We start from the raw sequence: 98482 nt of genomic DNA, 5'->3' as shown, positions 1-98482 counted from the left end.
GCTTTGCAAGGCATCGTGCTGTCGATAGACGCTATTGTATAGGCGTTTTCCCGGGGCTCCAGGAAAACGTCGGAGTTTTTTGCAGCCGTGTGTCAGACGGCTCCGGCAACGGCTTTTTCCAGCGCTTCGATGAACATGTCACCGACCGGGAAACCTGCCTGCTGTTCAATCTCCTGGAAGCAGGTCGGGCTGGTCACATTGATCTCGGTAATGCGGTGGCCAATGATGTCCAGACCAATCAGCAGCAAGCCACGGGGCGCCAGGCGCGCGCCGATGTGTTCGGCGATCACGCGGTCCTCGGGCTCCAGCGCCTGTGCCACGCCTTTGCCGCCGGCCGCCAGGTTGCCCCGCACTTCATTGCCTTGCGGGATGCGCGCCAGGCAGAACGGCACCGGCTCGCCGCCGATGATCAGCACACGCTTGTCACCCTTGGTGATTTCGGGCAGGTACTTTTGCACCATGACGCTCTGGGCGCCGTCCAGGTTCAGGGTTTCGATGATGCTGCCCAGGTTCATGCCATCGGCACCGACGCGGAAGATGCCCATGCCACCCATGCCGTCCAGCGGCTTGAGAATGATGTCCTTGTGCTGGGCGTGGAAGTCGCGGATATCCTGGGCGCTGCGGGTGACCAGGGTCACCGGCGCGTATTCGGCAAACTCCATCACCGCCAGCTTTTCGGGGTGGTCGCGCAAAGCCGCTGGCTTGTTGAAGACCTTGGCGCCTTCGCGCTCCGCCTGGCCCAGCAAATGGGTGGCATAGAAGTACTCGCTGTCGAAGGGCGGATCCTTGCGCATGACGATGGCGTCGAACTCGGCCAGTTCGGCACGGCGGCCGGGTGCCTCATCGAACCAGCGCGCCTCGTCACCCGTCAGCACAATGTCGCGCACCTGGGCAGAGACCTTCTCGCCGCTGATCCAGTGGATATGCCTTGGCTCACAGACGGTGATGCGGTGGCCGCGCGCCTGGGCGCTGCGCATCATCGCAAAGGTACTGTCCTTGTAGATCTTGAAGGACTCAAGCGGATCGGCAACAAAGAGGATATGCATGGTGTGGGTTGGCGGCCTGGTGACCGCCCTGTGTATTCAATGGCCTTGCACGCCCAGCGGAGGGATATGCAAGCAGAAACGGACAGAACTAGGCGCGCTCAAGCGGAGCGGCGCTTGCCGTAATGTTGCACAAAAAGCGCAAGGCTGCCTGCGACCACGCCCCAAAAGGCCGATCCCACCCCGGCTATTGTCACGCCGCTCACCGCTACCAGGAAGGTGATCAGCGCCGCTTCGCGGTACTGCTCGCCTTGCAGCGCAGTGTGCAGGCCGCCGCCGATGGTGCCCAGCAGCGCAATGCCGGCAATCGCCACCACCAACTCGTGCGGGAATGCGGTCAGCAGGCCCGCAATGACGACCCCGAACCAGCCGATCAGCACATAGATCACGCCACACACCACGGCCGCCACATAGCGCCGCGCCTGGTCGGGGTGGGATTCCGGCCCCATGCAGATCGCGGCCGTGATGGCCGCCAGGTTGATGCCAAAGGCGCCAAAGGGTGCCAGCAGCAAGGTGGTCAGACCCGTCATCGTGATCAACTTGGAGATGGGCAGGTCATAGCCGGAGCCCCGGATGATGGCTACACCCGGCAGGTTCTGCGAGGCCATCGTGACGACAAACAGCGGCAGCGCCAGGCTGATGGCAGCCTGCCAGCTGAAGTTGGGCATGGTGAACACCGGCATCGTCAGGCCCGGCTGCACGGCAGACCACTGGATCTTGTGCTGCAGCAGCGCCACCACAATGCCGACTGCCAAGGTGAGCATGACCGCATAGCGCGGCAGCAGGCGCCGGCCCAGCAGGTACGTGACCAGCATGGCCACCACCAGCCAGGTATTGGTCTGCGCGGCGGCAAAGGCATCCAGGCCAAAGCGGGTCAGCACGCCCGCCAAAAGGGCCGAGGCGATGGCAATCGGGATGCGGTTCATCAGGCGCTCGAACCAGCCCGTCATGCCCACTACCGCAATCAATACGGCACTGATGATGAAGGCGCCGATCGCGTCCCCCATGCCAAACGCGCCGGTGGCTCCGGCCGTAGCCAGCACGGCCGCCCCGGGGGTGGACCAGGCCACTACCACCGGCTTGCGCAGCAAGATGCTGGGTACCCAGCAGCACAGGCCCACACCAATGCCCAGCGACCAGACCCAGGACGAGACCTGCGCGGGCGTGGCGCCAAAGCTTTGCGCCGCCTGGAACACAATCGCGATGGAGCTGGTCAGGCCCACCAGCACCGTGACAAAGCCTGCGATGAGCGCCGATGCGCTCATGTCCTTGAAAAACCGCATACACCCTTTCGCCCCGCCACGGTGTTCGCTGGCCTGGCGTGCGCGCAGCGGATCCAAAGCCCTGGCTGGTTAAATTTCGAGTTTAGAGCCCAGCTCCACCACGCTGTTGCTCGGCAGCAGCAGGAACTCTGCCGCACCTGCTGCATTGTGGTGCATCTGGGCAAACAACTTCTGCCGCCAAGGTGCCATGCCGGCGCTGGCCTTGTCCGTGGGCACGAACACATCGCGCGAGAGGAAGTAGCTGGTCACCATCTGCCCGGTGTCGCAGCCGTGGCCGCGCAGCTGGTGCAATGCATTGGGCACATCCACATCGTTCTTGAAGCCGTAGTTCAGTTGCACGCGCCAGCAGTCGCCTCCGAGCGGCTCGATCACCGCGCGCTTTTCCAGCCCGATCCAGGGGACCTCGTGGTAGACGATGTGGACGAACATGTTCTGTTCATGCAGCACCTTGTTGTGCTTGAGGTTGTGCAGCAGCGCGGTGGGCACCACATGGGCATCCGATGTAAGGAAGACCGCCGTGCCCGGAACGCGGGTGGGAGGGGTGTGAAGCACCATCTGCAGGAAGCCCTGCAGATCGATGCCATCGGCATGCAGCTTTTCGTAGACCAACTCCCGTCCGCGCTTCCAGGTCATCATCACGACGAACAGGCACAGGCCGATGGCCAGCGGGAACCAGCCGCCATCGAGCAGCTTGAGCAGATTGGAGGCGAAGAAGGTGATATCGATACAGAAGAAGAACACCGTCGGCGCCAGCGCCATCCACAGCGCATATTTCCAGCCATAGCGCAGCACAAAGAAGGTGAGCACCGTGGTGATGGTCATGTCCAGGGTCACCGCAATCCCGTATGCCGCCGCCATATTGCTGCTGGACTTGAACAGAATCACCGCCAGCACAATGGTCAGGAACAGGCTCCAGTTCACAAAGGGGATGTAGATCTGCCCGGTGTCGCGCACGCTGGTGTGCAGGATCTGGATGCGCGGCAGGTAGCCCAGCTGGATGACCTGCTTGGTGACGCTGAAGGCGCCGGTGATCAGCGCCTGCGAGGCAATCACCGTGGCCATCGTCGCGAGCAGCACCAGCGGCAGCAGCGCCCAGCCCGGCGCCAGCATGAAGAAGGGGTTCTTTACCGCTTCTGCGTTCTCCAGCACCAGCGCGCCCTGGCCAAAGTAATTGAGCACCAGCGAGGGCATTGCAATGCTGAACCAGGCCAGCCGGATCGGCTTGCGGCCGAAGTGACCCATGTCGGCATACAGGGCTTCCGCCCCGGTGACGCAGAGCACCACGGCGCCCAGAATGATGAAACTGATGCCCGGATGGCGCACAATGAAGCCCAGCGCATGGTGCGGGCTGAGCGCCCACAATACCTGCGGGTGGTCCACAATGTTCCAGACCCCCAAGGCGGCAATGCACAGGAACCAGACCACCATGATGGGCCCGAAGAACTTGCCAATGCCTGCCGTGCCCCGCTTTTGCACCCAGAACAGCAGCAGCAGGACCACCAGCGTGAGCGGAATCACCCAGGATTTGAAGCCGGGCGAGACCACCTCCAGACCTTCGACCGCCGAGAGCACGGAGATCGCTGGTGTGATCACACCGTCGCCATAGAACAGACAGGTGCCAAAGATGCCAACGAGCATCAGCACTGAGCGGAGTTTGGGCTTGTCCTTGACCGCTTGCGAGGCCAGCGCCAGCATCGCGATCAGGCCGCCCTCACCGTTGTTGTCCGCCCGCAGCACCAGGACCACGTATTTGAGCGAGACGATCAGCGTCAGGGTCCAGAACAGGATGGACAGCACGCCATAGACGTTGTCGTGCGTGAAGGGCACATGGCCGGAGCCGAACACCTCTTTGAGCGAGTACAGCACGCTGGTGCCGATATCGCCATACACCACCCCGATGGCGCCCAGGGTCAGCGCGGGCAGTGCGGATTTATTGCTGTTTTGCACATCAAGCCTTTGTGCCATGCCGCATCAGGCATGCTTGTAGTGGATTGGTTTGCATTGTGCGCCTGTTGTTGCGCCCGCAGTGAGGCCGCGCATACGGACAAGTCCGGATGGCGGATCAGCAGCGGGCTGCAATGGAAGTTGGAACGAACGCCTGAACAGGCTCAGTCGTAGATTTCGGCGTCCGGGTCGGTCGCCTCCAGCTCATAGCTGGCGGCGAGCATCGCCAGGCGCGCCACCACACCATACATATAGAAGCGGTTGGGTGCGCTGGCCCCGACCGAGTCACCGGGCGAGATGCCGTGCTCGAACGACAGCGGGATGAAATGCGCGCCCGGCACATTGAGGTTGTCCTCCGCGCCCTTGTCGGAATGGGCACGGTAGTAGCCGCCGACCACATAGCGGTCAATCATGTAGACCACCGGCTCGGCCGCTTCCTTGTCCATGCGCTCGACGGTCTGCACCCCCTCCTGGATGATCATGTCATGGACCTGCTGGCCATCCTTGACCAGCGACATCTGGTTCTTGGTCTTGACCGACAGCTGACGCAACTCCTTGGCGTCATGCACGCTCATCACGCCCATGCCGTAGGTGCCGTTGTCCGCCTTGACGACAACAAAGGGCGTCTCCTTGATGCCGTACTCCTTGTACTTGCGCCGCACCTTGGTCAGCATCACGTCGACATCTTCACGCAACTCGTCGAGTGCATGCTCGCTGCCATCGGTAAAGTCGACGCCCTTGCGGCTGCTGAACATCGGGTTGATCAGCCAGGGGTCGATCCCCATCAGCTTGCCAAAGCGCTTGGCCACCTCTTCGTAGCTTTGGAAATGGCGGCTCTTGCGGCGCACGCTCCAGCCCGCATGCAGCGGCGGCAGCACAAACTGCTCGTAGACCTCTTCCAGAATGCCGGGCGCGCCGGTCGACAGGTCGTTGTTCAGCAAGATCGTGCAGGGATCAAAATACTTCAGACCCACACGGCGGCCATGGCGCAGCGCCGGCTCGATCACCAGGTCCTTGTTGCCGACCTTGAGCTTGATGGTCTCCTTGACTTCCGGGTCGATCGAGCCGATGCGCACGTTCAGGCCCGCCATCGAGAAGATATGCTGCAGCTGCACCAGATTGGCCAGGTACTGGGGGTTACGCGTCTGGTTCTCGGGGATGATCAGCAGGTTGCGGGCCTCGGGGCAGATCTTTTCAATGGCAGCCATCGCCGACTGCACGGCCAGCGGCACCATCTCGGGCGTCAGGTTGTTCCAACCGCCAGGAAAAAGATTGGTATCGACAGGTGCGAGCTTGAAGCCGGCATTGCGGATATCCACCGACGAATAGAGCGGAGGCGTATGCTCCATCCACTCCAGGCGGAACCAGCGCTCGATCGCGGGCATGGCATCGAGCATGCGCTGTTCCAATTCGTTGATGGGCCCCGTTAGGGCTGTTATGAGATTCGGGACCATAAATGAATTACTGTTTGAGGGCTCAAAAAAAACGAGCAAAAAACAATTGAGTACCAATTGTAGAGAGTTGAGGGCCAAAGTCATCAGAACTTTGCGACCGCCCTACCTAGCAAGCACTCACCTTCGCCAGAACGCTGGCGTCAACAGCGCCAGAAAGCTGAGAATCTCCAGCCGGCCCATCAGCATGCCCAAGGTAGTCACACTCAGCTGAAAGCTGGTCAGCCCGGCAAAATTGTTGCTGGGGCCTAGGTCACCCCAGCCTACACCGGCGCAGTTCACGCTGGCAAGTACCGCTCCCAGCGCATTGTGCAGATCCATGTCCGTGAACAGCAAGGCCATGGTCAGCACCGCGATCGTCGCGCAGTAGACCAGCATGAAGGCCAGCACCGAGAAGATGACCCGCTCATCCACCGCCAGGCCCCCGACCGTCACCGGTTGCACTGCGTTCGGATGCACCAGGCGCCGCATTTCACGCCGGGTTTGCTTGAGCAGCAGCAGCATGCGGATCATCTTGATGCCGCCGCCGGTCGAGCCTGCGCTGGTGGCCACGCCCGACAGCAGCAGCATGAAAACCGGCGCAAAGGGCGGCCACAAGCCAAAATCGACGGCGGCATAACCGGTGGTGGTGGCCACCGACACCGTGTGGAAAACGCCCATGCGCAGCGACTCCAGCGGGCCATACACCCCCTTGAACCACAGCAGCGCCGCGACCAGCAAGCCGCCACCCAGCAAGGTGCCAATGGTGGCGCGGAACTCCGGCTGCCGGTACAGCACCCAGGCATTGCGCTTGCGGATGGCGACAAAATACAGCGCGAAGTTGCAGCTGGCCAGCAGCATGAAGACCGTGCAGATCCCCTCGATCAGCGGCGAATTGAAATAGGCAAAGCTGGCGTCGTGCGGCGTCAGCCCACCCAGGCTCACCGTGGTGAACATGACCATCACTGCATCCAGCGGCGTCATGCCCGCCAGCCAGTAGGCCAGCGCGCAGAGCACCGAAAACAGTCCATACACGCCCCACAACCCCTTGGCGGTCTCGGCCATGCGCGGCGTGAGCTTGGTGTCCTTCACCGGGCCGGCGGCCTCGGCGCGGAAGAGCTGGCTGCCGCCCATGCCAATCATCGGCAGGATGGCCACGGCCAGAATCAGGATGCCCATGCCCCCCATCCACTGCAAAAACGTGCGCCAGATATTGAGAGACACCGGCAAGGTATCCACATGGTTGAGCACCGTGGAGCCGGTGGTGGTCAGGCCCGAGACCGCTTCAAAATAGGCATGCTGCCAGCTCAGCGCGCGGTCGATGCGCTCGAAACCCAGGTACAGCGGCAGCGCTGCAAACAGCGGAAACACCATCCACACAAAGGCGACCAGCATGATGCCGTGGCGCGCCTGCAGCTCACGCTGCTCATGCCGCGCCATCCACCACAGCACCAGACCGCAGGCCCAGGTAATGCCCATGGTCAGCGGGTAGACGCCAAACACCCCGTCGTCGAGCCACAGCGAGGAGACCGCAGGCACAGCCATCGTGCCGCCAAACATCAGCAGCAAAATGCCCAATACGCGCAGCACGGGTCGAAGGTCAGTCATCGGCCGTGCCTAGAAAAAGGTCACCCCGACACGGAACAGGGCCTCGACCTCATGCACCAGCCGCTTGTTGGGCAAGAAGAGAATGACATGGTCATTGCTCTGGATGATGGTGCCGCTGGTGGGCACGATCACCTCCACCTTGTCGTCATCGCGCTCGTCGTCATCGCGCTCGGCCGCCTCGCTGCCATTGGTATTGCGCGCATCGGGCTCGGGCAGGCCGCGCACGATCATGCCGATATGCACATCACGCGGCAGGCGCAGGCTACCCACACGCCGGCCCACGGCCCGCGAGGTCTTGGCGTCACCGCGCGCCACAATCTCGATCGCCTCGGCCACCCCCCGGCGCAGGCTGTGCACCGCCTGCACATCGCCCTGGCGCACATAGGCCAGCAGCTCACCCAGGGTGGCCTGCGCGGGAGACAGCGCAATGTCGATCTGCGTGCCGTGCATCAGGTCGGCATAGGTGCGGCGGTTGATCAGCGCCAGCACCCGGGTGGCGCCCAGCTTCTTGGCCAGCAGGCAGGACATGATGTTGTCTTCGTCGTCATCGGTGATGGCGACGAACAGATCCACATCTTCGACGTTCTCGTTCTCCATCAAGGTCTCGTCGGTCGCATCACCCTTGAGCACCAGCACATCAGAGGGCAGGCGCGAGGCCAGGTAGACGCAGCGGTCCTCGCTCTTTTCGATGATCTTGACCTGAAAGCGCCGCGACTCCTTGGTCAGCGCACGCGCCAGGCGCATGCCCACGCGCCCGCCACCGGCCACCATCACACGGCGCACCACCTCGGCCTGCTCACCCACCTGGCGGTTGAAGGCCGCCAGCACATCGCCCAGGTTGTCCTTCTCCGACAGCACGAATACTTCATCCCCCGGCTCGATGCGGGTGCTGCCCTCGGTCGGCACCAGGCGGTCAGCCTCATGGTGAAAGCGCCGGTACACGCCCACGACCCGGATCGCGCCATGGGGCAGGTTCTGGCGCACATCGGCCACACTCAAGCCCACCACCGGCGCGCCGCCACGCGCGCGCACCGATGCCAGCGCCACATGGCCCTGGGCAAATTCACGCACCTGCAGCGCCTCGGGGTAGGTCACCAGCTTGCCGATATAGCCCATCAGCGCCTCTTCGGGGCAGAACGCATGCGTCACGCCAAAGCCGGTATCCGACAGCAGCTCGGCATGGCTCTTGAGCGCGACCGAGCGCACCCGCACGATGCGGGTCGGGATATTGAACAGCACCTGGGCCACCTTGCAGGCGGTGAGGTTGGTTTCGTCCTGGGAGGTGCAGGCGATCAGCATGTCCGTGTCGGCTGCGCCGGCCTCGGCCATCACTTCGGGGCTGATGCCGTTGCCCACGACGCCGCGCAGATCGAAGCGGGCTTCGAGATCGCGCAGGCGCACACCATCCGTGTCGACCACGGTGATGTCATTTTTTTCGCTCAGCAAGCTTTCGGCGACACTCTCGCCGACGCGGCCTGCGCCGAGGATCAGAATTTTCATAGCATGAGGCGCCAGCCGCTAGGAAGCGGCCTGGCATGGCCGCATCATAACGTGGGCACGGGGCTGCCGGCCTGCAAAGAAGGGGCCGCCCAGCCGGCAGCCGCCCAGTGCGCTCAGCCGCGCACTTCGCCTTCGCCCAGAACGATGTATTTCAGCGAGGTCAGGCCCTCGATGCCCACAGGCCCGCGGGCATGGAACTTGTCGGTGCTGATGCCGATCTCCGCACCCAGCCCATATTCAAAGCCATCGGCAAAGCGCGTGCTGGCGTTGACCATGACACTGGCCGAGTCCACCTCGCGCAAAAACCGCTGCGCATGCATGTGGTCACGCGTGATGATCGCATCGGTATGGTGGCTGGAATAGTGGTTGATATGGGCAATCGCCTCTTCGACACCAGCCACTACCTTGATGCTGATGACAGCCGCCAGGTACTCCTCGGACCAGTCCTGCTCCGTCGCCGTCTGCAGGCGGGCGCCCGGCACAGCCTGCAGCAAGGCCAGTGCCTCGGCATCGGCCCGCATCTCCACACCCTTGGCTGCAAACACCGCGCCAATGCGGGGCAGAAAATCGGCCGCCACCGCACGCGCCACCAGCAGGCTCTCCGTCGCATTGCAGGGGCTGTATTTCTGGGTCTTGGCGTTTTCGGTCACCTTGACCGCCATGTCCAGATCGCAAGGCGCATCTATATAGGTGTGGCAGTTGCCGTCCAGGTGCTTGATCACCGGCACCTTGGCATCGCGGCTGATGCGCTCGATCAGGCCCTTGCCGCCGCGCGGAATGATCACATCGACATATTCGGGCATCGCAATCAGCTGGCCCACGGCCTCGCGGTCGGTGGTCTGCACCAGCTGCACGCCGGTGGCGGGCAGGCCGGCTTCCAGCAGCGCCTGCTCCACCAGGCGCGCGAGCGCCTTGTTGGAATCGATGGCTTCGGAGCCGCCGCGCAAGATGCAGGCATTGCCGCTCTTGATCGACAGGCTGGCCGCCTCGATGGTCACGTTGGGGCGGCTCTCATAGATCATGCCGAAGACGCCCAAAGGCACGCGCATCTGGCCCACGCGGATGCCGCTGGGCATCTGCTTCATGCCGCTCACCTCACCCACCACATCGGCCATGGCCGCCAGCTGCTCGCAGCCTTGGGCGCAGGTCTCCAGCACCTTGGGGGTCAGGCGCAGGCGATCGACCATGGGTTCCGACAGGCCGTTGGCCTGCGCACGCGCCAGATCCTTGGCGTTATCGGCTTGCAAGGCCTCGGTCTGGCTGCGCAGCAAACGCGCCAGCGCCAGCAAGGCCTTGTTTTTGATGGCAGAAGGTGCTTTGGCCATCTGGGCAGAGGCTTGCTTGGCCTGCAGCCCCAGGGCCTGCATGGTTTCCGAAATGTTCAGGGCATTCATGGGGGGCTATTGTCAGGCATTTGCGCCCGGGCAGCGGTGCCGACACCAATGGCCCCAGGCAAATCCCAGGCACTGGGACGCTCTGCACAACTCCCTGCCATGGTCTGAACGCGGGCTCGGGCGATCCGCGTCCATCCCGCTTGGCGAGGGTTTTGCAGAGCATCCCAAGCGGCGCAAAGGCCTCTACACTGATGCCATATTGAGCCACCAGGAGACCACGATGCAATCGGCCGCGCTGCGCCAGTTGGGCGCCTTACAAGACGGGCTGGACCATTTCGAGGCCGGCCACATGGATGCAGCGGCCCTGAGCCAGCAGGCACGCAGCTACACCGACTTGCTCGGCGCGCTGCCGCCGCAGTTCCAGGAAATATTGCTGCAGCTGCTGGACCGTCTCGAATCCAGCGCGCTGTTTGATGAGGAGAGCTGCTCGTTCAGCCGCAAAGACCTGGTCGACAGCCTGCGCCTGTGGCTGAAAAAGGCCGATGCCAGGCTGAGCGCCACCGCCTGAGCGGGCAGCGGCGCAGTCGCCCACCAACGGCCAGGCCGTCAGGCCGTCAGGCGCTCCAGCGCTTCGCGGTACTTGGCCGCCGTCTTGTCGATCACGTCTTGCGGCAGGCGCGGTGCCGGTGCCGTCTTGTCCCAGGGCTTGCCGTTGACCTTGGCCTGCTCCAGCCAGTCACGCACAAACTGCTTGTCGTAGCTGGGGGGGTTGGCACCGGTTGCCAGTGCGTCGGCATAACCTTCCACCGGCCAGTAGCGCGAGCTGTCGGGCGTCAGCACCTCGTCCATCAGCACCAGCTTGCCGTTTTCATCCAGACCGAACTCGAACTTGGTGTCGGCAATGATCATGCCCTTGGTCAGCGCAATCTCGGCAGCCTTCTTGTAGATGGCGATGCTGATGTCGCGGATCTGGGCGGCCAGCTCGGGGCCCACCATCTCGACGGTGCGCTCAAAGGTGATGTTTTCATCGTGCTCGCCGGCTTCGGCCTTGGCCGCTGGCGTGTAGATGGGCTCGGCCAGCTTGGCGGAGTTGACCAGACCCGCGGGCAGCGGCACGCCGCAGACCGCTTGCGATTCCTGGTATTCCTTCCAGCCGCTGCCAGCCAGGTAGCCACGCACCACCGCCTCGATCGGCACGGGCTTCAGGCGCTTGACCAGCATGGAGCGCAGTTGCACCTGGGGCACTTCATCAGGCTGCACGGCTGACTCCGGTGCTTCACCGGTCAGATGGTTGGGGCAGATATCGCCCAGCTTGTCGAACCAGTACAGCGCCATCTGCGTCAGCAGCGCACCCTTGCCAGGAATGGGCTCGCCCATGATCACGTCAAAGGCCGACAGACGGTCCGAGGCCACCATCAGGATGCGGTCGCTGCCGACGGCGTAGTTGTCACGCACCTTGCCGCGGGCCAGCAGGGGCAAGGAATGGAGCTTGGAGGTATGCAGTGCAGAAGGTACGGGCTGGGTCATGGTGATGCAGAACTATGGACAGGCACCCTGCGTGAAGACGGAAGGCACGGACAGCCGCGCTACCTCGGCAAGGCAAGCGCTCGATTGTAGTCGGCCACCCTCCAATGCCTCGCCCGCACCGGCGGGATGCCTTGAATTGCAGTGCAGTATTGGGTGCTGGCGCCGCGAACACGTAGGCCATTACGTGCCGACGCACAGAAACACCGCTGCTTGCCTCCGGTTGCAATTGCGCCGGCAGCGGCCCGCACTGCGCCTGCGCCCTCCGTTTTTTGCAGCATCCGAACCGTAATTTGTAACAAACACCCTGTCCCAACCGCCCGCCGAGCGCACAGAAACCCAGCGATCCGGGTTGTCATAGACTTGCAATTTTGTAGGTCAAGGCGCATCATGGTTTACACGCATGCATGTGTTTCCCCCTCGGGGTGGCCTGGGTTCCAACAGACCCGGTCACTTTTCTTGGTTTGCAGAAGGAGACTTGTTCATGAACCTGACGATCAGCGGTCACCATTTGGCGGTGACCCCGGCGCTGCGCGAATATGTAACATCCAAGCTGATGCGCATTACGCGACACTTTGACCAGGTGGTGGATGCCAAAGTTTTACTTTCAGTGGAAAAGCAAAAGGAAAAGGAGAAACGGCAGCGTGTGGTGTGCAATTTGCGGGTCAAGGGCGACGAACTCTGTGTTCAGTGCTCTCACCATGATTTGTACGCCGCGGTAGATGCTTTGGTGGACAGGTTGGACCGCATGGTCGCCCGTCACAAGCAACGTGTTCAATCTCACTACAGCGATGCGCTGCGGCAGGCAATGGCGTAAACCCTCTGCTTTTTGCCGAGGAAATACATTCTCTTTGCGTACTGACCGATAATACGTGCAGCAACACCTGCATCCAGGTGTTGCTGCGTTCGTTTGATCATGCTCTCAGTAGCTAGCCATATTGCCGCACTTCACTATGAACTGTCTTGCCTCTATCTTGCCTCCAGCTCAAGTGCTAGTGAGTGTGGATGTTTCCAGTAAAAAACGTGCATTTGAAGAAGCGGGCCTGCTGTTCGAGAGTCTCCATGGTCTCTCGCGCGCCTTGGTCACCGACAGTCTGTTTGCACGTGAGCGACTGGGCTCCACCGGTCTGGGGCATGGCGTAGCCATTCCGCATGGGCGCATCAAGGGACTCAAGTCCCCGATGGCTGCGGTGTTCCAGCTCGAGCGCGCCATTGGCTTTGACGCCCCGGATGAGCAGCCGGTCAACCTGCTGATCTTCCTGCTGGTGCCCGAAGCTGCCACCCAGCAGCACCTGGAAATCCTCGGCGAGATTGCCGAGTTGCTGTCCAATGCCAGCCTGCGCGAGCAGATGAAGGCCAGCACCAATGCCGAGCAGCTGCACCAGATGATCGACACCTGGCAATCGTCTGCCAACAACACCTCCACTGCCCACGCCTGAGCGCCGCGCGCCGGTGTGTACTCTCAGGCGCTGATCCCTCACCTCAAGACTTTTTCCTGCTAGGCTTGGGCGCTGGCGGGCAGCTTTGCTGTGCGCGCCCTGGCTTTGAAAGGACTGCACCGTGAAACCCAATGTCGTAAGCGCCGATGTGTTGTTCGAGGAGTTCCGTGCGTCGCTGCGCTGGGAATGGCTGGCGGGCCTGGGCGCCTCCGAGCGCCGCTTTGACGAAGTGGCAGTGCGCAGCGCCCGCTCCAGCGCCGATCTCGTGGGCTACCTCAACTACATCCACCCCTACCGCGCACAGGTGCTGGGCGAGCGCGAAATCGCCTATCTGACCAACTCCACCACCGAGGATTGCCGCCGCCGCATTGCGCGCATCGTGACCTTGGAGCCGCCGGTGCTGGTGCTGGCCGATGGCCAGGGTGCGCCCGATGAACTGCTGTCGATGTGCGAGCGCGCGCACATCCCGATGTTCTCCACCAAGGAATCGGCCGCCTTTGTCATCGATGTGCTGCGGGCCTTTTTGTCCAAGCATTTCGCCGACCGCACCACGATGCACGGCGTGTTCATGGACATCCTCGGCATGGGCGTGCTGATCACCGGTGAATCCGGTCTGGGCAAGAGCGAGCTGGGCCTGGAGCTGATCACCCGCGGCAATGGCCTGGTGGCCGATGACGCCGTGGACCTGTACCGCATCAACCAGACCACGATCGAAGGCAAGTGCCCCGACCTGCTGCAGAACCTGCTGGAGGTGCGCGGCATCGGCCTGCTGGATATCCGCGCGATCTTTGGCGAAACGGCGGTGCGCCGCAAGATGCGGCTCAAGCTGATCGTGCACCTGGTGCGCAAGGAAACCATGGAGCGCGACTACGACCGCCTGCCCGCCGCACCGCTGACCCAGGATGTGCTGGGCATTCCGGTGATGAAGGTGGTCATCCAGGTGGTGGCCGGCCGCAATATCGCGGTGCTGGTCGAAGCGGCGGTGCGCAACACCATCTTGCAGCTGCGCGGCATTGACACCTACCAGGAGTTTGTGGACCGGCACCGCAAGGCCATGGCCAGCGGGCGTGAGTTCTAGCCCACCGGGGGCATCCTCCAGCCGTTTCAGACCAGCCGCAGATCCTTGACCTGGGCCTGCGGGAACACCTGCTGCAGCTGCGCCGGCGACAGGCCATACATGCGTGCAAACAGGCCGCCCAGCACACTGCGGTACTCGTTGAGCACCGGGTAGTCGCGGTTCTGGAACAGATGGGCCTCGCTGACGTCCATCTGCTCGCCCACGATCCGGCCACCGGCCTGCGCCGACAGCCCCCCGCCCAGCATCCAGTACGCCGTGCCATGGCCGTGGTCGGTGCCCTTGTTGCCGTTTTCGCGGAAGGTGCGGCCAAATTCGCTGATCACCGCCACGACCGTATGGCGCCAGGGCTCGGGCCCCATCTCCTGCGCGAAAGCGGCCAGGCCACGGCCCAGGTCGTCCAGCCGGTTGGCCAGGTTGCCGCTGGCGTTGCCCTGGTTCACATGGGTGTCCCAGCCGCCCACATCGACAAAGCCCAGGTCGAACTGGTCCCGCATCAACGTGGCCATGCGCTGCGCCACCAGGCTGAAACCCTTGGCGCTGATCGCATCGCGCCCGGCCTTGTCCATCTCCTCCTGCATGCCGCGCAGCACGGCCTCACGCACCGCAAAGCCCTCGTTCACGGCAGGCGCCAGCGCCGTGCCGGCATACATGGCGGCAATGGCGCGGCTGCGGTTGGCATCCACGCCGCCCTTGCCCACATTGGCCAGTGCGGTGTTGGCAATGCGGGCGGGCCCGCGCATGCACAGCGGCAGCTGCGCGGTAAACGCCATAGGCGCCAGGTCGCTGCGCCCCTGCAAGGTTTGGGCCAATCGGTTCATGAAGCCGGTGCGAAAGCTCTGGTGCGCATCCAGCGGCTGGCCCAGCTCGATCGAGTCCTGGGTTTCAAAATGGCTGCGCGAGAGGTCATCGCTGCCGGCAAACGGCACAAAGCAGGCCTGCCTGCTTTGCCACAGCGGCAGCACGCTGCCTTCCATCGCCGGGTGCAGGCCCCAGCGCGCATCCAGCGGCAGCGCGCCGTTGGCCTCGCCCGGGCGCGGAATGGCGATCGTGGGGCGCGCCTCGTAGTAGAAATCGCTGTGCGTGGGCACCAGCAGGCTGTTGCTGTCATAGGCGCCGCGCAGGAACACCAGCAAAAAGCGCGGTGTATCGCTGCGGGGCGCGGCGGCGCGGGCGCGCGCCAGACTGAAGGCCAGCGGCAGGCTGGCGGCGGCAGAGAGAAAGTGGCGTCTTTGCATGGCGTACCTCGTCAGCGGACCATCATTTCGGGAGCAGAGAGAAAGTAGGTGTTCCAGTCGGGCACATTGCGCGCCTTGGCCAGCGCTTCGCGGGATGCCGCGCTCCACTGGGCCACACGCGCCTGGGCCGTGGCACGCTGCGCCAGGTCAGGGTAAGGCGGCTGCTCCAGCGCGGCCTGCGGTTCGGCGCGGAACAGCACGGCACTGCGGGTCGCGATCTGGCGCGCCACATCAAAGCGCGCCGCCATCTGGCCCGAGCTGGCCCAGTCCGATTGCGAGGCGGGGTAGCCATCGGGCGTTTCATGGCCGTAGATGGGCTGGCCCAGGCGGTTGATCCAGCCAATCACCGGCCGCACATCGCTGGCCACGCGCTCGTCATAGCCCAGGCGCACGGCGCCCAGCACATAGTGCATGGGGTCCTTGAAGCGCTGGCCTTGCTGGGCCAGCGCCTCGGGCGCCGTCAGCAGGCTGCGCAAGGTGGCGGCAATATCGCCATGGCTGCGCGAAAAGGCCGCCGCCGTACGCTGCACCAAGGCAGGCGGAGGGTTGTCGCTGATGAAGAACACCGCCAGCTTGCGCGCAATGAACTGCGCCGTCGCGGGCGAGGCCACGATGCGGTCGAGCGCCTCATCCACCGCCGCCATGCCCTTGGCCCGCAGCGGCTGCCCCAGCAAGACCTGGGGCGCATAGTCGTGCCGGTTGGGGTTGAACTCGAAAAAGCCTTCGCGCCGGTAATCGGCCTGCAGCGCCGGTGGCAGGCGGGGCGGCGGCGCATCGGCATCGCGGGTACTGAATCCCACCCCCGTCAGCACATGGGCCATCGCCTGCACATCGGCCTGGGTGTAGCCGCTGCCCACGCCCATCGTGTGCAGCTCCAGCAGCTCGCGCGCATAGTTTTCGTTGATATGGCCTTTGGCATTGCTGGCGTTGTCCAGGTACAGCAGCATGGCCGGGTGGCGCATGCTGGCCTCCAGCAGGCTGCGGAAGTTGCCCAGGGCATGCGGGCGAATCGCCCGCTCCTCATAATCGCCAATCCAGAGCCGGGTTTCGGCCTTGCGCGTGCTGACATTGAAGTGGTTCATCCAGAACCAGGTCATCTGCTCCTGCAGTTGGGCCGGCGAGTACAGCGCACGCAGCACCTGGCGCTGCTGGGCCTGGGCAGCGAGCTGGTTCAGGTGGCTCTGCACCTCCTGGCGCAGGCGCGCTCCCTCGCCCTCTCCCTGGCCTTGCTCGGTGGCCGTGCGTGCTGCCTGGCGCTGGGCGGCAATGCCGCGCTGCAGATCCTCCATGCTGCGCTGGCTGATTTCCAAGGCCGCGATGTGCTGCTGGGCCGGCTCCGGCAGGCGTGGCGGCTGGCGCGGTGCAAGCTGCTCGTCCAGCCAGCGCTGCAGGCCCAGCCGTTGCAACTGCCGGTCGGCGCTGTCGCTGGCGCCCCAGCTGACACGGTCCAGCCACTGCTGGCGCTGGGCGGCGCTCAATGGCGTATCGGGCAGCGCCGCCGGCGCGCTGGCCGCATCCGGTGGTACGTGGGAAGCGCAAGCGCTGAGCCACAAGGTGCCTGCCAAGGCGGCGGCGCTGAGGGTGAGCAGTCGGTAGGAGCGCATGGGATCTGGAAACCTGGTGCAGAGGGCCCCATGGTGCGCCTGCACCGTCGCGCTGCTGTAAAGCTATGTGTGCAAAACGTAAAAAGCGAAGCGTTTGGGGCGCTTCGCTTTTCAGGGGTTGACGGGCAACGGTGGGCGGCCGTGCTTATTTGGCCTTGACCGCACACTCCGCGCATTGGCCGTACAGGGCCATCGAGTGGTCATGCACGATCCAGCCCTTGCTCTTGGCAATCGACTGCTGGCGCTTTTCGATCTCGGGGTCATAGAACTCCTCGACCTTGCCGCAGCTGGTGCAGACAAAATGGTCGTGGTGCTGGCCTTCGTTGAGCTCGTAGACGGCCTTGCCACTCTCGAAGTTGCTGCGGATCAGGATGCCAGCCTGCTCGAACTGGGTCAGCACGCGGTAGACGGTCGCCAAACCGATATCGGAGCGCTCTTCCAGCAGCACGCGGAACACATCTTCGGCCGTCATGTGGCGCTGCGCACCGTTCTGGAAGATATCCAGAATCTTCAGCCGGGGCAGCGTGGCCTTGAGGCCAGTGCTTTTGAGTTCTTCAATATTTTTCATAACAAGGTCTTTCAAGTGGGCCCGATTGGTATACGGACTTCTGGAGAAGGCCTGGAGACCAGCCGCTACAATGGCCGATCATATCGCTATGTCTATAACCATGCCTGAATTTGTTCGTTCCGGTGTCCGCATGGCGGCGCTGTTGGCCCTGGGCGCCAGTGTGGCCGCTTGCGGCTCCTTCAATGAAGCCAGCCGTAAGTTCGCCAGCGCCATCACCCCCTACAAGGTGGAGGTGGTGCAGGGCAATGTGATCACCAAGGAGCAGGTCGACGCACTGCAAAAAGGCATGAGCCGTCAGCAGGTCAAGGATCTGCTGGGCACCCCGCTGCTGGCCAGCGTGTTCCATGCCAACCGCTGGGACTACGTGTTCACCATCAAGCGCAAGGGCGTGCCGGAGCAGGAGCGCCGCTTTACCGTGTACTTCGACGATACCGGTCTGGAGCGCTTTGAAGGCGATGAAATGCCCAGCGAGCAGGAGTTCGTAGCCTCGGTCACGACTTCGATCAAGAACCCCAAGGTGCCACGCCTGGAGGCGACGCCTGAGGAGCTGGCCAAGTACAAGGCCGATTCGTCCGCCCCAGCCCCCAGTGCAGATACCGGCACCAGCGACGCGATCACCACACCGCCCCCCGCCAACTACCCGCCGCTGGAATCCCCCCAGCGTTGATGCCATGGCGCTGGCATGCACCCGCGCTGCGCTGGCAGCGGGTGGCCAGCACCGCCTTTGGGCCGTGTCCGATGTCCGCTGAGATGCTGCCCGCTTGAGCCCCAGGATCCGATCCATGACCGCCCCCCTCTCCTCCTCCACCAGTCCCCGTATTGCCGTCGCCATTGCAGGCGCCAGCGGCCGCATGGGCCGCATGCTGATCGAAGCCGTGCTGGCCAGCCCCGACCTGCAGTTGAGCGGCGCGCTCGATGCGCCGGGCAACCCCAGCCTGGGCACCGATGCGGGCGCTTTTCTGGGGCGCAACACCGGCGTGCAGATCACCGCCGACCTGGGCCAGGGCCTGCAGGGCGCGGATGTGCTGATCGATTTCACCCGCCCCGAAGGCACCTTGGCGCACCTGGCGCTGGCGGCGGAACGTGGCGTCGGCGTGGTCATCGGCACCACTGGCTTCAGCGACGCGCAAAAAGCGCAGATCCGCCAGTTGGCAGACAAGACCGCCGTCCTGCTCTCGCCCAATATGAGCGTGGGCGTGAACGTGACCTTCAAGCTGCTGGAGATGGCGGCCAAGGCCTTGCAGGAAGGCGGCTACGACATCGAAATCGTCGAAGCCCACCACAAGCACAAGGTCGATGCCCCCTCGGGCACGGCGTTGAAAATGGGCGAGGTGATTGCCGAAGCCCAGGGCACGCAGCTGGCCGACCGCGCCGTCTACGAGCGCTTTGGCCACACCGGCGCGCGCGTGGCCAACAGCATCGGCTTTGCCAGCATGCGCGGCGGCGATATCGTTGGCGACCACACCGTGCTGTTTGCCGGCGATGGCGAGCGCATCGAGATCTCCCACAAGTCCAGCAGCCGCGCAGGCTACGCCAATGGCAGCCTGCGTGCCGCACGCTACCTGGCCCGCCAGAAGGCCGGCCTGTTCGACATGTACGACGTGCTCGGCCTGAAATAAACCCAGTCCGGCACAGCCACCCCGCTTTTTAGAAGGACGGCCAACCATGACGATCTGGCAATGGCTCTCGCAAGCAGACGGCGTCGCCCGGGCCACGGCCCTGGTCTTGTTGCTGATGTCCGTCGCCAGCTGGGTGCTGATTCTCTACAAGGCCTGGTGGCTGGGCCGCGCCCATGGTGCCACCTTGCGCGCCACCGATGCCTTCTGGCAGGCCAGCAGCTGGGAGCAGGCACGCCTGGAGCTGCCGAAGATTGACCGCGCCGCCTTGCTGACGCCGGTGGCCGATGCCATTGCGCACATTGTGGCGGCCGAGCCCGCCGCCCACCACAGCCTGGCCGTGGCCAGCGGTGCCCAGGTGCAAACCACCCGGGTGCTGCGCGAGGCGCTGCATGGCGCCAGCCACCGGCTGCAATGGGGGCAGACGGTGCTGGCCTCCATCGGTGCCACGGCCCCGTTTGTCGGTTTGCTCGGCACGGTCTGGGGCATCCACCAGGCACTGGCGGCATTGGCCGGTGCAGACCATGTCAGCCTGGAGCAGCTGGCCGGCCCTGTGGGCGAGGCGCTGGTGATGACCGCCGCCGGCCTGGCCGTCGCCTTGCCGGCCGTGCTGGCCTACAACCTGCTGGGTCGCAGGCTCGCGCAGGTCGAGGAGCTGCTCGAAGGCTTTGCCCACGATATGCAGACCTGGGCCTTGCAGCAGGCGGCCCAGGCGCCGCAGGCCTACGCCGGCATGCAGGCCCACAACACCGTGGACGCCATCGCGCTGGTGGGCAGCCGCTGAGCCGCCGCCAACCCAGCCTTTTGCACCATGGCATTCGGTCGCTTCAACAAAACCCCGGCCAGCCCGCCGATCAGCGCGATCAATGTGACGCCGCTGGTCGATGTGATGCTGGTGCTGCTGGTCATCTTCATCATGGCTGCCCCATTGCTGGCCGCCTCGATTCGCCTGGACCTGCCCCCGGCCGCCAGCGCCACGCGGGCTAACCCGCCCGCCGCGATTGCGGTGCAGATCAATGCCCAGGGCGAGTTGTTTGCCGATGGCAAGGCTACTGATATGGACGCCCTCAAGGACCTGCTCAAGCAGCAGGCCGAACGCAATCCGCAGACCGAGGTGCAGCTGTCCATCGACCAGAGCCTGCCCTATGCCCGCGCCGTCGAGCTGATGGATGCGGCGCAAACCGCCGGCCTGAGCCGCATGGGCTTTGTGGCCCAACCGCAGGCGCCCGCAGCGCGCTGAGCCCCTCTGCCCAGCCCCGCCCGGTCGCGTTTGGCTGGGCCTGACAGTATCGTTTGAAGCTACCTGACTGGGCGCATGGCCAGCTCCGTACCCGTTTGGTTATATTGCTGGCTGTGCCGTCCGCATGGGGCGGTGGCACCCAGGCCCTTGCTGCACCAGCATGCAATGGCCCACCAACGAGGAACACACGGATGGACTCCACCCTCTACCAGGTCAATGCCCAGTCGGCGCCCGGTGACCCGCGCATCGCGCCGCTGTATGCATTGGCCGTCTCGGCCGGTGCGCCCGCCGATCTGGCCCGCAAGATCCGCGCCGGCTTGCTGCTGGTTGGCGCATTGCTGGTCGCCAGCGGGTTGATCTTTTGGGTGGCGGCCAACTGGCAGGCGCAGTCGCACTGGTTCAAGCTGGGGCTGATCGAAGGCACACTGGCGCTGTCCGTGCTGGCCGCCTGCCTGTGGCCACGCCTGCGGCTGGCCGCCCTGTTCTGCGCCACTCTGGTGCTCGGCGGTCTGCTGGCCTATGTCGGCCAGACCTACCAGACCGGCGCCGATGCCTGGCAGCTGTTTGCCGCCTGGGCCGCGCTGGCGCTGGTCTGGGTGGCACTGGCCGCCAGCGATCTGCTCTGGTCCGTCTGGGTACTGATCGCCGCCGCGGCCATCGTCTTTTGGACCGGCAAGCTCGACCTCTGGCAGGTGCTGGTCGCCGACCGCGACAGCTTTGCGCAGCTGATGCTGCGCTTGGGGCTGTGGCTGGCGTTGGCGCTGGTACCGCTGCTGGTGTACTGCGTGCCGGCCTTGCGGGTGCGTGGCGGCATGGGCTGGTGGTCGCAGCGCCTGGCGCTGGGCGGCGCACTGGCGGCCTGGTCGGCGATTGCCACCGTGCAGCTGTTTGACGACGCCACACGCCAGACCGTGGCGGCCTTTGCACTCAGTGCTGCCTTGGTGGCTGGCAGCCTGCTGGTGTCGCTGTTCAGCCGTTTTCGCGACTTCATCTGCACCTGCCTGGCCACGTTGGCGGCCAATGTCCTGGTGCTGTCGCTCATCGCCCGCTGGATATTCGAGTGGCATGAGACCGAAGCCCTGCTTGCCTTTGCCGTCATCGTGATGGTCTGCCTGGGCATCTCGGTCAAGGCCCTGATCACCGCGCAGCACTACCTGCACGCCCAGCAACGCGACCACCAGGAGGTGCTGTGATGGCTGCCATCCGTCCTTTGTCGTTTCTGCGTACCCAACCCAGCTGGTGGGCCCAGGCCCGCCAACAAGGCCTGGTGCAAGGCGATGCGCCGGCCCCGGATCTGGAGGAGCCGCCCGCCCTGGTGCTGGCACTGGCCATGCTGGGCGCACTGGCCAGCCTGGTGCCGCTGGCCGTGTTTTTGGCATTTGCGCTGGGCGAGCGCTTTGTGTTCGGCACCGGCGGCGTCGTGCTGGGCCTGGTGTTGCTGGCCGCAGCCGGTGGCTTGATGCACCAGTCGCGCCAGGCCTTCGTCAACTGCGTGGCGCTCGTGCTCTGGTGCGCAGGCGGGCTGCTGGTACTGGTCAACCTGGGCGATGTCGCCGACTCGCGCCTGGGCATGCTGCTGATTGGCACGCTGTCGGCGCTGGTGCTGATGCTGGGCACCGCGCTGGCACAGATGCGCTGGATCCAGTCGCTGATGGGCCTGGGCTGGGGCATGGCCGTGGTGGTCAGCCTGATGGCGCTGCAGTCCTGGCTGCCAGCGATGCTGCCGCTGCAGCTCGATGCACTGCTGCCCGCCCTGCTCTGGTGCCTGTGGCTGCGTGCCGAGCCCGCCCGCCTGGCCCAAGCGGCGCAGCGCTGGTCCCAGCCACGCTGGGCGGCCTTTGCCGATGCGGCCATCGTCGGTGTGCTGATCAGCCATGTCGCCTCCGGCTATGTGGCCCGGGCGGTCTTCTGGGAACACAGTGGCGACTTTGTCCCCTGGGCCTTCCCTGCCGGGCGCGCACTGGCCGTTGTGGTGGTGGCGCTGGCGACCTGGATGCTGGCGCGGCAATGGCGCGCCCGTGGCACCACCAACCGCCAGGGCGAGCACAACCTGCTGCTGGCCGGTGCCATGCTGGCGCTGGCCGCGTGGTTCAGCCCCGGTCTGGCCGTCGTCAGCCTGGTGGCAACGGGCGCCCTGCTGGCGGCGCGCTGGCGCATTGCGGTGCTCTGCGCGCTGCTGGCGCTGGTCGCGCTGGCCCAGTTCTACTACCACCTGGGCTGGTCGCTGGCCGCCAAGGGCCTGGGCCTGGCGCTGGTCGGTCTGCTGCTGCTGGCTTGCCTGTGGGTGCTGCGCCGCGCGGCCGATGCCGGCACGGCGGCAGCAGCTGCACAACCTGCAACGCCGCAGCGCCGTCTGCAATGGGTGGGGTTGATCGTGGGCGCCATGCTGGCGCTGGGCATTGTGAACTGGGATGTGCGCGGCAAGGAGCAGGTCATTGCCCATGGCCAGCGCATTCTGGTGCCGCTGGTCCCGGTGGACCCGCGCTCCCTGATGCAGGGCGACTATATGGCGCTGAACTTTGCACTGCCCTTTGACATGCGTGAAAAGCTCCAGAACATCGTCAGCCCCCGCCAGCTGGTACGGGCCAGCATTGACGACCAGGGCGTGGCCACCATCCAGGGCTTGCTGACCGCTACCGACACCCTGCAAAAAGGCGAACTGGCCCTGCCGCTCAAACGCCTCAAGGGCCAGTGGGTGCTGGTGACCGATGCCTATTTCTTCCCCGAAGGCCAGGGCCGCCATTTCGAGCAGACGCGCTATGGCGACTTCCGGGTGCTGCCCGATGGCCGCGCGCTGCTGGTGGGCCTGGCCGATGCCGATGGCCAGCCGGTGCTGCCGCTGCCCGGCCGCTCGATCTGGGAAAGCCCATTGGGCATCCACAGCCCGGAAGCGACCAGCGCAGCCAGCGAAGCGCCGGTGCCAGAGCCCGACGAGCCGGTGGCCGTGGCGCCGGAGCCGCCGCCCGCAGCGGTAGCGAACGTGCCGTCTCCGGCGCCAGCGGCAGCCCCGGCCCAGGGCACGCGCCGCTAAGCGGCAGACAGGCTCAGCGCTGCAGGGCCTGCACTTCGTGCTGGCGCAGCGCCACCTGCATGTCATTGCCCGAGGGCACCTGGAACACGCGCAGGCCGAACTCCGGCAGGATGGCGATCAGGTGGTCAAAGATATCGCCCTGGATGGCCTCGTATTCCAGCCAGGCGGTGGTGTCGGTAAAGGCGTATATCTCCAGCGGCGAGCCCTGGTTGGTCGGCTCCATCGCGCGGGCCATCAAGGTCATGTCCTTGCGCAGTTTGGGGTGGGCCTGCAGGTAGGCATTGCAGTAGGCGCGGTAGGTGCCGATATTGGTGAGCTGGCGCAGGTTGACGATCTCGTCGGCCATGTCCGGGGCCTTGGCGGAAAAATCCTGGTTGTACGCGGTGATCTCGGCGACCTTGCTTTCCAGGTAAGGGCGCAGCAGCGCGATATGGCTCAGCTCGGCGATTTCGGCACGGGTCAGAAAGCGCACCGAGGTGGTGTCGATGCACAGGGGCCGCTTGATGCGGCGGCCGCCCGATTCCGACATGCCGCGCCAGTTCTTGAAACTGTCGCTCATCAAACGCCAGGTGGGGATGGTCGTGATCGTGTTGTCCCAGTTGCGCACCTTGACGGTGTTGAGCGCCATGTCCACCACGGCGCCATCGGCGCCGACCTGGTTCATCTCCAGCCAGTCGCCCACGCGCAGGATGTCATTGCTGGCCAATTGCACACCGGCGGTGAACGACAGGATCGTGTCCTTGAACACCAGCATCAGCACCGCCGACATGGCGCCCAGGCCGCTGAGCAGAATCAGCGGCGAGCGGTCGATCAATGTGGCCACCATCACGATGCCCGCGACCACCATCACCAGCATCTTGCCCAGCTGCACATAGCTTTTGACCGAGCGTGTGCTTTGTTCGGCCTCCAGCTGGCTCTCATTGGCCTCCTGGATGCTGTCCATGATCGCGCAGAGCAGGCGCGCCACCTGCAGCGCCGTCACGGCAATGGCCACATTGCGGATCACCGTGCTGGCAATGACCGGCAGGTGCGGCACGGCGGCAATCCCCGTCTGAACGACCAGCGAGGGCACGATTTGCGCCACGCGCACGAGGATGCGGTTGTCGAGCAAGGTACGCAGCCAGACCGCGCCCAGGCTGGCGCGAAAGCGCGGCACGATCTGCAGCAGGGCCAGGCGCACCACCAGGCGCAGCGCATAGGCCAGCAACACCAAGGCCGCCAGTCCGGCGGCCGTTTGCATCCAGGGTTCAAATTTTTCCAGGGTTTCCCAGGTCACGAGGCAAGGTCCTTTCAAAGAGGGGGAGGATAAATCGGGTGGAAATGGGGGATGCAGCCGGCACGGCCAAGGGCGCGCCGCCATCACAGAACTGGCTATCGATAAAGAGATAGCCATTTATTTTTACATGCACTGGATAACCGCACCCGAGCGTGCGGCACTCGCCATCCACGGGCTATGGCGATGGGCCTACAATCTTTGCCCAATTGACCTCGCCCCGGAAAGCCCGTGGGCGGCCGCTTTTTCCTGACCAGTTCCATGCAAGAAAAATACAACCACTCCGACGTAGAAGCCGCCGCGCAAAGCCAGTGGCAAGCCCAAGATGCCTACCGCGTGTCCGAGGACGCGGGCAAGAAAAAGTTCTACGCCTGCTCGATGCTGCCCTACCCCAGCGGCAAGCTGCACATGGGCCATGTGCGCAACTACACGATCAACGACATGCTGACGCGCCAGCTGCGCATGCAGGGCTACAACGTGCTGATGCCGATGGGCTGGGATGCCTTCGGCCTGCCCGCAGAGAACGCCGCGATCAAGAACAGCGTGCCGCCTGCGCAGTGGACCTACGACAACATCGCCTACATGAAAAAGCAGATGCAGGCGATGGGTCTGGCGATCGACTGGAGCCGCGAGGTCGCCACCTGCGACCCCGACTACTACAAGTGGAACCAGTGGCTGTTCCTGAAGATGCTGGAAAAGGGCATCGCCTACCGCAAGACCCAGACCGTGAACTGGGACCCGGTGGACCAGACCGTGCTGGCCAATGAGCAGGTGATCGACGGCCGTGGCTGGCGCACCGGCGCGCTGGTGGAAAAGCGCGAGATCCCGGGCTACTACCTGGCCATCACCCAGTACGCGCAAGAGCTGCTGGACCATGTGCAGATGGGCAACGACAAGGCAACCTTGACCGGCTGGCCCGACAAGGTGCGCCTGATGCAGGAAAACTGGATCGGCAAGAGCGCCGGCGTGCGCTTTGCGTTCACGCATGACGTGAAGAACGCCGACGGCAGCTTGATCGGCGACGGCAAGATGTATGTCTTCACGACGCGTGCCGACACCATCATGGGCGTGACCTTCTGCGCCGTGGCGCCTGAGCACCCGCTGGCCATGCATGCCGCTGCCTCCAACCCCGAGCTGGCCGCCTTCATCGAAGAATGCAAGAAGGGCGGCACCACCGAGGCCGAACTCGCCGTCAAGGAAAAGGAAGGCAAGCCCACGGGGCTGTTCGTCACCCATCCGATCACCGGCGCGCAGGTCGAGGTCTGGATCGGCAACTACGTGCTGATGAGCTATGGCGACGGCGCCGTGATGGGCGTGCCCGCCCACGACGAGCGCGACTTTGCGTTTGCCAACAAATACGGCCTGCCGATCCGCCAGGTGGTCGCCGTGCAAGGCGAAGGCCCCTACGACCAGCAGCAGTGGCATGACTGGTATGGCGACAAGGAGCGCGGCGTCCTCATCGAATCCGGCGCCTTTGATGGCCTGCACTACAAGGAAGGCGTGCAAGCGGTGGCCAAGGCGCTCGAAGCCAAGGGCCTGGGCGAACTCAAGACTACCTGGCGCCTGCGCGACTGGGGCGTGAGCCGCCAGCGCTACTGGGGCACGCCGATCCCGATCATCCACTGCGAAGACTGCGGTGCCCAACCGGTGCCTGAGAAGGACCTGCCAGTCGTGCTGCCGCAAGACCTGGTGCCCGATGGCTCCGGCAACCCGCTGATCAAGAGCGAAGCCTTCCACGCCGGCGTGGTCTGCCCTTGCTGCGGCAAGCCGGCCCGCCGCGAGACCGACACGATGGACACCTTCGTGGACTCGTCCTGGTACTTCATGCGCTATTGCGATGCCAAGAACAGCGAGAAGATGGTGGCCGACGGCGCCGACTACTGGATGCCGATGGACCAGTACATCGGCGGCATCGAGCATGCGATCCTGCACTTGCTGTACGCCCGCTTCTGGACCAAGGTCATGCGTGACCTCGGCCTGGTCAAGGTCGACGAGCCCTTCACCAAGCTGCTGACCCAGGGCATGGTGCTCAACCACATCTACAGCCGCCGCACCGCCAAGGGCGGCAAGGAATACTTCTGGCCCAAGGATGTGGAGCAGGTGTTTGACGAGACCGGCAAGGTCGTGGGCGCCAAGCTCAAGGTGGCCGTGGACAGCGCCGATGGCCTGCTGCCCGAAGGCACCGCGATCGACTACGAGGGCGTGGGCACCATGTCCAAGTCCAAGAACAACGGTGTCGATCCGCAGGACCTGATCGAGAAGTACGGCGCCGACACCGCGCGCCTCTACACGATGTTCACCGCGCCACCCGAGCTGACCCTGGAGTGGAACGAGTCGGCCGTCGAAGGCAGCTACCGCTTCCTGCGCCGTGTCTACAACTTCGGCAGCAAGCTGCATGCGGCTGAGTTTGATGCTGCCCGCGCCCAGGCGGCCAGCGCTGCCGGCGCCGCCTTTGGCAAGGAAGCCAAGGCGCTGCGCCTGGAGATCCACACCGTGCTCAAGCAGGTGGCCTATGACTACAGCCGCATGCAGTACAACACCGTGGTGTCGGGCGCGATGAAGATGATCAACGCGCTGGAAGACTTCAAGGCCGTGGACAGCGAAGGCGGCCGTGCTGCGCTGGTCGAAGGCTTTGGCATTTTGCTGCGTGCGCTCTACCCGGCCACCCCTCACCTGACGCAGGTGCTGTGGGATGCGCTGGGCTACCAGCAGGCCTTCGGGGGCCTGCTGGATGCCGCCTGGCCCGAGGTCGATGCCCAGGCGCTGGTGCAGGACGAAATCGAGCTGATGCTGCAGGTCAACGGCAAGCTGCGCGGCTCGATCATCGTGGCCGCCGGTGCCGACAAGGCCACGATTGAAGCCGCTGCTCTGGCCAATGAAGACTTCCAGAAAATCGCCAATGGTGCGGTGCCCAAGAAAGTCATCATCGTGCCGGGCCGCTTGGTGAACGTGGTAGTCTAAGCGCCATGCAAAAACGCACGCTGCTTACTGCCCTGGCAAGCGTGCCGCTGCTGGCGGCATGCGGCTTCAAACTGCGCGGATCGGTGGATTTCGCCTTCAAATCGCTGTATTTGAACGGCAGCGCCAATTCGGCCTTCCTCAAAGAACTGCAACGCCACCTGGAGGCTGCCGGCAGCCTGCAGGTGCTGCGCGATCCGACCCAGGCCACGCAGGCCGAGGCCATCTTCGATGACCTGGGCCAGCGCCGCGAGCGCGTCGTCGTCTCGCGCAATGCGGCCGGCGAGGTACGCGAGCTGCAGATCCGCCTGATCACGCGCTTTCGCGTGCGTGATGCCAAGGGCGGGCTCTATGTGCCCGATTCCGAGCTGATGCAGTACCGCGAAATCAGCTACCTGGAAACCTACGCGCTGTCCAAGGCCAACGAAGAGGAAATGCTCTACCGCAACATGCAGACCGACATCGTTCAGCAGATCGTGCGCCGCCTGGCCATCGTCAAGTCCGTCACCCCTACCGAATGACAAGCGCTGCGGCCCCGCAGCCCGGGAAGCGCCACCAAGCATGCAAGTGCCGTTGAATCAGTTGAGTGCCCAGCTGGGCAAGGGGCTGCGGTCTCTGTACACCGTGCATGGCGACGAGCCCCTGCTGGTGCAAGAGGCCGTGGATGCCATCCGCGCCAGCGCGCGCGCCAACGGCTATACCGAGCGCAGCAGTTTTACCGTCGCCGGTGCCCATTTCGACTGGAGCGCGGTGCTGGCAGCCGGTGGCAGCCTGAGCCTGTTTGCCGACAAGCAGATCATCGAGGTGCGCATCCCCAGCGGCAAGCCCGGCAAGGAAGGCAGCACGGCGCTGCAGCAGCTGGTAAGCAGCAGCGTGGACAACGACAGCACCCTGACCATCGTGGTGCTGCCGCGCCTGGACAAGGCCACCAGGACCGGCGCCTGGTTTGCCGCGCTGGAGTCGCATGGTGTCACCGTGCAGATCGACAGCATCGAGCGGGCCGCACTGCCTGCCTGGATCGCCCAGCGCCTGCAGCAGCAAAAGCAGCATGTCAAAGCCGGTGAAGAAGGCCAGCGCACCCTGGCCTTTTTTGCCGACCGGGTCGAGGGCAACCTGCTCGCCGCCCACCAGGAAATTCAAAAGCTCGGCCTGCTCTACCCGGCAGGCGAGCTCGGCTTTGAACAGGTCGAGCAGGCGGTGCTGAATGTTGCCCGCTACGACGTGTTCAAGCTCTCGGATGCCGTGCTGTCGGGCCAGGTGCTGCGCACCGAGCGCATGCTCAACGGCCTGCAGGCCGAAGGTGAGGCCGAGGTGCTGGTGCACTGGGCGCTGGCCGAAGACATCCGCGCGATGAAACGGGTCAAGGACGCGCTGCGCAATGGCCGGCCCATGCCGATGGCCCTGCGCGAGAACCGCGTCTGGGGCAACAAGGAACGCCATTTCGAGCGCGTGCTGCCCCGCATCAGCGATGCCACCGTCGCCCGCCTGCTGCACTCGGCCCATGCGGTCGATGGCATCGTCAAGGGGCTGAAGGTGCCCGAGTGGCCGGCCAATGGCTGGCAGGCACTGCACCGTCTGGCCTTGCAAACCTGCAAGGCCTGCAGCAGCCGCTGAGAACGGCTCTCAACCACCGCTGGTGCTTATTCCCTTGATCGATAGGGAATGCAGGTTCCTGATGACCGCCGCATGACACCGCTGCGCCAAGCCTGGCGCATGCTGCACTGCAGCAAACGATGGCGTACACTGCGGGCTGTTTTTGTAAAACAGGTTTCATGTCATGAACAAGCGCGCGTTTCTCCACAGCAGCCTGGCCGTCCTGGCCGCCACCTCCTCCGCCTTTGTCTGGGCTGCGGATGCCAGTGCGCCCAAGGTCATCAAGGTGGGCATTCGCGGTGGTGTGGCAGAAGACCTGTGGACCGAAGTCGCCAAGGTCGCCAAGACCAAGGGCCTGAACCTGGAGCTGGTGGTGATGAGCGCCTCGGTCAGCCCCAATGAGGCGCTGAACAATGGCGACCTGCAGGCCAACGCCTTCCAGCATCTGCCCTTTCTTGAAGAACAGGTGCGCCAACGCGGCTACAAGATCAGCGCCGTGGGCACGACGATGATGTCGCCGCTGGCCTTCTATTCGCGCAAGCACAAGCGCCTGGAAGACCTGCCCCAGGGCGCGCACATCGGCATCACCGATGACGCCAGCAACCAGGCGCGGGCGCTGATCGTGCTGCGCGACCATGGCCTCATCCGCCTGCGCGATGGCTTTGACCCCTTCAGCCCCAAGGCCGGCCCGGCCGACATCATCGACAACCCGCGCAAGCTGCGCTTTACCGAGGCGCTGCCGTGGTGCTGGCGCGCTCGCTGCAGGACATGGATGCGGCGGCCATCACCAGCAACTTCGCCTTCCAGGCCGGTCTGCGCCCCTTCATCGATGGCATTGCGGTCGAGAAGAGCGAAGGCAATCCTTATGCGGCCCTGATCGCCGTGCGCAGCCAGGACAAGGATGCGCCCTGGGTGAAGCAGCTGGTCGCCTCGTTCCAGAACGACACGATCCGCCAGCTCATCAACACCAAGTTCAAAGACATGTACGCACCGGCCTTCTGAGCATGGCCGCGCACATTGTTTTTGAGCAGGTCGGCAAGAGCTATGACGGCGCCGACGGCAAGCCCGGCGCCATGCAGGCGCTGGCCGATATCAGCTTCGAGATCCGCCGGGGCGAGATCTTCGGCATCATCGGCCGCAGCGGCGCGGGCAAGTCGACCTTGCTGCGCACCATCAATGCGCTCGAGGTGCCCAGCCAGGGCCGCGTGCAGGTGCAGGGCATTGATCCGGCCCGCCTGCCCGAGGACGACCTGGTGCAGCTGCGCCGCAAGATCGGCATGATCTTCCAGCACTTCAACCTGCTGTCGTCCAAGACCGTCTGGGAGAACGTGGCGCTGCCGCTGCGCGTGGCCGGCGCCAGCGCCCGCCAGATGCAGGAGCGCGTGGGCAAGCTGCTCGATTTGGTCGGCCTGTCCAACAAGGCCCAGGCCTACCCGGCGCAACTGTCGGGTGGGCAAAAGCAGCGCGTGGGCATTGCCCGGGCGCTGGTGCATTCGCCCGAGGTACTGCTCTGCGACGAGGCCACCTCGGCACTGGACCCGGAGACCACGCAATCGATTCTGGACCTGCTGCGCGACATCAACCGCCAGCTCGGCCTGACAGTGGTGCTGATCACCCATGACATGGCCGTCATCCGCGCCATCTGCGACCGCGTGCTGGTGCTGGACCATGGCCGCATGCAGGAGCTGGGCGAGGTCTGGTCGGTGTTTGGCGCGCCGCAAAGCGCGGCCTCGCAGGCCATGCTGCATTCGCTCAAACAAGGCCTGCCCCATGAGATCGCCCAGCAGCTGCAGCCCACACCCGATGCCAGCCACAACCAGGCGCTGATCGGCCTGCGCTTTCATGGCCTGCCACCCGGCCAGGGCCTGCCGCTGGCCGCACTGCAGGCGCTGGATTCGCTCTGCGGCGGCGCCCAGCTGATCCATGGCGGCCTGGACCATCTGCAAGGCCACAGCGTGGGCCAGCTGATCGTGCGCCTGCCGGCCAGCCCCTTGCCGGCTGTGGAGACCCTGCGCCAGGCCGCAGGTGCCGATACCCTGGAGATTCTTGGCTATGTCCAGCCCCATTGATAAATACCTGCAGGCCCTGGGCCAGACCCTGCTGATGGTCGGCGTGTCCTCGGTCATCGCCATCAGCTGCGGCCTGCTGCTGGCCATTGTGCTGACCGTCACCGGCCCCAAGGGCCTGTATGCGCGCCCGCTTTTCTACAAGGGCCTGTCGGTGCTGGTGAACATCTTCCGCGCCATCCCCTTCATCATCCTGCTGGTTGCGCTGCTGCCGGTCACCCGCGCGCTGGTGGGCACCACCTTGGGCACCTGGGCGGCCGTGGTGCCGCTGTCGGCCAACCTGATCCCCTTCTTCGCCCGCATCGCCCAGGTCAGCCTCAACGATGTGGACCATGGCCTGATCGAGGCCGCGCGCGCCATGGGTTGCAAGCGCTGGCACATCGTGCGCCATGTGCTGCTGCCCGAGGCCCTGCCCGGCATCATCGGCGGCATGACGGTCTGCGTGATCGCCATCGTCAACGCCTCGGCCATGGCCGGCGCCGTGGGCGCGGGCGGCCTGGGGGATCTGGCCATCCGCTATGGCTATGAACGCTATGAAACACGGGTGATGTTTGAAGTCATCGTCATCCTCGTCGCCCTGGTCTCGGTGCTGCAATTTGCGGGCGAATGGCTCGCACGCCGCGCCAACCACAAACACTGAATCTGAAGGAGTTGCCATGAGCCTCAACGAATTTCTGGTCCACAAGCGCAAGGCGGTTCTGGCCCGCGACCAGCGCATCACCGATGGCGAAGTGGGCCCCAGCCCGCTGCATGCCAAGGTGACGGCCGAGGGCCGCACCGGCCTGCGCCGCATGCGCATCCGCGACCACCAGATCATCAGCGACAGCGCCAACGGCTTTGCCGGCTACGACCTGGGCCCCAGCTCGCCCGAGCTGCAACTGGGCGTGCTGGGCACCTGCATGGTGCACATCTTCGAGATCCAGGCCGCCGCCATGCAGGTGCCGCTCGATAGCGTCGAGGTCGATGTCTGGGGCAGCATGGATGCGCGCGCCGGCACCCCCGGCTTTGAATCCCTGCCGCGTGGCTTGCAGGGCATCCGCTATGAAGTGCGCCTGGGCTCGCCCGCCAGCGATCTGCAGATCGATGCACTGTACGCATCGGTGGAAAGCACCTGCCCTATCCTGAGCCTGCTGCGCAATCCGCAGGAGGTGCATGGCCAGTTGGTGCGCGTATGACGATGCCCGCACTGCAGTTCGGTTACACCATCGTCTATGTGCCCGATGTTGCCGCGTCGCTGGCCTTTTTCTCGCAGGCCTTTGGCCTGGCCACCCGTTTTCTGCACCCCTCGGGCAGCTACGGCGAGCTGGAGACGGGCGCGACCACCTTGGCCTTTGCCGACCATGCGCTGGGCCACGCCAACTTCAGCGGTGGCCATGTAGCAGCCTCGGAATCGGCCCAGCCACTGGGTGTGGAGATCGCCCTGGTCAGCGACGATGTGGCTGCGGCCTACGAGCGCGCACTGGCCGCCGGTGCAACCGCTTTGGCAGCACCGACCACCAAGCCCTGGGGCCAGGTGGTGGCCTATGTGCGCTGCCCGGATGGCAGCCTGGTGGAGTTGTGCTCGCCAGTGGCGGCCGCCTAAGGCAGCGCCTGCGTATCAAACATCGTGCGCCGTGTATTCGTGAAATGCGGCCGCACCCGCGCGCTCCAATCTGTACCCCGCACCGCCAGCCAGGCCGGGCAGCCCATCACCTCCGCATCGACCAGGTCATAGCAGGCCAGCGACAGCGGGCCATGGTCCAGGTTCAGGTAGCGAAAGGCCTGGGCGGTGCCCGCCACGCTGGCCAGACCGGGCAGATGCTCCTGGTCATACCAGGCAAACAGCTCGTCCTGCCAGCCGCTCTCGGGGTCCATTTCGACGGCATAGTGCACGGGTGTGGCCTCGCCCAGGGCGGGGCCGGTGCAGTGCATCACCAGTTGCAGGCGCGATAGCTCGCAGGCCGCCAGGCCAGCGATGCCCGCATTCTGCAAACGGCGCTCGGCCTGCACTGTTTGATCAGCGCTCAGCGGCTGCGGGCTGCCGAGTGCAAAGTACAGATAGGCAACGCCTTGCGGCTGCTGGGCCACACGTAGCAAACGCAGATCGGCCAAGTCCTGGCGCAGCAGCGCCAGGGCGGTCTGCGCCAGCGTGGTGGCGGTTTCATGCGCCGCTGGCGTGCAGCGCAGCAGCAGGCTGTCGATGGCGGGTGCGGACATCAGTGGCCAATCTCAAAGGCGTTCAAGAAGCGCGACACCATGTTGTAGGCGCCGATGGTGGCAAACAGCTCCACCTGCTCCTGCGCGCTGAAGCGCGCAGCCACCTGGGCAAACAGCGGCTCGGGCACCTGCAGATCGCGGGTCAGCGCATCGGTCACCGCAATGGCCAGTTGCTGCAGGCCATCCCAGGCCGGGCTGGCAGCGGTACCGGTGTCGCGCGTCGCATCGATGGCGGCGTGCGTCATGCCGGCCTTGAGCGCATGCGGCACATGGGCATCGAACTCGTAGGCGGCCTGGTTGAGCATGGCTACCCGCAGGATGATCAGCTCGCGCAGCCCGGCATCGATGCTGCTGTAGTTGCGTACCGCAGAGAGCATCTGCTCCCAGCCCTTGGCAATGGCGGGGCTGTGCAGCAGCACCTGGTAGAGCGGCGAGATGCGGCCACGCTCGGCCTGGATCTGTTGCTCCAGCTCCGCCAGCGCACTGCGGGTGCCCGGCTCAATCGCTTCTATGCGCATGTCGGTCTTTCCATCTCAATCGGGGGTGATGCGGTTGCGGCGGATGATGGCCGTCCACTTCTCGGTGTCGGTCGCCAGCTGCTGGGCCAGCGCTTCGGGGCTGGAGCCCACCACCTCGGCACCGGAGGCCTCGATCTTGCGCTGCACATCGGGCGCATGCAAGGCCGCATGGATGGCGCGGCTCAGGCTGGCCGCTACCTGGGGGCTGGTGCCCTTGGGCGCAAACACCGCATACCAGTTGTTCGAATCCACACCCTTGTAGCCCAGCTCGTCGAAGGTGGGCACATTCGGATAGCGGGCGCTGCGCTTGGCAGCAGCAATGCCCACGGGCCGGAACTTGCCGCTGTCGATGGCGCCCACCAGGCCGGGAATATCACCAAAAAAGCCATCGACATGGCCGGCCATCAGATCGGTGATGGCGGGGGCCGCGCCCTTGTAGGGCACATGCATCAGGTTCAGGCCGGCCGATTCATTGAGCTGGATGGCCGCCAGATGCGGCACGCTGCCGGTGCCCGAGGACGCCATCGTCATCGGCTTGTCCTTGCGCTGGCTGGCGGCCTGCACAAAGTCCTTGCCGTCCTTGAAGCTGGTCTGCGCGTTGACCACCATGATCTCCACGTTGTTGACCACCAGCGAGACGGGCACCAGATCGCTGGCGGGCTTGTAGTTGAGCTTGGGGTAGAGCGCAGGGTTGATGGCCACCGCACCCACGCTGGTGAGCCACAGGGTCTTGCCGTCGGGTGCGGAGCGGATCACGCTGTCCGCGGCGATCGCGCCGTTGGCGCCGGGCTTGTTTTCCACAATCACCGGGTGGCCCAGTTCCTTGGCCAGCTGCTGCGACATGCTGCGCGCAATGAAGTCCACCGGGCCGCCTGGCGGAAAGGCCACCAAGAGGCGTGTCATATCGCTTTGCGCCATCGCGCTGCTGGCGCAGCCCAGCGCGGTGCCCAGCAAGGCGGCGTGCAGCCACTGGCGGGCCGAGGGAAAGGCTTGGAATCGCATGGTTGTCTCCTTGATCAGTCTTGCTTTATCCGCAGCGCACGGTCATACCGCCGTCCACCACAATCTCGGTGCCCGTCACAAAGCGCGATTCGTCACAGGCCAGAAACAGCGCCGCATTGGCGGTGTCGCGGCCATCACCCATGAAGGGCAGCGGAATGCGCGCCTGGCGCTGGGCCAGCAACGCCTCGACATCGCCCCCCGCGCGCTGGCCGGCCAAGCGGGTCTCGACCATGGGCGTGTGCAACTGGCCGGGCACGACGGTGTTCACGCGGATGCGGTGCGGCGCGTACTGCACGGCCAGCACCTTGGAAAACTGGATCACCGCCGCCTTGCTCGATGCATAGGCGATCTGCGCTGCACCGGTCCAGCGCATGCCCGAGGTCGACGAGATATTGACGATGCTGCCCGCGCTCTGCGCCTGCATCAGCGGCAGCACCGCCTTGCAGCACAGAAACACGCTCTTGAGGTTGTAGTCCAGCTGGGCATCCCAGACCGCTTCGTCCATCTCCACCGGCCCGCCCTTGGCCGAGCCGCCCACGTTGTTGACCAGCACATCAATGCGTCCAAGCGCCGCCTGGCAGGCCTGCACCGATGCGGCGATCGACGCCGGGTCCATCACATCGCAATGGCCCGCGACAAACTGGCCACCGGCACTGCGGATGCTGTCTTCGGTCTCGCGCAGCGCCTCGGCATTGCGGTCCACGCCAAACACCAGCGCGCCTTCCTGCGCAAAGCGGATCGCGGTGGCGCGGCCATTGCCCCAGCCGGCGCCTGCGGCCCCGGCACCGGTGATGTAGACCACCTTGCCAGCCAGCCGGCCTTGCGGGTTGACGGGGGTGTTGGCATCAAAAATCGGCATGCTTTATTCCTCGTGCACGTTTCAGGCGGCAAAGCGGTACAGGCGCTGGGGGTTGTCCACCAGCAAGGCCTGCAGATGCGCGGGGTTGGCGCTGAACTGCGCCAGCGCATCAACCAGCATGCCGTCATCGGGCACATGGGTGTGGTTGGGGTGCGGCCAGTCACTGCCCCAGAGCACGCGGTCGGGCACATGGGCCACCAGCTCCTGCGCCCGCGCAATGCCGTGCTGGTAAGGCGGTGTCGCATCGATACGGTCGATACCGCTGACCTTGACGTAAAACAGCGGCTGCTCCAGAAGCCGCAGCAGTGCCTGGAAATCGGCCCCTTCGCGGCCCAGCGTGGCATCGACGCGGCCCATGTGGTCGATCACCACCGGGCAGGCCGATTGCTGCAGCACAGGGCCCAGGCTGTGGATCAGCGCGCTTTCAAAATGGATCTGCAGATGCATGCCCAGGTCGGCCAGCATCGGCGTCAAGGCCACCACGTCCTCGACCGAGGCGCCGGTGTCCAGGTGCTTCATGAAGTTGAAGCGGATCGCCCGAAAGCCGGCCACCGCCAGGCGCTGCAGCTCGGCACGCGTAACCGACAGCGGCACCAGCGCCACACCCAGGTAGCGGCCGCCGCCGTGGGCAATCGCATCCTCGACCACGCGGTTGTCATAGCCATGGCAGGCCGATTGCACGATCACGCAGCGGCCGATGCCCAGATGGCGGTGCAGCGCGAACAAGGTGTCCTTGCCGGCATCGGCAGGGGTGAAACTGCGTTGCGCTGCATAGGGAAAGGCATGCACCGGTCCAAACACATGCACATGGCTGTCGCAGCTGCCGGCGGGCAGCACCAGGCTGGGCTTGGAGGGCGCCAGCATATAGGTCTGTATGGGCTGCTGGAGATCGGAGGTCGGAGCGTTCATGCAAGGCCATCAAAGAGTCGTCTTGGGCGCATTGTGAAACTGCCGCATTTTTGATCACCTATAAAATCCAAATATCAGATATAGAGGTGATGCATGGATTTTGTGCGCTTGCAGTACTTCATGGCGGTCGCCCAGGCCCAAAGCTACAGCAAGGCCGCTGCGGCGCTGAACCTGAGCCAGCCGACCTTGAGCCGCCAGGTGCAGCTGCTGGAGGCCGAGCTGGGCCAGCCGCTGCTCGAGCGCCATGGCCGGGGCGTGCGGCTGACCGAATCGGGCAAGGCCATGCTGGCCCATGGGCGCAGCATCAGCGCGGCCGTGGATGCCGCCAAGGCCGACATGGCCGACCGCCTGCAAAGCCCGCGCGGCAAGGTACGGCTGGGTTTGCCGCCGCTGGTGGCCAGCCTGATCACGCCCGATGTGGTGCAGCAGTTTTTGCAGGCCTGCCCCGATGCCTCGATCATTGTCGAAGAGAGCCTGAGCATTCGCCTGCGCGAATGGCTGCTGGCCGACCGCCTCGATGTGGCCGTGCTGTTTGACCCCAGCCCCACGCCGCAGCTGTTGACCGAGCCGCTGACGCGCGAACCGCTGGTGCTGATCAGCACCCGGCCGTTGCCCGAGCGGGTCAAGGTCGCGCAGCTGGTGGATTACCCGCTGGTGCTGCCCAGCCGCCCGCAGGCGCTGCGCATGATTTTTGACGACGCGGTGGAGGACCAGCAGCTGCCGCTGCGCATCGTGGCCGAGGTCGATTCCATCAAGATGGTGCTGTCCCTGGTCGCGCGCAATGTGGGCTGCTCGGTCGTGCCCGCCAGCGCTGTGAAGACCTGGCCAGGCAGCGCCCCGGTGTTCACCGCCCAGGTCAGCCATCCGGTGATCCGCAACCGCATCGTGCTGGCCACACCGGCAGCGCGGCCGCACAACCGCCTGGTCAAGGCCGTGCACGGGATTCTGAAGCCACTGATGAAGCAGCACTTCAGCGCCTGAACACCTCGCCGTTTCAGCGCCCTTCTTGCTGCCATCTGCGCCCGCCCGGGGTGGCTCAGCAGCTATTGATTTCAGAAATTTTTGAAATGTCCGGTACACACCAGGCAGCGATGGACTTTATTTCTCACCACAATGGACATTTTTTCTCACACAAGACAAGGTCTGTAGCAGCGACTGCTCAGGGCCCTCTGCACAGCGCCTATTCCTGGCCTTGTGCAGAGGGCCCCTGCGCCTGCCAGGCCCAAGACAGATTCGAGGATCGATATGACACAACAAGCGCGTGAACCGTCACTGGCCGTGCGCCTGCTGCTCGGCGTGCTGGGCGCAGTGCTGGCCATGGCCGGCCTGGCCTTCCTGGTCGGCGGCGGCAAACTCATCAGCCTGGGTGGCAGCTGGTACTTTTTGCTGGCGGGCCTGGGCCTGCTGCTGTCGGGCGTGCAGGTGCTGCGCGGCCGCCGCTCGGGCGGCTGGCTGTACCTGGCTACCTTTGCCGCCACGGTGCTCTGGGCGCTGGCCGAGGTGGGCCTGGACTACTGGAGCCTGGTCTCGCGCCTGCTGGCGATGACCTTTGGCGCAGCCGTGGTCAGCGCCTGCCTGCCGCTGCTGCAAGCGGGCACTCCGCGTGCGCGCAGCAACAAGGGCCCGTTGGCTTTGGCAGGCGTGCTGCTGCTGGTGGGCCTGGTCAGCTTTGCCTCCATGTTCCAGATCCATCCTGAGGTGCAGAACCAGGCCGCGATCAGCCGCAAGCCGGTGGATGCCGCCAGCGCGCAAAAGGACTGGAGCCACTACGGCAATGGCACGAACAACGACCGCTTTGCGGCGCTGGACCAGATCAATGTGGACAACGTCAACCAGCTGCAAGTGGCCTGGACCTTCCACACCGGCGATGTGCCCCAATCCACCGGCGCCGGTGCCGAAGACCAGACCACGCCGCTGCAAGTGGGTGACAAGGTCTTTGTCTGCACGCCTAGCAACAACGTGATTGCGCTGGATGCCGATACCGGCAAGCAGCTGTGGCGCCACGACACCAACTCGCATGTCGGCGGTGTCTGGGAACGCTGCCGGGGCCTGGCCTACTTTGATGCCGATGCACCGCTGCCAGTGCCGCAGGTGGCGGGCTCGTCGCCCGTGCAGCCCGTTGCGCTGCCCGCTGGCGACCAGTGCCAGCGCCGCATTGTGATGAACACCATCGATGCGCGCCTGTTTGCCATCAATGCCGACAACGGCGAGCTCTGCGCCGGCTTTGGCAACCAGGGCATTGTCGATCTGAAGCAAGGCCTGGGCACCATCGCCAACCCCGCTTACTACACCCTCACATCGGCCCCCACCGTGGCCGGTACCACCATCGTGATCGGCGGCCGCGTGGCCGACAACGTCCAGGTCGATATGCCCGGCGGCGTGATCCGTGGTTTTGATGTGATGACTGGCGCGCTGCGCTGGGCCTTTGATGCGGGCTCCAACACGCCCAACGAGGTGCTGGCCCCTGGTGCCACCTACACGCGCTCGTCCGCCAATGTGTGGGCCGGCACCACCTACGACCCCAGCTCCAACACCGTCTACCTGCCCATGGGCTCGCCCTCGGTCGATCTGTACGGCGTGCCCCGCTCCGCAGCCGATCTGAAGTATGGCGCCTCCATCCTGGCGCTGGACGCCACCAACGGCCATGAGAAATGGGTCTACCAGACCGTGCACAACGACCTCTGGGACTTTGATATTCCGATGGCCCCGACCCTGATCGACTTCCCCAAAAAGGATGGCAGCAGCACGCCCGCACTGGTGGTGGGCACCAAGGCCGGCCAGATCTTTGTGCTGGACCGCCAAAGCGGCCAGCCGCTGACCCAGGTGGACGATGTGCCCGTCAAGCCCGCAGGCATTGCCGGCGAGAAATATGCCCCCACCCAGCGCGTCTCCGTCGGCATGCCGCAGATTGGCACGCAGACCCTGACCGAAGCCGACATGTGGGGCGCCACGCCGCTGGACCAGCTGATCTGCCGCATCAAGTTCAAATCGATGCGCTATGAAGGCCTGTTCACGGCACCGTCCACCGATGTATCGCTGAGCTTCCCCGGATCGCTGGGCGGCATGAACTGGGGCGGTATCTCGGCCGATCCAAACAACCACCTGATCTTTGTGAACGACATGCGCCTGGGCCTGTGGGTGCAGATGATGCCGCAAAAGCCCAAGGCCACGCTGTCCGATGGCGGCGAGCAGCCGAACACCGGCATGGGCCAGGTGCCGCTGGGCGGCACGCCTTATGCGGTGATCAAGGACCGCTTCATGTCACCGCTGGGCATCCCCTGCCAGAAGCCGCCTTTCGGCACGCTCTCGGCCATCGACATGCAGACCCAGCAGGTGGTCTGGCAAGTGCCGGTGGGCACCGTGCAGGACACCGGCCCGATGGGCATCAAGATGCGCCTGCCTTTGCCCGTCGGCCTGCCCACCTTGGGCGGCAGCCTGTCCACCCAGGGCGGCCTGGTGTTCTTTGCCGGCACGCAGGACTACTACCTGCGCGCCTGGAACACGGCCAACGGCCAGGAGATCTGGAAGAGCCGCCTGCCCGTGGGCAGCCAGGGCGGCCCGATGACCTACCAATCGCCCAAGACCGGCAAGCAGTATGTGCTGATCTCCGCTGGCGGCGCGCGCCAGTCGCCCGACCGTGGCGACTACGTGATCGCCTACGCCTTGCCTGACAAGGCCCGCTAAGCACGCAGGGGCCACCCTGCCCCCGACCCGAAAAGCGCCATGGCCTGCACTGCAAGCCATGGCTTTTTTCTACCCCGGCCTCGGCGGGGAGCGCGCATGTTACGCTTGCCCGCTTGTGTCCACGGAGATCCGGCAGTGAGCAAGCAACAAGGCCAGCAAGAGCCAACCCCTCAAGACCCCCAGGCAGATGAGACCGGCGCATCGGCAGGCATGCGCCAGGCCTTGCTCGATGCCGGCAAGACCGAGTTTGCCAACTATGGCTATGACGGCGCCCGGCTCGAACGCATTGCGGCCAAGGCCGGCTGCGCCAAGCGCATGCTGTACTACTACTTCGGCAACAAGAAGGATGTGTACCTGGCCGTCATCGAGCAAAGCTACACCGACATCCGCGCTTCGGAAGAAAGCCTGAACCTCGACGCACTGGCGCCGCTGGAAGCCCTGCATGCGCTGGCCCAGAAAAGCTTTGACTACCACGCCAACAACCAGGCCTTCACCCGCCTGGTGCTGCAGGAGAACTTCCAGGGCGGCGAAATGCTGGGCCAGGTCTCCAACAACGAATCGCTGCGCCGCGCAGCCCTGACCCCCCTGGAGCGCATCCTGGAACGCGGCGTGGCCCAGGGCCTGTTCAAGCCTGACGTCACTGCCACCGATGTGCACTACCTGATCTCCGCCCTCAGCGGCTTTCGCATCGACCACGCCGCCACCTGGCGCAGCCTGCTGCAGGTGGACCTTCTCGGCGACACCTTGCGCGAGCGGCATCTGCAGTTGCTGCTGGACCAGGTGGATGCACTGGTGTGTGTGCGGGCGGCACCAGGCTGAGGATGAACGCAGAAACACGGCCCAGTGCGCCGTGTTTTACCGCAAGTTTTGCACCGGCCTCAGCGTGGGCCAGCGCCAGCAGTGATCACTGCGGACGCTGACGCGGAGCGACGCGTGTGGACAGCGCCGGTGACGTGTAGCTCGCATCAAAGCTACAGCCCTTGCCGTAGGTCGCCTCCATGCCGATGCAGGCACTGGCGATACCGGAAGGCGTGGGCTTGGTGCCGTTGTTCACCCACTGCAGCAGCGCGTCCATCAGCGCGGGATAGGTGGGATCGCTGATAAAGCTGTGGGTGCCGTTTGTCGTGAAGGTCTGCACCAGACGAGCAGCACTGCCGCCTTCTTGCATCACCTCGCGGAAACGAGAATCGAGCTCCACAAACGCGGTCGGGTCGCTGATCCATTTGGTGGACAGCACCGGCACAGGGATCTTGCCAACCGGGTCGGTGTCGGTGGCGAACTTCTGGTACGCGGCGGGATTGGCCTTGTAGCGCAGCACGCCGGCGTTCAGGGCTGCATCGTCGGCAGAGCCGGAGTAGACCGCGCCTTCATTGCCGAACGGGCTCTCGCCGCCGGTGCGCTTGGCGGAGATATCCTGGAAGTGCATGGTCGCCCAGTTCATGTGCGACTGGATGGCGCTCTCGGGAATCTTGATCACATTGACAATGGTCTGGATCTTGGCCTTCTGCTCGGGTGTGCGCTCGGCAGCGGGCTTGTTGAGCGCCAAGCATTCGTTGACGCGCAGCGCCACATCCGCCTGCTTCATCGTGACATTGGCAGGCAGGCCGAGGTTGAGTGCATAAGGCTGTTCGCTGGGGCGTGGGTGGTTGCCACACAGGTACTGGTAGACCACGCGCAGGTCGAGCCGGAAATCGTAGGAACGTGTGCCCCCACCCAGCACGCCGCTGGTCAGCAAAACGCCATCGTAGGGACGCTCGCCGACAGTATCTAGCGTGAACATCTCCGCGCCCTTGGCTGCCACGCCAGCGCCCCAGGATTGGCCATGCAAGATGGTCTTGCTGGGGATCGCCACATGCTTGCGGAAGATGCCGCGCAGACGTTCCGTGTCTTCGGCGGCAGCGCGCACTTCCACCCCGCCCTGGCGGTAGGAGGAGCCCGCCCACGCGTAGCCTGACTTCACCATGATGGACCAGCGGGTCAGGTCTTCCATGGAGCGGTCCAGATCGGGCGCGGCCAGATCGGGGCCTCCATGCGCATGCATCACCAGGATGCCATTCCACTTTGCCGGCACTGCAATCATGTAGAACGCGCCCTTGGAGTCGCGGCCGGACAGGCATTTCGCGTCGGTGGGCACATCGGCAGGGCAGGTGGCCGTCACCGGCGCTGCCTCGTTGGAGGTGGAAGGCCCTTGCAACACCAGGGAGCCGTCGCCGCAGCCGCTGAGCGCGAGCAGCGCCAGCAGGGGCAGGCCGAGTTTGGGAAGAGGTGATTTCATGGTTTGTCTCCTATCAAGCGTTTTTTATGTGTGCGGCTCCTCGCCTGGCTGGTGGACCAGCGCTTGGGTTTCGAGGGCTTCCCTATTCTTCGTCGGCTTGCGAAATATTTCAAAGATTTCTAAGATATCAACTGCATACTTTTTAAATATATGGAACTGCGTCATCTCCGGTATTTTCTTGCGGTGGCCGAATGCGGCCACATCACGCGTGCCGCAGAGCGCCTGGGCATCCAGCAGCCGCCGTTGTCGCAGCAGATTCTGGCGCTGGAGAACGAGCTGGGCAGCGCGCTGTTTCGTCGCCACCCCAAAGGCGTGGATCTCACCGATCTCGGTCATGCGTTGCGCGCAGAGGCTGAGCAACTGCTTGGCGACTTTCATGCGATGCAGCAGCGCATCGAGGCGTATGCGCGCGGTGAACGGGGCCATCTCCGTGTGGGCTTCACCAGTTCGGCGGCGGCACATGCCTTCACCCCGGAAGTGCTGCGCACCTGCCGCAAGTCGCACCCCGACATCCTGCTGAGCGTCAGCGAGAACAATGCCGCTGAAATCACCGAAGCCGTCGCTGCACAGCGTCTGCATTGCGGCTTCTTGCGCGTGCCGGTGGCACACCCGGAGGGATTGGCGTTCGAGCCGCTGCTCCAGGAAGAAGCGCTGCTGGCCATTCCGGTGGACCACCGGCTGGCACGCAACAGCACCCAGCCCGTGATGCTCGATGAGCTCGATGGCGAAAAACTGGTGCTGGTGCGCAGGCCCGGTGCGCCGGGCCTGTATGCCAATCTGCTGGCACTGTGTGCACAACGCCAGGTTCATGTGGAAGTGGCGGCCGAGGTCGAACGCATGATGACCAATGTGAACCTGGTGGCAGCAGGCGTGGGCCTGTCCATTGTTCCGGCGTCGATCAAAGGATCGCATCGCCATGCCGTGGTGTACCGCTCGCTCGATCCGTCCCTCGATCTTTGGGCGCCGTTGACCTTGGTGTACCGGGCGCATGACTGCGATGGCCCGCTGGGTACGGTGATCGCGTTGGCAAAAAGGCTGGCCAAGCGCCATGCGGCCAAAGCCAGGTGAGCGCATGTCCGGATGGCCTGCGCTGACCCCGGCAAACGCCCCACGATGGTCGCGCAGGGCCGTGCTGCTGAGCGGCTTGATGGGCACATCGCTGGTGACCCCGGCGGCACGGGCCGCTGCCACTGCAGCCCGGACAAGACCGGGCGCTGGTCTCAAGATTCTGGTCGCCTATCCACCCGGCGGTGTCAGCGACCTGGTAGCGCGCGCCTTGGCCAAAGCCATGGCCGATCCGCTCCAGGCACCAGTCGTCGTCGAGAACCGGCCCGGCGCGAGCGGAACCTTGGCGCTGGAACTGCTGCAACGCCGTCCGCCCGATGGCCAAACGCTGGTCTTTACCGCCGCCGCTGCCGTGGGTCTGCTGCGCCACGCGGCTGCGCGGCGTGCCACCGCCTCAGCGGCTGCTGCGCCATTGCCGGTACAGCCCGTGGCCGGTGTCATGCGCACGCCGCTGCTCCTGGTGGGCACCTCCGCGCTGGCCGCAACGGCTTTCGCCGACATGGTCGAAGCGGCGCGCAAGCACCCGGGCATGCTGCGCTGGGCGACGACAGGCGAAGGCACGACCGGGCACACCGTCTTGCAACGCGTGAGTCAGCTTGCGGGCGTGCGCATCACCCATGTGCCGTACAAGGGTGGCGGGCAGCAATTGACCGATGCGCTCGGTGGCCATTTCGAGCTGCTGTCGACCAACGTCGCACCGAGCCAGCTCAGCGCCTTGCGCGACGGGCGCCTCAAGGCCCTGGCGGTCGGCGCACCGCGCCGCCTGCCGGTACTCCCGGAGGTGCCGACCCTCGCGGAGCTGGGTTACCCATCCGCGAATCTGGATTCCCTGTTCGGGCTCTTTGCCCCACCGGGTACCCCCACCCAGGTGCTGCTGCGCCTGCACGCATGGACTGCGCAAGCGCTTCGCTCGCCCTCCATTCGCCAGAGCCTGCTCGATGCCAACAACCAGCCTTACGAGGGCTCTGCGCAGGACTTTGCGCGGCAGGTGGAACACGAAACCGATCGTTGACCCACGCTGCTTTGCCTCAAGTTCCAGGGCCTGGGCACAGGGGGGCGACGCATCCGGATCGGCCGAGTTGCGCACCCGATCCGCATCGAAGATCCCCGCTCCGTTTCCGCAAGCGCATCTGTAAGAAAGGTGTGCTTCTACAACAAACTCCCGCCCTTTCCCATCTGCGTTTTCCCCAGGTCGGCACAAATTAGAACGAGTGTGCTTTTTTTGCTGAAATTCAGCGCTAACCCTGTCGACATTGCCTGCCCAGCTTCCTATGCTCTGTCTTCGAGACAAGCCAGATTGGACGATCGTTCAAACAGCAACCCAAGGAGACAAAGCAATGAAACAAGCCAAGAAATGGATGTGGCTGGCGGCCACCGCCTTGCTCGCAAGCAGCGCTTACGCCCAAAAGGCAGGCGACTGGGTGCTAGGTGCCGGGGCGCTCAATTATTCGCCCCAGGACAAGAGCAAGCCACTGACCTTTGTCGAGCCCTTTGAGCGGCAGATCCCGGGCTCGGGCGCTGACCTCAAGAGCGCCACCACCCTGGGCCTGAACGTGCATTACTTCCTGACCGACAACTGGGCGGTCGAAGGCGTGCTGGGCATTCCACCGCGCCTCAAGCTCAACGGCGCCGGCACCCTGGAGCCCATTGGTGAGCTGGGCAATGCGCGCCTGTATGCACCCTCGCTGCTGGGTAAATACTTCTTCGGCAATGCCGATGACAAGTTCCGCGTCTCGCTGGGTCTGGGTGTCACCTACTCGCAGTTCCGCAGCGTGCGCCTCAGCAGCGGCCTGCAGAACACGCTGGGCAGCGTCATCGGCGCGCCTCCAGGCGTTGCCAAGACCACCGCCAAGATCGACAGCCAGTGGGCACCGGTCTTCAACATCGGCGCCAACTACGCGATTGACAAGAACTGGGGTATCACCTTCTCGGTGTCCTATGTGCCGATGAAGACCGACGCCAAGCTGACGACCACGGTCAACGGCAACAAGGTGGCGGTCTCGCAGACCCGCCTGACCCTGGATCCGATCATTCCGTTCCTGTACGTCACCTACAAGTTCTGATCAACAAGGGTTCTGCAGAGGATCCCAGTGAGGAGAAGCCCGCGGCGCCTGCGCTGCGCCCAACAAGTGGCCTGCATTCGACGAACGCCACAGCATGCGGTGGCTCCAAGCCATCTTTTGCCCCCTGCTCCTGGAGCAGGGTTTTTTTTGCCCGCGCGGGTCACCCTTGGCATCTGCGCCTCCTCGGCCCACAATGGCGCAGGCAGACCCGCCTGAAACCCCTTTTTTGGAGACCTTATGCCGGCCAAGAAAATACTGATGATCTGTGGTGACTACTGCGAGGACTACGAAACCATGGTGCCCTTCCAGACCTTGCTGGCCGTGGGCCACCAGGTGCATGCGGTCTGCCCGGACAAAAAAGCCGGTGACCATATCAAGACGGCGATCCATGACTTTGAAGGCGCGCAGACCTACAGCGAAAAGCCCGGCCACAATTTCACGTTGAACGCGAGCTTTGCTGACATCAAGGCCGAAGACTATGACGCGTTGGTCATCCCCGGCGGCCGTGGCCCCGAGTACCTGCGCAACAACGAGGCGGTGCTGGCCGCCGTGCGCCATTTCTTCACGGCCAACAAGCCGGTCGCCGCCGTCTGCCATGGCGCGCAGCTGCTGGCCGGCGCCAGTGTGCTCAAAGGCCGTACCTGCTCGGCCTACCCCGCCTGCAAGGCCGAGGTGGTGCTGGCCGGCGGCAGCTATGCCGATATTGCGGTGGACCAGGCCTACACCGATGGCAACCTGGTCAGCGCCCCGGCCTGGCCCGCCCACCCGCAGTGGCTCGCTCAGTTTCTTGAGCTGCTGGGCACCCGCATCCAGCACAGCTAAACCGTCCCTGCGGTGGCAAGTGCTGGGCCGCCTGCAAGCCCTTGCCATCGCTGCTACCATCGCAGCCCCATGACCGCAGACAGCTACAGCCACCACCTCGCAACCGGCAATCAGTTCGTTGCCGATGCACAAAAGATTGCCACCACCGATTTTGCTGCCGCCCGCGCGCTGTGGCAGCAGGCGGGCCAGGCCTTTTACCGCGCCCACCAGGCCGACCGCGAGCAGCCCGAAGCCGCCATGCGCCTGGCCCAGGCCTGGATGGCCGAGGCCCATGCGCTGCAGAAGGAAGGCTCGCCCAATGCCACAGTGATGTGGCAAAACGCGGCCGCCCAAAACGAGCTGGCCTTTGACCTGGACCCGCGCAATGCCCGCATCGCAATGGCTGCTGCCAGCTGCCACCACTTTGCCGGCGATGACGAAGCCGCCCAGGCCTGGATGCAGATCGGCCAGCACCTGGCATCGGGCGGCGACCAGGCCCAAGAACCTGCGGATCCAACAGACGACTAAGCCGCTCCATATAGTGAATGGCGTCTTTGGTTATTCGATAATATTATTTTTTAATCTGAACGATCAAACGTAGCATGTGGGCCCGTCTACTTGTCCCTGACTGCCTCCCATGCTCAAGCGCCATTTCACCCTCGCCGCCCTGCTGGCGGTTTCTGCCGCCTTTGCCGCGCCTGCCTTTGCGCAGGACAAGCCCATCAAGCTGGGTGTGACGGCTGGCCCGCATGCGCAGATTGCCGAAGCCGTCAAACAGGCAGCCGCCAAAGAAGGCCTCACGGTCCAGGTGATCGAGTTCAGTGACTTCATCCAGCCCAATGCCGCCCTGGTGGCCGGCGATCTGGATGCCAATGCCTACCAGCACCACCCCTATCTGGACCAGCAGGTCAAGGACCGCGGCTACAAGCTGGTCGCAGCCGCCAACACCGTGGTGCTGCCGATTGCGCTGTACTCCAAGAAAGTGAAATCCCTGGCTGATCTGCCGCAGGGCGCGCAGATCGGTCTGCCCAACGACCCCACCAATGGTGGCCGCGCACTGCTGCTGCTGCAGGAGCATGGCCTGATCAAGCTGCGCGCGTCGGCCGGCATCAAGGCCACGCCGCTGGATGTGGTCGACAACCCCAAGAAGCTGCGCCTGCGCGAGTTGGATGCCGCCCAGCTGGTGCATGCGCTCAATGACCTGGATGCCGCCGTCATCAACACCAGCTATGCGATTGCCGCCAAGCTCAACCCCACCAAGGACGCCATTGCGCGCGAGTCGGCCAAGTCGCCCTACACCAACCTGATTGCCGTGCGCCAGGACGACAAGGACAAGCCCTGGGTGGCACGCCTGGCCAAGGCTTACCATTCGGACGAGGTGCGCCAGTTCATCGACAAGGAGTTCCAGGGCTCCATCGTCCCCGCGTTCTGACAGGGGCTAACACCCGTTCAACGCTAGCGGCGCGCAAACTGGCGCGCCTTTTTCCATCATCCTTTGACAAAGCCAGCCCATGAGTGGACAGATCACCCTTAGCCGAGAAGGCCATGTCGCCACCTTGTTGATCGACAACGTGGCCAAACGCAACGCGATCAGCCACCAGATGTGGATCAGCCTGGCCGAGCAGCTCGATGTACTGGTGGCAGACAGCGATCTGCGCTGCATCGTGCTGCGCGGCGCAGGCACCCAGGCCTTTGGCAGCGGCGCCGATATCGATGAGTTCGAATCGCTGCGCTCGTCCAAGGAAAAAGGCATGGCCTTTGCCGAGCAGGCGCACCGGGCCATGGCCTTGCTGCGCCACTGCCCCATCCCCACCTTAGCCGCCATCCGTGGCGCCTGCGTTGGCGGTGGCCTGGAGCTGGCGGCCTGCTGCGATCTGCGCCTGGCCAGTGACGATGCCCGCTTTGGCATCCCCATCGGTCGCCTGGGCGGTGTGCTGGCCTACCCGGAACTCGAAGCGCTGGTGCATGTCGCGGGCCCGCAGGTGGCGCTGGAGCTGCTGCTCGAAGGCCGCCTGCTCGATGCGCAGGAGGCCTGTGCCAAAGGCCTGGTGACCCGCGTGGTGCCGCTGGCCGACTGGGACGAGGAGCTGGCCCAGACCGTTGCGCGCATCAGCGGCCTGGCGCCGCTGTCGGCGCGCTGGCACAAGAAATTCATCGCCCGGCTGCAAAGCGGTACGCCGTTGACGGATGCCGACCAGCAAGAGGGCTACGCCTGCTTTGACACGCAGGACTTCATCGAAGGCTACCGCGCCTTTTTGGACAAGCGCAAGCCGGTATTCACAGGAAAGTAAGAGCGTTCATGCAGCCATCCCCTTCCCCGCGCACAGGCCCGCTGTCGGGCCTCGTCGTTGTTGAGTTAACCAATGTCATGGCAGGTCCCGTCGGCGGCTTGCTGCTGGCCGACATGGGCGCCGAGGTGGTCAAGGTCGAGCGCCTGCCCGGCGGCGACGACACGCGCCGCGCGATCCCGCCGGAGATCCAGGGCGAGTCCGCCACCTTCATGATCGTCAACCGCAACAAGCGCGGTATCGCCGTCGACCTCAAGCACCCCGACGGCCTGCAGGTGGTGCGCCGCCTCATCGACAAGGCCGATGTGGTGATCGAGAACTTCCGCCCCGGCACGATGGAAAAACTCGGGCTGGGCTACGACGTGCTGCGTGCCAGCAACCCCGCGCTGATCTACTGCAAGATCACCGGCTTTGGCCTCAACGGGCCCTATGCCAAGCGCGCTGGCTACGACCTGATTGCGCAAGGCATGTCCGGCATCATGAGCCTGACCGGCGAAGGCCCGGGCCGCCCGCCCGTCAAGGTCGGCGTGCCGATTGGTGATGTGACCGCCGGCATCCTCGCCTCGACCGGCGTGCTGGCCGCCTACATCGAGCGGCTGCGCACCGGCGAAGGCCAGTATGTCGACACCTCGCTGTACGAGGCTTCGCTGGTCCACACCTACTGGCAGGTGGCGATGGCCTTTGCCACCGGCGAGTCCGCTGGCCCCATGGGCTCGGCCCACCCGGTGGCCGCGCCCTACCAGGCGATACCGACGCAGGACGGCTGGATCAACATCGGCGCGGTGAGCCAGGCCACCTGGGTCGGCATGACCCGCGTGCTGCAGCTGGAGCACCTGCTCGAAGACGAGCGCTTTGCCAGCAACCGCGAACGCATGGTCAACCGCGATCTGCTGATCGCCATCATTTCGGAGGCCATGCGCAGCAACACGACCGACTACTGGGTCGAGAAGTTCGAGCAGGCCGGTGTGCCTGCCGGTCCGGTGCGCAAGATCAAGGACATGCTGGAAGACCCGCAGACGCTGGCGCGCGACATGGTGATCGAGGTCGACCACCCGGTGGCAGGGCCGGTGCAGGCGCTGGGCCTGCCGATCAAGTTCTCGCACGGCAATGGCGTCACGCGGCGCGGCGCACCGCAGTATGGCGAACACACCGCCGAGGTGCTGCAGGAGCTGGGCTACAGCAGCGACGATATCGCTGCGCTGGCTGCCAGCCAGGCGGTGCAGTTGCACGGGCGCTAGGGCGCCGTGAACGATGCGCGGTAAGCGGTTGGCGACACGCCCATGCTGCGCCTGAACTGGTCACGCAGCACCTGCACGCTGCGGTAGCCTGCCTGGTCTGCAATCTGCTCCACGCGCAGGCTGCTGCTCTCCAGCAGGCGCCGCACTTCCTCGATCCGCGCCTGCGCCAACCAGGCGCTCGGCGCCATGCCGGTGCCGGCCGTGAAACGGCGCAGGAAGGTGCGCCGGCTCATGGCCAAGACCTCGGCCATCGCAGCCACCGTCCAGTCCCGCCGCAGATCCGCGCGCACCTGGTCCAGCAACTGCGCCAGCCTGCCCGATGCATCCTTCACCAGCGGCTGCTCGATGAACTGCGCCTGGCCACCGCTGCGGTGCGCGGCCACCACCAGGCGCCGCGCCACACTGTTGGCCGCCTTCACGCCAAAATCGCGCCGCACCAGATGCAGCATCAGGTCGATGCCCGCTGCGCTGCCCGCCGAGGTGAACAAGCGCTCTTCCTGCACATAAAGCACCTGCGCATCGACTTCAATCGCCGGGTAGCGCTGCGCAAGCGCTTGGGCGTAGCGCCAGTGCGTGGCGGCACGACGGCCGTCCAACAAGCCGGTCGCAGCCAGCACAAAGGCGCCTGAGCAGATGGAGGCCACGGTGGCGCCCCGCTGCCAGGCACGCCTCAGCGCTTGCTGCAAGGCCAGGGGCACCGGCTCGTCGATGCCTCTCCAGCCCGGCACCACGATCAGGTCCGCCTGCTCCATCAGCGCCAGGTCGGCACTGGCCTGGACGGACAGACCGCCTTGTGCCCGCAGCGGGCCGGGCTCCACCGCCACGCTCGCAAAGCGGTACCAGCCCGCGCCCAGCTCGGGGCGCTCCAGGCCAAACACCTCGGCCACGATGGAAAACTCAAAGGTGCATAGACCGTGGTAGACAGGCGCTACCACCAGCGGCCCACGCAAGGATGCAGACATTGGCGCAAATCCTTCTATTTATGTCTTTTGCGCCAATTGTAGACAGAGGCACCGGTCCGCAAAATCGCTGCCATGTCTACCAGGAGTTCTTCATGAGCAGCTATGTACGCCAGATCCCCGCCGCCGCCAGTGCCGATGCCGTGGCGCATTTCTCCCGTTCTTTCACGTTCGAGACCGACTGCTGGGATGTGCACGCTGCCCTGCAGCAGGGGAGCCCCGATTTCGTGCTGCTGGATGTGCGCAGTGGCGAACTGTATGCACGGGGCCATGTCCCCGGCGCCCTGCATCTGCCGCACGGCAAGATCATCGAGAGCAAGCTGGCCGCCTGGCCCGCCGGTACCTTGTTCGTCACCTACTGTGCCGGCCCCCACTGCAATGGGGCGGCCCGGGGCGCCTTGCGTCTGGCGCAGCTGGGCCGGCCCGTCAAGGTCATGGCGGGCGGCATCACCGGTTGGCTGGACGAAGGGTTTGCGCTGGCCACCGCCGCCTGACCGCGTGCCGCAAGAAAGGGGAGGCATCACATGCTGCCCCCTGCAAGCGTCTTCCCGCGTCAAGACCTCAGCGTGGGCTCCAAACGGCCTTCAACTGCGCCGTCGTGTGCAGCATGGCCTGCGGGCCGGCCACCCCCAGCAGGTACCAGACCTGCGGATCCAGGAACACCACCCGGCCCTGCTGGCCGGCGGCGCTGTTGCGGATGGCGTCGTTGTTGAACAGCTCGGTGCTGGCCACCACGGGCTTGCCATCGCGCCCGGTGGTGCTGCCGGTGCCGGCATTGCGGTCGATCACATAGAGCCAGGCGGGGTTGAGCTGGCGGATGTCCTCCATCGTCATCGGCACGCCGCGCGGTTTGCTGGCATCGGCCGGCAAGGCCGGCTGGACGCCCAGCACATCGTGCAGCAGACCAAAGCGTGCGCCGGGAGGCTGGGCATTGATCATCGTGCTGATGGCCAGCACCAGGAGCCCTGGCGCTTGCTGCTGGGCCAGCGCGCGGGTGCTCTCCACCTCGCTGCGCACGCGCTGCATCAGCCGCTCGCCCTGGGGCTGCTTGCCCCACAGCGATGCGAGCGCCATCACATTGCGCTGCATATCGGCCAGCAGCTGCTGGTTGTTGACGCTCAGGTCCAGCGTGGGCGCGACCTTGCTCAAGATGTCGTACTTGCCGGCGCTGCGGCCCGCCACGACGATCAGGTCCGGCCGGATCTGGCTCAGCGCGTCAAAATCGGGCTCGAACAAGGTGCCGGCTGGCAGGTAGCGCGCATCGGCATAGGCCTGCATATAGCCGGGGAAGTTGGCCTTGGCCAAGGCGGTCACCGGCAGGTTCAGCGCCTGCATCGTGTCCAGCGATGCCAGGTCATACACCACCACGCGCTTGGGTGCCAAGGGCACTACCGTGCTGCCCTTGGCGTGTTGCACGGTGATGGTTGCCGGGGCTTTGGGGCTGGGGGCTTGCGCAAAGGCTGCCGGGGCAGCAAACAGCGACGTGGCGAGGGCGCCAGCGGCGCTGGCGCGCCAGCAGGCCGGGGTCAATGGCTGGGTCATGTCTATCTCCAAGGGATGTGAATCAATGCGAGGGGCGCGGCGCCGGCAGCAATGCGGGGCGCCGCGCGCTGGCGTTAGAACTTCAGGTTCATGCCCACCCAGTAACGGCGCCCATCCTGCACGGTGGCGTAGTCTTCGTAGTACACGTCCTTGTCGAACAGGTTGTAGATACCGGCGAAGAAGGTGGTGTTCTTGTTGTAGTGGAACGAGCCACCAACATCGAACATCGCATAGCTGCCCGCAACCCAGGTACGGGCCGAGCGGCCGCCGGTGGGCTGGCTTTCCTTGCCTCGGTAGGACAGCTTGGTCCAGCCGTTCCAGCGGTCAGACGGCTTCCAGTCCAAAGCGACGTTGAGCATGTGGCGCGGCAGCTGCGACAGCGGCTGGCCGGCAAACTCGCCGCTCTTCTGCTCGGACCTGGTGAAGGTGTAGCTGGAGTTCAGGTCCAGGCTGCGCGCCAGCGGCATGGTCAACGTGGCCTCGATGCCGCGTGTCACCGCCTTGTCGATATTGATATTGGTCGTGGGCGTGTTGCCTGACGAATTCAATGGGCCACACTCGGGGCAGGCAATGCGGGTGATCTTGTCGCGAAAGTCGTTGTCAAACACCGTCAGCCCCGCCGACAGGCCGGCACCATCGTTGTAGAGCACGCCCACTTCCTTGGACAGCGATTTCTCCGGCTTCAGATCCGGGTTGCCATAGATATTGCCGCCCCGGCTGGCCTGGCCCCAGTCGCCCAGCGTCTGGCGCAGCGAGGGCGCACGAAAGCCGGTGGAGACACCGCCCTTGACGGTCCAGCGCGGGTTCAGGTTCCACACGCCATACAGGCGCGGGCTCCATTGCGATCCGCCCTTGCTGTCGTGGTCAAAACGCAGGCCGCTGGTCAGCGCAAAGTCCTCGCGCAGGCGCCATTCGTCTTCGGCAAACCAGGCGTACTGCGTGCGGTCGGCCGTGGTGCGGTTGCTGCCGGGCAAGGTGTTGGTGGTCGTGTCGGTCAGGTCCTGTTGGTTGTAGTACAGGCCGGTGCTGACGATGTGCGCGTCGCCCACCGGAATCACCCAGCTGCTGTTGGCCACCGTGTTCTTGATGGTCATCTCGCGCGAGATGTTGCGGGTCTTCTCATGCTGCACATAGGTATCGGACGAGGCCCAGCCCCAGCGGCCCTTGTGCTGCAGCGAATAGTTCTCACGCTCGAACCTGCGGTCGGACAGCGCACCGGTCTCTAGCAAGGTCTTGCCGGGGGTGGAGATGAAGTGCTGCCGGGCCGAGCCCAGCTCGGCAATGATGTCGTGGTCCTTGTTCGGGGTCAGCGCAATGCGGGCGTTGAGCGCCTTGGTGTCGCTGTCGTTGTAGCCCTGGTAGATGCGGTCTTCATCGCGCTTGCTGTAGTTGCCGTAGAGGCTGATGCCGAGCATCTCTTCCTTGATCGGGCCCGAGAGGTAGAAGTTGCTCTGGTAGGCATTGCCGGACTCGGAGCGCTCCTGCAAGGTGGCATCGGCACGCAGCGAGCCATGCCACTGCTTGGCCACCTTGCGCGTGATGATGTTGACCACACCGCCCATCGCGTCCGATCCGTAGAGCGAGGACATCGGCCCGCGCACCACCTCGATGCGCTCGATCGCTTCAAGCGGCGGCACCCAGCTTTGGTCGGTCCCCGTCGAGCCATTGGTCTGCGTCTCGCGCGTGCTCATGCGCTTGCCGTCCACCAGGATCAAGGTGTAGTTGGCGCCCATGCCGCGCAGGCTGATGTCGTTGGAGTTGTTGTCCGACGGCGTCATGATGACGCCCGGCACATCGCGCAAGGCATCGTGCAGGTTGCTGTAGGCGCCCTGCTCCAGCTTCTCGCGCGGAATCACGGTGATCGAGGCCGGTGCCTGGGTCACCTCCTGCTCGAAGCCGGCGGCGGTCACCACCACGGTGCCCAGCGTTTTGTCGCTGGCTGCCTGCTCTTCGGCATCGGCCGCTTGCGCTGCTGCTGCGCCATGGACCAGCATGCCGGCCACCACGCCCGCGATGGCGCGCAGTGCATGCTGCTGGGGTGCCGATGGCAGCCGGTGGAAATCAAGACGCAGAGGCCGTGCTGACGCGCGACCTGCTGCCAACGAGGCAGAGGAGGACATGGAAATACTCGGTGTTCAGGTGACAACAGCCCGCCTCAGGCACCCGCAGATGGTGGCCATCGGCAGGTGCTGGCGGCGGGCCAGCGATGCTTCGCTTGTTGTGCAGGTCTGCGGTCACGGCGCTTGTCAGGGCACCGTCCCGAGGAGGCATGGCCGCCGCATTCAGCGATGGGCAGCAAGAGGGAACGCGAGACGTTTATATGCGAATAGTTCTCATTATAGAGATTGATGAAGAATTGTTACGGTTTGCGAAGTTTCGCAACTGTAAAGTTATTTCGGACGCAACCATGCCGCGCCGCATGGCTTCCGTGTGAAAGCCAGAGATGGCGCGGGTTTGCAAGCGCTGGCACTCTCCATCGGCACCAGCGCTGGTCTATGGTTTAAAAGCTACAAGCTTAGAAACCCACCGTCACCTTGGCCCAGTAACGGCGGCCGTCATACACCGCGTCATAGGTAGCGGTGTCCACGCGCTTGTCGAACAGGTTGTAGATGCCGGTGCTGAAGCGCACATCCTTGCTGTAGGCATAGTTCAGGCCCAGGTCCATGAAGGTGAACGACGGCGTGCCCTTGGCCATCGAGGTGCGGCTCAGGTAGTCCGAGCTCTTGCCCCGGAAGTTGACCCGGCTCCAGACGCCCAGCTTGTCCGTGCCCTGCCAGTCCAGGGTGGCGTTGAGCATGTGCTTGGGCATCTTGTTGAGCGGCTGGCCGGCAAAGTTGCCGCTTTTCTGCTCCGAGCGGGTGAAGGTGTAGTTGGCCGCCAGGCGCAAGGCTTCGCTGGCCTTCCAGGTGGCAGTTGCTTCCACACCGCGCATATTGGCTTCATCCACATTGGTGCGGTCGCTGATGAACTTGTAGGGCGTGCCCAGTACCGTGCAGTTGCCGGTGACAATGGCGCGGCCCGCGCCCTCGGTGTCTTCACAGCTGCGCACCTCGGTGATCTTGTCCTTGAAGTCGGTGTTGAACAGGGTCAGGCTGCCGGTGAAATCGCGGCGGTTGTCCCAGATCACGCCCAGCTCCTGGCTGGTGCTTTTCTCGGGCTTGAGGTTGGGATTGCCACGGATGATGGCCGGGTCGCCACCGCCGCCGGTGATCTGGCCCCAATCGGCCACCGCAGCGCGCAGGCTGGGCGATTTGAAGCCGGTCGAGATACCGCCCTTGACGCTCCACTCCGGCGTTGCATGCCAGACGCCGTAGACGCGCGGCGTCCAGTCGGTGCCGTAGTTCTGGTCATGGTTCATGCGCAGGCCGGTGGTCAGCGCAATCGCATCGGTCACCCGCCATTCGTTCTCGGCAAACAGCGCCCACTGGTAGCGCTTGAGCGTGTTGATGGGGTTGTCCACCTTCATTTGGTTGCCGTTGTCCATCAGCTTTTCATGCTTGTAGCTCAGGCCCACGGTGGTCAGGTTGCGCTCACCGATCGGCATCACCATCTGGCTGTTGAACTCGGTGTTCTTCAGCTTCATCTCGCGGCCGGGGTTGTCGATCTCCTCGTGCTGCAGGTAGGTCGTCGAGGTGCCAAAGCCCCAGCGCCCGGTGTGCGAGATCGCAAAGTGGTTGCGGGAGTAGTCCGAGAAGCTGGAGCCGCGGCTCGCGCTCTTGCCTGCTGTTGCATAGCGGTCCTGCAAGGTGCGGCCCACTTCCAGCGCCAGGTCGTGGTCCTTGTTGGGGGTCAGGGTCAGCTTGGCGGTGCCCGAGCTGCTGTCCTGCTCATTGAAGCCGCCGACAAACTTGTCCTCCAGCCGGCGCGATTTCTGGCCGTAGATCTGCAGGCCCAGCACATCGCTCTTGATGGGGCCTGCCAGGTAGAAGTTGCTCTGGTAGATATCGCCCGACGCGGAGGATTCCTGCTGCGTGGTCTCGGCGCTCAAGGTGCCCGTCCACTGCTTGGCCACCTTGCGCGTGATGATGTTGACCACACCACCCATCGCGTCCGATCCGTACAGCGACGACATCGGACCCCGCACCACCTCGATGCGCTCGATCGCGCTGAGCGGCGGCAGCCAGCCTTGTTCGATACCGGCGCCATCGCTGTTGGGCCGGGTTTCGCGCGAGTTCTGCGGCTTGCCGTCCACCAGAATCATCGTGTAGTTCGAGGCCATGCCCCGGATGCTGATATCGCTGGAGCTGCCGCCGCCGGTGATGACCACACCGGGCACATCGCGCAGCGCATCGGTCACATCGCGGTAGGCCTTTTTCTCCAGCTCCTGGCGCGGAATCACGGTGATCGAGGCCGGTGCATCTTCTACCGCCTGCTCAAAGCCCGAGGCCGTCACCACGACGGTGGACAAGGTCTTGTCGGCCTCCGCTTCGTTCTGCGCCAGCGCAGGGCCGGCACCCAGCAGCGCGGCCACCAGGGCCGTAGCGCGCAACGCATGGGGCACGGCACGGTGCGGCGATGGACCGGCGTGCAACAGCGAAACAGGGCGGGCAGCACAGGCGGCAGCGAAAGGGCGGGGGGTCATGGAACAGGCTCCAGGTCAGATCAAACGGATGGCGCATGGCTGCGCCCGCCTGGCCGCTCATGGCGATCAGGCACAGCGCAGGCCCAGGGCCGGCGGTTATTCGCGGGGTTTGGAGGTGTCAGTCACGGCGCGGCAGGCAGCAAAGGGGTGCTGCTGGGCCGTCCTGGCGAGCATGCCGTGCTGTGCGGCATGGAGATGGCGGGGAGCCACCTTGGCTGGGCAACGAAAAAATCCGGGGACTATCAACAAATGCGAATGCTTCTTATTATACCCATTGATAAAGAAGTGTTGACTAATGTGAAGCAGGGATAAAGCACTTTGGATACATCTCTGTGGTGCATAGGCCTCAGCCGGCTATGCAGAACCACCGTCCAGGTGGTTCACCAGCCACCCCAGCCAGAACAGCGCAAAGCCGATCAGCCCCCCCACCAAGGTGCCGTTGATGCGGATGTACTGCAGATCGCGGCCAATGTTCCATTCGATCAGCTCGCCCAGTTCACGCGCATCCCAGCGCTTGACGGTATCGGCAATATGGGTGCCGAAGAACTGCGAAATCTCCGGCGCCAGCTCCTGCACCCACAGCTCCATGCGGGTGTTGAGCGAACTGCGCAGCGCCTGGTCGGCTGCCAGCGACTTGCCCAGCCACAGGCCCATGCCCCGCACATTGTGCGCCATCGCCGAATGCTCGTTGGCCAGATCGGCCTGCAGGCTGGCGCGCAGGCTTTGCCACAGCTCCTGCACATACTCGCCCACGGCAGGGTCGTGCTGCAGGTAGCGGCGCACTTCCTCGCCCTTGGCATGCCAGGCGGGGTCCTGGGCCAGGCGCTCCACCCACTCCTGCATGGTCTGGTCAAACTTGGCGCGCAGCACATGGCTGGGGTTGTCGGCAATCGCATCGAGCAGGTGCTCCAGGCTGCTGGCGATCATCGCCGAGCCCTTGTCGCTGAGCCAGCCGGTGGGCAGCATTTTTTCTTTCAGCGGGTGCTCGGTCTTGAGCCAGTGCGCAATGGTCTGTGCGATCAAGGTGCGGGTTTCGGCCTCGTGCAGCAGCTCGACCAGTTTGTCCAGCGCCTGCGCCAGCAGCACCTGGTGGCGGCCGTTGTGCGTCAGCACGGTCAGCACCTTGGACAGCGACTGTGACAGGTCGATCTGGCCCAGCAAGGTGCGCAGCGCCAGCTTGATGAAGCGCTCCACCTGCGCATCCTGCACGGTGGCCAGCGCAGCTGCCGCCAGGCGCGCCACCTGGTGGCCCAGCAGCTCGGCGTTGGCCGGCGCCTTGAGCCACTGCGCCAGCTTGTCCGCCGGCTGGTGCGTGCGCACCAGCTGCACCAGCGAGTCGCCATCGAGAAATCGCTCGCGCACAAAGACGGCCAGGTTCTCGCCGATGCGGTCCTTGTTGCGCGGGATGATGGCCGTGTGCCGCGAGATCCACGGAATCGGGATGTGCTTGAACAGCGCCGCCACCGCAAACCAGTCGGCCAGCGCGCCGACCATGCCGGCCTCGGTCATCGCCCGCAGGCAGCGCAGCGCCAGCTGCCAGTGGTGCGATTGCGCAAACGGCTGGCCCAGGCACCAGCTGGCCAGCACAAACATGCAGGCCACGGCCAGCAGCAGCAGCAAGGGGGTGAGCTTGGCGCGGCGCAGCAGACGCTGCTGCGCATCGGTCAGTAGCAAGGGCATGGCGACCACTGTAGCGGCAAGAACCTGGGCTTGCCAAGTCAGCCAACGGCGCGGTTTCCCATTCCCGGACGCGGTGCCCGCAAAAGTGTGGACAATGGCGGCCTGTGCGGCACAGCGCCGCGTTCTTTTCTGCACCTGACCATGACCGATACCACTGCCCGCCCCGAACTGCCCGACCACCTGTCCATCGACCCCAAGAGCCCGCATTTTGTGCGCGAGGTCTTCAACCACGACATCGGCATCCGCTTCAACGGCACCGAGCGCGTGGATGTCGAGGAATACTGCGTGAGCGAAGGCTGGGTCAAGGTGCCCGCCGGCAAAACCGTGGACCGCAAGGGCAAGCCTTTGCTGATCAAGCTCAAGGGCAAGGTCGAGGCCTATTACAAGGACTGAGTCCTGGCCTGATTGCCCTCACCGCGCTGCGCTGAAGCGGCCCGCGATCAGGCCAGCGCCTCGGCCGGGCCAAAGAACTCATAGCGCACCTGGGCATCGGGCACGCCCAGCTTGCGCAGCGAGGCCTTGACCGAACGCATAAAGGGCTTGGGGCCCAGAAAGTACACATCGGCATCGCGCGAGGCCGGCAACCACTGGCCCAGCAGGTCCTCGGTCAGACGACCCTGGGCAGCGACCGCCTCGCCCTCGGCCACCTCCTCGTACACATAGCGCGGCTGCAGCTGGCTGTGCGCCTGCGCCAGCGCATCGATCTGCGGGCGGAACGCATGCACGGCACGGCCCCGGGCGCAGTGGATAAAGGTGATCGGGCGGTCGGTCTGCAGCGCGGCTTCGAGCATCGGCAACGTGGGGGTGATGCCCACGCCGCCGCTGATCAGCACCAGCGGGCGCTCGCCAGCCTGCAACGTGAAATGGCCGGCCGGTGCAAACAGCTCCAGGGTGTCGCCCACTGGCAGATCATGCAGGTAGTTGGAGACCTTGCCGCCGGGCTCGCGCTTGACGCTGATGCGGTAGCTGCGGCCATTGCTGGGCGCGGACAGCGAGTAGTTGCGGCGCTGCTCGGTGCCACCCACGATGGCGCGCAGGCCGATGTACTGGCCCGGCTGGTGGGCAATCACGGCCTTGCCGTCCACCGGCTCCAGATAGAAGGAGCTGATCTCGGCGCTCTCGGCCACCTTCTGCACCAGCTTGAAGGTACGGGCACCGCGCCAGCCGCCTTCGGCATGGGCGATGTCGTCATAGGCCTTGGCCTCGGCAGCGATCAGGATGTCGGCCAGCTGGGTGTAGGCAGCGGCCCAGGCATCGATCACCGCATCGGTGGCAATCTCGGCGCCCAGTACCTCGCGTATCGCGCGCAGCAGGCAGCTGCCCACGATCTGGTACTGGTCCGGCTGCACCTGCAGCGCCACATGCTTGTTGATGATCTGCGCGGGCAGGTCGCCCAGGTTCTCCAGCCTGTCGATGTGTTTGGCATACATCAGCACGCTGTGGGCCAGCGCGCGGGGCTGGGCGCCGCTTTGCTGGTGGGCCTGGTTGAACAGCGGGCGCACCTCGGGGTACTCGCTCAGCATCATCTGGTAGAAATGCGTGGTCAGCGCCTCACCGCCGGTCTCCAGCAGGGGGACGGTGGCCTGGATGATCTGTTTTTGGCTATCGCTCAGCATCTAACTCTCCTTGCATGTGGTTGTTCTTGGTAGTGCATGCATCGTGCCAACACCAGGTTTGTGGAATATCAATACCTTGCACAATGCATGCAGTCATACTGACCACTGATAAATGCTGTGTTTTTGACACCCCGAGTCGTTTTGACATCCTCCAAAATCCTCCACGCGGTGATTCCGCTGGTCGCCGATCTGGCCCAGGAACTGCCCGAGCGCGAGCGCCTGCGCCGCCTGCTTGCCGCGTTGCGCACCCTGCTGCCCGCCGATGCGGTGGCGCTGCTGCGCCTCAACGGCGAATGGCTGGAGCCGGTGGCCATCGATGGCCTGGTGCCCGATACCCTGGGCCGGCGCTTCAAGGTGGCCGAGCACCCGCGCCTGGCCCAGCTGCTGGCCGCCGGCCAGGCGATGCGCTTTGCACCCGACAGCCCCCTGCCCGATCCCTATGACGGCCTGATCACCACGCCGGGCGAGCTGCATGTGCATGACTGCATGGGCTGCGTGCTGCAGACCGGCGGCCTGGCCTGGGGCCTGTTGACCCTGGATGCGCTGGAGCCCGACCGCTTTGCCGATGACAATGCGCTCGAACTGCTGCAGGCCTTCAGCAATCTGGCCGCCGCCACCGTGGCCACGGCCGAGCGGGTGCAGCAGCTGTCCCAGGCCGCGCGCAGCGCCAGCGCGCCGGCGCCGCGCAGCCCGGGCGCGGACCGCAGCCGCCAGATCCTGGGCACCAGCCCCGTCATCCGCCAGCTGCAAAGCAGCATTGCACTGGTCGCCGCCAGCGATCTGTGCGTGCTGATCACCGGCGAGACCGGCACCGGCAAGGAGCTGGTCGCCCAGGCCGTGCATGCGCAATCGCCGCGTGCGGCGCAACCGCTGGTCAGCATCAACTGCGCCGCGTTGCCGGACAACCTGGTCGAGAGCGAGCTGTTCGGCCATGTGCGCGGCGCCTTCACCGGCGCATTGAGCGAGCGGCGCGGCAAGTTTGAACAGGCGCAGCACGGAACCCTGTTCCTCGACGAGGTGGGCGAGCTGTCGCTGTCGGTGCAGGCCAAGCTGCTGCGCGTGCTGCAAAGCGGCCAGCTGCAGCGCCTGGGCTCAGACCGCGAGCACCAGGTCGATGTGCGCGTGATCGCTGCGACCAACCGCGACCTGGCCGCCGAGGTGCAGGCCGGCCGCATGCGCGCCGATTTCTACCACCGCCTTTGCGTCTACCCCGTCGTGGTGCCGCCGCTGCGTGCGCGGGACAGCGACACCCTGGTGCTGGCCGGCTGCTTTCTCGAAGAGAACCGCGCCCGCCTGCAGCTCGGCGGCCTGCGCTTGGATGCCGCCGCCCAGGCCGCCCTGCTGCGCTACCCCTGGCCCGGCAACGTGCGTGAACTGGAGCACTGCATCAGCCGCGCCGTGCTCAAGGCGCTGAGCCGCACGCTGGGCCAGCGCAAGGACAGCGCCAGGCCACGCATGCTGAGCATTGGCGAGGAAGACCTGTGGGATGGCGCCGCCGCCGCACCGCTGCCGCCCGGCCAGCAGGCAACGGGCCGCATCGTGCCCCTGCCAGTTGCCGACGTGGCCGAAGGGCCAGCCGCCAGCGCCGAGACCTTGGGCCTGCGCGCCCAGGTGGAGCGCTACGAGCGCCAGCTGCTCAGCGCCAGCCTGGCCCGCCACCACGGCAACTGGGCCGCAGCCGCGCGCGAGCTGCAGCTGGACCGCGCCAACCTGCAGCGGCTGGCCAAGCGCCTGGGGGTGGAGCGCTCAAGCCTTGGATGAACTGGCCACCCGAACAACAAAAAGCCTCCGCGCCAGCAAGACGCGAAGGCTATGGAGCTGGGAACCGGTTATTGGGGAACCGGGGTTTACTGGCCCTTGATGCCCAGCAGTTCCACTTCAAAGTTCAGTGTGGCATTGGGCGGGATCACGCCGCCAGCGCCACGGGCGCCATAGGCAATCGAGGCAGGGCAGGTCAGCTTGGCCTTGCCGCCGACCTTCATCAGCTGCACGCCTTCGGTCCAGCAGGGGATGACACCTTGCAGCGGGAACTCGATCGGCTCACCGCGCTTGTAGGAGCTGTCGAACTCCTTGCCGCTGTCAGGGAAGGTGCCCTTGTAGTGCACCTTGACGGTGTCGGTTGCCTTGGGGCTGGCGCCGGTGCCGTCCTTGATGCTTTCAAACACCAGGCCGCTCTTGGTCGTCACAGGCTTGCTCTGTGCCTGGGCCAAGCCGGCGGTCAGGGCGATGGCAGCGAACAGGGCGCTGGCAGTCAATGCTTTCATGGCGAAATCCAATCGAATGTTCTTCAAACAAAACCAGCATTCTGCACCTGGATGGCAGGCGCAGAACGCGTTAAAAACACAAGTTAACCCTTGATACCCAAACCATCGAGCGCCTGGCGCAGATGGCCCACGGTGCGCTCGACGTTATGCCATTTGTCGAGGCCAAACAGGCCGATGCGGAAGGTCTTGAACTCCGGCCCTTCATCGCACATCAGCGGCACGCCGGCAGCGGTCTGCAGGCCCACGCTGGCAAATTTCTTGCTGTTCTGTATCTCCGGGTCGGTGGTGAAGCTGACGACCACGCCGGGCGCCTCAAAACCTGGGGCCGCCACGCTGGGAAAGCCCCGTGCCTTCAGCAGTGCGCGCACCTCTTGGCCCAGCTGGGTCTGCTCCTGGCGCAGTTTGTCCAGCCCATAGGCCTCGGCCTCCTGCATCACCTTGCTCAGTTGCACCAGCGAATCGGTGGGCATGGTCGCATGGTAGGCATGCTGGCCTTTTTCGTAGCCTTCGGCAATCTGCATCCACTTCTTCAGATCGCAGGAGAAGCTGCTGCTCTTCGTATCTTCGATCGCCTTGCGCGCACGCTCGGAGAGCATCACCATCGCGCAGCAAGGCGGGCCGCTCCAGCCCTTTTGCGGCGCGGTGATCAGCACATCGACACCGGTCTTTTGCATGTCCACCCAGATGGCGCCGCTGGCCACGCAGTCGAGCACCATCAGTGCGCCGACCTCGTGCGCGGCGGCGCTGATGGTCTGGATGTAGTCGTCGGGCAGCACAATGCCGCTGGCGGTCTCGACGTGCGGGGCAAACACCACCTGGGGCTTTTCGTTGCGGATCGCAGCGGCCACTTCTTCGGCCGGGCAAGGTGCCCAGGCATCCTGCGGGCCGCTGCCCTGGGGGCGGGCCTTGCAGATCACGGCACTGCCGCCCAGGCCGCCTTCTTCGAAAATCTGGGTCCAGCGGTAGCTGAACCAGCCATTGCGCACGATCAGCACCTTGGCGCGGTTGGCGAACTGGCGCGCCACCGCCTCCATGCCAAAGGTGCCACTGCCCGGCACGATCACCGCCGTGTGCGCATGGTAGGTGGTCTTGAGGATGCGCAGCACCTCACCCATCACACCAATGAAGCGGTGCGACATGTGGTTGAGCGCGCGGTCGGTGTAGACCACCGAAAACTCCAACAGGCCATCGGGGTCAACGTCGGGTAGCAATCCTGGCATGGGGGTCTCCTGTCTATTTGAGGGGGTACACAGAACAATCGGGGGCCAGCTTAGCACGCAGCACCATGCGCTGCCGCCGGGCCGGCGGGGGTAGACAGATGGCGCCGTTCAATGGGCGCTGCCGTAGTCGCGCTGGCCAAAGATGCCGCTGCCCACGCGCACCATCGTCGATCCGGCCTGCACGGCGGCCTGCAGATCGGCCGTCATGCCCAGCGAGATGGTGTCCCACTGCGCCAGCTGCGGCAGGCCCAGTGCGGCGATGCTGTCGAACACCGCCTTGACCCGCTGGTGCACGGCCAGCTGCGCGGCAAAGTCGGGCACGACATCGGGGATGCTCATCACGCCCCGCAGCTGCAGCTGGGGCAATTGGGCCACCTGCTGCACCAGCGCCGCCACCTCGCCCGGCGCCACGCCGGACTTGGTGATGCCGCCATCGACATTGACCTGGATGCAGACCTGCAACGGCGCCAGCTGCGCGGGCCGCTGGGCGGACAGGCGCTCGGCGGTCTTGAGCCGGTCCACCGTGTGCACCCAGTCAAAGTGCTCGGCCACCAGCCGCGTCTTGTTGCTCTGGATCGGGCCGATGCAGTGCCACACCAGGCCCTGGTCCTTCCAGGCATCGTGCTCGGCAAAGTAGCGGATTTTCTCCACCGCTTCCTGGATGTAGTTTTCGCCAAAGGCGCGCTGGCCGGCCTCGGCCGCCTGGGCAATGGCATCGACACCAAAGGTCTTGGAGACGGCCAGCAGCTGCACGCTGTTGCCGGGGCGGCCGCAGGCCTGGCAGGCGTTGTCGATTTGCAGGCGAACCTGCTGAATTTTTTCGGAAATCGTGCTCATAATGTAAAAATATGCACTGCCTTGGAACGTGTTGACCACGAGGCCTTGCACTCAAAGCGTACCAAAACAACGAGGGAACTGCAGTGGATATCACCCAATTGCTGGCATTCAGTGTCAAAAACAAAGCGTCTGACTTGCACCTGTCTGCAGGCCTGCCGCCGATGATCCGGGTCCACGGCGATGTGCGCCGCATCAATGTCGATCCGCTGGACCACAAGCAGGTCCATGCGATGGTCTACGACATCATGAGCGACGCCCAGCGCAAGCAGTATGAAGAATTCCTCGAAGTCGACTTCTCGTTTGAGATCGAGGGCCTGGCGCGTTTCCGGGTCAACGCCTTCAACCAGAACCGCGGCTCGGGCGCCGTGTTCCGGACCATTCCGAGCAAGATCCTGACCCTCGAGCAGCTCAACGCGCCCAAGATCTTTGCCGACCTGTCGCTCAAGCCGCGTGGTCTGGTGCTGGTGACCGGGCCGACCGGCTCGGGCAAATCCACCACCCTGGCGGCGATGGTCAACTACCTCAACGAAAACGAATACGGCCACATCCTGACGGTGGAAGACCCGATCGAATTCGTCCATGAATCCAAGAAATGCCTGATCAACCAGCGCGAGGTGGGGCCGCAGACGCTGTCGTTCAGCGCCGCACTGCGCTCCGCACTGCGGGAAGACCCGGACGCGATTCTGGTCGGCGAAATGCGCGACCTGGAAACCATCCGCCTGGCGATGACCGCGGCAGAAACCGGCCACCTGGTGTTCGGCACCTTGCACACCTCCAGCGCCGCCAAGACCATCGACCGGATCATCGACGTCTTCCCCGCCGAAGAAAAGGAAATGGTCCGGGCGATGCTGTCCGAATCGCTGCAGGCGGTGATCTCGCAGACCCTGTGCAAGACCAAGGACGGCCAGGGCCGTGTGGCCGCGCACGAGATCATGCTGGGCACGCCGGCCATCCGCAACCTGATCCGCGAGGCCAAGGTGGCGCAAATGTATTCGACCATCCAGACCAGCAACAGCATGGGCATGCAGACGCTGGACCAGAACCTGACTGACCTGGTGCGCCGCAATGTGATCAGCCCGGCCGAGGCGCGCAGCAAGGCCAAGACGCCGGAGAACTTCCCGGGTTAAGCATCGCGAAACACGCCGGAAGAGCTTATTCATTGAATAACTGACAAACGGTTGCACGAAGGGCACCAGCGGTCATTGCCAGTACCGCAGGTGCCCTTTATGCTTTGCGGGATCAAAGGAGACCATGGGCCATGAACCGCTTGCATTCCGCATCCCCGGCAGACGAGCCCGCCGAGGCTGATACGGGCTTCTTCCTCCATGGCTTCCAGCAGGCCAGCACGTCGCAGGCGCCTTATGTGCTCTGGAGCCAGCGACGCAAGGCCATCCATGCCCAGCTTCTGGCACCGGCCGACCCCGCCACCGCGCTGCGCATGGTCTGGGCGCAGGATGCCGCGCTGTCCCTGCTGCAATCCCCGTTCATGGACCAGATGGTGCAGTACCTGGAGTTCTACCAGGTGCCCGCGCTGCAAACCCTGATCCAGCAAGGCGAGCTGGGCGACTACATGCTGATCGTGCTGAGTGGCCAGGTCCGTGTCGAGCGCCAGCTGGCCAGCGGCCAGACCGTGCACCTGGCCGATACCCACCCTGGCGAGGTGCTGGGGGAAATGTCTCTGTTTGACAGCAGTCCGCGTTTTTCTTCGTGCATCACCACCACCGACTGTGCGCTGGCTGTGCTGAAGGCCGATACACTGGACGCCATGATGGAGTTGGACGCGTCCACGGCCGCCTATTTGCTGGCCTTGTTTGCGCGCAAACTCTCCACGCGGCTGCGGCAGACCAGCGCCCGGATCGAGCCCTGAGCCTCTCAGGGCGCCCATCCTCACGGCGTTTCTGTTGCATAAGCAACAATAACGGAGCCAGAGAGGATTGTCATGGAACGGGATCAGGCCAGTAAGTTCATCAACGACCTGTTGAAGCTGATGGTGCAGCGCAATGGCAGCGATTTGTTCATCACCGCTGATTTTCCGCCGGCGATCAAGATCGATGGCAAGGTCACCAAGGTCTCCAGCCAGCCGCTGTCGCCCACCCACTCGCTGACCCTGGCCCGCTCGATCATGAGCGACAAGCAGGTGGCCGAGTTCGAAAAGACCAAGGAATGCAATTTCGCGATCTCGCCCGCCGGCATCGGGCGTTTTCGGGTCAACGCCTTCATGCAGCAGGGCCATGTCGGTCTGGTGCTGCGGACCATTCCACTGACCTTGCCGACGATCGACGGCCTGGGCGTGCCCCAGGTGCTCAAGGACCTGGCGATGACCAAGCGCGGCCTGTGCATCATGGTCGGCGCGACCGGTTCGGGCAAGTCCACCACGTTGGCGGCCATGGTCGACTGGCGCAACGAAAACTCCTACGGCCACATCATCACCGTGGAAGACCCGGTCGAATTCGTCCACCCGCACAAGAACTGCATCGTGACCCAGCGCGAAGTGGGTCTGGACACCGACAACTGGGAAGCGGCGCTGAAAAACACGTTGCGCCAGGCCCCCGACGTCATCCTGATGGGCGAAATCCGCGACCGCGAAACCATGGAACACGCGGTGGCGTTTGCCGAAACCGGTCACCTGTGCCTGGCCACCCTGCACGCCAACAGCGCCAACCAGGCGCTGGACCGGATCATCAACTTCTTCCCCGAAGAGCGCCGCGCGCAGCTGCTGATGGATCTGTCGCTGAACCTGCGCGGCCTGGTGTCCCAGCGCCTGCTCAGCAAGCAGGACAGCAAGGGCCGGGTCGCGGCGGTCGAGGTGATGCTGAACTCACCCTTGATCTCGGACCTGATCTTCAAGGGCGAGGTCAACGAGATCAAGGAGATCATGAAGAAAAGCCGCAACCTGGGCATGCAAACCTTCGACCAGGCGCTGTTCGACCTGTACGAGGCCAACATGATCACCTACGAAGATGCGCTGCGCAACGCCGACTCGGTCAACGACCTGCGCCTGCAGATCAAGCTGGGCAGCCAGCGCGCCAAGCGCAGTGATCTGGCCGAGGGCACGGAGCACCTGACAATCGTTTAAGCTGTCAGCGTTTTGGGTTTTCAGCGACACGGCACCCAGGCCCGCCTTGGGTGCCGCTCTTTTTGGAGTCACCGCAATGGCATCGAGTATTCAAGCACGCAGCTATGACAGCACCCCTTCCCTGAACGTCGCCTTTTTGGGCCTGGGCGTCATGGGCTACCCCATGGCGGGCCACCTGGCCCAGGCAGGCCATGCGGTCACCGTCTACAACCGCACCGCGCAAAAGGCGCAAGGCTGGTGCGAGGAATTCGCCAGCTCCAAGGCCCCCCGCCATGCCGCCACACCGCGCGAGGCTGCAGCCGGCGCCGACATCGTGTTCTGCTGCGTCGGCAATGACGATGACCTGCGCTCGGTCGTGCTGGGCGCCGATGGCGCGCTGGCCGGCATGAAGCCTGGCGCCATCTTTGTGGACCACACCACCGCCTCGGCCAATGTGGCCCGCGAGCTGTATGCCGCCGCCCGGGCCCAGGGCCTGCACTTCATCGATGCGCCGGTTTCCGGCGGCCAGGCCGGTGCGGTCAATGGCCAGCTCACCGTCATGTGCGGTGGCGATGAGGCCGTGTTCAACAGCGTCAAGCCGGTGGCGATGGCGTTCTCGCGCGCCTTCACCCTGCTGGGCAGCAGCGGCGCGGGCCAGCTGGCCAAGATGGTCAACCAGATCTGCATTGCCGGTGTCGTGCAGGGCCTGTCCGAGGCGATTGCCTTCGGCATGAATGCCGGCCTGGACATGCCCCAGGTGCTGGACGTGGTCAGCAAGGGTGCGGCGCAAAGCTGGCAGATGGAAAACCGGGGCAAGACCATGGTCGAGGGCAAGTTCGATTTCGGTTTTGCAGTGGACTGGATGCGCAAGGACCTGGGCCTGGTGCTGGACGAGGCCAAGCGCAATGGCTCGCGCCTGCCGCTGACCGCGCTGGTGGACCAGTTCTACGCCGATGTGCAGCAATCGGGTGGCAACCGCTGGGATACGTCGAGCCTGATCACCCGCCTGGGCAAGAAGGCCTGACCGCCCCCCAGAATGCAAAAAAGGCCGCTGATGCGGCCTTTTTGTTGTGTGCCGAGCAGGCTCAGGGCTTGGTCGTGAACCCATCGTTGAGCGGCTGCACCGGCGTCGTGTTGACCGGCGAGGTGGTCACACCGGTCGACACCGGTGCGGCCGCAGGCGCTACTGGTGCGGCGGCAGGCGCGGGCACGACGGTCGCTGCCGGGGTGCCGATGGCCGATGCACTGCTGTCGTTGACCACCGGTGCGGCATTGCCGGTGCTGCGGTTGTTGCTCAGGGACTTGAGCTCGTCTTCACTGATGATCTCGAAAACGCGCACGACCTTTTGCACATTGGCCACGCCCCGGGCGATTTCTGCAGCGCGCTTGGATTCGCGCTCGGTCACGCGGCCCATCAGGTAGACCACATTGCGCTCGGTCAGCACCTTGATGGCGCTGGAGCTGAGGTCCTTGGCATCGATGATGCTCGCCCGCACCTTGCCGGTGATCAGCGTATCGGTCGAACGCTGCGACAGGCTGGAGTTGAACATCACCGCCACATCATTGACCACGGTCTTCACGTTCTGGGTGGCCTTGGCCGCTTCCTCGGCCTTTTGCTTGAAGGCTTCGTTCGGCGCTTCCCCGGTCAGCAGCACCTGGCGGTTGTAGCTGGTGACGTTGATATGCCCGTCATTGCCGGCACGCTCGCGGATGGCGCTGGCCACGCGCAACTCAATGCTCTCGTCCTCCACCTGGATCCCGGCGGTGCGGCGGTCGATCGCCATCACCGTGCCACCGACGGCGGCGCCGCCGATCACCAGCGGAATGCAACCCGAGACGGTCGCAGCGACCGTTCCAGCCGCCACCAGACTCAGCGTCAATCGCTTCCAAGACACAGGCATCATTCCTCTTCTCCTAACAATTGGGTATCGATTCCGTCAATCAGGCAGTGCAGCACCAGCTGGTGCACCTCGCGCACGCGGGTGCTGCGGTCATGGGGCACGCGCATCAGCACATCGGTTTCGCTCAAGGCATTGGCCAGCAACCCGCCGGTGCGGCCGGTCAGCACCACGGCGGACATGTCGCGCTCATGCGCCGCTTCCACCGCGCCGAGCAACGCCCGGTCATGGCCATCAGCGCTGATGACCAGCAGTAGATCGCCGGGCTGGCCCAAAGTTCGCACCTGGCGCGCCAGGGTCTGCGTGTGGCCTTCGGCCGTCAGGCTGCTGCCCAGCTGGGCCTGCGCCAGCGCGCCGTTGTCGAGCACCATCGCGGCCAGCTCGGGGCGCTCGCGCTCCATGCCGCTGACGCACATCGCGGCGAACTGCGCCGCCTGCGCCCAGGACAGGCCATTGCCGCAGCACATCACCTTGTTGCCGCTGGTCACACAGGCGAGCAGCGCGTAGACCGCGCTGGCGACGCTTTCGCTCATCTCCTGTGACACCTGGTAATGGAGATCGGCGCTATCGATAAAGTGCTGTTGGATGTGTTGCTCAAGCATGGAGGCCCGATGATAACCTTGGCAGGTTTCCCCCTGGGGCCGGGATGATGACTTTTCTCAGCCCCAAGCGTATGCAAAGCCCGGCAACTGCGCGCTTCAGGACCCTTTGCAAAACCCTTGCAAGACCCTTGCCCACCGGGATGGCCGCGGATCGCCCAAGCCCCGTTGAGACCACGGCAAGGCGTTTTGCAGAGCGTCCTCAGCCCCCATCGGGCACATCAAAGGCGGCCCGCAGCCAGACGATCTCCTGCTCGACCAGCACCGCATCAAAACGGCAGGCCGGCTGCTGGCGCAGGCTGGCCAGGATGATGCGCCGCTGCTTGGTGCCGCCGATGCTGCCGCCCGCACCGCCAAAGCCGCCGTGCTGGCGCTGGCGCACCTCGACAAACACGACGGTGCCATCGCGCTCCTGCATCACCAGATCGATCTCGCCGCCGCCGCGCCCGGGCGTGCGGTAATTGCGCGCCAGCGGGCGCAGGCCTTGTTGTTGGAGATAATGGAGCGCGGCATCTTCTGCCCGCTGGCCCCGCAGCTTGCTGTTGTCCGCCCCTTCGCTGGCGGGCTGCGGCAATGCGGCAGGCGCGCGAGGGCTGCGCCATTTTTCAAGGATCTTCCACGGTGTCTGCATCTTTCACCTCCGCTTTGCAAGCAGCCCAGGCTGCAGCCGGCACCCAGCACTACCCTGCCTCCACCTTGTACGTGGTGGCCACCCCCATCGGCAACCTGGCCGACATCACCCTGCGCGCGCTGCATGTGCTGGAGCTCGCCGACGCCGTGGCTTGCGAGGACACCCGCCACACCCACAGCATGCTACGCGCCTACGGGGTTGGCAAGTCGGGCGGCCAGCTGATTGCGGTACACCAACACAACGAGGCCGAGGCGGCCGAGCAGGTCATCAGCCGCCTGCAGCAAGGCCAGCGCATCGCCTATGTCAGCGACGCTGGCACACCCGGCGTCAGCGACCCGGGCGCACGCCTGGCCGCCGCCGTGGCGCGCGCGGGCCTGCGCGTCAGCCCGCTGCCCGGCGCCAGCAGCGTCACGGCGCTGGTCAGCGCTGCGGGCGCGGTCGCCGGCGAAAGTGCCAGCAGCGGCTTTGCGTTCATCGGTTTTCTGCCGACCAAGGCGCAAGAGCGCCAGCAGGCCGTGGCCCAGCTCGCACAAGACCCGCGCACCCTGGTGCTGCTGGAAGCGCCCCACCGCATTGCCGACCTGGCCCATGCGCTGGCCGTGCTGCAGGACCGGCCCGTGACCTTGGGCCGCGAGCTGACCAAGCAGTTTGAGGACATTGCCACGATGCCCGCAGCCGATGTGCCCGCCTGGCTGGCGGCCGACCCGCACCGCAGCAAGGGCGAGTTTGCGCTGCTGCTGCACCCGCAGGCGGTGCAGACCGATGGCCTGGCCGATGCGCACCGCGTGCTGGCGCTGCTGCTGGCCGAGCTGCCGACCAAGACCGCCGTCAAGCTGGCCGCCGACATCACCGGCGCGCCGCGCAATGCGCTGTATGACACGGCGCTGGCCTGGAAGCGCGATGCCGAGCAAGCCGGCGGCTGACCGCCGTTGGAGCGTCTAGCGCTTAGGGGAAATCACAGCGCCTGGCCGTGCACCAGGCCCGCCGCCACACCACCGAACAGATCGCCCTCGACCTGCGGGGTGTCCGGAAAAACCTGGGCCAGCGCGGCGCGCAGCGGCTGCAAGGCCGACGAACCACCCGTCAGGTAGATCGCATCGATCTGGCCCTGCTGCAAGCCCGCCGCCTGCACACAGTCGAGCGCGCATTGCGCGACCTGGGCCAGCAAAGCCTGCAGGCACTGCTGCAGATCGGCGGGCCAGACCTCGGGGCTCAGGCCCGGCTCCAGCCAATCGACGTCCAGCTTCTGCACGCTCTGCTGGTTCGACAGGCCGATCTTGGTCTCCTCGACCGCATTGGCCAGGCGGTGGCCCCAGTGCTCTTGCAGCAAGCGCACCAGCCGGTCGTGCAGCGCGGTGTCGCTGTAGCTGCTGCGCAATGCCTGCACCTCGCGCTGGCGCTGCGGGCTGTACAGCCACTGGATCAGGTGCCAGGTGGAGAGGTCATGGAACACCGCACTGGGCACCTCGCGCCCGCTGGGCCCCACATGCTGCAGACCCAAGAGCGGCATGGCCGCCATCAGGCTCAGGCGCCGGTCAAAGTCGGTGCCGCCAATGTGCACGCCGGTGGTGGCGAGGATGTCGCTGCTGCGCTCGGGCTTGTTGCGGCGCTGCGGGCCCAGGCGCACCACGGTGAAGTCCGAGGTACCTCCGCCAATGTCGACCACCAGCACCAGCGCTTCATGGGCGATGCGCTGCTCATAGTCCAGCGCTGCCGCAATCGGTTCGAGCTGAAAGCGCACATCCTGGAAGCCCGCTGCCTGCGCGGCCAGCTGCAGCGCGGTTTGCGCGGCCTGGTCGCGCCCGGCGTCCTCGTCGACAAAATGCACGGGCCGGCCCATGACCACGGTGCTGGGCAGACGGCCAATCTGGCGCTCGGCGGTGGCGGCCAGCTGCTGCACAAAAAGCGCCACGATGTCCTGGTACGCGACCAGCTTGCCATGCACCACCGTCTTCTCCTGCATCAGCGCGCTGCCCAGCAGGCTTTTGAGCGAGCGCATCAGCCGGCCTTCGGTGCCTTCCAGATAGCGCGATACCGCGTCGCGCCCATAGTGGGTGCTGTGGTCCTCGGTGTTGAAGAACACGGCCGTCGGCATCGCTTGCGAGGCGCCCTCGGCCTGCAAGAGCGTGGACGGTCCGGGCGCAGCCAGGTCGGGCTTGAACGCCATGGCGGAGTTGGAGGTGCCGAAATCAATGCCCAGGATGGCGGGTGCAGATGACATAAAGACCAGGTCCGACGGGGGAATCGGACGAAAAAACAAGGCATGCAGACTGCGCAGAATGCAGACAAGGTGCCGGTAAAAAAAGGGAAAAGCCTCTGCCCCCTTGCGGGAACAGAGGCCCAAATGCGACTGGCCTGACACGGAGCCGGCTGACCCAGGCGTGCGCTGCAAGAACCTGTGAACCATGCTTGTGCGCCGCGACGGGAAAATTATAGGGCAAGCGCATGCGGCGACTACGGGCAAACCATAGCTTGTACTGATAGGCCCATACACAGACTTTTGCACTGCTGCTATGCTCTGCGCTCCCTGCACTACCGCTGGCGCCCGCTCGCCCCTGCCTCCCATGCAAGTCACCCACAGCATCGCAGAACTTCGACAAGCGCTGGCCGGGCGCGGCCGGCCCGCCTTCGTGCCCACGATGGGCAATCTGCATGCGGGCCATATCTCTCTGGTGCACGAGGCCAAACGCCACGGCGCGGTGACGGTGGCGAGCATCTTCGTCAACCGCCTGCAGTTCCTGCCCACCGAAGACTTCGACAGCTATCCGCGCACCTGGGAGAGCGACTGCGCCCAGCTGCAGGAGGCCGGCTGCGACATCCTGTTCGCACCGCGCGAGAAGGACCTGTACCCCGAGCCGCAGCTGTTCAAGGTGCAGCCCGACCCGGCACTCGCCGACATTCTGGAAGGCGCGTTCCGGCCCGGTTTTTTCACAGGGGTCTGCACCGTCGTGATGAAGCTGTTCAGTGGCGTGTTTGCCACCACCGGCGGGGGCGCGGCCATCTTTGGCTGGAAGGACTACCAGCAGCTGATGGTCATCCGCCGCATGGTGGCGCAGTTTGCGCTGCCCATCGAGATCATCGGCTGCCCTACCGCCCGCGCCGGCGATGGCCTGGCGCTGAGTTCGCGCAATGGCTACCTGAGCGCGGCCGAGCGCCAGCAGGCCATGGCCCTGTCCCGGGCGCTGCAGGCACTGGCCCGCGCCGCCCGCAACGCGCCGCACAACCTGCCTGCGCTGGAAGCGGAGGCCATGCAGTCGCTGCGTGCCCAGGGCTGGGAGCCCGACTACCTGACCGTGCGCCAGCGCCACAACCTGTTGGCACCTGACGCCAGCGAGGCGGCCAGCGCTGCGCTCGTGGTGCTCGGCGCCGCGCGCCTGGGCAGCACGCGCTTGATCGACAACCTGGAGTTTTGACGCAGCGCGGCCACCCGCTGGCCGCTGCGCAGGGGCAGAGGCGCATGCACCAGGCACCATGCCTGCTCTGCGCCATTCTGTGCCGCTGACGCTCTGTATTTAATAGCACCAGAGCGCCACACCGGGCGCTGCACCCTGCAGCACCCTGCTGCACCCGTGGATGACAATTGTTTGCCTGGGCGACGCCGTTCTGCCCAAAAAACAGACATATCAATTCATCAATCGACGGTACATTTTTATTCGAAGTCTCAATTCATAACAGCAGCTCTGTGCGCCCATCCGGCCTGCAGCAGTTGCTCGTAGGGGGATTTTTACGCCCTGGTTATGATGCATATTGATACAAATAAACGATACTGGTTACCTTCGGGGACGGAGACTCGCTTGCGCGCCTCGTGGACCAACCAGACCCAACGGGAAGAGAAATGACCCATCCATTGATGTTTTTCCGGCTGCTGATCGCCGCCTTCCTCCTGTGTCTCGGCGCACAGCATGCCTTTGCGCAAAAGGTGCTGCTGCTGACCACCAATGTCACTGACCCCAATCCAGAAAAACCTGACGCCGTCGGCGCCTACGAGAATCTGCAAAACGAATTTGCCAGCGCGCTGGCCAATCCCAGCGATCTCACCAGGTTGTCGGAGCTGGGCAATCCCAACGCCATCTCGCAGGCCACCTTCACCGCAGCATCGGGCTCGCCCTATGACATCGTGATTGTCGCGGCTACCTACAAGCCGATCGACCCCACCAACTGGGCAGTACTGCAAAGCGCCGTCGCCAACCGCTGGGCCAATTCCATCGTTTTCTTTATCGATGGCTGCTGTGAGGCGGAGAACGGCGGCAACGGCGGCAGACTGGTGGCTGCGCTCAATGGGGGCACGGGCTCTGCATTCGAGCTGGGCAGCCAGCTGAATGCGATTGCCTCCTTTCCGCTGAACACCAACTCTCCCTTTGCGACCTCCTTCAGTGCGCTGAACCCTTTCGCGGGCGGCTATATCACCTATATCAACAAGGTGCCTGCAAGCAATGCGCTGTACCTGGCCTCCGGCACCCCTCCAGCCAGTTTCCCGGCGCCAGGCGCCACGCCCACCAACAACGTATACGGCCTGCTGATTCCCACTGCCCAATCGAACGCCGGCAAGGGCGCCTGTGTTTTTGCCGTGGTGGACATCTCTCCTTTCATCGGCGACCCCTGGAACGCCAACAAAACCAAGGTGGCTCCTGCGTTTCTGAATGCCGCCACCTCGGAGAATGGCGCCTGCGGCCTGCCCAAGATCAGCAAGAGCTTTGACAAGACCGATCTCCATCTGGGTGGCAGCGACAACACGGCAGCGCTCACGATCACGCTGTCCAACGGCACGCCCACCGACATCAGCAACGTCAACCTGACCGACAACCTGCCCGCACCGCTGGTGGTGGGCACCGGCACCGTGGGCAGCACCTGCACCGCCAACAGCCTCAGTGCGTCACCCGGCTCGAACGTGGTCAGCAACAGCGCCTTCACGATTCCGTCGGGCGGCTGCACCATCACCGTGCCGGTCGTCTGGCCCAACACCGTGGCCGGCCGCCAGGCTTGCATCGACACGCCCTCGGTCACCAACACCATCACCCCAGGCACCGACTTCGTATCGCCGACCGGCCAGGTCAATACGCCCGCCACTGCCACCCTCGCCTGCCATGCCGCGCAACTCGCGATTGCCAAGCAGGTGGTCTGGCCTGCCAACGTCACGCCCGTCGATCTGACCGGCACCAGCTTCCCGGTCTCGGTGGTCTGCACCGGCACCGATGGTGTGGCCGCACCGGCGATCAACGCCAGCATCACGCTGAACACCGCAACAACGGGCAGCGTCTCGGTCACACCAGTGATCTCCAGCGGCAGCTGCGTGGTGGCCGAAGGCACCCGCCCTGCCGCCCCTGCCAACCACCTCTGGGTCGAAGACCCGGCGCCGAGCACGACGGTCACGATGGCAGCGCCCCCGGCCACCAACACCGCGCAACTGGTCAACACCCTCGCGCGCGCCAACACCGACATCACGATCAGCAAGACCGTGGCCGGTGGCCCGGCTGCAGGGGTGAGCGGCAGCTTCAGCTTCACCGCCAACTGCGGCGCCGATGGCAGCTTCAACACGACCGTCAGCTTGAGCGGCAGCAATGCCGGCGCGATCGCGATCACCAACGTACCCCAGGGCGCCAGCTGCACCGTCAGTGAGAATGCAGCGATGCCGCCGGCCCCTGCGGATTATGCGTGGAGCACGACCCTGCCTGCGCCGGTGAGCCTGGTGACCGCGGCCACCGGCAACACGGCCTCCTTTGTCAACACACTGGTGCGCACGGCCCCTGCAACACCGGCAGCGGTGCCTACGCTCGATACCGTCAAGCTGCTGCTGATGGCCGCCACCCTGGCGCTGCTGGGCATGCTGGCGATGCGCCGCAAGCAGCAGCGCTGAACCGGTCACAGCCACCGCGGCTGACCACGAACCACCACTCCAGCCGGGGCCCGGGTTTGGCATGGCGCCAGGCCCGGGCCTTTGGTTTTGAGCCAAGGTTTGCACTTTGCGCGGTAACGGCAGGTCTTCAGGTGCCCAGGGATGCCCAAGTGGCCAAGGTGTTGCCAAACGGCCTTCCACTCCTCTGATAACGGAGGGCCCGCTGTGTACATCCACGGCGCCGGGCGCCCGCGCGCGGACTGCTCGGCAGCGGCCGCCGGGCCAGGCCACCGACGCGTGACCAGCCAGACAGCGATGCGCTGCGCCGCATTGCAGACGCTCTGATGTCTGACGTCCATCCCCTCCGGCCTGCCGCTGCTGCGGGCCGCCCCTAACGGATCTTGGTGTTGCCGGGCGGCTCGTAATGCTGGCCGGGAAAGAAGACCCGCTCGATCTCGCGCAGCGAGCCTTCGCCCAGCGAGCGGATCTTCAGCAGATCCACGGGATAGGCCGCTCGCAGCTGCTCCGGGGTGGTGATGCCGCCGCGTGCCAGTGCGCGCACGATGGCCACCGGCAGCGATCCATTGAGACAGGAACCCGACACAAAAGGAAGCACCGCCAGGGTATGCGACGGCATGTAGGCGTGGCCCGGGAAGAACGCCTTTTCAATTTTGCGCAACCTCAGCAAGCCGATACCTTTGAGCGTCAGCAGCTGCTGCGGGTAGGCCTTGCGCACGGCCTCTACGCTCTCTATCCCGTTGCGCGCCAGGATCCGGATGACCGAGGCAGGCAACTTTCCGTCTAACGGAGTCGAAGGGGGAGGCGCAGAACCATTTGCCATATGGATGAGATCATAATCATCCTCGCTTAATGGTGTTTTGGATTGTCTTTCGGGATTTCATTGGCTCAAACCGCTGGCCATCAAAGAAGACGGTCTCCACTTCCCGCAGCGCCTTGATGCCAAAGCCGGTGATGTCCACCAGCCGCCGTGGATAGGCGGCCACCAGTTGCTGCACGGTCTTGATGCCATTGCGCCGCAGTGTGATCAGCACGCGGCGGGAGACCAGCCCTTCGAGCGACGTGCCTTCCAAGTCCTCGGTCTCGATCGGGGGAGGCACCGGGGGCTCGTAGCGCCGGCCGGGGAAGAGCAGCTCTTCGATCTGCCGGAAACGCACCGGCCCCAGGTAGTGGATCTTCAGCAATTTAGCGGGGTACAGCGCCACGACCTGGTCCACCGTCGTGATGTCGTGTCTGGCCAGCAGCTTCCACAGATCGGGTGGCAGCAGATCTTGCAGGGGCCGGTCCGCCTGGACGGGCAGGATGGAGGGGGATGTAGTCATCTGTAACCATCGTATCGCCTTGGCCTTGCAAAATATTACACAGAGGGGTCAGATGAGATTTGTTGACATGTCTTATACAGTCGGTCGCATGTCAGCAGGCCCTGCCCGCCCGGCGCGCCCGTGCCGCTTGCGCGTTCCGGCAGGCGTCAGGGGCTGGTGCCAGCGGCTCTGCGCTGCGCTGTTTCCTTGCGCCTGGCGGTGCTGGCCAGGTACAGCGTTCCCAAAATGCACAGGCTCAGCGCCGGCCATCCCACCACCCACAGGCCCAGCAGACCTTCGGCAAAAAACAGCAGGCAAATGCCGAGCTGGTTGCGGCCCAACCGGCGGCGCGCAGCAGAGGGCACGGCCGCAGTCGGCATGGCCGCTGCAACGCTGCGTGGGCGCGCCAGCTCCTTACGCCCCTGCATTTCAGGGGCCAGGCTGCTGTGGCGATGTTGCGGGGCATGCGGCATGGTGTTGAGTCCTCCGGTACGGTGGGGTTGACGATGTGCAACCGTGGCCTTGCGCCCGCGGATCCCGATCGCAGCGCGCATGTCGGCCTCGGCCCCGAATATAGTGAAATTACATTGGATTCCACAAATTGAATTCTGGCCCCTTTCCGCTCCACACACAACCATATCTGTTGGATTTTAACTAGACAGATATGATCAACAAGAAGCTGGCCGAGCAGCCTTTGGCCCAACTCTTGGGGCAACGCATTGCCGAGCTGCGCAAGTCGCGCCGGTGGACCCAGGCGCAATTGGCAGAACGGCTGCATGTGGAGCCGGAGACCATCAGCCGCTTTGAGCGCGGTGCATCCGCCCCGTCACTGCATACGCTGGAGAACCTCGCGTCGGTACTGCGGGTCAGCATTGGCGACCTGCTGGCCCACAGCTCCACCGCCCCCGATGACCAGGCCATGCGCATCAGCGCATGGCTGTCCGAGTTGAAACCGTCGGACCGTGCCTTTGTCACCGGTATCGTCCAGCAGCTTTGTGAGCGCTTGCGTTTGCCTGGGGATTGACCGAAGGCCCGGTCTCAACCCTTGTGGAGAGAGGCACATCGCATCCCTGCAGTGCAGAGCTACGGCGCCATGCCCCGGTTGCTGCAGTTTCATTTCTTCCAATACTCACCTTTGAGATTGCTCCTGAAAGGATCCTTTTGAAGCCGCCCCATGTCACGTCTTTCGTGACGACAGCTTACCACAAAGTCACGAGACTCGTGACATGCCTTCTGCCCTCTCTCCCACTTCAACCATCCTGGGCCGCCGCATGCGAGCCCGGCGGGAAGACTTGGGCTGGTCGCAAGAAAAAGTCGGCGTACTGATAGGCATTGATGAATCTGCAAGCCGTGCGCGCATCAGCCGCTATGAGCTGGGTACGCATGAGCCTCCCGTCAAAACGGCACGGCTGATTGCCGAAGCATTGCAGGTGCCGCTTGCCTATCTGTACTGCGAGGATGACGACGCTGCCCTGCTCTTGTTGTCTCTGGGAACGATGAGCAAAAACAAGCGTGCCAAGGCGCTGGCACATTGGCTGGCAGAGATCGCCTGAATCGTTGAAGTCCAGTCGGACAGATGACGAGCGAGCGCCAGCTTCAGCGCAAGCATCTAACGCAAGCAACCCGAATGTAGAGATAAGTATGGCCATGACCTCCTGGCGACCACCCCAGCACATCAAAGTCAAGGCCCTTGGCCTGCACTGGCGCAATGGCAAACTGCTGGCCGCCGAGGTCGCCGATGACGAAGGCCGTCTGACAGGGGTGCGCCCTCTGGGCGGCAGCGTGGAGTTTGGCGAGCGCTGGCAGGATGCGCTCAAACGCGAGTTCATCGAGGAGCTGGAGGTCGAGGTGGAAGTTCCAGGCCCGCCCCTCGTGATGGAGAACATCTACCGCCACCACGGGGCCGTTGGCCATGAGGTGCTGTTCATCGCCGAGGTGGTGTTTGATGCAGCACGCTTCGCACATCTGGATAACATCCGCTTTCGCGAAAACAGCGGCAGCGTCTGCACGGCACGCTGGTGGGACGTGGCTGCGCTGGATATGCCAGGCGGCCCGTCACTGTTCCCGGCGGGGCTCAAGCAGGCGCTGCTGTCCGCGGCAGACGGATCCGCACCACGGGCCCAAAGACGCAGCCCCTAGACGCAAAAAAGCCCATCGCAGAGGATGGGCTTCAGAATGCGTTTGGTGGCCTGGCGCGGAATCGAACCACGGACACGCGGATTTTCAATCCGCTGCTCTACCAACTGAGCTACCGGGCCAACACAAGCTAGCATTATAGCCTGAGCGGAGAGCCTGGCCGGCAACTTGGGGGCAATTGCTGCGCATCCGATGCCTTGCACATACAAGAAAGCCTCTGCACCATATCTGATGCAGAGGCTTGTTGTTTTGGTGGCCTGGCGCGGAATCGAACCACGGACACGCGGATTTTCAATCCGCTGCTCTACCAACTGAGCTACCGGGCCCACGAGTGAAATTATAGCCCGAAAAAAAGCGCCCGTTTTCAAAAAACTGAAATCAGTGCTTTTTATTGCGCGTCAGGTCCACGCCCAGCTGGCGCAGCTTGCGGTACAGGTGGGTGCGCTCCAGGCCGGTCTTCTCTGCCACGCGGGTCATCGAGCCGCCTTCGCGCGCCAGGTGGAATTCGAAATAGGCCTTCTCGAAACCGTCGCGGGCTTCGCGCAGCGGCCGGTCCAGGTCAAAGCCCTGGTGGGCGTTGGGCGCAGCATCGGCCGAGGCGGCGTTGGCCACGCTGGCAACCACCGGGGCGCTGTAGCCGGTCGGCGTGAAAGACGGCGCCAGCTTGCCCGGCGCAGCGGCAGCCGGTGGCGCGGCGGCGGGTGCCGGCACATTGCGCTGCAGGCCCTGCTCGACGGCCTTGAGCAGCTTCTGCATCGTGATGGGCTTTTCCAAAAAAGAGAACGCGCCAATGCGCGTTGCTTCCACCGCCGTATCAATGGTGGCGTGGCCACTCATCATGATCACGGGCATGGTCAGCAGGCCGGTCATCGACCACTCCTTGAGCAGCGACACGCCATCGGTGTCGGGCATCCAGATGTCGAGCAGCACCAGGTCGTAGCCGCTTTCGTTGCGGGCCAAACGCGCCTGCGTGGCGTTCTCCGCAACGTCCACGCTGTGGCCCTCATCGTTCAGGATCTCCGACAGGAGGTCCCGAATTCCCAATTCGTCATCGACAACCAGAATATTTGCCATATTTTTTGAAAATCCAGTGCAACAGGTGTGAGAGTTATTTTAAATCATCACTTCTTTTTCGATAGCGAATGATAACGACACTTGGGCACCTAAGATTTTTTCCCCCTCGACTCGATTAGAGATTTCTACGCGAGCGCCATGCTCGTCCGCAATTTTCTTGACGACGGCCAGGCCCAAGCCCGTGCCCCGGGGCTTGGTCGTCACGTAGGGCTCAAACGCCTTTTGTAATATATGTTCTGGAAAACCGCAACCGCAGTCAGCAATTGTCAAACGCACCCGCTTGCTGCTGCTGCTGAACCGCGTGGAGATCCGCACCGCCGGTGCCGATGTCTCGTTGCCCACCCAGGCCTGCTGCGTTGCATCCTGCGCATTTTGCAGCAAGTTGTGGATGACCTGCCGCAACTGCTGTGCATCGCCCATGATACGTGGAGCCGCGCTGTCCAGCTCTGCCTCCACAGGGATCACAGCATTTTCCGCGCCATACAGATGCAGCACGTCCATCACCAGCGCATTGAGGTCCACGGCCTGCAGCTCGGCGGCGGGCAGGCGCGCGTAGTCGCGGAACTCGTTGACCAGCCGCTTCATCGCATCGACCTGGTCGACGATGGTGGTCACAGACTTTTTCAAAATCGCCTGGTCCTGGCCTTCGAGCTTGTGGGCCAGCTTGATCTCCAGCCGCTCGGCAGACAGCTGGATCGGTGTCAGCGGGTTCTTGATCTCGTGGGCCAGACGGCGGGCGACCTCGCCCCAGGCCTGGGCGCGCTGCGCCGAGACGATTTCGGAGATGTCGTCGAACACCAGCAGGCGGCGGTTGTCGGGCAAGGTCGCGCCGCGCGCCACCAGGTTGATGCTGTTCTGGTTGGGCAGCTGGCTGTCGCCATGCAGTTCATAGGGCTGCTGCCAGTGGTCCAGGTAGTGCTCGTCGGTCACATCGTGCAGGCGGGCAAACTGCTGGTCCACCGCCTGCGCAAACGCCTGCAGGCCGGGCAGATCCCGCAGCGGACGGCCCTCGAAGGCAGCCAGCGGGGCCCGCAGGATGCGCGTGGCGCCGGGGTTGCTGGAGTGGATCACGCCCTGGGCATCGAGCACGATGACGCCGGCCGTCAGGTTGTCCAGAATGGTCTGCAGGCTCTGGCGCGCCTCGTCGGTCTGGCGCATGCCGCGCTCCACCGCGCGGCGGGCATCGAGCAGCTGCTGCGTCATCTCGGCAAAGGAGCGGGTCAGGCCGCTCAGCTCGTCCTTGCTGGGCAGCACCGGTTTGGGCCGCAGATTGCCCGATGCCACCTCGCGCACGCCCTCGGCCAGCACCAAAAGCGGGCGCACCAGCTGGTTGCCGAGCAAGGCTGCCAGCACCACGGCGCCGAACACGGCCAGGAACAGGCTCAGGGTCAAGGTGCCGATGTACATGCGGCGCAGGCCATCCCGTGCCAGCGCGCGCTCCTGGTATTCGCGGTTGGCTTCCTGCACTTTCAGCGCGTTGACGACCAGGGCCGCGGGCAGCGGCATCGTGGCCTGCAGAAACCGGCCGTCGGGGATCACCCCCACGTCGCCATTGGCCACCTGCACCAGCGTCTTGACGCGCACCTTGGAGGGGTCGCCGGTGATCGCGCCATTGATGTCGGCCACCTCTTCGAGACCATCGATCTGAAATGCGCGCTGCTGCTGGGTGGCGGTACGCAGCAATGCGGCCGAGGGCTTTTCGGGGTTCAGCACAAAGCGCGACTGGCCGGTGCTGGCAATCGCCTGGGAGTTGGCTGACCACAGCACCACGTCGTCGGCGCCCAGCTGGTCCTTGATGCGTTCGAGCACCAGGCCGGAAGCGGCATCCGATATCTGGGACAGCTGGCTGCTCGCCGTGCGGGTGCGCTCGGCCATCGCGGTGGAGGTGGTATCGAGCGTGATGCGTGCCAGGTTGACCCCGGCGTCGAGCGCGCCTTCGACCTTCACATCGAACCAGCTCTCGATGGAGCGCGAGACGAACTGGTAGGAGACGAAATAGATCACGACGCCGGGCAGCACGCCGACCAGCGCAAAGGTGGCCGCCAGCTTGAGCAGCAGCTTGCTGCCAAAGCGGCGCGCCATCAGGCGCCGCACCAGGATGGCCACGCCCCAGAGCACCACCATGCTGAGCACGCAGGCGACCCCGATGTTGACCCCCAGCAGCACGCCGTAGTAGCGCTCGTACAGCACCCGATTGTTGGTGGCGAAAGACAGCAAGAAGAGCAGCACCAGGCCAATGCCGATCATGGCCGACAGGCCCACGATCACCGACCAGCGCGCGCGGCTGGGCGTGTAGGCCACGCGCATCGACGATGTCTTTTCGATTTTCACGGCGCGCTTGCCTCCGGCAGCGGCAGCTGGCTTTTGATCTGCAGGTTCAGGCCGTCATTGCTGAACGGCGCGAACTGGAAGATGCGCGGCAACTGGCTGCTGTCGAGCCTGAAATTGAACTTGACGAGGTAGTCCACGTCGCTGGAGAGTTCGTCGGCGCTGGCGATCTTCCAGTTGCGCACGCGCTTGACCACCAGCATCACCTCGTCGAGGCTGTCAAAACTCTGGCCCAGCGATGTCACCGCAGCGGCATCGGTCAGCGGCATGCTGGAGACATGCAGGCGCCAGCGCCGCGTCAGCGGCTGGTAGCTCACGCGCAGGTAGCGGGCGGTTTTCTTGACGGTCTTGTCGCGCCAGTACCAGCGCTCGGAGATGATCTCGGCCTCCTGCACAAAGTACAGCGCTACGCCCTTGTTCAATGCATCGTCGATCTGGTCGGGCAGCGCAAACTGCAGCGCCACGGTGGCAAAGGCGCCCTCGGCATTGCGCACCAGCTGCAGCTCGACCTTTTTCTCATGGTCCGACGCGATGGCCGGCACCGCTGCAGCAAAGCACAGCACCAGCGCAAGAAGAAAGTGGTGGATCAATCGCATACGGACGGGCTCAACGAGGCGGCTTGTGCAGCAGCGCGTAGTAGAAACCGTCGTGGTCGCGCGCCAAGCTGCCCAGGCTATTGTGACCGGGCTCGCGCAACTGTGGCAACAAATGCCCTGGCGCCGGCAGCCGTTGGGCATCCGCATGGCGGCCGAGGAACTGCGCCACCTGGTCCTCGCCCTCCTCATGGAAGACCGAACAGGTGCAGTACAGCAGCCGGCCGCCAGGAACGACCAGCGGCCACAGCGCCTCCAGCAACGTGCGCTGGATCTCCGCGAGCTGCGCAATGTCGGTGGAGCGGCGCAGCCAGCGCACATCGGGCTGGCGGCGGACGATGCCGGAGGCCGAGCACGGCGCGTCCAACAAAATTGCATCAAATTGCTGCATTCCGTGGCGCGCCTGCACCGCCGGCAGCCAGCTGGGCACGTCGCTGCCGCTGGCCACCACCACATCGGCCTGCAACGCCAGCCGCGCCAAGGTGTCACCAATGCGTTCGGCGCGCTTGGCGTCGATCTCCAGCGCCACCATGTCGATGGGCCGCTGGGCCGTGGCGCACTCCAGCAGATGCGCTGTCTTGCCGCCGGGTGCGGCGCAGGCATCGAGCACATGCAGTGCGCGGCCATCGTGCGGCTGCAAGCCATCGAGCAGCAGCGGCGCGGCCATCTGGGCGGCGCTGTCCTGCACCGACACCCAGCCTTGCGCAAACTGCGGCAGCTGATCGACCGGCACCCCACGCGCCAGCACCAGGCCGGCCTCACCGACGCCGACAACGGCCTCGATGCCCGCGTCGTCGAGCAGCGCCAGGTAGCCGGCGCGGCTGCAGCGCTGCAGGTTCACGCGCAAGGCCATCGGGGCCTGTGCATTGTTGGCGGCCACGATGGCCTGCCAGTCCTGCGGATAGTCCTGCTGCAGACGCTTGAGCCACCACTGCGGGTGGTTGAATTGCGCCACCGGCTCCTGTGCCACGGCACGCAGCAGATCATCGCGCTCACGCAGGAAGCTGCGCAGGCAGCCGTTGATGAACGCCGATTGCGACTTGGTGGCCGAGCGCTTCTTGGCGGCATCCACCGCCTGGTTCACGACGGTGAACGCGTCGTAGCGCGGCACCTCGGGCAACAACAGTGCCAGCGCCGTGCACAGCAGGGCATCGACCGCGCTGGCGGGCTTGCGCGGGGCCAGCTCGGCACGCACGGCTTCTGCGGTGCCCAGCACGCGCAGCACATCCATCAACAGGGCCTGCACGCCGGCGCGCAGCGCGGGCTCTACGCCGCCCAGCACGGCACGGGCCGATTGGCCCTGGCGCACTTCCTGCAAGGCGCGCGCCACCGCCACCAGCTGGGCGGACAGGCTGGGGCCTGGGTTGGGGGTGGCTGCCGTGGCGGCCCGGGAGGGTTGTCGTGGACGGGAAGATGGGTTCATGCCGGGGGAGTACAAAGGCCTGGGTGCCGCTGCGGTACAAAAGGAATACTAATCGATATGCCCCAGGCAGCCTCTGCGCGGGCAGAGCGGGCCTGGTAAAGACACTGTGCTAAACGCCCGGCCCGGCGCCGGATGCGCGGGCGGTTGGGGGCTTGGCACAGGGCCATCATCGGGGCGAGCCGGAAGTGAGGCAATAAAAAACCCGTAATTCCGCGGCGCGAAATTACGGGTCTTGCAAAGAACCTGGTCAAGGCAGGTGCTGACGGTCCACGCCGGACCTGACTGGCTTGCACCAGTCAGGCAGCGGCGGCTTAGTCAGCAGCAGGGTCTGCAGCGGTGTCCGCAGCGGCTTCTTCGGACACACCGGCCAGCTCGGCCGCTTCCGCATCGGCAATCGCGCGGCGCTCGGCCTCGTCCATTTCGTCCTTGGCCTTGCGCGCCTGGTGGTAAGCCAGACCGGTACCAGCGGGGATCAGACGACCCACGATGACGTTTTCCTTCAGGCCACGCAGCTCGTCGCGCTTGCCCATGATGGCAGCCTCGGTCAGCACGCGGGTCGTTTCCTGGAAGGAAGCGGCCGAGATGAAGGAGTCGGTCGACAGCGAAGCCTTGGTGATACCCAGCAACACGTTGGAGTAGACCGCAGGGATCTTGCCATCGCGCAGTGCAGCTTCGTTGGTGTTGAGCACTTCGGAGCGCTCGACCTGCTCACCCTGGATGTAGGAGGTATCACCCGGGGCTTCGATGACCACGCGGCGCAGCATCTGGCGAACGATCACCTCGATGTGCTTGTCGTTGATCTTCACGCCCTGCAAGCGGTACACGTCCTGCACTTCGTCCACGATGTAGCGCGAGAGCTCTTCGATACCCAGCAGGCGCAGGATGTCCTGCGGATCGGCTGGGCCGTCGACGATCAGCTCGCCCTTGTTGACCACCTGGCCTTCGTGCACCAGGATGTTGCGTTCCTTGGGAACCAGCTCTTCCCAGACCTTGCCTTCCAGATCGGTGATCTGCAGGCGCACCTTGCCCTTGGTTTCCTTACCGTAGGACACGGTACCGGTCATCTCGGCCAGCGCGCCCTTGTCCTTCGGCGTACGGGCTTCGAACAGTTCGGCCACACGTGGCAGACCACCGGTAATGTCGCGGGTCTTCTGGCCTTCCATCGGGATACGGGCCAGCACTTCGCCGGGGCCCACTTCCTGGCCATCGCGCACCTGCAGCAGAGCGCCGACCTGGAAGCCGATCGTCACCGCGTGGTCGGTACCAGGAATCTTGACTTCCTGGCCGTTGGCATCTGCCAGCTTGACCTGCGGACGCACCACCTTGGCAGAGCCACGGTGCTTCGGATCGATCACCACCAGGGTGGACAGACCGGTCACTTCGTCGACCTGCTTGGCCACCGTCAGACCTTCTTCGACATTCTCAAACTTCACCTGACCGGCGTATTCGGTAATGATCGGGCGGGTCAGCGGATCCCAGTTGGCCAACACGGTACCTGCCTTGATCTGCTGATCAGGCTTGATCGACAGCGTTGCACCGTAAGGCATCTTGTGACGCTCACGCTCGCGGCCGTACTCGTCCTGGATCACGATTTCGCCGGAGCGGGAAATCACGACCAGTTCGCCCTTGTTGTTGGTCACATAGCGCATCTGTGGATTGAAGCCCACGATACCGTTGGACTTGGCTTCCACGCTGGAGGCCACTGCCGCACGCGACGCCGCACCACCGATGTGGAACGTACGCATGGTCAGCTGCGTGCCAGGCTCACCGATGGACTGGGCAGCGATCACACCGACGGCTTCGCCGAGGTTGATCAGGCCGCCACGGCCCAGGTCGCGGCCGTAGCAGGTGGCGCACAGACCGAAGCGGGTTTCGCAGGTCAGTGCCGTGCGCACCTTCACTTCGTCCACACCAGCAGCTTCCAGCTCTTCGATCAGGTCTTCGTCGAACAGATCGCCAGCCTTGGCCAACAGGGCGCGGGTCTCAGGGTGCAGCACTTCGTCCGCAGCGGTACGGCCCAGGATACGGTCGCGCAGCGACTCGATCACTTCACCGCCTTCGACCACAGCGCGCATCAACGTGCCGTTGTGCGTGCCGCAGTCGAGCTCGGTGATGACCAGATCCTGCGTCACGTCCACCAGACGGCGCGTCAGGTAGCCGGAGTTGGCCGTCTTCAACGCCGTATCCGCCAGACCCTTACGGGCACCGTGGGTGGAGATGAAGTACTGCAACACGTTCAGACCTTCACGGAAGTTCGCCGTGATGGGGGTCTCGATGATCGAGCCGTCAGGCTTGGCCATCAGACCACGCATACCCGCCAGCTGGCGGATCTGTGCGGCCGAGCCACGGGCGCCGGAGTCGGCCATCATGTAAATCGCGTTGAACGATTCCTGATCGACTTCCTTGCCATGGCGGTCAATGACCTTTTCCTTGGCCAGCTGGGCCATCATGACCTTGGAGACTTCGTCACCGGCCTTGCCCCAGATGTCCACCACCTTGTTGTAGCGCTCGCCAGCGGTGACCAGACCGGAGACGTACTGCTGCTCGATTTCCTTCACTTCCGCTTCGGAGCGGGCGATGATCTCGGCCTTTTGCGGTGGCACCAGCATGTCGCCGATGGCGATCGAGATACCGGAGCGCGTTGCCAGACGGAAGCCGTTTTGCAGCAGCTTGTCGGCGAACACCACGGTTTCCTTCAGACCGCACTTGCGGAACGAGATGTTGATCAGCTTGGAGATTTCCTTCTTCTTCAACGTCTTGTTGATCGAAGAGAAAGGCATACCCTTGGGCAGAATCTCGGACAGCAGGGCACGGCCAACGGTGGTTTCCACCAGCTTGGTCGTCGGCTCGAACTCACCGGAGGCCTTGTTCTTGTTCCACTCGGTCAGACGCACGCTGATCTTGGTGGCGCGCTCGACTTGCTCGGCATCCAGTGCGCGTTGCACTTCGCCGATGTCGGAGAACACCATGCCTTCGCCCTTGCCGTTGATCTTCTCGCGGGTGGCCTGGTACAGGCCCAGCACCACGTCCTGAGAAGGAACGATCGAGGGTTCGCCCGAAGCGGGGAACAGCACGTTGTTGGAGGCCAGCATCAGGGTGCGGGCTTCCATCTGTGCTTCCACCGACAGCGGCACGTGAACAGCCATCTGGTCACCGTCGAAGTCAGCGTTGAATGCCGCGCAAACCAGCGGGTGCAGTTGCAGGGCCTTGCCTTCGATCAGGATAGGCTCGAACGCCTGGATACCCAGACGGTGCAGCGTAGGTGCGCGGTTGAGCATGATCGGATGCTCGCGGATCACCTCTTCCAGGATGTCCCACACCACGGGGGTGCCGGTTTCCACTTCCTTCTTGGCGGCCTTGATGGTCGTGGCGATGCCACGCGCTTCGAGCTGCGCGAAGATGAAAGGCTTGAACAGCTCCAGCGCCATCAGCTTGGGCAGACCGCACTGGTGCAGCTTGAGCGTTGGGCCCACGGTAATCACGGAACGACCGGAGTAGTCGACGCGCTTGCCCAGCAAGTTCTGGCGGAAACGACCGCTCTTGCCCTTGATCATGTCGGCCAGCGACTTGAGGGCACGCTTGTTCGCGCCGGTCATGGCCTTGCCACGGCGGCCGTTGTCCAGCAGCGAGTCGACCGCTTCTTGCAGCATGCGCTTTTCATTGCGGGCAATGATCTCTGGAGCCTTCAGCTCCAGCAGGCGGCGCAGACGCGAGTTACGGTTGATGACGCGGCGGTACAGGTCGTTCAGGTCGGAGGTCGCAAAGCGGCCGCCGTCCAGCGGCACCAGTGGACGCAGATCGGGAGGCAGCACAGGCAGCACTTCCATCACCATCCAACCGGGCTTGATGCCGGACTTCTTGAACGCTTCGAGCAGCTTCAGGCGCTTGGCGTTCTTCTTGACCTTGACTTCGGAGCCGGTCAGGTCGTTGCGCAGGCGCTCGATTTCCGCATCGATCTCGATGCCTTCGAGCAGGTCCTTGATGCCTTCGGCGCCCATCTTGGCCACGAATTCATCACCGTACTCTTCGACGTTCTTGTCGTACTCGTCTTCCGACATGATGCTGAACTTCTTCAGCGGGGTCATGCCGGGGTCGGTCACCACATAGGCTTCGAAGTACAGCACGCGTTCGATGTCGCGCAAGGTCATGTCCAGCACCAGGCCCAGGCGCGAAGGCAGGGACTTGAGGAACCAGATATGGGCGCAAGGCGCGGCCAGGTCGATGTGACCCATGCGCTCGCGGCGCACCTTGGTCTGCGTGACTTCAACGCCGCACTTCTCGCAGATCACACCGCGGTGCTTCAAGCGCTTGTACTTGCCGCACAGGCATTCGTAGTCCTTGATCGGGCCAAAGATCTTGGCGCAGAACAGACCATCGCGCTCGGGCTTGAAGGTACGGTAGTTGATGGTCTCGGGCTTCTTCACTTCGCCGAAAGACCACGAGCGGATCTTTTCGGGCGAAGCCAGGCCGATTTTGATGGCATCGAAATGCTCATCAGGCGTAAATTGTTTGAACAGGTCGAGTAGCGATTTCATAGACTCTTTCCCCCTTCAATTAAGAACGTTCCAGTTCGATGTCCAGGCCCAGGGAACGGATTTCCTTGACCAGCACATTGAACGACTCCGGCATGCCGGCTTCGATGGCGTGTTCGCCCTTGACGATGGATTCGTACACCTTGGTACGGCCCACCACGTCATCGGACTTCACGGTCAGCATTTCCTGCAGCACATAGGCGGCGCCATACGCTTCCAGCGCCCACACTTCCATTTCACCGAAACGCTGACCACCGAACTGGGCCTTACCGCCCAGAGGTTGTTGCGTCACCAGCGAGTAAGGACCGGTGGAGCGGGCGTGCATCTTGTCGTCGACCAAGTGGTGCAGCTTCAGGTAGTGCATGTAGCCGATGGTGGTGGGGCGCTCGAAGCGCTCACCGGTGCGGCCGTCATACAGGTAAGCCTGGGTGCGTGGCTCGGTCAGACCCTTGCGTGCCTGGATGTCATCCGGGTACGCCAGCTTGAGCATGTCCTTGATTTCCTGCTCGGAAGCACCGTCGAACACGGGCGTTGCGAAAGGCACGCCGTTCTTCAGGTTCTCCGCCATGAACATGATCTGCTCATCGGACAGTTGCTTGAGGTCTTCCTTGCGGCCGCGGCTGTTGTACACCTCTTCCAGGAAGGAGCGCACTTCAGCGGCACGGGCTTCGGCCTGCAGCATGTCACCGATACGCTGGCCCAGGCCCTTGCCGGCCCAGCCCAGGTGGACTTCCAGCACCTGACCGATGTTCATGCGCGAAGGCACGCCCAGCGGGTTCAGCACGATGTCGGCGGTGGTGCCATCGGCCATGAAAGGCATGTCTTCCACCGGCACAATCTTGGAGACCACACCCTTGTTACCGTGACGGCCGGCCATCTTGTCGCCAGGCTGCAGACGGCGCTTGACGGCCAGGTAGACCTTGACCATCTTGAGCACGCCAGCAGGCAGCTCGTCGCCTTGCGTGAGCTTCTTGCGCTTTTCTTCGAAAGCCAGGTCGAAGTTGTGGCGTTGCTGCTCGATGGAGTTCTTGATGGACTCCAGCTGGGCTGCGACGTCGTCTTCGGCTGGGCGGATATCGAACCAGTGGAACTTCTCCACGCCGTCCAGATAGGCCTTGTCGATCTTGGTGCCCTTGGCCAGCTTTTGCGGGCCGCCATTGGCCACGCGGCCGTTGAGCAGCTTGGCGATACGGTCAAACGCATCGGCTTCCACAATACGCAGCTGGTCGTTCAGGTCCAGACGGAAACGCTTGAGTTCGTCGTCGATGATCTGCTGGGCGCGCTTGTCGCGCTGGATGCCTTCACGGGTGAAGACCTGCACATCGATCACGGTACCTTGCGAGCCCTGGTCCACGCGCAGCGAGGTGTCCTTCACGTCGGACGCCTTCTCGCCGAAGATGGCACGCAGCAGCTTCTCTTCCGGGGTCAGCGTGGTCTCGCCCTTTGGCGTGACCTTGCCCACCAGCACATCGCCAGGTTGCACTTCTGCACCCACGTAGATGATGCCGGACTCGTCCAGACGGTTGAGTTGCTGCTCGGACAGGTTCGGGATGTCGCGCGTGATTTCCTCGGCACCGAGCTTGGTGTCGCGGGCCATCACCACCAGTTCCTCGATGTGGATCGAGGTGTAGCGGTCTTCCGCGACCACGCGTTCGGAGATCAGGATCGAGTCTTCGAAGTTGTAGCCGTTCCAGGTCATGAAGGCGATCAGCATGTTCTGACCAATGGCGATTTCGCCCAGGTCGGTCGATGCGCCGTCCGCAATCACATCACCCTTGGCCAGCTTGTCGCCGCGGCGAACCACAGGACGCTGGTGGATGTTGGTGTTCTGGTTGGAACGCTGGTACTTGATGAGGTTGTAGATGTCCACACCCACTTCACCGGCCACGGCTTCTTCGTCGTTCACACGGATCACGATACGGGTCGCGTCCACGTAGTCGACGATACCGCCACGGGTGGCCGTCACGACGGTGCCCGAGTCGACCGCAGCAACGCGCTCGATACCGGTACCGACCATGGGCTTTTCAGGGCGCAGCACAGGCACGGCCTGGCGCGACATGTTGGCACCCATCAATGCGCGGTTCGCGTCATCGTGTTCCAGGAACGGAATCAGCGACGCAGCCACCGACACGATCTGTGCGGGCGACACGTCCATGTACTGCACGCGCTCGGCGGACAGCAGGGTCGATTCACCGTTTTCACGGGCAGAGACCAGGTCACCGGTCAGGCGGCCTTCGGCGTCGAGCTCGGCATTGGCCTGCGCGATCACGTACTTGCCTTCTTCGATGGCCGACAGGTAGTCCATCTGGTCGGTCACCTTGCCGTCGATCACGCGACGGTAAGGGGTTTCGATGAAACCGTACTCGTTCAGACGCGCGTACAGAGCCAGCGAGTTGATCAGACCGATGTTCGGACCTTCAGGCGTTTCGATCGGGCAGACGCGGCCGTAGTGGGTCACGTGCACGTCACGCACTTCGAAGCCTGCGCGTTCGCGGGTCAGACCACCTGGGCCCAGAGCGGAAACACGGCGCTTGTGCGTGATTTCAGCCAGCGGGTTGGTCTGGTCCATGAACTGCGACAGCTGCGAGGCGCCGAAGAATTCCTTCAGGGCGGCCGAGATCGGCTTGCTGTTGATCAGGTCGTGCGGCATCAGGGGCTCTTGCTCAGCCTGGCCCAGACGCTCCTTCACAGCCTTTTCGATACGTGCCAGACCGGTGCGGTACTGGTTTTCGGCCAGCTCGCCCACGCAACGCACGCGGCGGTTGCCCAGGTGGTCGATGTCATCGACTTCACCCTTGCCGTTGCGCAGATCCACCAGGATCTTCACGACTTCGAGGATGTCTTCGTTGGACAGCACCATGGGACCGGTCGGGGTGTCGCGGCCGATCTTGGCGTTGAACTTCATACGGCCGACACGCGACAGATCGTAGGTGTCTTCGTTGTAGAACAAACGCTGGAACAGCGCCTGCACGGCGTCCTCGGTGGGAGGCTCACCAGGGCGCATCATGCGGTAGATGGCAACGCGTGCCGCGAACTCGTCAGCGGTTTCATCGGTGCGCAGGGTCTGCGAGATGTAGGCGCCGTGGCTCAGTTCGTTGGTGTAGATGCAAGCCAGATCCTGGATGCCGGCGGAGCGCAGCTTTTTGAGCAGCGCTTCGGTCATCTCTTCGTTGGCCTTGGCGATGATTTCACCGGTGTCAGGGTCAACGATGTTCTTGGCAGCGACGCGGCCGAGCAGGAAGTCTTCAGGCACGCTGATGAACTTGGTGCCCGATTGCTCCATCTCGCGGGTGTGGCGCGCGGTGATGCGCTTGTCCTTGGCCACGACCACCTTGCCCGACTTGTCGGTGATGTCAAAGCGCGCGACTTCACCCTTGAGGCGGTCAGCCACAAATTCCATTTGCGCGCCGCTGTCCATCAGGCGGAAGTTGTCGTTCTCGTAGAACGTCGCCAGGATGGACTCGGGCGTCATGCCGATGGCCTTGAGCAGAATCGACACCGGCATCTTGCGGCGGCGGTCCACACGGAAGAACAGCAGGTCCTTGGGGTCGAACTCGAAGTCCAGCCAGGAGCCGCGGTAAGGGATGATGCGTGCCGAGAACAGCAGCTTGCCCGAGCTGTGCGTCTTGCCCTTGTCGTGTTCAAAGAACACACCTGGCGAGCGGTGCAGCTGCGAAACGATCACACGCTCGGTGCCATTGACAATGAATGAACCTTTGTCCGTCATCAGGGGCACTTCGCCCATGTAGACTTCCTGCTCCTTCACTTCCTTGACCACCTTGGACTGGGGCGTGGAGGATTCACGGTCATAGATGATCAACTGCACCTTGGCGCGCACAGCGGACGAGAAGGTCAGACCACGGGTCTGGCATTCACGCACGTCGAAAGCGGGCCTGGCGAGGTTGTACTCGACAAACTTCATCTCCACAAAACCGTTGTGCGAGACGATGGGGAAAGCCGAGTTGAAGGCAGCTTGCAAGCCTTCATCAGTACGCTTTTTGGGGGCCGAGTCTGCTTGCAAAAATGCGGTGTAAGCATCTTTTTGCATTTGCAGCAGGTAAGGCACTTCGAGCACGCTATCGCGGCTGCCGAAACTTTTGCGGATTCGCTTGCGTTCGGTGTAAGAATAGGCCATGAGATCTCCGGGCAAAGACATGAGTCCTGGGTCTTCGACGACACCCCTGTGACGGGGTTGCAGCTTGGTGGGTTGGCCACTACCAACCATGGCAGACGGTGGTGCATTGCACACCACCCGAACCAAGGGGTTTTCTAGTGTCGGATGTTAGAAAACACTAAAAATCAGCCATCTACGGCCAGTTTTTGGTGTGCTCTAGCGAACGAGATTCCAGAAGCGCCAAAGGCTGGAGCACCTTTTCGGGTACTCCAGCCTTGAAAAAGCCCTCAATTACTTGAGTTCAGCCTTTGCACCAGCTTCGGTCAGCTTCTTGGCAGCTGCGTCAGCGTCAGCCTTAGGCATAGCTTCCTTCAGAACCTTAGGAGCGCCGTCGACCATGTCCTTGGCTTCCTTCAGACCCAGACCGGTGATTTCACGCACGGCCTTGATCACGCCAACCTTGTTAGCGCCGGCTTCCAGCAGCACCAGGTTGAACTCGGTCTTTTCTTCAGCAGCAGCAGCGCCACCGCCACCACCAGCAGCAGGAGCGGCCATAGCAGCAGCGCTCACGCCAAACTTTTCTTCAATTGCCTTGACCAGGTCGTTCAGTTCCAGAACAGTCATGCTGTCCAGGGAGGTCAAGAATGCGTCTTTATCGAATGCCATTTTGATTTCCTAAATATATCGGTTGGTTTTGCCGCGCTTAAGCTGCAGCGGCTTCGGCGACTTCTGCGCCTTCGCCCTTTTTGGCCGCCAGTGCGCCCAGCACAACGGCCGTACGCGAGATTGGCGACATGAGCAAGCCACACAATTGGGCCAGCAGCACTTCCTTGGAAGGCACGCTTGCCAGTTGCTTAACGCTGTTAGCGTCCAACGCCTTTCCTTCGAATGCACCACCGCGAATCACCAACTTGTCGTTGGTCTTCGCGAAATCGGCCACCACCTTGGCGGCGGCGATTGCATCTTCAGAGAAACCGTAGATCAGCGGGCCGGTCATCTGGTCAGCCACCACTTCAAAGCTGCTACCAGCAACAGCGCGACGAGCCAGGGTGTTCTTCAGAACACTCAGCGTCACGCCTTGCTTGCGTGCTTCCACACGCAGCTTCGTCATGTCAGCGACCGTGATGCCGCGGTATTCCGCGAACACAAGCGTTTGAGCTTTAGCGGCGAGGCTGGTCACTTCATTGATGACCGCTTCTTTCTCACTGCGATTCAGACTCAAGGTCTACTCCTTCAAATGCGCAAATCGGGGCGAGCCCCTCATGCGCGCTCTTGTTGCAGCGACCAACTGTTTTGGAAATTCATCCATCTGCAGCGGGATCGCCATCTGCGTTGGCAAAAAGATTTAAGTGATCCAATCACACCAACGGTCTTGGATGGCCTGGCATGGCGTTTTTCTCAAAACCCCTTGCCAGCCCACCACACCAGACCGGTGCAAGCACCGGTCTGACGATTTTTTTTAGCAATTACGCTGCGATGGACTGTGCATCGACGCGCACGCCGATACCCATCGTCGACGACACCGCCACCTTGCGCAGGTACAGACCCTTGCTGGTAGCTGGCTTTGCCTTGTTCAGAGCGTCGATCAGCGCAGCCAGGTTGCCCTGGAGCTTGTCGTTCTCGAACGAACGGCGGCCGATGGTCGAGTGAACGATACCAGCCTTGTCAACGCGGAACTGCACCTGACCTGCCTTGGCGTTCTTCACAGCCGTAGCGACATCGGGAGTCACGGTGCCCACCTTGGGGTTAGGCATCAGACCGCGTGGGCCCAGGATTTGACCCAGGGTACCAACGATACGCATGGCGTCAGGCGCAGCGATCACGATGTCGAAAGGCATGTCACCAGCCTTGACCATCGCGGCCAGCTCGTCCATACCCACGATATCGGCACCAGCGGCCTTGGCTTCTTCAGCCTTGGCGCCTTGTGCGAACACGGCCACGCGGGTGGTCTTGCCGGTGCCGTTAGGCAGCACGACAGCGCCACGAACCACTTGGTCCGACTTCTTGGCGTCCACGCCCAGCTGGATAGCCACGTCGATGGATTCATCAAACTTGGCCGTAGCGGCGTCCTTCACGAGCGCCACTGCATCAGCGAATGCGTACAGCTTGGTGGTGTCCACCTTGCCTTGCAGGGCTTTTTGCTTCTTGGTCAACTTTGCCATCTTAGAGGCCCTCCACCGTAACGCCCATCGAACGGGCGGAACCAGCCAGCGTGCGCACAGCGGCGTCAACGTCAGCAGCGTTCATGTCCTTCAGCTTGGTCTTGGCGATCTCTTCCAGCTGAGCGCGGGTGATCTTGCCGACCTTGGTGGCCAGAGGGCTCGAAGAACCCTTGTCCAGCTTGATCGCCTTCTTGATCAGCACCGTTGCGGGTGGGGTCTTGATGACGAACGTGAAGCTCTTGTCCGCGAAAGCGGTGATCACCACAGGCAGTGGCAGACCTGGCTCAACACCTTGGGTCTGGGCGTTGAACGCCTTGCAGAATTCCATGATGTTAAGACCACGTTGACCCAGCGCTGGACCAATGGGTGGCGATGGATTGGCTTTACCAGCTGGCACTTGCAGCTTGATGAAGCCGACAATTTTCTTTGCCATTTATAGCTCCTTACGGGTAAAAACGCCCGCACTGCATAGCGCGGGCTCCCCGGGGTTAAGACTCTGTTTAGGCACCGAGTCCGTAAGTGCATGAAAATCAATCAGGTTTTTTCAACCTGCGCAAATTCCAGCTCAACCGGAGTTGAACGGCCAAAGATCATAACAGAAACGCGAAGTCGACTCTTTTCGTAGTTTACTTCTTCGACCGATCCGTTGAAGTCCGTGAACGGACCTTCCTTGACGCGGATGAATTCGCCGACGGTGAATTCGATCTTGTGGCGTGGCTTGTCCGAGCCCTCTTCCATCTGCAGAACGATCTTCTGAACTTCTGCTTCGGAGATCGGCGCCGGACGGTTCTTGGCGCCGCCGACAAAGCCCGTCACCTTGCTGGTGTGCTTGACCAAGTGCCAGGTGTCGTCATCCATGACCATCTCGACAAACACATAGCCCGGGAACAGGCGGCGCTCGGTGGTCTTTTTCTGACCATTGCGCACTTCCACCACTTCCTCGGTAGGCACCAGAATGCGGCCGAACTTGCTTTGCATGTCCGAGCGGTGAATGCGCTCCAGGATGTTGCGCTCAACGGCCTTCTCCATGCCCGAGTAGGCATGCACGATGTACCAGCGCAGATCGGGATTAGCAGCACTCATAGGCGCCTCAGCGCCTGTGTTGGTTGTTTCGTCCGTGTTCGACATTACTTCCTCCAGCCCAGAACCAGGTCGTACAAGACCCATTCCAGCGTTTTATCAGTCATCCACAAGAACAAAGACATGATGACCACAAACGCAAACACGTAAGCGGTCATCTGCAGCGTCTCTTTACGCGAAGGCCAGACAACCTTCTTGACTTCACGCCAGGAGTCCTTGGCAAAACCAACAAATTGCTTACCTGGTTCAGACACCAGAAAAACGGTGACCGCCGCAATCAGGGCCACAATCAGTACGGCCCACTGGGCAACCGCACCTTGTTTGGCCAACAGGTAAAAGCCGGCGATACCGGCGATGACCAATGCAGCTACAGCGAACAGCTTGAGCTTGTCCGCACCAGAACTAACAGTTTCAACTTGTGTAGCAGCCATGTCGACAATTCAGAGATGGAAAATAGGCATCACTCAAGACGCCGAAGCCCGCCTTGTAATCAGGCGGGCTTGGTTGACCACTTATTCAGTGGCAGGGGCAGTAGGAATCGAACCTACAACCTTCGGTTTTGGAGACCGACGCTCTGCCAATTGAGCTATACCCCTACGAAATCAATACTTACGCAATGATCTTGGCAACCACGCCAGCGCCCACGGTACGGCCGCCTTCGCGGATAGCGAAACGCAGACCTTCTTCCATAGCGATGGGGTTGATCAGCTTGACGGTGATCGACACGTTGTCGCCAGGCA

At 64.0% G+C, this 98482-nt stretch carries 89 protein-coding genes, 3 tRNA genes and 1 pseudogene; 43 read left to right on the top strand and 50 right to left on the bottom strand.

What is annotated here, in order from left to right; genetic code table 11:
• Positions 1–92 precede the first annotated feature (92 nt).
• The 7 genes from gshB to ACHWUQ_RS17565 all read right to left on the bottom strand — a co-directional run bounded on the left by gshB (position 93) and on the right by ACHWUQ_RS17565 (position 10202).
• Positions 93–1046, bottom strand: coding sequence for a glutathione synthase (gene gshB / locus ACHWUQ_RS17595; RefSeq protein WP_394681906.1), 954 nt, complete (start codon positions 1044–1046; stop codon positions 93–95).
• Positions 1047–1144: 98 nt separating this feature from the next.
• Positions 1145–2326: a benzoate/H(+) symporter BenE family transporter gene (locus tag ACHWUQ_RS17590; RefSeq protein ID WP_312531096.1), complete on the bottom strand. Its 1182-nt coding sequence runs from the start codon at positions 2324–2326 to the stop codon at positions 1145–1147.
• A gap of 69 nt (positions 2327–2395) precedes the next feature.
• Positions 2396–4273, bottom strand: coding sequence for a potassium transporter Kup (locus tag ACHWUQ_RS17585; RefSeq protein ID WP_394681905.1), 1878 nt, complete (start codon positions 4271–4273; stop codon positions 2396–2398).
• Positions 4274–4434: 161 nt separating this feature from the next.
• Positions 4435–5724, bottom strand: coding sequence for a glutamate--cysteine ligase (gene gshA / locus ACHWUQ_RS17580; RefSeq protein ID WP_239810407.1), 1290 nt, complete (start codon positions 5722–5724; stop codon positions 4435–4437).
• A gap of 117 nt (positions 5725–5841) precedes the next feature.
• The gene (locus tag ACHWUQ_RS17575; RefSeq protein WP_239810406.1) at positions 5842–7308 is read right to left on the bottom strand and encodes a TrkH family potassium uptake protein; all 1467 of its coding nucleotides are present in this window, start codon (positions 7306–7308) and stop codon (positions 5842–5844) included.
• Between the two features lie 9 nt (positions 7309–7317).
• Entirely contained in the window at positions 7318–8808 is a 1491-nt protein-coding gene (gene trkA / locus ACHWUQ_RS17570; RefSeq protein WP_312417500.1) for a Trk system potassium transporter TrkA, read from the bottom strand.
• A 113-nt stretch (positions 8809–8921) separates the two neighbouring features.
• Positions 8922–10202 carry a glutamate-5-semialdehyde dehydrogenase gene (locus tag ACHWUQ_RS17565; protein ID WP_394681904.1) on the bottom strand — a complete coding sequence of 427 codons (1281 nt, stop codon included), beginning with the start codon at positions 10200–10202 and terminating at the stop codon, positions 8922–8924.
• 220 nt (positions 10203–10422) lie between these two features.
• On the opposite strand from ACHWUQ_RS17565, the gene ACHWUQ_RS17560 reads away from it, so the two are divergent.
• On the top strand, positions 10423–10710 hold the full coding sequence (locus ACHWUQ_RS17560) for a hypothetical protein (RefSeq protein ID WP_394681903.1): 288 nt from the start codon (positions 10423–10425) through the stop codon (positions 10708–10710).
• Between the two features lie 38 nt (positions 10711–10748).
• Here the strand turns inward: ACHWUQ_RS17560 and ACHWUQ_RS17555 are convergent, their stop codons facing one another.
• Positions 10749–11669: a phosphoribosylaminoimidazolesuccinocarboxamide synthase gene (locus ACHWUQ_RS17555; RefSeq protein WP_312531104.1), complete on the bottom strand. Its 921-nt coding sequence runs from the start codon at positions 11667–11669 to the stop codon at positions 10749–10751.
• 481 nt (positions 11670–12150) lie between these two features.
• Between ACHWUQ_RS17555 and hpf the strand changes: the two genes are divergently transcribed.
• From hpf to hprK, 3 genes are all read left to right on the top strand, one after another.
• Positions 12151–12483 carry a ribosome hibernation-promoting factor, HPF/YfiA family gene (gene hpf / locus ACHWUQ_RS17550; protein WP_116927826.1) on the top strand — a complete coding sequence of 111 codons (333 nt, stop codon included), beginning with the start codon at positions 12151–12153 and terminating at the stop codon, positions 12481–12483.
• Between the two features lie 136 nt (positions 12484–12619).
• A complete protein-coding gene (locus ACHWUQ_RS17545) occupies positions 12620–13105 on the top strand; it encodes a PTS sugar transporter subunit IIA (protein ID WP_021026711.1) in 486 nt (161 codons plus the stop codon).
• A 121-nt stretch (positions 13106–13226) separates the two neighbouring features.
• Positions 13227–14183 carry an HPr(Ser) kinase/phosphatase gene (gene hprK / locus ACHWUQ_RS17540; RefSeq protein ID WP_021026712.1) on the top strand — a complete coding sequence of 319 codons (957 nt, stop codon included), beginning with the start codon at positions 13227–13229 and terminating at the stop codon, positions 14181–14183.
• Positions 14184–14209: 26 nt separating this feature from the next.
• Here the strand turns inward: hprK and ACHWUQ_RS17535 are convergent, their stop codons facing one another.
• The 3 genes from ACHWUQ_RS17535 to fur form a co-directional block, all read right to left on the bottom strand.
• On the bottom strand, positions 14210–15418 hold the full coding sequence (locus ACHWUQ_RS17535; RefSeq protein WP_312417518.1) for a DUF1501 domain-containing protein: 1209 nt from the start codon (positions 15416–15418) through the stop codon (positions 14210–14212).
• Between the two features lie 11 nt (positions 15419–15429).
• Positions 15430–17022, bottom strand: coding sequence for a DUF1800 domain-containing protein (locus ACHWUQ_RS17530; RefSeq protein WP_394681902.1), 1593 nt, complete (start codon positions 17020–17022; stop codon positions 15430–15432).
• A 145-nt stretch (positions 17023–17167) separates the two neighbouring features.
• Complete coding sequence (gene fur / locus ACHWUQ_RS17525; protein ID WP_021025553.1) at positions 17168–17590, bottom strand: ferric iron uptake transcriptional regulator; 423 nt, start codon at positions 17588–17590, stop codon at positions 17168–17170.
• Positions 17591–17690: 100 nt separating this feature from the next.
• Between fur and ACHWUQ_RS17520 the strand changes: the two genes are divergently transcribed.
• The 6 genes from ACHWUQ_RS17520 (at position 17691) to ACHWUQ_RS17495 (ending at position 23477) form a co-directional block, all read left to right on the top strand.
• On the top strand, positions 17691–18257 hold the full coding sequence (locus tag ACHWUQ_RS17520) for an outer membrane protein assembly factor BamE (protein WP_239810399.1): 567 nt from the start codon (positions 17691–17693) through the stop codon (positions 18255–18257).
• Positions 18258–18372: 115 nt separating this feature from the next.
• A complete protein-coding gene (gene dapB / locus ACHWUQ_RS17515; protein ID WP_312461804.1) occupies positions 18373–19209 on the top strand; it encodes a 4-hydroxy-tetrahydrodipicolinate reductase in 837 nt (278 codons plus the stop codon).
• A gap of 46 nt (positions 19210–19255) precedes the next feature.
• A complete protein-coding gene (locus tag ACHWUQ_RS17510) occupies positions 19256–19990 on the top strand; it encodes a MotA/TolQ/ExbB proton channel family protein (RefSeq protein ID WP_394681901.1) in 735 nt (244 codons plus the stop codon).
• A gap of 27 nt (positions 19991–20017) precedes the next feature.
• Complete coding sequence (locus ACHWUQ_RS17505; protein WP_239810396.1) at positions 20018–20446, top strand: biopolymer transporter ExbD; 429 nt, start codon at positions 20018–20020, stop codon at positions 20444–20446.
• A 191-nt stretch (positions 20447–20637) separates the two neighbouring features.
• The gene (locus tag ACHWUQ_RS17500) at positions 20638–21639 is read left to right on the top strand and encodes a DUF2157 domain-containing protein (protein ID WP_394681900.1); all 1002 of its coding nucleotides are present in this window, start codon (positions 20638–20640) and stop codon (positions 21637–21639) included.
• Positions 21639–23477: a GDYXXLXY domain-containing protein gene (locus tag ACHWUQ_RS17495; protein ID WP_394681899.1), complete on the top strand. Its 1839-nt coding sequence runs from the start codon at positions 21639–21641 to the stop codon at positions 23475–23477. The genes ACHWUQ_RS17500 and ACHWUQ_RS17495 overlap by 1 nt, the downstream gene beginning before the upstream one ends.
• Positions 23478–23490: 13 nt before the next feature.
• Here the strand turns inward: ACHWUQ_RS17495 and ACHWUQ_RS17490 are convergent, their stop codons facing one another.
• Positions 23491–24717 carry a mechanosensitive ion channel family protein gene (locus ACHWUQ_RS17490; RefSeq protein WP_373450923.1) on the bottom strand — a complete coding sequence of 409 codons (1227 nt, stop codon included), beginning with the start codon at positions 24715–24717 and terminating at the stop codon, positions 23491–23493.
• Between the two features lie 294 nt (positions 24718–25011).
• Between ACHWUQ_RS17490 and leuS the strand changes: the two genes are divergently transcribed.
• The 9 genes from leuS (at position 25012) to ACHWUQ_RS17445 (ending at position 32949) form a co-directional block, all read left to right on the top strand.
• A complete protein-coding gene (leuS, locus tag ACHWUQ_RS17485) occupies positions 25012–27711 on the top strand; it encodes a leucine--tRNA ligase (RefSeq protein WP_394681898.1) in 2700 nt (899 codons plus the stop codon).
• Between the two features lie 5 nt (positions 27712–27716).
• Positions 27717–28229: an LPS assembly lipoprotein LptE gene (lptE, locus tag ACHWUQ_RS17480; protein ID WP_239810391.1), complete on the top strand. Its 513-nt coding sequence runs from the start codon at positions 27717–27719 to the stop codon at positions 28227–28229.
• 40 nt (positions 28230–28269) lie between these two features.
• Positions 28270–29322 (top strand): DNA polymerase III subunit delta, encoded by a 1053-nt coding sequence (gene holA / locus ACHWUQ_RS17475; protein WP_239810390.1) that lies wholly within the window; start codon positions 28270–28272, stop codon positions 29320–29322.
• 163 nt (positions 29323–29485) lie between these two features.
• Positions 29486–30178: a MetQ/NlpA family ABC transporter substrate-binding protein gene (locus ACHWUQ_RS17470; protein WP_394681897.1), complete on the top strand. Its 693-nt coding sequence runs from the start codon at positions 29486–29488 to the stop codon at positions 30176–30178.
• On the top strand, positions 30070–30303 hold the full coding sequence (locus ACHWUQ_RS17465; RefSeq protein WP_394681896.1) for a MetQ/NlpA family ABC transporter substrate-binding protein: 234 nt from the start codon (positions 30070–30072) through the stop codon (positions 30301–30303). Before ACHWUQ_RS17470 ends, ACHWUQ_RS17465 begins: the two co-directional genes overlap by 109 nt.
• A gap of 2 nt (positions 30304–30305) precedes the next feature.
• Positions 30306–31370: an ATP-binding cassette domain-containing protein gene (locus tag ACHWUQ_RS17460; RefSeq protein ID WP_312531131.1), complete on the top strand. Its 1065-nt coding sequence runs from the start codon at positions 30306–30308 to the stop codon at positions 31368–31370.
• Positions 31354–32007: a methionine ABC transporter permease gene (locus tag ACHWUQ_RS17455; RefSeq protein ID WP_133858244.1), complete on the top strand. Its 654-nt coding sequence runs from the start codon at positions 31354–31356 to the stop codon at positions 32005–32007. The genes ACHWUQ_RS17460 and ACHWUQ_RS17455 overlap by 17 nt, the downstream gene beginning before the upstream one ends.
• Positions 32008–32023: 16 nt before the next feature.
• Entirely contained in the window at positions 32024–32542 is a 519-nt protein-coding gene (locus ACHWUQ_RS17450; protein WP_133858245.1) for an OsmC family protein, read from the top strand.
• A gap of 11 nt (positions 32543–32553) precedes the next feature.
• Positions 32554–32949 carry a VOC family protein gene (locus ACHWUQ_RS17445; protein WP_394681909.1) on the top strand — a complete coding sequence of 132 codons (396 nt, stop codon included), beginning with the start codon at positions 32554–32556 and terminating at the stop codon, positions 32947–32949.
• Here ACHWUQ_RS17445 and ACHWUQ_RS17440 read toward each other — a convergent pair.
• From ACHWUQ_RS17440 to ACHWUQ_RS17420, 5 genes are read right to left on the bottom strand one after another with little or no spacing between them, the layout of a single operon-like run.
• Positions 32946–33563 (bottom strand): hypothetical protein, encoded by a 618-nt coding sequence (locus tag ACHWUQ_RS17440; protein WP_394681895.1) that lies wholly within the window; start codon positions 33561–33563, stop codon positions 32946–32948. The genes ACHWUQ_RS17445 and ACHWUQ_RS17440 overlap by 4 nt on opposite strands.
• On the bottom strand, positions 33563–34081 hold the full coding sequence (locus tag ACHWUQ_RS17435) for a carboxymuconolactone decarboxylase family protein (RefSeq protein WP_394681894.1): 519 nt from the start codon (positions 34079–34081) through the stop codon (positions 33563–33565). Before ACHWUQ_RS17435 ends, ACHWUQ_RS17440 begins: the two co-directional genes overlap by 1 nt.
• A 15-nt stretch (positions 34082–34096) precedes the next feature.
• Complete coding sequence (locus ACHWUQ_RS17430; protein ID WP_394681893.1) at positions 34097–35083, bottom strand: Bug family tripartite tricarboxylate transporter substrate binding protein; 987 nt, start codon at positions 35081–35083, stop codon at positions 34097–34099.
• Positions 35084–35108: 25 nt separating this feature from the next.
• Positions 35109–35942: an SDR family NAD(P)-dependent oxidoreductase gene (locus ACHWUQ_RS17425; RefSeq protein ID WP_394681892.1), complete on the bottom strand. Its 834-nt coding sequence runs from the start codon at positions 35940–35942 to the stop codon at positions 35109–35111.
• A 21-nt stretch (positions 35943–35963) separates the two neighbouring features.
• Complete coding sequence (locus ACHWUQ_RS17420) at positions 35964–36851, bottom strand: amidohydrolase family protein (protein WP_394681891.1); 888 nt, start codon at positions 36849–36851, stop codon at positions 35964–35966.
• 93 nt (positions 36852–36944) lie between these two features.
• Here ACHWUQ_RS17420 and ACHWUQ_RS17415 point away from each other — a divergent pair, with 93 nt between their 5' ends.
• From ACHWUQ_RS17415 to ACHWUQ_RS17405, 3 genes are all read left to right on the top strand, one after another.
• Positions 36945–37832, top strand: a complete 888-nt coding sequence (locus ACHWUQ_RS17415) for a LysR family transcriptional regulator (protein ID WP_239810384.1) — start codon at positions 36945–36947, stop codon at positions 37830–37832.
• 264 nt (positions 37833–38096) lie between these two features.
• Entirely contained in the window at positions 38097–40535 is a 2439-nt protein-coding gene (locus ACHWUQ_RS17410) for a membrane-bound PQQ-dependent dehydrogenase, glucose/quinate/shikimate family (RefSeq protein ID WP_394681890.1), read from the top strand.
• A gap of 135 nt (positions 40536–40670) precedes the next feature.
• On the top strand, positions 40671–41354 hold the full coding sequence (locus tag ACHWUQ_RS17405; RefSeq protein ID WP_394681889.1) for a TetR family transcriptional regulator: 684 nt from the start codon (positions 40671–40673) through the stop codon (positions 41352–41354).
• Between the two features lie 85 nt (positions 41355–41439).
• Here ACHWUQ_RS17405 and ACHWUQ_RS17400 read toward each other — a convergent pair whose 3' ends face one another.
• A complete protein-coding gene (locus ACHWUQ_RS17400; protein ID WP_394681888.1) occupies positions 41440–42810 on the bottom strand; it encodes a hypothetical protein in 1371 nt (456 codons plus the stop codon).
• Positions 42811–42960: 150 nt separating this feature from the next.
• Here ACHWUQ_RS17400 and ACHWUQ_RS17395 point away from each other — a divergent pair, with 150 nt between their 5' ends.
• From ACHWUQ_RS17395 to ACHWUQ_RS17360, 8 genes are all read left to right on the top strand, one after another.
• Positions 42961–43878: a LysR family transcriptional regulator gene (locus ACHWUQ_RS17395; protein WP_394681887.1), complete on the top strand. Its 918-nt coding sequence runs from the start codon at positions 42961–42963 to the stop codon at positions 43876–43878.
• Between the two features lie 4 nt (positions 43879–43882).
• The gene (locus ACHWUQ_RS17390) at positions 43883–44887 is read left to right on the top strand and encodes a tripartite tricarboxylate transporter substrate binding protein (RefSeq protein WP_394681886.1); all 1005 of its coding nucleotides are present in this window, start codon (positions 43883–43885) and stop codon (positions 44885–44887) included.
• 325 nt (positions 44888–45212) lie between these two features.
• A complete protein-coding gene (locus ACHWUQ_RS17385) occupies positions 45213–45938 on the top strand; it encodes an OmpW family protein (RefSeq protein ID WP_239810377.1) in 726 nt (241 codons plus the stop codon).
• A gap of 237 nt (positions 45939–46175) precedes the next feature.
• The gene (locus tag ACHWUQ_RS17380) at positions 46176–46760 is read left to right on the top strand and encodes a DJ-1/PfpI family protein (RefSeq protein WP_394681885.1); all 585 of its coding nucleotides are present in this window, start codon (positions 46176–46178) and stop codon (positions 46758–46760) included.
• Between the two features lie 69 nt (positions 46761–46829).
• Complete coding sequence (locus tag ACHWUQ_RS17375) at positions 46830–47267, top strand: hypothetical protein (protein WP_394681884.1); 438 nt, start codon at positions 46830–46832, stop codon at positions 47265–47267.
• 109 nt (positions 47268–47376) lie between these two features.
• Positions 47377–48171 carry a MetQ/NlpA family ABC transporter substrate-binding protein gene (locus ACHWUQ_RS17370; protein ID WP_394681883.1) on the top strand — a complete coding sequence of 265 codons (795 nt, stop codon included), beginning with the start codon at positions 47377–47379 and terminating at the stop codon, positions 48169–48171.
• Positions 48172–48250: 79 nt separating this feature from the next.
• Positions 48251–49030 (top strand): enoyl-CoA hydratase-related protein, encoded by a 780-nt coding sequence (locus ACHWUQ_RS17365; protein WP_394681882.1) that lies wholly within the window; start codon positions 48251–48253, stop codon positions 49028–49030.
• Between the two features lie 8 nt (positions 49031–49038).
• Positions 49039–50265 (top strand): CaiB/BaiF CoA transferase family protein, encoded by a 1227-nt coding sequence (locus tag ACHWUQ_RS17360; protein ID WP_394681881.1) that lies wholly within the window; start codon positions 49039–49041, stop codon positions 50263–50265.
• Here the strand turns inward: ACHWUQ_RS17360 and ftrA are convergent.
• Positions 50262–51227, bottom strand: coding sequence for a transcriptional regulator FtrA (gene ftrA / locus ACHWUQ_RS17355; RefSeq protein ID WP_394681880.1), 966 nt, complete (start codon positions 51225–51227; stop codon positions 50262–50264). The two genes, ACHWUQ_RS17360 and ftrA, sit on opposite strands and share 4 nt — an antisense overlap.
• A 92-nt stretch (positions 51228–51319) precedes the next feature.
• On the opposite strand from ftrA, the gene ACHWUQ_RS17350 reads away from it, so the two are divergent.
• Positions 51320–51718: a rhodanese-like domain-containing protein gene (locus tag ACHWUQ_RS17350; RefSeq protein ID WP_394681879.1), complete on the top strand. Its 399-nt coding sequence runs from the start codon at positions 51320–51322 to the stop codon at positions 51716–51718.
• A gap of 67 nt (positions 51719–51785) precedes the next feature.
• Here ACHWUQ_RS17350 and ACHWUQ_RS17345 read toward each other — a convergent pair whose 3' ends face one another.
• The 4 genes from ACHWUQ_RS17345 to ACHWUQ_RS17330 form a co-directional block, all read right to left on the bottom strand.
• On the bottom strand, positions 51786–52766 hold the full coding sequence (locus ACHWUQ_RS17345) for a siderophore ABC transporter substrate-binding protein (protein ID WP_394681878.1): 981 nt from the start codon (positions 52764–52766) through the stop codon (positions 51786–51788).
• A gap of 74 nt (positions 52767–52840) precedes the next feature.
• Positions 52841–54760: a ligand-gated channel protein gene (locus ACHWUQ_RS17340; protein WP_394681908.1), complete on the bottom strand. Its 1920-nt coding sequence runs from the start codon at positions 54758–54760 to the stop codon at positions 52841–52843.
• A 521-nt stretch (positions 54761–55281) separates the two neighbouring features.
• Positions 55282–57348, bottom strand: coding sequence for a ligand-gated channel protein (locus ACHWUQ_RS17335; protein ID WP_394681877.1), 2067 nt, complete (start codon positions 57346–57348; stop codon positions 55282–55284).
• 354 nt (positions 57349–57702) lie between these two features.
• Positions 57703–59028, bottom strand: coding sequence for a DUF445 domain-containing protein (locus tag ACHWUQ_RS17330; RefSeq protein ID WP_394681876.1), 1326 nt, complete (start codon positions 59026–59028; stop codon positions 57703–57705).
• Between the two features lie 141 nt (positions 59029–59169).
• Between ACHWUQ_RS17330 and ACHWUQ_RS17325 the strand changes: the two genes are divergently transcribed.
• The gene (locus ACHWUQ_RS17325; RefSeq protein WP_133858265.1) at positions 59170–59421 is read left to right on the top strand and encodes a DUF3297 family protein; all 252 of its coding nucleotides are present in this window, start codon (positions 59170–59172) and stop codon (positions 59419–59421) included.
• A 47-nt stretch (positions 59422–59468) separates the two neighbouring features.
• Here the strand turns inward: ACHWUQ_RS17325 and hmpA are convergent, their stop codons facing one another.
• The gene (hmpA, locus tag ACHWUQ_RS17320; RefSeq protein WP_394681875.1) at positions 59469–60644 is read right to left on the bottom strand and encodes an NO-inducible flavohemoprotein; all 1176 of its coding nucleotides are present in this window, start codon (positions 60642–60644) and stop codon (positions 59469–59471) included.
• 141 nt (positions 60645–60785) lie between these two features.
• On the opposite strand from hmpA, the gene norR reads away from it, so the two are divergent.
• Positions 60786–62405, top strand: coding sequence for a nitric oxide reductase transcriptional regulator NorR (gene norR / locus ACHWUQ_RS17315; protein ID WP_394681874.1), 1620 nt, complete (start codon positions 60786–60788; stop codon positions 62403–62405).
• Between the two features lie 86 nt (positions 62406–62491).
• On the opposite strand, the gene ACHWUQ_RS17310 is transcribed toward norR, so the two are convergent.
• The 3 genes from ACHWUQ_RS17310 to ACHWUQ_RS17300 all read right to left on the bottom strand — a co-directional run bounded on the left by ACHWUQ_RS17310 (position 62492) and on the right by ACHWUQ_RS17300 (position 64965).
• Positions 62492–62908 carry an FKBP-type peptidyl-prolyl cis-trans isomerase gene (locus tag ACHWUQ_RS17310; protein WP_239810363.1) on the bottom strand — a complete coding sequence of 139 codons (417 nt, stop codon included), beginning with the start codon at positions 62906–62908 and terminating at the stop codon, positions 62492–62494.
• A gap of 83 nt (positions 62909–62991) precedes the next feature.
• A complete protein-coding gene (locus ACHWUQ_RS17305; RefSeq protein ID WP_394681873.1) occupies positions 62992–64128 on the bottom strand; it encodes a pyridoxal-phosphate-dependent aminotransferase family protein in 1137 nt (378 codons plus the stop codon).
• A 108-nt stretch (positions 64129–64236) separates the two neighbouring features.
• The gene (locus ACHWUQ_RS17300; RefSeq protein WP_312417573.1) at positions 64237–64965 is read right to left on the bottom strand and encodes a YggS family pyridoxal phosphate-dependent enzyme; all 729 of its coding nucleotides are present in this window, start codon (positions 64963–64965) and stop codon (positions 64237–64239) included.
• Between the two features lie 83 nt (positions 64966–65048).
• Between ACHWUQ_RS17300 and ACHWUQ_RS17295 the strand changes: the two genes are divergently transcribed.
• The 4 genes from ACHWUQ_RS17295 (at position 65049) to ACHWUQ_RS17280 (ending at position 69044) form a co-directional block, all read left to right on the top strand.
• Entirely contained in the window at positions 65049–66092 is a 1044-nt protein-coding gene (locus ACHWUQ_RS17295) for a type IV pilus twitching motility protein PilT (RefSeq protein WP_239810360.1), read from the top strand.
• 131 nt (positions 66093–66223) lie between these two features.
• Positions 66224–66832: a cyclic nucleotide-binding domain-containing protein gene (locus ACHWUQ_RS17290; protein WP_312461774.1), complete on the top strand. Its 609-nt coding sequence runs from the start codon at positions 66224–66226 to the stop codon at positions 66830–66832.
• Positions 66833–66904: 72 nt separating this feature from the next.
• A complete protein-coding gene (locus tag ACHWUQ_RS17285) occupies positions 66905–68041 on the top strand; it encodes a PilT/PilU family type 4a pilus ATPase (RefSeq protein WP_239810358.1) in 1137 nt (378 codons plus the stop codon).
• Between the two features lie 76 nt (positions 68042–68117).
• Positions 68118–69044, top strand: coding sequence for an NAD(P)-dependent oxidoreductase (locus tag ACHWUQ_RS17280; protein WP_394681872.1), 927 nt, complete (start codon positions 68118–68120; stop codon positions 69042–69044).
• A 61-nt stretch (positions 69045–69105) separates the two neighbouring features.
• On the opposite strand, the gene ACHWUQ_RS17275 is transcribed toward ACHWUQ_RS17280, so the two are convergent.
• The 3 genes from ACHWUQ_RS17275 to ACHWUQ_RS17265 form a co-directional block, all read right to left on the bottom strand.
• A complete protein-coding gene (locus tag ACHWUQ_RS17275) occupies positions 69106–69921 on the bottom strand; it encodes a BON domain-containing protein (protein WP_394681907.1) in 816 nt (271 codons plus the stop codon).
• A complete protein-coding gene (locus ACHWUQ_RS17270) occupies positions 69921–70520 on the bottom strand; it encodes an SIS domain-containing protein (RefSeq protein WP_239810356.1) in 600 nt (199 codons plus the stop codon). Before ACHWUQ_RS17270 ends, ACHWUQ_RS17275 begins: the two co-directional genes overlap by 1 nt.
• A gap of 199 nt (positions 70521–70719) precedes the next feature.
• The gene (locus tag ACHWUQ_RS17265; RefSeq protein WP_394681871.1) at positions 70720–71148 is read right to left on the bottom strand and encodes a YraN family protein; all 429 of its coding nucleotides are present in this window, start codon (positions 71146–71148) and stop codon (positions 70720–70722) included.
• Here ACHWUQ_RS17265 and rsmI point away from each other — a divergent pair.
• Entirely contained in the window at positions 71139–72071 is a 933-nt protein-coding gene (gene rsmI / locus ACHWUQ_RS17260; RefSeq protein WP_394681870.1) for a 16S rRNA (cytidine(1402)-2'-O)-methyltransferase, read from the top strand. The genes ACHWUQ_RS17265 and rsmI overlap by 10 nt on opposite strands.
• A 32-nt stretch (positions 72072–72103) precedes the next feature.
• Here rsmI and ACHWUQ_RS17255 read toward each other — a convergent pair whose 3' ends face one another.
• Positions 72104–73369 (bottom strand): Hsp70 family protein, encoded by a 1266-nt coding sequence (locus ACHWUQ_RS17255; RefSeq protein WP_369461294.1) that lies wholly within the window; start codon positions 73367–73369, stop codon positions 72104–72106.
• Positions 73370–73712: 343 nt separating this feature from the next.
• On the opposite strand from ACHWUQ_RS17255, the gene panC reads away from it, so the two are divergent.
• Both panC and ACHWUQ_RS17245 read left to right on the top strand, forming a co-directional pair.
• The gene (gene panC / locus ACHWUQ_RS17250; protein ID WP_239810352.1) at positions 73713–74561 is read left to right on the top strand and encodes a pantoate--beta-alanine ligase; all 849 of its coding nucleotides are present in this window, start codon (positions 73713–73715) and stop codon (positions 74559–74561) included.
• A gap of 422 nt (positions 74562–74983) precedes the next feature.
• Positions 74984–77002: a DUF5979 domain-containing protein gene (locus ACHWUQ_RS17245; RefSeq protein WP_394681869.1), complete on the top strand. Its 2019-nt coding sequence runs from the start codon at positions 74984–74986 to the stop codon at positions 77000–77002.
• A 370-nt stretch (positions 77003–77372) separates the two neighbouring features.
• Here ACHWUQ_RS17245 and ACHWUQ_RS17240 read toward each other — a convergent pair whose 3' ends face one another.
• The 3 genes from ACHWUQ_RS17240 to ACHWUQ_RS17230 form a co-directional block, all read right to left on the bottom strand.
• Positions 77373–77774 (bottom strand): helix-hairpin-helix domain-containing protein, encoded by a 402-nt coding sequence (locus ACHWUQ_RS17240; RefSeq protein WP_394681868.1) that lies wholly within the window; start codon positions 77772–77774, stop codon positions 77373–77375.
• Between the two features lie 64 nt (positions 77775–77838).
• Positions 77839–78321 (bottom strand): DNA-directed RNA polymerase subunit alpha C-terminal domain-containing protein, encoded by a 483-nt coding sequence (locus ACHWUQ_RS17235; RefSeq protein ID WP_394681867.1) that lies wholly within the window; start codon positions 78319–78321, stop codon positions 77839–77841.
• Between the two features lie 146 nt (positions 78322–78467).
• On the bottom strand, positions 78468–78773 hold the full coding sequence (locus ACHWUQ_RS17230; RefSeq protein WP_394681866.1) for a hypothetical protein: 306 nt from the start codon (positions 78771–78773) through the stop codon (positions 78468–78470).
• 191 nt (positions 78774–78964) lie between these two features.
• Between ACHWUQ_RS17230 and ACHWUQ_RS17225 the strand changes: the two genes are divergently transcribed.
• From ACHWUQ_RS17225 to ACHWUQ_RS17215, 3 genes are all read left to right on the top strand, one after another.
• Positions 78965–79324 (top strand): helix-turn-helix transcriptional regulator, encoded by a 360-nt coding sequence (locus ACHWUQ_RS17225; protein ID WP_312836589.1) that lies wholly within the window; start codon positions 78965–78967, stop codon positions 79322–79324.
• A gap of 202 nt (positions 79325–79526) precedes the next feature.
• Entirely contained in the window at positions 79527–79853 is a 327-nt protein-coding gene (locus ACHWUQ_RS17220) for a helix-turn-helix domain-containing protein (RefSeq protein WP_239810346.1), read from the top strand.
• A 94-nt stretch (positions 79854–79947) separates the two neighbouring features.
• On the top strand, positions 79948–80439 hold the full coding sequence (locus ACHWUQ_RS17215; protein ID WP_394681865.1) for an NUDIX hydrolase: 492 nt from the start codon (positions 79948–79950) through the stop codon (positions 80437–80439).
• A 43-nt stretch (positions 80440–80482) separates the two neighbouring features.
• Here ACHWUQ_RS17215 and ACHWUQ_RS17210 read toward each other — a convergent pair.
• The 16 genes and pseudogenes from ACHWUQ_RS17210 to ACHWUQ_RS17135 all read right to left on the bottom strand — a co-directional run.
• Positions 80483–80558: transfer RNA gene (locus tag ACHWUQ_RS17210), tRNA-Phe, on the bottom strand.
• A 128-nt stretch (positions 80559–80686) separates the two neighbouring features.
• Positions 80687–80762 (bottom strand) — tRNA-Phe (locus tag ACHWUQ_RS17205).
• 52 nt (positions 80763–80814) lie between these two features.
• Entirely contained in the window at positions 80815–81510 is a 696-nt protein-coding gene (locus ACHWUQ_RS17200) for a response regulator (RefSeq protein WP_239810344.1), read from the bottom strand.
• A 39-nt stretch (positions 81511–81549) separates the two neighbouring features.
• Positions 81550–83817, bottom strand: coding sequence for an ATP-binding protein (locus tag ACHWUQ_RS17195; RefSeq protein ID WP_239812826.1), 2268 nt, complete (start codon positions 83815–83817; stop codon positions 81550–81552).
• Positions 83818–83837: 20 nt separating this feature from the next.
• On the bottom strand, positions 83838–84434 hold the full coding sequence (locus tag ACHWUQ_RS17190; RefSeq protein WP_239810343.1) for a DUF4390 domain-containing protein: 597 nt from the start codon (positions 84432–84434) through the stop codon (positions 83838–83840).
• Positions 84435–84444: 10 nt separating this feature from the next.
• Entirely contained in the window at positions 84445–85854 is a 1410-nt protein-coding gene (rsmB, locus tag ACHWUQ_RS17185) for a 16S rRNA (cytosine(967)-C(5))-methyltransferase RsmB (RefSeq protein WP_312836585.1), read from the bottom strand.
• Between the two features lie 311 nt (positions 85855–86165).
• Positions 86166–90389 (bottom strand): DNA-directed RNA polymerase subunit beta', encoded by a 4224-nt coding sequence (rpoC, locus tag ACHWUQ_RS17180; RefSeq protein ID WP_239810341.1) that lies wholly within the window; start codon positions 90387–90389, stop codon positions 86166–86168.
• 19 nt (positions 90390–90408) lie between these two features.
• Entirely contained in the window at positions 90409–94521 is a 4113-nt protein-coding gene (gene rpoB, locus ACHWUQ_RS17175; RefSeq protein WP_312836584.1) for a DNA-directed RNA polymerase subunit beta, read from the bottom strand.
• A gap of 270 nt (positions 94522–94791) precedes the next feature.
• A complete protein-coding gene (gene rplL, locus ACHWUQ_RS17170; RefSeq protein ID WP_230773212.1) occupies positions 94792–95166 on the bottom strand; it encodes a 50S ribosomal protein L7/L12 in 375 nt (124 codons plus the stop codon).
• Between the two features lie 37 nt (positions 95167–95203).
• The gene (gene rplJ, locus ACHWUQ_RS17165) at positions 95204–95722 is read right to left on the bottom strand and encodes a 50S ribosomal protein L10 (protein ID WP_230773211.1); all 519 of its coding nucleotides are present in this window, start codon (positions 95720–95722) and stop codon (positions 95204–95206) included.
• 244 nt (positions 95723–95966) lie between these two features.
• Positions 95967–96662 (bottom strand): 50S ribosomal protein L1, encoded by a 696-nt coding sequence (gene rplA, locus ACHWUQ_RS17160; RefSeq protein WP_239810339.1) that lies wholly within the window; start codon positions 96660–96662, stop codon positions 95967–95969.
• 1 nt (position 96663) lies between these two features.
• Complete coding sequence (rplK, locus tag ACHWUQ_RS17155; RefSeq protein ID WP_312531197.1) at positions 96664–97095, bottom strand: 50S ribosomal protein L11; 432 nt, start codon at positions 97093–97095, stop codon at positions 96664–96666.
• A gap of 101 nt (positions 97096–97196) precedes the next feature.
• Entirely contained in the window at positions 97197–97790 is a 594-nt protein-coding gene (gene nusG, locus ACHWUQ_RS17150; protein ID WP_021025390.1) for a transcription termination/antitermination protein NusG, read from the bottom strand.
• Entirely contained in the window at positions 97790–98173 is a 384-nt protein-coding gene (gene secE / locus ACHWUQ_RS17145) for a preprotein translocase subunit SecE (protein WP_239810338.1), read from the bottom strand. The genes nusG and secE overlap by 1 nt, the downstream gene beginning before the upstream one ends.
• An 89-nt stretch (positions 98174–98262) precedes the next feature.
• Positions 98263–98338, bottom strand: a tRNA-Trp gene (locus ACHWUQ_RS17140).
• A 13-nt stretch (positions 98339–98351) separates the two neighbouring features.
• A pseudogene (locus tag ACHWUQ_RS17135) lies at positions 98352–98482 on the bottom strand (elongation factor Tu); the annotation flags it as partial.

The organism is uncultured Comamonas sp. (genome assembly GCF_964277875.1).
Classification (GTDB): Bacteria; Pseudomonadota; Gammaproteobacteria; order Burkholderiales; family Burkholderiaceae_C; genus Comamonas; species Comamonas sediminis.
The sequence above is the reverse complement of the archived record's forward strand: the minus strand, read 5'-3'. Positions and strand labels throughout refer to the sequence as shown.

Excerpts from the sequence above, each read along its gene's own strand:
- ACHWUQ_RS17490 (WP_373450923.1), bottom strand. The coding sequence starts at position 24,717 with ATGCAAACGGCCGCCGGACTGGCGGCCTTGGTGTTGCTGGCCTATGCG.
- ACHWUQ_RS17565 (WP_394681904.1), bottom strand. The coding sequence starts at position 10,202 with ATGAATGCCCTGAACATTTCGGAAACCATGCAGGCCCTGGGGCTGCAG.
- ACHWUQ_RS17340 (WP_394681908.1), bottom strand. The coding sequence starts at position 54,760 with ATGCTGGTCCATGGCGCAGCAGCAGCGCAAGCGGCCGATGCCGAAGAG.
- ACHWUQ_RS17450 (WP_133858245.1), top strand. The coding sequence starts at position 32,024 with ATGAGCCTCAACGAATTTCTGGTCCACAAGCGCAAGGCGGTTCTGGCC.
- ACHWUQ_RS17460 (WP_312531131.1), top strand. The coding sequence starts at position 30,306 with ATGGCCGCGCACATTGTTTTTGAGCAGGTCGGCAAGAGCTATGACGGC.
- gshB (WP_394681906.1), bottom strand. The coding sequence starts at position 1,046 with ATGCATATCCTCTTTGTTGCCGATCCGCTTGAGTCCTTCAAGATCTAC.
- ACHWUQ_RS17365 (WP_394681882.1), top strand. The coding sequence starts at position 48,251 with ATGAGTGGACAGATCACCCTTAGCCGAGAAGGCCATGTCGCCACCTTG.
- rsmB (WP_312836585.1), bottom strand. The coding sequence starts at position 85,854 with ATGAACCCATCTTCCCGTCCACGACAACCCTCCCGGGCCGCCACGGCA.
- ACHWUQ_RS17335 (WP_394681877.1), bottom strand. The coding sequence starts at position 57,348 with ATGACCCCCCGCCCTTTCGCTGCCGCCTGTGCTGCCCGCCCTGTTTCG.
- ftrA (WP_394681880.1), bottom strand. The coding sequence starts at position 51,227 with ATGTCTGCATCCTTGCGTGGGCCGCTGGTGGTAGCGCCTGTCTACCAC.
- ACHWUQ_RS17280 (WP_394681872.1), top strand. The coding sequence starts at position 68,118 with ATGGCATCGAGTATTCAAGCACGCAGCTATGACAGCACCCCTTCCCTG.
- ACHWUQ_RS17590 (WP_312531096.1), bottom strand. The coding sequence starts at position 2,326 with ATGCGGTTTTTCAAGGACATGAGCGCATCGGCGCTCATCGCAGGCTTT.
- ACHWUQ_RS17495 (WP_394681899.1), top strand. The coding sequence starts at position 21,639 with ATGGCTGCCATCCGTCCTTTGTCGTTTCTGCGTACCCAACCCAGCTGG.
- leuS (WP_394681898.1), top strand. The coding sequence starts at position 25,012 with ATGCAAGAAAAATACAACCACTCCGACGTAGAAGCCGCCGCGCAAAGC.
- ACHWUQ_RS17375 (WP_394681884.1), top strand. The coding sequence starts at position 46,830 with ATGACCGCAGACAGCTACAGCCACCACCTCGCAACCGGCAATCAGTTC.
- ACHWUQ_RS17350 (WP_394681879.1), top strand. The coding sequence starts at position 51,320 with ATGAGCAGCTATGTACGCCAGATCCCCGCCGCCGCCAGTGCCGATGCC.
- ACHWUQ_RS17510 (WP_394681901.1), top strand. The coding sequence starts at position 19,256 with ATGACGATCTGGCAATGGCTCTCGCAAGCAGACGGCGTCGCCCGGGCC.
- ACHWUQ_RS17560 (WP_394681903.1), top strand. The coding sequence starts at position 10,423 with ATGCAATCGGCCGCGCTGCGCCAGTTGGGCGCCTTACAAGACGGGCTG.
- ACHWUQ_RS17455 (WP_133858244.1), top strand. The coding sequence starts at position 31,354 with ATGTCCAGCCCCATTGATAAATACCTGCAGGCCCTGGGCCAGACCCTG.
- ACHWUQ_RS17200 (WP_239810344.1), bottom strand. The coding sequence starts at position 81,510 with ATGGCAAATATTCTGGTTGTCGATGACGAATTGGGAATTCGGGACCTC.
- ACHWUQ_RS17500 (WP_394681900.1), top strand. The coding sequence starts at position 20,638 with ATGGACTCCACCCTCTACCAGGTCAATGCCCAGTCGGCGCCCGGTGAC.
- ACHWUQ_RS17530 (WP_394681902.1), bottom strand. The coding sequence starts at position 17,022 with ATGCGCTCCTACCGACTGCTCACCCTCAGCGCCGCCGCCTTGGCAGGC.
- ACHWUQ_RS17545 (WP_021026711.1), top strand. The coding sequence starts at position 12,620 with ATGAACTGTCTTGCCTCTATCTTGCCTCCAGCTCAAGTGCTAGTGAGT.
- ACHWUQ_RS17305 (WP_394681873.1), bottom strand. The coding sequence starts at position 64,128 with ATGCCAGGATTGCTACCCGACGTTGACCCCGATGGCCTGTTGGAGTTT.
- hmpA (WP_394681875.1), bottom strand. The coding sequence starts at position 60,644 with ATGCTGAGCGATAGCCAAAAACAGATCATCCAGGCCACCGTCCCCCTG.
- panC (WP_239810352.1), top strand. The coding sequence starts at position 73,713 with ATGCAAGTCACCCACAGCATCGCAGAACTTCGACAAGCGCTGGCCGGG.
- rplK (WP_312531197.1), bottom strand. The coding sequence starts at position 97,095 with ATGGCAAAGAAAATTGTCGGCTTCATCAAGCTGCAAGTGCCAGCTGGT.
- ACHWUQ_RS17255 (WP_369461294.1), bottom strand. The coding sequence starts at position 73,369 with ATGTCATCTGCACCCGCCATCCTGGGCATTGATTTCGGCACCTCCAAC.
- lptE (WP_239810391.1), top strand. The coding sequence starts at position 27,717 with ATGCAAAAACGCACGCTGCTTACTGCCCTGGCAAGCGTGCCGCTGCTG.
- ACHWUQ_RS17360 (WP_394681881.1), top strand. The coding sequence starts at position 49,039 with ATGCAGCCATCCCCTTCCCCGCGCACAGGCCCGCTGTCGGGCCTCGTC.
- ACHWUQ_RS17420 (WP_394681891.1), bottom strand. The coding sequence starts at position 36,851 with ATGAACGCTCCGACCTCCGATCTCCAGCAGCCCATACAGACCTATATG.
- ACHWUQ_RS17265 (WP_394681871.1), bottom strand. The coding sequence starts at position 71,148 with ATGCAGACACCGTGGAAGATCCTTGAAAAATGGCGCAGCCCTCGCGCG.
- ACHWUQ_RS17505 (WP_239810396.1), top strand. The coding sequence starts at position 20,018 with ATGGCATTCGGTCGCTTCAACAAAACCCCGGCCAGCCCGCCGATCAGC.
- gshA (WP_239810407.1), bottom strand. The coding sequence starts at position 5,724 with ATGGTCCCGAATCTCATAACAGCCCTAACGGGGCCCATCAACGAATTG.
- trkA (WP_312417500.1), bottom strand. The coding sequence starts at position 8,808 with ATGAAAATTCTGATCCTCGGCGCAGGCCGCGTCGGCGAGAGTGTCGCC.
- ACHWUQ_RS17245 (WP_394681869.1), top strand. The coding sequence starts at position 74,984 with ATGACCCATCCATTGATGTTTTTCCGGCTGCTGATCGCCGCCTTCCTC.
- nusG (WP_021025390.1), bottom strand. The coding sequence starts at position 97,790 with ATGTCGAACACGGACGAAACAACCAACACAGGCGCTGAGGCGCCTATG.
- hpf (WP_116927826.1), top strand. The coding sequence starts at position 12,151 with ATGAACCTGACGATCAGCGGTCACCATTTGGCGGTGACCCCGGCGCTG.
- ACHWUQ_RS17470 (WP_394681897.1), top strand. The coding sequence starts at position 29,486 with ATGAACAAGCGCGCGTTTCTCCACAGCAGCCTGGCCGTCCTGGCCGCC.
- ACHWUQ_RS17410 (WP_394681890.1), top strand. The coding sequence starts at position 38,097 with ATGACACAACAAGCGCGTGAACCGTCACTGGCCGTGCGCCTGCTGCTC.
- ACHWUQ_RS17385 (WP_239810377.1), top strand. The coding sequence starts at position 45,213 with ATGAAACAAGCCAAGAAATGGATGTGGCTGGCGGCCACCGCCTTGCTC.
- ACHWUQ_RS17345 (WP_394681878.1), bottom strand. The coding sequence starts at position 52,766 with ATGACCCAGCCATTGACCCCGGCCTGCTGGCGCGCCAGCGCCGCTGGC.
- ACHWUQ_RS17370 (WP_394681883.1), top strand. The coding sequence starts at position 47,377 with ATGCTCAAGCGCCATTTCACCCTCGCCGCCCTGCTGGCGGTTTCTGCC.
- ACHWUQ_RS17430 (WP_394681893.1), bottom strand. The coding sequence starts at position 35,083 with ATGCGATTCCAAGCCTTTCCCTCGGCCCGCCAGTGGCTGCACGCCGCC.
- ACHWUQ_RS17575 (WP_239810406.1), bottom strand. The coding sequence starts at position 7,308 with ATGACTGACCTTCGACCCGTGCTGCGCGTATTGGGCATTTTGCTGCTG.
- ACHWUQ_RS17190 (WP_239810343.1), bottom strand. The coding sequence starts at position 84,434 with ATGCGATTGATCCACCACTTTCTTCTTGCGCTGGTGCTGTGCTTTGCT.
- ACHWUQ_RS17310 (WP_239810363.1), bottom strand. The coding sequence starts at position 62,908 with ATGAAAGCATTGACTGCCAGCGCCCTGTTCGCTGCCATCGCCCTGACC.
- ACHWUQ_RS17290 (WP_312461774.1), top strand. The coding sequence starts at position 66,224 with ATGAACCGCTTGCATTCCGCATCCCCGGCAGACGAGCCCGCCGAGGCT.
- ACHWUQ_RS17440 (WP_394681895.1), bottom strand. The coding sequence starts at position 33,563 with ATGTCCGCACCCGCCATCGACAGCCTGCTGCTGCGCTGCACGCCAGCG.
- ACHWUQ_RS17535 (WP_312417518.1), bottom strand. The coding sequence starts at position 15,418 with ATGCAAAGACGCCACTTTCTCTCTGCCGCCGCCAGCCTGCCGCTGGCC.
- ACHWUQ_RS17520 (WP_239810399.1), top strand. The coding sequence starts at position 17,691 with ATGCCTGAATTTGTTCGTTCCGGTGTCCGCATGGCGGCGCTGTTGGCC.
- ACHWUQ_RS17395 (WP_394681887.1), top strand. The coding sequence starts at position 42,961 with ATGGAACTGCGTCATCTCCGGTATTTTCTTGCGGTGGCCGAATGCGGC.
- ACHWUQ_RS17220 (WP_239810346.1), top strand. The coding sequence starts at position 79,527 with ATGCCTTCTGCCCTCTCTCCCACTTCAACCATCCTGGGCCGCCGCATG.
- ACHWUQ_RS17300 (WP_312417573.1), bottom strand. The coding sequence starts at position 64,965 with ATGAGCACGATTTCCGAAAAAATTCAGCAGGTTCGCCTGCAAATCGAC.
- rpoB (WP_312836584.1), bottom strand. The coding sequence starts at position 94,521 with ATGGCCTATTCTTACACCGAACGCAAGCGAATCCGCAAAAGTTTCGGC.
- ACHWUQ_RS17225 (WP_312836589.1), top strand. The coding sequence starts at position 78,965 with ATGATCAACAAGAAGCTGGCCGAGCAGCCTTTGGCCCAACTCTTGGGG.
- ACHWUQ_RS17400 (WP_394681888.1), bottom strand. The coding sequence starts at position 42,810 with ATGAAATCACCTCTTCCCAAACTCGGCCTGCCCCTGCTGGCGCTGCTC.
- rpoC (WP_239810341.1), bottom strand. The coding sequence starts at position 90,389 with ATGAAATCGCTACTCGACCTGTTCAAACAATTTACGCCTGATGAGCAT.
- ACHWUQ_RS17435 (WP_394681894.1), bottom strand. The coding sequence starts at position 34,081 with ATGCGCATAGAAGCGATTGAGCCGGGCACCCGCAGTGCGCTGGCGGAG.
- ACHWUQ_RS17285 (WP_239810358.1), top strand. The coding sequence starts at position 66,905 with ATGGAACGGGATCAGGCCAGTAAGTTCATCAACGACCTGTTGAAGCTG.
- ACHWUQ_RS17390 (WP_394681886.1), top strand. The coding sequence starts at position 43,883 with ATGTCCGGATGGCCTGCGCTGACCCCGGCAAACGCCCCACGATGGTCG.
- dapB (WP_312461804.1), top strand. The coding sequence starts at position 18,373 with ATGACCGCCCCCCTCTCCTCCTCCACCAGTCCCCGTATTGCCGTCGCC.
- ACHWUQ_RS17235 (WP_394681867.1), bottom strand. The coding sequence starts at position 78,321 with ATGACTACATCCCCCTCCATCCTGCCCGTCCAGGCGGACCGGCCCCTG.
- fur (WP_021025553.1), bottom strand. The coding sequence starts at position 17,590 with ATGAAAAATATTGAAGAACTCAAAAGCACTGGCCTCAAGGCCACGCTG.
- secE (WP_239810338.1), bottom strand. The coding sequence starts at position 98,173 with ATGGCTGCTACACAAGTTGAAACTGTTAGTTCTGGTGCGGACAAGCTC.
- ACHWUQ_RS17230 (WP_394681866.1), bottom strand. The coding sequence starts at position 78,773 with ATGCCGCATGCCCCGCAACATCGCCACAGCAGCCTGGCCCCTGAAATG.
- ACHWUQ_RS17275 (WP_394681907.1), bottom strand. The coding sequence starts at position 69,921 with ATGCCTGTGTCTTGGAAGCGATTGACGCTGAGTCTGGTGGCGGCTGGA.
- ACHWUQ_RS17555 (WP_312531104.1), bottom strand. The coding sequence starts at position 11,669 with ATGACCCAGCCCGTACCTTCTGCACTGCATACCTCCAAGCTCCATTCC.
- ACHWUQ_RS17215 (WP_394681865.1), top strand. The coding sequence starts at position 79,948 with ATGACCTCCTGGCGACCACCCCAGCACATCAAAGTCAAGGCCCTTGGC.
- ACHWUQ_RS17465 (WP_394681896.1), top strand. The coding sequence starts at position 30,070 with ATGGATGCGGCGGCCATCACCAGCAACTTCGCCTTCCAGGCCGGTCTG.
- holA (WP_239810390.1), top strand. The coding sequence starts at position 28,270 with ATGCAAGTGCCGTTGAATCAGTTGAGTGCCCAGCTGGGCAAGGGGCTG.
- ACHWUQ_RS17330 (WP_394681876.1), bottom strand. The coding sequence starts at position 59,028 with ATGCCCTTGCTACTGACCGATGCGCAGCAGCGTCTGCTGCGCCGCGCC.
- rplA (WP_239810339.1), bottom strand. The coding sequence starts at position 96,662 with ATGGCAAAGTTGACCAAGAAGCAAAAAGCCCTGCAAGGCAAGGTGGAC.
- ACHWUQ_RS17415 (WP_239810384.1), top strand. The coding sequence starts at position 36,945 with ATGGATTTTGTGCGCTTGCAGTACTTCATGGCGGTCGCCCAGGCCCAA.
- ACHWUQ_RS17425 (WP_394681892.1), bottom strand. The coding sequence starts at position 35,942 with ATGCCGATTTTTGATGCCAACACCCCCGTCAACCCGCAAGGCCGGCTG.
- rplL (WP_230773212.1), bottom strand. The coding sequence starts at position 95,166 with ATGGCATTCGATAAAGACGCATTCTTGACCTCCCTGGACAGCATGACT.
- ACHWUQ_RS17380 (WP_394681885.1), top strand. The coding sequence starts at position 46,176 with ATGCCGGCCAAGAAAATACTGATGATCTGTGGTGACTACTGCGAGGAC.
- ACHWUQ_RS17195 (WP_239812826.1), bottom strand. The coding sequence starts at position 83,817 with ATGCGCGTGGCCTACACGCCCAGCCGCGCGCGCTGGTCGGTGATCGTG.
- ACHWUQ_RS17270 (WP_239810356.1), bottom strand. The coding sequence starts at position 70,520 with ATGCTTGAGCAACACATCCAACAGCACTTTATCGATAGCGCCGATCTC.
- ACHWUQ_RS17325 (WP_133858265.1), top strand. The coding sequence starts at position 59,170 with ATGACCGATACCACTGCCCGCCCCGAACTGCCCGACCACCTGTCCATC.